The organism is Mycobacterium sp. NPDC050041, from assembly GCF_049541695.1.
Lineage (GTDB): Bacteria > Actinomycetota > Actinomycetes > Mycobacteriales > Mycobacteriaceae > Mycobacterium.
In genome coordinates, this window is the sequence record NZ_JBMVDG010000001.1 from 54989 (window position 1) to 164865 (window position 109877).

The window sequence follows — 109877 nt, forward strand, 5'->3', positions numbered from 1 at the left end:
GGATCTGACCCGGCTCAGCCACTTTCACCTTCGCGGTGCGCGCACCGGGGAACCGGGCGAGCACCTCGGGCACCTGCGCCGCATCGACCGCGGGCACCGTCGCATTGATCGGGATGGACGATCGCCGCAGCACCGGCCGCTCACCCCAGGCGGCCTCGAGCGCCGCTGAGAGCCAGGCCGCGGCTTCCGGCGGAGCGTATTCCGGGAAGGCGCCGAACTCGCCCCAGCCCGCCGGGCCGTCGATCAGCGCCACCTCCCGCACCGTGACGCCGCGGAACCGCACCCGCATCGGCAGCGCGACGACGTGCAGGCGGTCGAGGACGTCAGCCAGGTCAGGCACGTCCCCATAGTGCCCTCAGGGCCACCGCGCCTGCTCAGGCCCCGCCGAATCCGGGGCGCAGGATCGGCGCCAGTGCGGTGAGCGGGATGTGGGCCTGCACCGTGCCGCCGTCCATCGCCCACTGCGGCAGGCCGGGCGAGAAGTTCAGCGGAGTGTCGTGGGCGACCGGGTAATCGGGCATGTACAGGATCAGTTCACCGCCGCTGAGCGCCCACGCCTTGTATGCCCCCGAGTAGACCTTGTCGGGTGTCCAGCGGTCGGGAACGAACGGGTACGTGGCGGGTTGGTGCGGCGGTGGGGCGACCGCGAGTGCCTGTTCGACGAACGGTTGCGCCAGTGGCGGAATCGCGGTGAGCGGGTCGACGCCCGGCCGCATGATGTCCGCCAGCTGCAGGCGGCGGCCGCCTGTGTCGAAGGTGAAGGTGCGGTAGGCGTTGTTGAAGTCGGGACCGTCGGCGTGATAGGTCTCGCGGAACACCACCGACACCGTGCCGCCGCTCCGCAGGATCTGGTAGTTGCCCTCGCCGAAGCTGTCGGCGACCATGTGCTGGCCGGCGCGCCGCCAGTTGTCGACCAGGGTCGTCAGGTAGTCGCGGAGAACCGGGCCCGCGACGGGATCGGCGACCATTTCCTCCGGGATGGCCACCTTGATGTCGCGGGTTGCTTTGCGTTCCGACAGCACCGACGTCCGGCAGTACCGGCCATCCCAGGCGCCGCCGAGCTCGCCGCAGAACGTGGCGGCCGATGCCGCTGCGCCCGGCGCCGTCACGAGCGCCGTCGTCACCGCGACGGCTGCCGCGAGGAGTGCGCCGATTCTCACGGCCGTCAGGGGAGTTCGACTTTGCTTGTGCGCCAGTGCCCGTCGATATGCTCCATCGTCATCTTGATGCGGCTCCGGTCGATCCGCGGATCGGGCATGCTGGTGTTCGTCACCGACTGGTCGACGAAGAGCAGCACCACCACCCGGTCCTTCGACTGCGACTGCACAGCCGATTCCAGGACGACGCCGTGTGCCGTCGCCTTGTTGTCGATGAGGAGCTGGCGCAGCTGCATGCTCGACTGCGAGTACATGTCCTTGAACTCGCCGGTGGCGCCGTCGAGGACCTGGTCGAAGTTCTCGTCCACCTTGTTCGCGTCGATGCTGGTGAGCACCTGCGCGTACGCCACGGCGGCCTCGCGGGCCTGCTCGCCCGCCCGGGTGGCCGCCCGGTCCTGCCACACGGTCCAGCCGAGGTATCCGCAGCCGGCGAGCGACGCGACGACGATCGCCGCAACCGTGCCGACGAGTAGTCGCCTGCGCCAACGCCGTTCGGGCGGGACGTCGGCGGCCTCCTCCTCCTTGTCCTCCTCCTCGGCGGAGGTTTCAATGTCCTCGTCGGCTTCACTGTCGGACGACACGGTCACGTCGACCTCCTTCTTCGTCGGGCTATCGGGGCGGCTCGATGGGCAGCACGGGACCGCCGTACGGGGTGGGAATCGTGAACCGGCCCTTGGGTGTCGGGTCGGTGGTCCTGCCGAGGTCGGCACCCGGCGGCGGGCCCGCGGTGTCGTCGCCCGCCGGGCGCGGCGCGTTCTTGGCGCCGCGGACGAGCACGCCGGGATGGTCGTCGCGGCAGTAGGTGTACATGAACGGCTCGGGATAGTCGGCGGCCGAGGGGGGCCGGCGCGGCGTGCCGTAGTCGCAGGCGTAGCGGGGATAGGCATCGCCGGTGGCCCAGATGCCGTTGTCGTGCATGACGCTCCCGAGTGCGTCGAGCACCGATCCGCGGTGCGCGGGGAACAGTGCGTTGAGCGCGGGCACCCGCAGATACAACAGCTGCGACGTGGTGGTCAGGTTGCCCAGCAGCTGGACCATGGTGTCGGAGTTGTCGGCGAACAGGTTGTCGACGCTGTGCAACGCTTCAGGCGCCTGCTCGGTGAGCCGCCGGTAGCCTTCCCGCATCCGGTCCACCCCGGCAAGCGTGCTGGCGAGATTCTGGTTGGCTACGGCGATTCCGGCGTTCTTGTCGGCGGCCAGCGTCAGCACCACCCGGCTGCTGCGCAGCATGCTGGTGGTCTCGGGCAGCACCGAGTCCAGCGTCGACAGCAGGAACGTACCGCCGTCGATGATGTCGGTGAGCTTGCGCGGACCCTCGTCACTGAGACTCAGCTCGCGGCGGATCAGCTCCAGCTTGCCGGGTTCCACCTGCGCGAGCATGCCGTCGGCGTCGGCGAGCAGCTGGGCGAGCGGCACCGGGACGGTGGCCCTGCCCTGGGCGATGACGCCGCCGTCACGCAGGTACGGGCCGCTGTCGCCGGCCGCGGCGAAGTCGATGTACTGCTCCCCCGCAGGCGAGAGTCCCGATACCCGGACATCGCTCGACGAGGGGATGTCCACCGTCGACGTCACGGCGACGACGGCGTTGACGCCCGCCGGCGTGATGTCGAGCCGCTCCACCCGGCCGATCGGCACGCCGCGCAGGGTGACGTCCTGATCGGGCAGCAGACCGCCGGACTCCGGGAGTTCGATGGTGAGCCGGTACGTCGACGCGAGCGGGTCGATCCGCAACGCACCGATCAGCAGATAACCGGTGGCCACCACCAGCGTGAGCGTGAGCGCCGCCGCGGACAGCCAGGCGCGGCGGCGGTGGCCGGCGCGGACCACCCGCACGACGAGGTCGGCGACAGAGCCGATCATCGCGGTGGCTCCGGTCCGGCGGGCGGCGGCGGTGGCGGCACCGTCACGACCACGCCGGGTTCGGTCGGGCTGGGCATCACCGGCACCTGCGGCACCCCCGGGCCCTTGCCCACGATGCGCTCCTGCAGCCGCCACAGCGTGTACTGGAACGTCCCGACGAGCTGATGCCAGTTGTACCGCTTCGGGCCGTGCAGGCCGACGTCACCCTTGAAGCCGATGTCCGGGATGGAACCCAGCACCAGCCGGTCGATGCTGACGCGGGTCGAGATCGCGTTGCTCGAGGTCGATTTCACCAACGGTGGCATCAGCCGGTTCAGCGAGTGCAGGGTGGCATCCGGCGTCAGCACCACGTCGTTCCACGCCCCGGCGATGGTGTTGGCGTCGCCGATGACGCTGCGCCCGCTGGTGTCGGTGCCTGCGATCGAGGGGAACTTCCTGAGCTGCTCGGTGGTGTCACCGACCTGGGCGACCAGGTCGGCCACCTGCGTGGTGTGCGCGGCGAGGGTCTCGGTCGCCGGACCCGCCGCCGCCATGACATCGGTGATCGTCTGATTCTTCGCGTCGAGTTGGTCGGCAAGCGCCGACAGGTCGGTCATCGCGTTGGAGAGCTGATCGGAGCGTGAGTTCAGCTTGGCGAGAACCCCGTTGGTCCGGTGGATGAGATCGCCGAACGCCTGACCCTGGTCTCCGGTGGCCTTGCCGAGGCCGTTGATGATGTTGGTGAAGTTCCGGACGGCGCCGCCGTTGACCAGTATCGCGGCCGAACTCAGCACCGACTCGACCGTGGCGGCCGCCGTGGTGGCGTCCAGGCCGATGGTGTCGCCGTCCTTCAGCAGCGGCGCGTCGGCGTCGGCCGGGCCGGGCGGTTTCACCGCGACGAACACGTCGCCCAACGGTGTGGCGGAGCGCAGTTCGGCGGTGCTGCCGACAGGCAACCGCACGCCGTCCATGATGCGCATCGTGGCCACCGCGGTGTAGTTGCGCGCGACCATCGACTCGAGCTGACCCACGTCGGCGCCGGCCAGCTTGACCTTCGCGTTGGCCGGCAGGTTGAGCGCGTTGGTGAACACCGCGGTCAGCGTCCAGCCGCCCGAGGTCACGCCGGGCGCGGGCAGCGGCAGGCTGGCCAGGCCCTCGGTCGCGCACGCCGAGGTGCTCAGGCACAGCGCCAGCGCCAGCGGTGCCATGAGTCTGCGGCGGCCGGTGGTCACTTCTGCCCCATCGCGGCCAGACCGTCGAGCACATAGGTCAGCCCGAAGTCGGGGCCGAAGTCCTGCAGCGTCCCTGTGCTGCAACCGAGTTGGCGCAACCCCATCATGTTGCACACCTCTTTGATCGCCGCGCTCCCGAACAGCACGCGGTCGGTCATCACCCGGACGCGGACCGAGCCGTTGACCTGGTCGACGGTGTTGTAGAGGTTGTCCAGCGTCATCGGCGCCACGTCGAGGAACTCGGCGAGGTCTCGCTGGTGTTCGACGGCGGTGGTCACCGTCGTGTTGCCGTTGCGCACGATCTGCTTGATCTCGTCCCGGTGGGTGTCGAGCACCTCGCCCGTCTGCTTCAGCACCTCGTTGAGCTGACGGCCGGTGGTGCCGGTGCCGAGGTTCTCGTCGGCGAGGATCTGGCTGAGCTGCCCGATCGTGCTGCCGAAGTCGCGCAGTGTGGCGTCGTTGCGCGCGGCGGCGTCGAGCAGCGAACTGACGTTGCGCACGATGGTGGTGAGCTGATCTCGGGTCTGCTCGCCGCCGTCGGCGCTGAGCCGCAACGCCTTCGACAACTCGTCGAGTGCGGTCTTCATGTCCTGCCCGTTGCCGTCGGCGATCGCGGCGCTGGCATCGACCACGTCGGCGACCGGGCCGCCGCCCCGGCCGTCGCCGCGTAGCGAGGTGGACAGCTTGTCGAGGACGTCGAGAACCCGCGCGAATTCGACGGGCGTCTTGGTCCGGTTCAGGCCGATGGTGTCGTGGTCCTGCAGCGTCGGGCCGTCGCGGTAGGGCGGGGTGAGCTCGATCTGGCGGTCGGTGAGGATCGAGTTGGACACGGTGACGGCCATCGCATCCGCGGGCACCTTCACGTCACCGTCGACCGTGAACTGCACCTCGACGTATCCGCCCTTCGGGGTGATCTCGGTGACCTTGCCCACGGGCATCCCGAGTACGGCGATGGAGTTGTTGACGTACAGCCCTGCCGCGCTGTCGAACTGGGCGGTCACGCTGATCGCGTCGCTGCGGTCCTTCAGGTAGGTGAAGCCGACCGCGGCGACGATCAGCGCCAGCACCAGGCCGGTGACGCCGACGCTGAGCAGTTTCGTCCTGCGGCTCATTTGCAGTCCTTGAAGTACTCGATCATGCCGAACTGCTTGGCCCGGCCGCTGATGGCGCACATCCACGAGTCGACGACGAGGCCGTTGGCGGCGTTGAGGTCCACCGCGTTGCCGGTTCCGGTGGCGTTGGCCAGTCCTCTCAGCGCGACCGGGCCCGCCTGCAGTGTGCTACGCAGCAGGTCGTCGTGCTGGCCGAGCATGTCGGAGAGCGCCCGCACGTTGCGGAGCAGGTTCTCCAGCTCGGGCCGGTCGTCGATGACGATGCCGCTGAGGGTCTCGACGAGGTTGGTGATCGCCTGCATCATGGCGTGAAAGCTGGCGCGCCGCAGCACGAACTCGCCGATCAGCTCCTGACCCTGACGGACCATGTTGGCGATGTTCGCGTGCTGCCGCTCCAGGGTGCTGCTGACGGTTTCGGTGGTCTCCAGCAAGGACCCGAGTTGATCCCGGCGGTCGGCGACGATCGAGGACAGGGTGTGGATGTTCTGCACGGCCTGCGGGACCACCGGCGGCAGGGTGTGCAGCTGGGCGCCGAGCACGCCGAGCGATTCGGCGAACTGGTCGGAGTCGACCTGTTCGTAGGTGGTGGTGACGTCGGCCAGCGCCTCCTGCAGGTCGTACGGCACCTCGGTGTGCGCCAGGTCGATGGTGCGGTCGGGCACCTCACCCGCTCCGGCGGGTTGCAGTGCCAGATAACGGGATCCGAGGATCGTGGTGATCTTGATGATCGCCCGGGTGTCCTCCCCCAGCGTCACGTTGTCGCGCACCCGCAGGCGGGCCTCGACGCGGTCGCCCACCAGTTCCATGCCGGTCACCTCGCCCACCTGGATACCGGCGATGGTGATCGGGTTGCCCTTCTGCAGCGCGGCGGCCTGCAGGAACTGTGCGGTGTAAGTGTGGTACCCGGCGCCCGACAGTTTGACCAGCAGCATGGCTCCGACCAGAACCGCGATCACCGCGATCGCGATGGCTCCCAGCCACGGCTTGCTGTAGTCCTCGAGCGCGCGTCTTCTCCGTGTCTCAGCCATCGGCCATGTTCCTGCACCTCGGGGTGTGCCATGCCCGGTTACCCGGGGTGGCCGCGTTGACGATGATCGGCACCACGTCGTTGAGTCCGGGGAAGAAGGCGGTGGCGTTCAGGTCGCACGCATAGGCGTTCGCGAAGGCGCCCTCGTTGGTGATCCGGCCGAATCCCTTGAGCAGCAGCGGCAGGTTCGCTCCGGTGAACGCGAGCTGTGGTTCGATGCCGACCATGTGCTGCGCGAAGCCAGGCTCGCGCATGACCAGTTCGTTGAGCGCCGGGTACACCTCGTCGGTGACGGTCGAGAGTTGCTGCGTGACACGGGAGATGGACCCCACGGAGTCCACGAGTTCGGGCCTGCGGTCCTCGAAGGTGGTGATCGCCCGTTGAGTCTGGGCCAGCACCTGGTCGAGGTTGGTGTTCTGCGCCGCGAGGGTTCCGAACACCCGGTTCAGACTGTCGATGACGTTACCGAGCACCTGATCCCGGCCGGCGAAGGCATCGGTGAGCTGTGAGGTCTGGTCGACCAGGGTGGTGATCGCGGACTCGTCGCCCTGCAGCGACTGCAGGACACCCTTGGTGAGGTTGTCCGCGTCGCGGGGGTTGAGCACGCTGAACAGCGGCTCGTAGCCGTTGAGCAGCGTGCCAACGTCGAAGGACGGGTCGGTGCGCTCGACCGGGATCACGCTGCCGGCCGGCAGCGGTCCGGGCTCGCCGAGGCTGCCCAGCGTCAGGCCGAGATAGCGCTGGCCGACGATGTTCTGGTACGTCACCGAGGCCACCGTGGTGCCGAGCACCTGCTGGTCGGTCTGCACGGCGAAGGACACCTTGGCCCTGTCGCCCTGGAGTTCGATGTTCTCGACGCGCCCGACCCGCACCCCGGCCATCCGGACGTCGTCGCCCACCCGCAGGCCGTACACGTCGGAGAACATCGCCGCGTACGGCGCCGTCGTGCCCGCGACGTCGCGCCGCAACGTGACGTACACCAGCCACGTCAACGTGACGGCCACGACCATGAAGAGCGACAGGCCCACCAGTGCGCCGCGGTACTTCATCCGGTGCTCCCCTCCTGGCGTGTTGCCGGCGAGACCGTGGTCCCGCGGGCGATCGGCCCGAGCAGCAGTTGGGTGGCGGGCGTGGCGGGCCTGCCGGTCACCAGGCTCAGCTGCTCCCGTTCCTGCGGGCTGCCGACGGGACCGACGTTGCCGCCGAAGGACGCCGGCGCGGCCTCCGCCGGGAGTAGCGGCGGCGGACCCGCTGGTTCGGGCCAGATCGGCGCGCGGGGCGCGACCGGCGCGGCCGGCGTCGGTGGGCCGGGTGGCGGGGGCGGCAACAGCGCCGGGTTGGCGGTGCCCGGCACCGGCGGCGCCGGCGGCATCCAGGCCGGTAGCGGCGGATTCGGGTCGGCCAGGCTGGGATTGGGGTTGATCAGCGGCGGCCCGACCGCGACCAGGTTGCCGGACGGGCCGACGACGGTGCCGGGCGGGGGTGCCAGGTCCTTCGGCGGCTGGTAGTTCTGCGGCAACAGGGTGTCGGGCAGTTCGGGCCGGGTCGGCACGAGCGGCGCGGTGTAGCAGCTCGGGCCCTTGAGCTCGCCGTACTGCGGGCAGTCCGGACGGCTGTAGGTGTAGCTCGGTGTGAACGACAGGTTGACCCGCATGTTGCCGGTGTCCAGGTGTGGCATCCACACCTCGTCGAAGAACTTCTTCGACAGGCCGTCGAGCTTCACGAACGCCGGGACCCAGTGGTGTGAGGTCTGCGCCAGGTTGCCGATCACCGGGGTGAGCTCGGAGGTGATGCGCACCAGCCGGTCGGTGTGATTGGTCAGCGCGGTGTGGGTGGTGCCCATGGTGTGGGTGCCGCCGTCGATGAGATCGGTGAGCTGGGCGCGCTGCTCGACGAGCACCTGCATCGGACGCACCGCCTGGTGCAACGCATCGAACAGGTCCGGCGCGGTGTCCTGCAGGCCGCGGGTGGCATCGATCAGCGCCGAGACCGTCGACGGGCTGTCGACGTCGGTGGTGACGATCGCGTCGAGCTCGTCGATGAGCCGGCTCAGTTGGGCACCGCCGGTGAGGAGTTCGACCCGGCGGTTGTCGGTGGCCGCGCCGACGGCGGCCAGCAGTCCGACGGTCTTGTCCTCGCGGCCCCGGCCCGTCGCGGCGAGGATGTCACGCAGCTTGCTGATGGTGGTCTGGAACAGCACCGTCGGCAGCTCGACGTCCTCGGGGATGCGGGCACCCTCGCGGATCGGGGCCGCCGGCCCGCGGTCGACGAGCTGCACCGACGACACGGCGAACACGTTGCTCGGCACCACGCGTGCGGTGACGGTGGCTGGAATCGCCTGCGCGTAGCCGGCATTGAGGGCGATCTGCACGTGATTCGGCCTGCCGTCCGCGGCAGGGACGACGCCGTCGACCGAGCCGACGAGCACACCGTGGTACTTGACGTCGGATCGCTGCGGCAGCCCGTCGCCGACGTTGACGAGATCGGCCACCACCCGGACGTAGTCCTCGAGCCGGCCGGTCGACTTGACCAGCAGGGCGCCGGTCACCAGTACGGCGACGAGCAGCACGGCGACACCGCTGCCGAGCAGTTGCCGGTCCGAGGGGCCGCGGCCGTCGAGTTCGTAGGAGTTGGCCACCTCAGCCACCGAACCTGGCGCCGGAGTCGACGCTCCACAGCGCCATGGTGAGCAGCATGTTGACCATGATCACGACGGTGATGCTGGCCCGCATGCCATGTCCCGCAGCAACTCCCACGCCTTCGGGGCCGCCGCTCGCGTAATAGCCGTAGTAGCACTGCACGGTCGAGGCGATCCAGACGAAGATGATCGTCTTCAGCAGCGAGTAGGCGACGTCACGGCCGGCCAGCATCAGTGAGAAGTAGTGCAGATACGAGCCGGTCGATCCGCCGCTGATCACCTCCACCACCGCCTGCGTGGTGAGGTAGCTGACCGCCAGGCACAGCACGTAGAGCGGGATGACCGCCACCACCGACGCCAGTAGACGGGTGGTCACCAGGTACGGGATCGGGCGGATGGCCAGCGAGTCCAGCGCGTCGATCTCCTCGGCGATGCGCATCGATCCCAGCTGGGCGGTGAACCGGCACCCGCCCTGCGTCGCGAAGGCCAGCGCGGCGGCGATGGGGGCCAGTTCGCGGGTGTTGACCAGTGAGGAGATGATGCCCGTTGCGGGTCCGAGGCCGAGCAGGTTGAGGAAGTTGTACCCCTCGATGCCGACGAGCGCGCCGACGGTGATGCCGAGCACGACGGCCACGCCCGCGGTTCCCCCGCCGACGACGAGTGAGCCGTTGCCCCAGGCGATGTCGGAGAGCAGCCGGACGAACTCCTTGCGGTACAGCCGCAGCGCGTGCGGTATCGCCAGCAGCGCGCGGACGAAGAAGACCAGCATGTGCCCGAGCCGCTGCACCGGTGTGGCGGCCCGGCGGGACCATCGGATCAGCGACCCCAGCAACGGGGTGTACGTCGAAGCGGTCACAGCCCGGTCCTGGGGACGAGCATCGCGTAGAGCTGGCTGATGGCGACGTTGACGATCATCAGCACCAGGATCGATTCGACGACGGCGGCGTTCACAGAGTTCGCGACGCCCGTGGGTCCGCCCACCGTCGAGAGCCCCTTCTGACAGGACACGATCGCGACGATCGCGCCGAACAGCACCGCCTTGATGAGCGCGAGGATCATGTCGCCGGTTGTCGCGAACGACGCGAACGTGGCCACGAAGCTGCCCGGTGCGCCGTTCTGGAAGTAGACGTTGAACAGGTAACTGGCAAGGAAGCCGACGAAACAGACGACGCCGGTGAGCGCGACCCCGATCATGACCGCGGCCGCGAACCGCGGCGCCACCAGGCGGCGGATCACCGAGACACCCATCACCTCCATCGCGTCGGTCTCCTCGCGCATCTTGCGGGAGCCGAGGTCGGCGGTGATGGCCGAGCCGACGGCCGCGGCCATCAGCACGGCGGCCACCAGTGACGCGGCCTGCCGGATCACGGCGAGGCCGCTGGCCGCGCCCGCCAGCGACGTCGCACCGACCTGTCCGGCCAGCAGGGCGAACTGGATGGACAGTGTTACGCCGATCGGCAGTGCGACGAGAACCGTTGGCAGCACCGCGGTCCCGGCCATGAAGGCGCCCTGGCGGATGAACTCCTGCCAGCGGAACCGGCCGGTGAACACGTCGACGACGAGGCTCTGGATGGTGCGCACGCCGAGGACGAACTGCTCGCCGACCGTGTGCAGCGACGCGAGCGGGTGGCGTCTGACGTACCCGCCGGCCCAGTCCTCGATCACGTCGAGGCCGTCGGCCTGATCGCCGCGCGCCAGTGTCAACGTCCCTCCCCCGATAGGAGACCCCGGCCGGGTGCGCCGGCGTTCGACCTCGCGGCGGCACCGTCGGCCACCGCCTCGCCACGCTAAGACCAGCGATCTCACCCCGTCAAGCCTTTGCCGAATATTCATTCACATAATGAGCCGCGCAGCCGACGTCAGAGCCGACCGACCGTGCCGGCACTCGACTGGAGAATGACCGGTCAATGCCGAAGTGGCCGGGAAACGCAAATATCCCGAGCATGGTCGACGGCTCGTATCACCCTGCACAGTCAGCGATGAGCAGCGGCTGACGATCAGACGTCTGGCGTCGTGCGTCACACAGGAAAGAACAGCAATGCACACCGTCGGCCGCCTGCCACACGGATCGGCGGGTACCGGCGCTGGGCTCGGGTCATCCCGGATGCGCGTCGCGGATCAGTATCCACGTTAACTTCGCTGAGCGGGGTGAAATCGCGGGCTCGGATTTCACTCGCGTTCGCGTGCGACCTCTACGGGAAGCAGTCCTCCGGCGGCGTGGGCCACGGGCGCAGGTAGTTCAGGGCCATCACGGTGATCTCGTCGATGAACGTGTCCCGGTCGATCGCCGGCTGATCGAGGATGTACCGCACGCACAGGTGCTCGACCATCCGCACCAGCATCCACGCCGCGGTCTCGAACGTGGTGTCGGGCCGGACGACACCCCTGTTGATCGTCAGGTACGCGACGGTGAGCTCGCCGATCCGCTGCTCGAACGCGAGCAATTTGCTCCCCGAGCCCAGCCGGGGTGTCTGTTCCATCACCGCCCGCAGGAAGTCGGGGTGCACGTCCAGGGCGTCTAGTAGTGCGGCGATGGATTCCCGAACGTAGTGCGGCGCGGGCTGGTCCAACCGCTCGGAGACCCTGGCGGCCACCCGGGCGGACAGCTGGTCGCTGTAGCGGTCGATGACCGCCGCGGCGATGGCGTCCTTGTTCGGAAAGTACTGGTACAGCGACCCGGGACTGATCCCGGCGGCCGCGGCGATGCGGTTGGTGGACGCGCCGTCGTACCCGTGGGCGATCAGCATGTCCTGCCCGGCGTCGAGGATGCGATCGACCATGGCGCGGGAGCGGTCCTGCCGCGGCATGCGCCGGGGACCCGGAGTCGACTTCTGCGGCATCAGAATGCGAATTGAATGCGAATGATCGCTCGTGTCAGCATGGGACCATGCTCGCACACGACGTGTCCGTCGCACACCCCCGGCGGTTCATGGAGGCACCCGGGCGCAACCGCCGCCTGGGCCGGCCGCTCCGGGTCCTGACCAAGACGGTGCGTCCCGATCAGCAGCTGATCGACCGGATCGGGCAACGGCTCATGCATCGCGACGAGGTGGGTGCGAAACTGGTTGCGGCGATGCACATCACGGATTCCGACAATCCCGACCGGGTCACCATGGGACAGTTCCGCCAGGCCCTCGACCGTGGTGTGGACACCGTCGTGGACTGCCCAGGACCGCTGCGCGAGTTCTTCGCCACCGTCGAACGCGTCCCGTCGTGGGTGGACTTCGATCTCGTCAACGAAGGGGCCGCGGCGTACCGCCGGTTGGGGACCAACGCCGCGGACGTCATGCTGCAGTTGTCCCTGATCGGCGGCTACCGCTTCGGCGGTCCCACCGACCTGCTCGTCGAGACGGGCGGGCTGACGGGCCGGAAAACCGTGCGCCGCCTCGCCGAGACGCAGAAGTGGGCGGTGGCGGTGTCGCAGCCCGACGCGATGCGCCGATGCGGGGAAGGCTTCAAGCTCACCGTGCACGTCCGCGCGATGCACGCGCTCGTCAATCACCAGTTCGAGACGAACGGCCGCTGGGACGTCGCCCACTGGGGCCTGCCGATCAATCAGACCGATCAAGCCGCGACCCTGGGGTTGTTCAACGGGGCGCTGCTGCTGGGGGTGCGGCTGCTCGGCGTCCGGGTCAGCGGTGCCGAGTCGCGGGCCATCATGCACCTGTGGAAGTACGTGGGCTGGCTGGTGGGTGTCGACGAGGACTGGTTGTGCGACAACGAGGCTGCGCAGCACCGGCTGAACTACCACCTGCTCATCACGCAGTCGGATGTGAGCGAGGCGGGCCCGCCGCTGGCCAACGCGATCGTCGACGCGCAGCGACTCCTGCATTATCCGAATCTCGCCGGGATGCGCGGCCGCTATCACCGGGCCCGGCTGCTGAGCATGCTGAGCTACTTCCTGCGCACCGAGGGCATGCGCGATCTCGAACTGCCCCGCGCGCTGCCGTGGGCCGTCGCGCCGGTGATCGCCAAGAACGTCGTCCGCTACCAGATTCTTGCGCGCACCGGCCGCGGCCGCGCGTACCTGGAGCGCTGGGGTGCCCGCAGCAGTGACCGGCTGCTGGCCAAGTACTTCGGAGAGCAGCCGCACGGTGTCGGCGAACTCGCCGCGTGACGCCGCGGCCGCCGCGCGCGAGCTCGGCCCCACCTCGCTGCTGTGGCGGTGGGCGGGCGACATGCGCATCGCCTTCGAGGGCGGCACCGCGGGACTGCTGCAGACCATGCACCCCGCGATCGGACAGGGACTGATCGACCACTCCGACTTCTTCGACGACCCCGTCGACCGGGTGTTCCGGTCGCTGCCCGGCATCCTGGGCACCGTGTACGAGGGGCCGACCGCGGAGGCGACCGGCATACGGGTGCGCGACTTCCATCGGGACATCAAGGGCGCCTTGCCCGGTGGCGATCGCTATCACGCCCTTCAGCCGGAGACGTTCTGGTGGGCGCACGCCACGTTCCAGCGGATGGTGGACCGCCTCGCCTCGCATTGGGACCGGCACCGGCTGACGTCCGAGGAGAGCCGGCGACTCTATGCCGAGGGATGCGAGTGGTACCGCCGCTACGGCATGAGCGGCAGCGTCGTCCCCCCTGACCGGATGGCGTTCGAGCGTGAGGTCGACCGCTACTGCCGCGACGTCCTGGAGCCGAACCCCGCGTCGGACTACCTCATCGACTTCATCAACCGGCGTTCGATCCCCGACATGAGCGCGTCGCCCCTCTACCCGACGCATCCGCGCCTTCGGCCGTTGACCGACGCGCTGCTGCCGAGCATGCCGGTGCGGACCGCGCTCGCTCCGCCGATGCGGCTGGTCATCTTCGGCGGGCTGCCCGCCGCGGTCCGCGAGAGATTCGGGATCCGCTGGAGCGGAGGGGACGAACGCCGCTACCGGGCCGTACGGGCCGCCGTCCGCGCGGCGTGGCCGTACGTGCCCGCCTCCCTGCGCTGGTATCCCGCGGCGCGCAAGGGCTGGTTGCGTGAGCTCGGCCGGGTGCCGCGTACGCCCTAGCCGATGGTCAGACGGTCGTGCGGTCGCGGCCCTCCCAGAACGGCTTGCGCAGATCCTTCTTCATGATCTTGCCGGTCGGGTTGCGCGGCAACTCCTCGGTGATGTCGACACTGCTCGGGCACTTGTAGCGGGCCAGCCGCTCGCGGCACCACGCGATCAGCTCCTCCTCGGTCGCTGATCCCTCCAGTGAGACAACGGCTTTGACGGCCTCTCCCCACTTGTCGCTGGGAACGCCGATGACGGCCACCTCCACCACCGCCGGGTGCTCGGCCAGCACCCGCTCCACCTCGATGGAGTAGATGTTCTCGCCACCGGAGATGATCATGTCCTTGAGCCGGTCCTCGACGAAGATGTAGCCGTCGGCGTCGATGCGCCCGATGTCGCCGGTGCGGAAGAAACCGTCGGGGGTGATCGCGTCAGCGGTGGCGTCGGGGCGGTTGTGGTAACCCTTCATCAGCTGCGGCGTGCGGAACCACAGCTCACCCTGCTCGCCTTCGGGAACGTCGGTCATGGTGTCCGGGTTCACCACCCGCAGTTCGGCGTTCGGGATCAGCGTGCCGGCACTGACCAGCCGCTCCGGGTGTTCGGTGTCGCGGTGTTCCTCGGGCAGCAGGTGACTGATCACCCCGCACACCTCGGTCAGCCCGTAGACCTGGATGAAGTCGGTGCCGGGCCAGGCCTCGAGCGCGGCCCTCAGAAGCGGCAGCGGCATCGGCGAGGCGCCGTAGCAGTACGTCTTCAACGCGCCGAACAGCTTGACGGCATCCTCGCCGGACTCGAGCACCTTGGCCAGCACGGCGGGCACCAGGAAGGTCCGGTTGGCGCCCTTGAGGATCGCGCCGGCCAGCGATGCGCCGTCCACCTCGCGGGTCATCACGCTGGGTACGCCGTCGTGAATGCCGAACTGCACGTACGACGAACCGCCGACGTGGAAGAGCGGCATCGACACCATGTTCTTGTCGCCCTCGTCGAAACCCCAGCCGTCGTGCGCGTTCACCGTGTGCGCGACGACGTTCGCCTGCGACAGCATCACACCCTTGGGCCGGCCGGTGGTGCCCGAGGAGTACATCACCAGGCAGACGTCGTCGGGCTCGACGGCGTCCGCGCGTCCGGTCGGGGTGGCGGCGGCCAGCAGGGCCTCGTACTCGTCGCCGTCGGCGCCGTCGGGCGTGACCTCGACGATGTGCTCCAGCGAGAGGCGGTCGCGGATCTTCTCGATCGCCGGCCGCAGTTCGGCGCCGACGACGAGCACCTTGGCGCCGCAGTCGTTGAGGACGAAGTCCAGTTCGTCGCCGGCCAGCCGGAAGTTGATGATCGCGTTGGCGGCGCCGAGGGACGCGGCGGCCAGCGTCAGTTCGACACCGGCCGGGTGGTTCTTGTCGAGGAACGCCACGACGTCACCGCGGCCGACGCCGAACCCGCCGAGCGCCCCGGCGAGCCGGCGGATCCGGTCGTTCCACTGTTCCCATGTCCAGGACCGGTCGAGGTAGACGAAGGCCTCCTCGTCGGGTTTCACCTCGGCCCAGTGCGCGGGCCGGTCGTCGAGGAAGCGCGGAGGCGGCAGCTCAGGCATGCGCAAAGCGTGCCATGACAACGGCGGTTGTCAATCCTCTTTGGCCGGTTCGGGCGCGGTGATCGCCGGGTCGTGGATGCGACGCAGGCCCTTGCGGTCGTAGTAGCGGGTGACCACGGCCCCGATCAGCAGACCGATCACCAGACCGACGCTCGTCATCACCAGCGAGTGGGTGAGCCCGGCGTCGGCGCGCCCGTCCAGATAGAGCAGTGCCCGCGCGCCGAGGAACACCTGGTGCATCGGCTCGAACGTGGCCAGCCAGCCGAACACCTTGGGCGCCGCCTCCAGCGGGATCGTCGCGCCGTTCGAGGGCAGGCCCAGCATCACGAAGATGAACAGGTTGACGATCAGACCCATCGAGCCCAGAACCGACACCAGGGAGGTCGCGGTGATCCCGACCGCCGCGATCGTGAACACCCCGTAGAGCCACAGCGTCAGGACATTCGGGATCGGCATCCCCAGTGCCGCAGCGATGCCGATGTAGGCGGCCGAGGTGAGCACCGCGAGGATCACCATGAACGCCCACTTGATCACCAGGGTCCGGAACCGCGAGATGTTCACCTTCTCGGCGAACCGGTACACCGGTCCCAGTTCCGCGGGGATGTAGCCCAGCATCGAGTCGACCAGCGAGCTGACGATGATGCTGCCGGTGAACCCGGCGAGCAGCAGCAGCAACGCGTAGTAGAACGCCGACAACCCGTTGCCGGTGCCACTGGGCAGCGGATCGTGGTCGTTGACCTGGATGTCGATCGGGCTGGACAGCGTCAGCGCCACACCGGCGGGCAGGGCGGTGCCACCGCCGGCCTGGGTGACCTCGGCGGTGACCTTCTTGCCGATCGTGGTGTCGGCCTCCTGCACGGCCTTGCTGAGCGCGACTCCGGCGATACTGCCGCCGAGTTCGCCGGCCCGCGGATTGGTCGACACGGTGATCACCGGCCGGACCACCTCCCCCGGCCGGGCGGCGCCGGTCGCGAGTGCCTGCAGGCCCGCCGAGAAGTCGGCCGGTATCTGCACCACCCCGTAGACCTGCGCGGAGTCCAGCTGCCGGTCGGCTTCTTCGGCGGAGAGCACCCGTACGTCGAAGTCGTGGGAATCGAGGCCGGACACCAGGCCGTCGGCGATCTGCTTGCCGTCGGGCCCCTGGTCCTGGTTGACGACGGCCACCGGGAAGTGGTGCAGGTTCGAGGTCGGGTTGAGGATCCCGCCGAGATAGAGCGCCGCCAGCGCCGAGAACACGACCAGGACGACGACGATCGGTTGCAGCCAGAACCTCGGCGTGCGGATGGTGGCGAGCGGGTCAGGTGCGGCGTGCCGCGCGTGCTCGAGCGAGTGCATCGGAGCTCCTGTCATCGGGGGCGGGTGTGGTCCAGCGGGCGGGGGCGCAGCAGCACGAGGGCCAGCACGATCGCGGCCACCGGGACGGCAGTCATCATCAGGCTCAGGGTGTGGATGGCGTCGATCATGGCATCGGTCGCGCCCTCGACGACCTCCCTCGCGCGTTGCGGGTCGAGCACGTTGCCACCGCCGACCGAGGACACCGACGTGCCGTGCGCGATCTGCAGCGCCTCGCGGGCCTGCGGCTCCGTGATACCCGAACCGGCCAGCCGCTCCATGCCGTCACGGAGGAACAGGGTGGTGCCGACGAGCGCGAACACCGCCGGACCGAGGGAGTACCCGGCTTGTCCGACAGCGGATTTCACCGCCGACACCGATCCGCCGAGGTCGACGGGCGCCGCCGACATCATGATGGTGGACTGCGGTGTCTGCACCACCGCACCACCGACGGCGTTGAGCAGAACCGCGACGAACAGCAGCCACATCGACGTCTTCTCACCGACCGCCGACAGCACCAGCAGACCGCCGAGCAGCAACAGCAGCCCGGCCACCAGCACCGTGCGCTCGCCGAAGCGCGTCGCGGCCCGGCCCGAACCCGTCGCGGCGAGCGCCTGCATCAGTGTGGCGGGCACCAGCAGCAGCCCGAGCAGAGCCGGCGACTCACCGCGCACCGTCACCAGGTAGTAGGCGACCAGAATCGTGGAGCCGCCCGTGATGAAGTTGAACGCGGCGCCCGCGGTGACCGCGGCGTTGAACCGCCCGGACCGGAAGATGCGCAGATCGAGCGCCGGATCCGGGGTGGACCGCTCACGGAGCCAAAAGGCCGCGCCCGCAACGACACCGACCACGATGGCGATGACCGCGTCGGTGTTCAGTCCGCGCTGCAGCCGCGAGATCCCGTAGACGAGCGCCAGTAGTGCGGCCGCGACGAGCGCCAGACCCGGTATGTCGAGGCGGCCGGGCGCCCGCGGCGTCTCGGGCACGTACCTCAGGTGGATCACCAGGGCGACGACGGCCGCGACGGGTGCGACCAGGAAACCCGTCCGCCACCCCAGGTGCTCGGCCAGCAGGCTGCCGATAGCGGGCATCGGTGTGGTGAGGGCGAATCCGGCGCCGAGGTACAGCCCGATCGCCGCGGCGCGCCGTTGCGGCGGGAACACCGCGTTGATGGTGGCGAGCGACAGGCCGAGCAGGAAGGCGAACGCGACACCGGATCCCGCGCGGGCGACCATCAGCACCGCACCGGTCGGCGCCGCCGCGGCGAGGATGCCGAAGCCGATCGCCCCGAGCAGTCCGCCGGTGAACATCCGCTTCATGCCGTAGAGGTCGCCGAGCGCACCGGCGCCGAGCACCGCTGCCGCCAGCGCGAGGGTGGCGAGGCTGGCCACGAAACTGGCCGTGCTGGGCAACATGTCCAGGCCGGCCCGGACCTCGGAGATGTTGGCCGACAGGATCGTCGGGTCGGCCGCGGTGATGCTGTAGCCCAGCCCCATCGCGACGACGGTCATCGTGGCCGCCAGGCCGGACACCGTCGCCGGCGACTCGTCGCGCTGCGCGTCGGGAGCCGGTGACGTCATCCCGTGTGAACCGGACGGCCCGCCAGATACGTTGTGCGGATATCCAAGTCGGCGATCTCCTCCGGCGGAACCGAACGCGGGTCGGCGGAGAGCACCACCATGTCGGCGTACTTGCCCACCTCCAGCGAGCCGATCACATCGTCGGAGAACAACTGCCACGCGGCGTCGATGGTCTGCGCGCGGATGGCCTGGTCGACGGTCAAGCACTCCTCCGGACCCAGCACCCGGCCACTCGGCGCGGTGCGGGTGACCGCGACGCTGATGTTGCGCAGCGGCTCCTCCGGCGTGACGGGCGGATCGTTGTGCAGCGAGATCCGCATGCCCGTCTTCACCGCCGAACCACAAGGCATCCAGCGGTTCCCGTGTTCGGGCCCGAACAGCCCGTCGACGATGACGTCGCCCCAGTAGTGGATCTGGTCGACGAAGATGCTGCAGGTGACGCCGAGATCGTGGGCGCGCTGCAACTGCTCGTCGCGGATCGCGCCGACGTGCTCGAGCCGCAGCCGGTGGTCCTCGCGCGGATGCTTGGCCAGCAGCGCCTCGTACACGTCGAGGATGGTGTCGACGCCGGCGTCGCCCTGGACGTGGCACGCCATCGGCCAGCCGAGAGGGAAGTAGGCCTCGACGATCTCGGTGAGCTGCTCGCGGCTGTAGTTGGCGTGGCCGCACGAACCCGGGACCACGCCGATCGTGCGGGTCGCGTCGGTGTCGAGGTAGGGGAAGGACAGGTCGATGTTGCCGATCCACGGCGACCCGTCGACCCAGATCTTGATGCCCACCTGACGGACGACGTCGTCGCCCTCACCCGGGCTGGCCGCGGTGCTCATTTCGGGATTGGAGATCTCGTAGGTGCGCAACCGGACGGTCAGGTGGTCGCGCATCTGGTCCACCAGCGGCCGGAACACCGGGTCGAACGCCATCTCCGAACACGTGGTCAGGCCGGCTTTGTTCAGCCGGGCACATTCGGCGAGCAGCATCTGCGGGAAGTCGGCGACCGTGGTGGCTCCCGCCATCAGCGGGAACACCGCGCCGGTCTCCTCGGCGGTGCCGTCGAGTTCGCCTGCCTCGTCGCGGCCGAACTTGGCGCCCTTCGGGTCCGGGGTGTCGCGGTCGATCCCGGCGTTGCGACCGGCGACCGAGTTGAAGAACGCCTTGTGCCCCGAGTTGTGGATGATCACCAGCGGCGTGTCCGGCGCGATGCCGTTCAGCCACGCCAACGAAGGCTCGGGCAGGCCGGGCTGCAGCAGGGCGTCCCAGCCCACCAGGTAGGCGCCCGACTCGCCGCGCTTGTCGACCTCCGCGCGCACCATGGCGACGATCTGGTCGGCATCGGTGACGGTGACCGGCCGGATGTCGACCATCCGGTCGGACAGCACGACCGCTTCCATCAGCGGATGACCGTGCGCCTCGACCAGGCCGGGCATCACGCAACCCGACCCGATGTCGACGACCTCGGTGTCCGGGCCGATCCACCCGTCGATCTCGGCGCGGGCGCCGACGGCGGCGATGCGACCTCCCGTTACGGCCAGCGCCTCGGCCGTGGGCTGCGCGGGATTGACGGTGAGGACATTTCCGGTGATGACCAGGTCAGCTGCGGGCACCGGGTGATGGTAGCTGCGACGCGTTGACCTGCGGTGACCTTCACGCCGAACCGTCACCAAGAATTTGCTGAAAAAATCTTCGCCGCCGTGTCGATTTTCGGGGGGTGCCGCTCGACGTATGTGCGAGGGCACGATGGAGCGGGCCCCTTCCACACCGAAGAAGGAGACGAAGAAATGGCGCGTTACATGCTGATCATGCGGTCCACCCCCGAGGCCGAGGCCGCGATGGCGGAGCTGGAGATCGACTTCGACGAGATCATCGCGTCGATGGGCCGGTTCAACGAGGAGCTCATCAAGGCCGGCGTGCTGCTGGCCGGCGAGGGGCTGACCGGACCGGAGGAAGGCTTCGTCGTCGACTTCAACGCCGATCCGCCTGTGGTCACCGACGGCCCCTACACCGAGGCCAAGGAATTGTTCAACGGCTTCTGGATCCTCGACGTGTCGTCCAAGGAGGAAGCCAAGCAGTGGGCACGGAAGGTGCCGCTGGGCAAGGGCGTGAAGCTCGAGGTGCGCCGGGTGTCGGAGACCGACGAGTTCCCCGCGGACAATCCCTGGGTGCAGAAGGAGATCCAGTGGAAGGCCGACCTGGCCGAGAAGATCGCGGCGCAGGCGCGGGCCGACGCCGACAAGTTCGCGAGCCGCTGAGCGACTCCGCCGGCTATCTGGCGCGGATCCTGATGGGTCCGCGCCAGTCGGCATCGGGGTCCAGAACCTCACCGCGCTGGGTGATCTCGACGTCGCCCGCCCGGGCCATCTCGCGGGCCGCGGCGCGGGCGTCGTCCATCAGGTCACGCCAGTGATCGCCGCCGACGGCGCGGGCCGCGTCGGAGGGACAGGTGCTGCTGGCCGGGCCGCGATGCACCGCAAGGGCGCGGATCGCGGCCCGCAGCCGGTCGGGCATCGGGCCGTCGGCCAGCGCCGTGCCGGCATCGCGCGCGGCCGGCGTCGCGCCCTCGGCGATCCGCCCGAGCTGCGCCCGTAACGCGTCACTCACGCCGTCCATGATTCCCGGTGGCCGATGACCACCGGGAACCGGACGATCAGAAGAAGGTCTGCGTGTTGGTGACCGTGCCGTTGTCGCACTTGATGGAGACGTTCCAGTTCGCGAACTTCGGGATGGCGGGGACGATCGCGAGGTCGAAGGAACCGTTGGCGGGCAGCGGGAAACTGCGCGAGTAGCCGTCGGAGTCGTAGGTGCACTGCGAGGCGACGCCGCTGCGGTCGGTGATGTGCGCGGTCAGCCCACCCACCCGCGGCGACCAGTTCACCGTCGGTCCCTGCTTCGGCGCTTCGGGCTTTGGCGCCGGCTTCTCCTCTGGCTTGGGCTCGGCCGGGGCGGCCTTGGCCACCCGCGAAGCGGCGGCGGCGTTGTCGGTGGCCGCTTCTTCGCGGACCGACGGGATCACGCACACCTTGTCCCCCGGGCTGGCCTCGCGCCAGACGAAGCCCGACTTGCACGTCGGACTCCCGGGCACCGCGTTCCCTGCGGCCGCGCCGTTCTCCGCGGCGGTGCGCGACCGCACGCCCGGCGTGACGCAGACGTGGTCGCCTGCGAACGCCTCGCGCCACACGAAACCCGGGATACAGGCGTCTGGTTGCGCCGCCGCCGTGGGCGCCAGCGCGATCGCCCCGCCCGCGGCGAGTAGCGCTGCGGCCAGCGGAGCGAGAGCTACGCGCTTTGCTTGAAACGTTGACATTTCGACCTCATCTCACGGGCATGACCCTCGTCAGTGCCTCTACGTCGGGAATTGTGCGCCGCTTGACTGATCTTGCGGAAGCGAACAGAACGTTACGAATTTGCTCACTTGATTACGCGAGTAGTCGAGTACTCCATCCGCGACGGCGCAGCACTCCACACGCGGCCGCCGGCAACAACGGGGATCGCCTTCTGCATTTCTGGAACACGTTCTAGTCTGAGTGCCATGACCTCGGTTGCTGATTCCTCCCGCGAACTCTCGTCGGCCGACCGGCTGCGCCATCCGATCCACTCCGGGCACCTCACGGTGGGCGCGCTCAAGCGCAATCGGGACCGCCCAGTGCTGTTCCTCGGCGACACCACGATGACCGGCGGCCAACTCGCCGAGCGCATCAGCCAGTACATCCAGGCGTTCGAGGCGCTGGGCGCGGGCACCGGCGCCGCCGTCGGGCTGCTGTCGCTGAATCGGCCCGAGGTGCTGATGATCATCGGGGCGGGGCAAACTCAGGGCTATCGCCGCACGGCACTACACCCCCTCGGGTCGCTGGAGGATCACGCCTACGTGCTGTCCGATGCAGAGGTCACCGCGCTGATCATCGACCCCAACCCGATGTTCACCGAGCGCGCGCTGGGACTGCTGGAAAAAGTGCCGACGCTGCAGCAGATCCTCACCATCGGTCCGGTTCCCGAAGCGCTGGCGGACGTCGCGGTGGACCTCAGCGCCGAGGCGGCCAAGTACGAGCCGAAGCCGCTGGTGGCCGCCGACCTGCCGCCCGACCACATCGGCGGACTGACCTACACCGGCGGCACCACCGGAAAGCCCAAGGGCGTGATGGGCACGGTGCAGTCGATCACGACGATGACGACCATCCAGCTCGCCGAGTGGGAATGGCCGGAGCGTCCGCGGTTCCTGATGTGCACCCCGCTGTCGCACGCCGGGGCGGCCTTCTTCGTACCGACGGTGGTCAAGGGCGGCGAACTCATCGTGCTGACGAAGTTCGACCCGGCCGAGGTGCTGCGGGTGATCGAAGAGCAGAAGATCACCGCAACCATGCTGGTGCCGTCGATGATCTACGCGCTGATGGACCATCCGGATTCGCACACCCGAGACCTGTCGTCGCTGGAGACCGTCTATTACGGCGCCTCTGCGATGAACCCGGTTCGGCTCAAGGAGGCGATCCGCCGGTTCGGGCCGATCTTCGCCCAGTACTACGGCCAGTCCGAGGCGCCGATGGTGATCACCTACCTCGCGAAGGGCGATCACGACGAGAAGCGGCTGACGTCCTGCGGCAGGCCGACGGTGTTCTGCCGCACGGCACTGCTCGGCGAGGACGGACAGCCCGTGCCGCAGGGCGAGGTCGGTGAGATCTGCGTGTCCGGGCCGCTGCTGTCCGGCGGCTACTGGAAGCTGCCCGAGGCCACCGCGGAGACCTTCCGCGACGGCTGGATGCACACCGGCGACCTGGCCCGCGAGGACGGAGACGGGTTCTGGTACATCGTCGACCGCACCAAGGACATGATCGTCACCGGCGGCTTCAACGTGTTCCCCCGCGAGGTCGAGGACGTCGTCGCCGAACACCCGTCGGTGGCCCAGGTGTGCGTGATCGGGACACCCGACGAAAAGTGGGGCGAGGCGGTGACCGCCGTGGTGGTGTTGCGGCCCGACGCCGCGTCCGACGGGGACGCCGTCGCGACGATGACCGCGGAGATCCAGGCCGCCGTCAAGGAGCGCAAAGGCTCGGTGCAGTCGCCCAAGCAGGTCATCGTCGTCGACTCGGTACCGGTGACGGCGCTGGGCAAGCCGGACAAGAAGGCGGTGCGCGCCCAGTTCTGGGCGGACTCCGGCCGCGCCGTCGGGTAACCGCTGCGTTTCGGCGTTTTACCGATACCCGGGGCGGGTAAAGAGTGGCCGACACACCATCGAGACAGGACACTCACCGCGATGACCGACCCGACCACCGCCGCAGCCGCGTCCCCCACCTCCACCACTTCCGAGGCCCTCAGCACCTGGGCGCTCTTCCTCAGCATGATCGCGATCGTCGGGTTCGCGATGAGCATCGGCGCCTTCGGCCTCGACCGCATCGGCCTGTCGTTCGGCGCCGGTCTTTTGTCGCTGACCAGCTTCGTCGCCAGCATGTTCTTCTTCCATGCCGACGCCGAGGACCCCGCCGACTCCTGACCGACCGCGCTAGCGTGGCGGAGTGCCGGACACCGACCTCCGCGAGACCGTCGACGCCGTCTGGAGGATGGAAGCGGCCAAGATCGTCGCGACGCTGACCCGCGTGGTCGGCGACGTCGGAATGGCCGAAGACCTGGCCCAGGAAGCGCTGATAGAGGCGCTCATCCAGTGGCCCGACGCCGGGGTACCGCGCAACGCCGGCGCCTGGCTCACCACCGTCGCCAAACGCAAGGCCATCGACCACTGGCGACGGCAGGAGTCACTGGACGCCAAGTACGCCGTACTGGCCCGTGAGCTGGAGAACCACCTCGACGAACCCGCGTGGGATCCGGACCGCATCGACGACGACGTGCTGCGGCTGATGTTCATCTCCGCGCACCCCGTGCTTTCACGGGAGAGCCAGATCGTGTTGACGTTGCGCGTGATCGGCGGCTTGACCACCGAGGAGATCGCCCGCGCCTTCCTCACGTCAAAAGCGACGATCGCGGCGCGCATCACACGCGCCAAGAAGACGCTGGCGGCCGCAGAGGTGCCGTTCGAGGTGCCACCGCGCGACGAGTACCCGCAGCGCGTCTCGGCGGTGCTCGCAGTGATCTATCTGATCTACAACGAGGGCTACTCCGCGTCGTTCGGGCAGCGCTGGATCCGCGACGAACTGTGCAGCGAGGCACTGCGACTGGGCCGGGTGCTGGCCGCCCTGACGGATACATCCCCGGGTCGCGGCGCTCCTGCCCACCGTCCAGCAGAACCCGAGGTGCACGGACTCGTCGCGCTCATGGAATTCCAGTCCTCGCGCTTCGCGGCGCGCACCGACGCCGACGGCCGGGCGATCCTGCTCGAGGACCAGAACCGGGCGAAGTGGGACCGTGCGCAGATCCAGCGCGGCGTGGCGGCGCTCGCGAAGGCGGCAGAAGCGGTGCAGCGCAGGGGAACCGGCTGGGGTCCCTATGCATTGCAGGCGGCGCTGGCCGAATGTCATGCCGTCGCGCCGACTGCCGAGGACACCGACTGGGCGCGCGTCGTCACGCTGTACGACGGGCTGATCCAGGTGGCCCGCTCCCCGGTGGTCGAACTCAACCGTGCGGTGGCCGTCGCGATGGCCTCCGGCCCCGCCGAAGCACTCGCCATCGTCGACGACATCACCGGCCTCGACGGTTCCTATCTGCTGCCCAGCGTGCGCGGAGAGTTACTGGCGCGGTTGGGCCGCCACGACGAAGCCGCCACCGAGTTCGACTGCGCCGCGGCGCTGACCGACAACGAGCGCGAGCGGGACGTGTTGACCGACAAGGCGGCTCGGGCGCGATCGGGCTAGGCACCCGGCACCGCGGTTCGGGCGGCCACCGAATCCGCCGATGCGGTGTCGAACACGTCGATGACGACGTCGGTGTCGCGGTAGCCGCCGATGTGGTGCAGGCCCGCGGTGGCGGCGATCACGTCGTTGGCGTGGTCGCCGCTCATCGGGTAGTCCTCGACACGATGCCGCCAGTGCGCGGCGAGCACCGTCGCGCCGTGCGAGAGCCGCGGCACCTGCCGGTCGAGCACCGCCCGCAGGGTGGCCGGTTGCAGGTAGTAGCAGACCTCCGAGAGCACCACGAGGTCGAATCGCGCCTGCGGCCACGGGCCGTCTATCGACTGCCGCAGCAGCGTCACCTGACGCCTGCGCTGAGCGGCGAGCAACCGCCGGTGGGTGGCGTCGAGGGCGCCGGTGGCGATGTCGGTCGCCGTCACATGGTCGCACCGGGCGGTGAGCAGTTCGGTGAGCACACCGACCGAACACCCCGGTTCATAGGCGTGCCGGTACCGCGGGTAGGGCAGCAGCGCCATCGTGATCGCGTACTTCCGGCGCTCGTACCACCTACCCTGCAGCTGCCAGGGATCGGCGGCTTTGGCGTATATCCGCTCGAAGTAGTCGTCAGGCAGTCGCGACGTCACCGGAACACCACCTCCCCCACCGTCAGCAATCGAGCGAGCACGTACGGCGGCAGCACCGCTTCCAGCCCAGCCGGCTCGAATTGACTGCGGAAACACTGTGCCGCATCGATTTTACGCTTCACCGAGGAGTCGGTCAGTGACGATCGGTGGGCCGTGTGCCACGGCACCGTGTCATCGCCCGGTTCGGCCCAGTGCCACATCCACAACGGATACTCCAGCAGCACCGCACCGGTTCGGGCGGTCGCCTCGGCCGCAGCCCAGCCGACGGCCTCGTGATCGGGGTGGCCGTCGCCGCGCCACGTCGCCGCGCACCAGGCGCCGGCCGGTTCGGCGCTCAGCGCCTCGGCGAGTGCGTCGGTGAGACCGGCCTGGTGACCGGCGACGTCACCGTCAGGCAGGCCAAGTCGCGTCGGCGCACCGATGCCGAGTGCTGCCGCGGCGCAGCACACTTCGTCGCGCCGGGTCTGCGCCAGTGCCCCGCGCTGCGCCGCCGTCGCCTCCGGGTGCGCGGCGTCGCCGTCGCTCACCGACACCACCCGCACGGGTATCCCGCGCTCGGCCGCCGCGGCGATGGCGCCACCGAAGCCGAGCGTCTCGTCGTCCGGATGCGGGGCCACCACCACCAGGGCCGGGCAGTGCTCCCACTCCAGTTCGGGGAAGGTGAGATCAGCTGCGCGCCAGACATCCGCCGCGGTGCCTCCTCCGGCGATCGGCCGCGCCGCGAAACGGCCGGCATTGCTCACCGCCGCTCACCGGCCAGGCGCCCCAGCGCTTCGAGGTCGCGTTCGGCGTGACTCTGCCGGACGTAGACGGTCAGGTCGGCGACGTGGCGGGCGTGGGCGGCGTCCTGACTGAGCGGTCCGGGCCCCAGCGCCCGGCCCGTCCGGGTGAGGACCTCGTCGACCGCGGTCTCCACGACCGCTCGGCAGCGCCGGGCGCACAGTTCGGCGGTGCTGTTCCGGTCGTCGGGGTCGGCGTCGACCTCGGCCGCGGCCTGCGCGAGTGTCGCAGCGGCCGCGGTGAGCGCGGCGTCCACCGCGCCGAGGTGAGCCAGCGTGTGTGGTTCCTCGCGGGCGGCGGCCGAATACAGCGGAGCGGCAACCGCTCTGGCACCTCCGAGCCAGCACGCGGCGACCCCGATCGCGCCGTGCCAGAATCCCGGCCGGCTGAGGTACTCACCCGGGGACCCGACCGGGGTTGCCGGAGCGCCGCTGAATTGCACGGAACGCGTGTCGGATTCGGCCATGCCGGCGTTGCGCCAACTGCTCGGCAACGGCCGCACCCTCTGATGACGCAGGTCCACGGCGAACAAACCCCGGGTACCGTCGTCGCCCACGCGCGCCGTCACCAGCGCGTGCGTGCACAGGCCGGCTCCCGAACACCACACCTTGGTGCCGTGCAGTGCGATCCCCTCCCCGGCGGGCTGGGCGCGCAGCACCGCGTCACGGGATTCGGCCGCCCACACACCCCACAGCTCACCCGCCCGTACCTGAGGACCGCCGAGATCGGCGAGAATCGCCGCGGCGTCGCAGTGCGCTTCGGCCAGTCGCCCGGCCACCACGTCCAGTTCGGTGAGCTCGGCGAGCCTGCGCCAGCGCTGTGCCGTGTCGCCGTGGCCCGGTAACGGCAGGTTCAGCTCACCCGCCGCCAGCCACCGCGCCAGTTGCGCCGGGATCACGCCGGCTCGCCGGTCCTGCGCCGTGATTTCGACAGGGTCCGCAGATGCGACGCGAATCCGCTGGGCGCGCGGGCATCGCGGCGCGCGGAGGTGATCACGCTCAGCGCCGCGTCGCGGCGAATGTGCCTGCCGGCCGCCTCGAACCGTTCGACGAGTTCGACGTCCTCACCGGTCGGCAGTGCGCGGAAGCCGCCGACGTTCCAGTAGGCAGCCGCATTGAAGCCCATGTTCGCACCGTGAACATGGTTGTGCCCGTTGCCGTTTCGCGACACTTTCGCCTGGTAGGCGCGCAGGTACCGCCGCGCCACCTCGGCCGGGAAGTTCCGCCAGTCCGGCACCCGGACCACGCCGAGCACCATGTCTGCGTACGTCGATGTCATCCGCAGCAGCCAGTCGGCGGGGACCAGGCTGTCCGCATCCGAGGTGGCGTACCACGTGCGGGCCGGGTCGGCGCCGATGCAGGTCGAGCGCGCGTAATCGAAACCCGCGGCACGCGCGGCGCCGACGTTGCCCGCGTCGACCTCCACGAAGTGCACGTCCGGGCCGAACCGCCCGGCCAATGCGGCACTGTCGTCGCCGCAGGCGTCGAGCACCACGACGGTCAGCACGGGCACCGGTGAGCACAGCGTCGCGGTCGCCAGGGCGCGCAGGCTCTTCGGCAAATTCGTCGCCTCGTCGTGGGCGGGTATGACCACCGCGATCTGCTCGAGCTCCGGCACTGCTGTTAATTAGCCCGTAGCGGCATTTTTCACACCTGGCACGATGGCGACCATGGTGCATGTGGACGCCGTTCTGTTCGACTTCTCCGGCACGCTGTTCCGGCTCGAGGAGGACGAGAGCTGGTTCGCCGGCATGGTGATCGACGGCCGCCACGTCGACCGCCACGCGCAGTCCGAGATCATGCGACGGCTGACGCAGCCGGTCGAACTGGCGGTTCCGCTGACGCCGGACGCGCACCGCGCTTGGACGCAGCGAGACCTGGAGCCGGCGCTGCACCGCGAGGCCAACCTGCACGTGCTGCGCGCGTCGGGACTCGCCGACCACCATGCCGACGCGCTGTACGCCCGGCTGATCGACCCCGCGTGCTGGACGCCGTACCCCGACACCGTCGACGTGCTCGCCGCCATGCACGCCCGTGGGGTCAAGACGGCGGTGGTCTCCAACATCCCGTTCGACATCCGGCCTGCGTTCGCGGCCATCGGCGCCGGCGTCGACGAGTTCGTCCTGTCGTTCGAAGTGGGGGCCATCAAACCCGACGCCGCGATCTTCGCCGAGGCGCTCACCCGGCTGGGCGTCGACGCCGCCCACACCGTCATGGTGGGCGACAGCGAGGAGGCCGACGGCGGAGCCCGCGCCCTGGGCTGCGAGTTCGTCCTCGTCGAGCCGCTACCCACCGCGCAACGGCCCGACGGCCTGCGCCGCGCGCTGGCCGAGCACGGCCTGCCGGTCTGCGCGTAGCGTCGCGACCATGTCCGACAGCGAGCGAATCCGGCCGCCGTGGTGGCTGAAGTACGTCAACAAGGTGATGATCGCGGTGAACAAGACCGGCCTGCTCAAGGACGGTCCGGTGGTGCTCACGGTGACGGGCCGCAAGTCCGGCCGACCCCGGTCGACGCCCATCACGCCCTTCGAGGTGGAAGGCCGTCGCTACGTCGTGGGCGGCCTTCCCGGCTCGGACTGGGTGCGCAATGCCCAGGCGAATCCCGACGCGGTGCTGCTGCGCGGCAGGACCCGTGAACCCGTGCGGATGGTGGAGCTGCCCGCCGAGGAGGCCCGGCCGCTGCTCCGGCAGTTCCCGGTGCTGGTGCCCACCGGGGTCGGTTTCATGAAGAACGCCGGCCTGGTCACCGGCCCGCACCCCGACGAGTTCGAGGCGCTGACCGGCCGCTGCCCGGTGTTCCGCTTCGATCCGGTGACGTAGCGTCTGACGCTGTGAGCGACAACCCCTTCGACCCGTCGGCCTGGCAGCCCGTGCCCGGGTTCGAGCTGTCCGACATCACCTACCACCGCCACGTCGTCGACGGCAGGCCGCAGCCCACCGTGCGGGTGGCGTTCGACCGGCCCGAAGTGCGCAACGCGTTCCGGCCGCACACCGTCGACGAGCTGTACCGCGTGCTCGACCACGCCCGGATGTCGCCCGACGTCGGCGTGATCCTGCTGACCGGCAACGGCCCCAGCCAGAAGGACGGCGGCTGGGCGTTCTGCTCGGGCGGCGACCAGCGCATCCGCGGCCGCACCGGCTACCAGTACGCCGCAGGCGAGACGGCCGACACCGTCGATGCGGCCAGGGCCGGGCGGCTGCACATCCTCGAGGTGCAACGGCTCATCCGCTTCATGCCGAAGGTCGTGATCTGCCTGGTCAACGGCTGGGCCGCAGGCGGCGGGCACAGCCTGCACGTGACCTGCGACCTGACGCTGGCCAGCCGTCAGCACGCCCGCTTCAAGCAGACCGACGCCGACGTGGGCAGCTTCGACGGCGGCTTCGGCAGCGCCTACCTGGCCCGTCAGACGGGTCAGAAGTTCGCGCGCGAGATCTTCTTCCTCGGCCGCGCCTACGACGCCGAGCAGATGCACGCGATGGGCGCCGTGAACGCCGTGGTCGACCACGCCGAACTCGAGTCCGAGGCGCTGCACTGGGCCGCGGAGATCAACGGCAAGTCGCCGCAGGCGGTGCGGATGCTCAAGTTCTCGTTCAACCTCATCGACGACGGACTCGTCGGCCAGCAGGTGTTCGCCGGTGAGGCAACGCGATTGGCGTACATGACCGACGAGGCGGTCGAGGGCCGCGATGCGTTCCTGGAGAAGCGCGACCCCGACTGGAGCGGGTTCCCCCGCTACTTCTGAGGGCGATTTCGGCGCGCCGCCTAGACTTCGACAGTGATCAGAAGCTCGCTGCGCCGACTGTCCGAGAGCCTGCTGCTGGCCAGCATGCGGCCGCCGCTGACCGACCAGCTGATGCAGCGGGGCCCCGAAGTCGACCTCAGGGGCAAGCGGATCCTGCTGACCGGCGCGTCGTCCGGCATCGGTGAGGCCGCGGCGGAGAAGCTCGCCCGGCGCGGTGCCACCGTCGTCGTGGTGGCCCGCCGCCAGGACCTGCTCGACGCCGTCGCTGAGCGGATCGTGGCCGCAGGCGGGGATGCCCGTGCGCGGGCGTGCGACCTGTCGGATCTGGACGCCGTCGACGAGCTGGTCGCCGAGGTGGAGCGCGAGCTCGGCGGCATCGACATCCTGATCAACAACGCGGGCAAGTCGATTCGCCGGCCGCTGGCCGAGTCGCTGGATCGCTGGCACGATGTCGAGCGCACGATGACGCTCAACTACTACTCACCCTTGCGGCTCATCCGCGGCCTCGCGCCCGGGATGATCGAGCGGGGCGACGGCCACATCATCAACGTCTCGACGTGGGGCGTGCTGAGCGAATCCTCGCCGCTGTTCGCCGTCTACAACGCCTCCAAGGCGGCGCTGAGCGCGGTGAGCCGGGTCGTCGAGACCGAATGGGGCAAGGACGGCGTGCACTCGACCACGCTGTACTACCCGCTGGTGAAGACACCGATGATCGCGCCGACACGCGCCTACGACGGGCTGCCCGCGCTGAGTGCGTCCGAGGCCGCGGACTGGATGGTCACCGCCGCGCGCACCCGGCCCACCCGGATCGCGCCGCGCATGGCCGTCACCGCCCACGCCGTCAACAGCTTCTCCCCCGCGGCCGTCGACGCGATCATGAAGCGCCAGCAGGTGCAGCCGAACTCCTGAACCGCCGGCGGGAGTGGATCAGTCCTGAGCTGCGATGTCCGGATACACCACGTGACGGGCCTGGTCACCGCCGTTGCGGCGGGCGAGAGTCATGGCCGTCGCGGCCTCGGCGATGAGTTCGTCGAGCAGGCTCTGTGGCGGGTACTCGGCCAGTCCTCGCAGCGGGGCACTCACCACCCCGATGCTTGCGGCGTTCTTCGCGGGCGTCGTCGCGATGGCGTGACGGACCCGGTCGACCAGTGGCGTCGCGTCGGGGGCGGCGAAGCAGTCGGCGATGAGGAAGTCGGCGTCGGGCAGGTGACCGGTGACCGCGTCATGGCGGGTCGTGTCGCGCAACACCTGAGCGACGTCGACCCGCGCCCGGCTCGCGGCGGCGGCCCCCCGGGTGTCAGCCAGCTCGTCCAGCGCATCGAGACTCACGTATAGCAGGACGAAGTGGCGGTCGTCGGCCCGGTCGCGGGTCGCGATGAACGTCGCTGCGTCGCGGTAGAAGGCGGGCCGGTTCAGCAACCCCGTCAACGGGTCGATGTCCGCGTTGAGGGAGTCGATGCCCAGCAGATGCACCAGGCTCTGGGCGGCGAGCGGAAGGGCGAGGTTCACGATCAGCAGAAAGCCGAACGCCGTCACCGCCATGGCGGGATCACCGTCGGCGACGAGACGCGTCGCGAGGACGAGCGTGGTGCCCACGGCGACCGCGAGGTTCACCGCCATCAGACGCGGTGTGTGGAAGAAGCCGATGTAGCCGCCGAGGACCGCGAAGCCGGTGCTCGCCAGCAGCCCGGCCAGCGGCGCGCTCTGGGCCAGGCACAGTGCGCTGATGCCCGCAGACGACAACAGTGCGAACGCGACCGAAAGCCGCGGACTCGGCCAGGTCACCACCAGTGAGCCGACCGCAAGCAACGCCGCAAGAATCGCCACGGCCACCGCGACCAGGCGGCTCGCGGTGCCCTGGGGCCCGGACGGACTGCCGATCGTGGCGATGATCAGCACGGCCAGACCGCCCAGTGTCGCCGCCATGGCGTACCGCATCCCGACGTGCACCCGACGTGCCGCCAGGAACGCGGTCATCCAATGGAAGTGATCGGGTTGCGTCCACCACCGTCGGATCGCTGAAGCCACCACGCCGCCTCCCTATGCGTTGGCGCTGCTCGCAACCTAACCCGCCATACCTGCAGTATCAAGCGTTGCTGAGCATCCCCGGCACCGGGTGGTAGACACAACGCATGGAGATCCTCGCCAGCCGGATGCTGCTGCGGCCGGCGGACTATCAGCGGTCCTTGACGTTCTACCGCGACGAGGTCGGCTTGGCGATCGCCCGTGACTACGGCGCAGGCACCGTGTTCTACGCCGGCCAGTCACTCATCGAGCTGGCCTCACACGGCGGTCCGGACGCCTGCGGGACCATCTGGCTGCAGGTTCGCGACGTCTACGCGACACAGGGCGAACTGACCGGCCGCGGCGTCCCGATCGCCCGCGAGGCCCGCCAGGAGCCATGGGGACTGCACGAGATGCACGTCGCCGACCCCGACGGCGTCACCCTGATCTTCGTGCAGGTTCCCGAGGACCATCCGCTGCGCCGCGACACCAGGAACTGACAGCCGATCGGGTCAGCGTGCGGGTGCCGCCAGTGGCCAGCCCACCGAGGCCAGCCGGGAAGCCACCTGGTGGATCTCCTCCGGATTGGGCTCCTTGTCGATGACGGCCTGCACCGCGGTGCGAATCTGGGCCTCGGTCACGGAGTCCGACTCGGTCGACCGGAGCACCGACTGGGCGGCCTTGACCACCTCGTCCTCCGACAGCGAGCGCTTGAGCAGCGCGAGCAGCGGGAAGTAGTCCTTCTGTGGCACGCCCTGCGGGTAGCCGTCGTGCAGCCAGGCGAGCACGTTGTCCAGAACGCCCTGGTTCTCTGTCATCGCTTGTCGCCTCACTTAGCCGGGATGAACGGGACGGGATTGAATCCGAAGTGGTGTTCGATCGTGGTCCGGGTGATCCACAGCAGTGCGATGACGATCACCGCGGCGACGACGGTGAACAGCGCCAGGCCGAGGAATCTCAGCGCCGGATTGGGCGCGCGAGTGGTGCCGTCGGCGTCGACGTTGCCCGCGCCGGCCGAATAGGCCACCAGGCCGTAGGCGAAGATCGCGGGCAGGCCAGCGCCCAGGACCAGGCCGATCACCAGCACCTTGAAGATGCTCTCCAGATACACCATCGGGATTCCTGTTCTCGCCGTCAGACCGTCGCGGCGGGCTTGGTGGACTCGGTCGCCTCGCGCAGTTCCGCGGGCACCACCGAGTTCGTGCTGTCGTCCCAGTCGGCGTTGACGTTGTTGTGGTCGACCTTCTGCTGCTGGGCACGCCACCACATGTAGGCGGACAGCCCGACCAGGATCAGGAAGATCAGGCCGTCGCCCACCAGCTGCGTGGTGAAGCCGGCGACCGTGTGGGAGATCCAGAAGGACAGGGCGCCAACGAGTCCGGCGGCCGGCAGGGTGACCAGCCAGGCCAGCGCCATCCGTCCCGCGACGGCCCAGCGCACCTGGGCGCCCGGCTTGCCGACGCCGCTGCCCAGGATCGAGCCGGTGGCGACGTGGGTGGTGGACAGTGCCATGCCCGCGGCGCTGGAGCTGAGGATGATCGCGGCCGACGACGCCTCGGCGGCGAAGCCCTGCGGCGACTCGATCTCCACGAGGCCCTTGCCCAGCGTGCGGATGACACGCCAGCCGCCGAGGTAGGTGCCGAGGCCGATGGCGATCGCGCAGGACGCGATGATCCAGAACGGCAGGCCGTTCTCCTTCACGTCGCCGGTGAGGTGGCCGGTGGTGATGAGGGCGAGCGCGATGACGCCCATGGTCTTCTGCGCGTCGTTGGTGCCGTGCGACAGGGCCACCAGCGACGCGGTGGCGATCTGGCCCCAGCGGAAGCCGTCCTCGCGGCGCTTCGCGAAGACCCTCCGGGTGATCCGGTAGACCAGCCACGTTCCGCAGCCGGCGACCAGGCCGGCGATCACCGGGGCGGCGACAGCGGGGATCAGCACCTTCTGCGTGACACCGGCCCAGTTGATGCCCGCGAGTCCCACGGCGGCCAGGCCGGCGCCGATGAGGCCGCCGAAGAGTGCGTGCGAGGAACTCGACGGGATGCCGAACAGCCAGGTCAGCAGGTTCCACAGGATGCCGCCGATGAGGCCGGCGAAGATGATGGTCAGGCCCATCGATGCGTCGATGTTCGGCAGCAGTGTGCCGGTCTTGCTGTCCTGGATCTTCAGCACCGAGGTGGTGACCGTGAGGGCCACCTCGACCGACAGGAAGGCGCCGACGAGGTTGAGCACCCCGGCCAGCAGCACCGCCGTCTTCGGCTTGAGAGCCCGGGTCGCGATCGAGGTCGCCATCGCGTTCCCGGTGTCGTGGAACCCGTTGGTGAAGTCGAAAGCCAGTGCCGTTGCAATCAGCAGCACCAGGATGATCAGCTCGGAGCTCATGGTGTTGATTCTGAGGGACTCTCAGCGGAATCTGCTAACGACTCGCGCCCGAAACCGGACCAATGAGCAGCGGCTTTACCTGATCCCGTGAGCTGTTCATCCGATGTTCATTCAGCGTCCCCCGGTTGGACGCACAGCAAGCCCACAGCTTGGGTCCGGACGCCCGATCTGCGGGTCCGGCACTACCATCGAAGCAACCGAACGTCGTCGGAAGTGACAGCCGAAGTGACACTGTGACCAAGTTCCTGGCGAAGATCGCCGCGTGGATCACCGCGGGTTACCCCGAGGGCGTCCCCGGGGCTGACCGGGTGCCCCTGCTGGCGCTGCTGCGCCGGCGGCTGTCCGACGACGAGGTCCGCACCCTCACCCAGGATCTGATCGATCGCGGCGAGTTCGACCAGTTCGACATCGGCGTGCTCATCACGCAGTTCACCGACGAACTGCCCGTGCCCGAGGACATCGAACGGGTCCGGTCCCGGCTGGCCGAGCAGGGTTGGCCACTCGACGATGCGCGCGACGCCGGGGAGGACGAATAGCCGTCCTGCGCGCCCTGGCCGTCGGTCAGGGCGGTGCGGCCGCCTCGGTGCTGCCCGACGTGGCGGACGTGCTGGCCGGCCGCGGCCCCGCCCTGCTGCCGGTGCCCGCTCACGACGATCGCCAGACCGCCTTGCTGACAACGGCTTTGCGTGCCGGCGAGGCGATCGACGACGACGTCGCCGTGGTGGTGGCGACGTCAGGCACCACGGGGACGCCCAAGGGGGCGATGCTGACCGCCGCGGCGCTGGTGGCCAGTGCCGAGTCGACGCACGCCCGGCTGGGCGGCCCCGGCCGCTGGCTGCTCGCGCTGCCGGCCTATCACGTGGCGGGCGTGCAGGTGCTGGTGCGCAGCATCGTCGCGGGCTCCGATCCGGTCGCGGTGCCTGCGGACGTCGACCCGGCCGACCTGCCCGCCGCGGTGCGGGCGATGGGTTCCGGCAGGCGCTATGCCTCGCTGGTGGCCGTGCAGGTGGACAAGGCGCTGCGCTCGCCCGTCGCCGCGGCGGCGCTGGCCGAGCTGGACGCCGTCCTGGTCGGCGGCGGACCGTTGCCCGCCGCCCTTGCCGAACGCGCTGTGGCGGCGGGTGTTTCGTTGGTGCGGACGTACGGCATGAGTGAAACCGCGGGCGGTTGTGTGTACGACGGCCTGCCGCTCGAGGGAGTGCAGGTGCGACTCGACGACTCACGCATCGTGCTGGGCGGTGCCACGGTGGCCAAGGGCTACCGCAACCCCGTCCGGCCCGACCCGTTCGCCGAACCCGGCTGGTTCCGCACCGACGACGTCGGCGCGGTCGACGACTCGGGCCGGCTCCGTGTGCTCGGCCGCGTCGACGACGCGATCAGCACAGGCGGTCTCACGGTTCTGCCGCAACTGGTGGAGGCCGCCCTGGCGACCCATGCCGCCGTCGCGGACAGCGCGGTGTTCGGCGTCCCCGACGACCGGCTCGGTCAGCGTGTGGCGGCCGCGCTCGTCCTCACTCCCGGTGCGGCTGCGCCGTCGGTCGCCGACCTGCGCGCGCACGTCGCGCAGACACTCGACGCCACGGCCGCGCCGCGTGACGTGCACGTCGTCGACGACCTGCCGCGCCGGGGCATCGGCAAGGTGGACCGGCGTGCGCTGGCCGCCCGGTTCGCCTGACGGACGGCTAAATCGGTTGGCACGCTCGGGCATGATGGACCCATGCGCCGAGAAGTGACCACCGTCGACGAGCTGCGCGCGATCGTCGGCCACCCCAACTCGTTCGTCGCGAACAAGGTGAGCCCCCGGCTGTCCGAGGTGCACCAGAACTGGCTCAGCGCTGCACGACTCGGGTTCGTGGCCACCTACGACGCCGACGGCCGGGTCGACGTGTCGCCGAAGGGCGATCCGGCAGGCTTCGTGCACATCATCGACGAGTCGACGATCGCGATCCCCGAACGGCCGGGCAACAAGCGCGTCGACGGCTACCTCAACGTGCTGGAGCGGCCGCGGGTCGGCTCGGTGTTCGTCATCCCCGGTCGCGGCGACACGCTTCGGGTCAACGGCAGTGCCCGGGTGCTCTCGGACGCCGACTACTTCGACGCGCTGGCCGTCAAGGGCAAGCGGCCGATCCTCGCGCTCGAGATCGACGTCGAGGAGGTGTTCTTCCACTGCTCCAAGGCTTTCATGCGGTCGGACGCGTGGAAACCGGAGAGCTGGACCCCCGACGTCGTGCCGTCGGTGGCGCAGCTCGCCAGGACGTTCAAGCCGACCCTGAGTCAGGACGAGCTGGACGCGTATTACAGCGAGGACAACCTGCGAAAGATGCTCTACTGACCGACTTCGGAAGCCCTGAAGCCAGCGCCGTTGCGCGTCCGGTGTCACCGAATGGTCAGGCCGCCGCCCTGCGGTAGCCCATAGGCTGGCGGTCGTGCGGGCGTATCGCAGAGAGGCGATCTCGGTCACCATCGGCGTGCTGCTGCTGGTGGCCGCGTTCGTCGTCCCGCACCTGCACCTCGACGTGGTCACCCCGCTGCTCAACGCCACGCCCGAACGATTCCGCAGCTTTGCCGCCACGTCACCGGTCTTCGGCTGGTGGGAGGCACACACCGGGTGGGGCACCGCGCCGGCGATCCTCATCGCGTTGGCCGCAGTGCTGTGGGGCCCGGCGCTCGCGCAGCGCCTGCCCTGGCGGGCCCTGACACTCGGCGTCTGGGCGACGTCCGCGGCGTGGGCGTTCGCACTGGCCATGGTCGACGGCTGGCAGCGCGGCTTCGCCGGCCGGCTCACCGCGCGCCACGAATACCTGCTCGAGGTGCCGAACGTCACCGACGCACCGGAGATGGTGCGCACGTTCGCCGGGCGGATCCTGGACTTCCAGCCCGACTCGTGGATCACCCACGTGTCCGGGCATCCGCCGGGCGCGCTGCTGACCTTCGTGTGGCTGGACCGCATCGGCCTCGGCGGCGGCGGCTGGGCCGGGATGTGGTGCCTGCTGGTCGGCTCGAGTGCCGCGGCGGCGATCATCGTTGCCGTCCGCGCACTCACCGACGAGCACACCGCGCGACTGGCGGCGCCGTTCGTGGCCGTCGCCCCGACGGCGATCTGGATCGCGGTGTCCGCCGACGGCTACTTCGCCGGGGTGGCCGCCTGGGGACTCGCGCTGCTGGCGCTGGCCGTCCGTCGCGCCGTGCGGTGGCCGGAAGTGGCCGCCACCGCCGCGGGCGCGCTGTTGGGTTGGGGCATCTTCCTCAACTACGGCCTGGGGTTGATCGCGCTGCTCGCCGTCGCGGTGCTGATCTGCGCGGCCGACTGGCGTTGCGCCCTGCGCGCGTTCGCGCCTGCCGTGCTCGCCGCACTCGCCGTGGTCGGTGCGTTCGCCCTGGCCGGCTTCTGGTGGTTCGACGGCTACCACCTCGTCCAGGAGCGGTACTGGCAGGGCATCGCCGTCGAGCGGCCGTTCCAGTACTGGGGCTGGGCCAACTTCGCGTCGGTGGTGTGCGCGATCGGCCTCGGCAGCGTCGCCGGCATCGGCCGGGTCTTCGACATCTCCGCGATCCGCCGTCGCTGCGGGCTGCACATCGTCCTCATCGGCGCGCTGCTGTCCATCGTCTGCGCGGATCTGAGCATGCTCAGCAAGGCCGAGACCGAGCGCATCTGGCTGCCGTTCACGATCTGGCTGACCGCGGCCGGGGCGCTGCTGCCACCACGCGTGCAGCGGTACTGGCTCGCGCTGAACGTGCTCGGCGCGTTGGTGCTGAACCATCTGATATTCACGAATTGGTGATTCACCCGAGGCAGTTTGGCGGCATCGCGGCCGGGTAGCCGATCGACATGTCTGAAGCCAAAACCGCTCTCATCACCGGCGCCTCCAGCGGAATCGGATTCGAACTGGCCAAGCAGTTCGCACAGCACGGCTACGACCTGGTCGTCACCGCCGAGGACGACGGCATCAACGACGTACCGGACCGGCTCGCCGAATTCGGCACCGCCGTACAGGCCGTGCAGGCGGACCTGCGCACCGCCGACGGCGTCGAGCACGTTTATCACAGCACGATCGAAGGTGGCCGCGTGCTGTCGGCCGCAGCGCTCAACGCCGGTATCGGGCGCGGCGGCAAGTTCATCGAGACCGAGCTCGCCGACGACCTGAGCATAATCGACCTCAACGTCCGGTCCACCGTTCACCTTGCCAAACTGGTGTTGCGGGACATGGCGAATCGCGACGAGGGCAGGGTGCTGTTCACCTCGTCCGTGGCATCGATGATGCCGGGTTCCTACCAGAACGTGTACAACGCGTCGAAGTCGTTCGTCCAGTCCTTCGCCGAGGCGCTGCGCGACGAGTTCCGCGACAGCTCGATCACGATCACCTCGCTGATGCCCGGCCCCACCGACACCAACTTCTTCCATCGCGCCAACCTCGACGGCGCCCCGGTCGGGAAGATGAGCAAGGACGATCCCGCGCAGGTCGCCCGCCAGGGCTTCGAGGCGCTGATGCGGGGCGACCAGAAGGTCGTCGGCGGCGGGGTGTCGTCGAAGATCATGGGTACGGTCAGCCGGGTGCTGCCGGACACGGTGAAGGCCGTCGGCAGCCGGCTGATCTCCGCTCCCACCAACCGCTGACCGGCTGACGGATCGGTGACACACTGCGCGTGACGGGGCCGGAATCCGCTGAGTGGGCGACAATGACCCGATGGCGAAGCGGCCGTTGGGTGCCCCGTTGCCGCCGCGCTGGCGCAGTCCGTTGCGGGGGCTGTGGCTGACGTCGACCCTGGGCGCGGTGCTGCTGATCGCGCTGCCGATCATCACGCTGACCGGCCTGCTGTCCTACATCGCGTACGGGCCGCAGTTCGGCCAGGCCGCACCCGCGGACGTCGGATGGCTGAAACTGCCCACCTTCGACTGGCCCACCGACCCGTCGTGGCTGTACCGCCTCAACCAGGGTCTGCACGTCGGGCTCGGCCTGATCATCGTGCCGGTGGTGCTGGCCAAGCTGTGGTCGGTGATTCCGAAGCTGTTCGCCTGGCCGCCCGCCCGGTCGATCGCCCAACTGCTGGAACGGGTTTCGCTGCTGATGCTGGTCGGCGGCATCTTGTTCGAGATCGTCACCGGCGTGCTGAACATCCAGTACGACTACATCTTCGGGTTCAGCTTCTACACCGCCCACTACTTCGGCGCCTGGGTGTTCATCGCCGGCTTCGTCGTCCACGTCGCGATCAAGCTGCCCCGGATGTGGGCCGGCGTGCGGTCGATGTCGATGCGCGACGTGTTGCGCACCGGCCGCTCCGACACCCGGCCGGAGGCCTACGAACCCGGCGGGCTGGTGTCCGTCGACCCGGACCCCGCGACGATCAGCCGCCGCGGTGCGCTCGCCCTCGTCGGCGGCGGAGCGCTGCTGGTCGCCGTGCTGACGGCCGGTCAGACCCTCGGCGGCGTCACCCGGCAGGCGGCGCTGTTGCTGCCCCGCGGCCGCACCCGCGGCGACGGGCCCAACGACTTCCAGGTCAACCGCACGGCGGCCGCCGCGCGCATCACGGCCGACAACACCGGCGCGGGTTGGCGGCTCACGCTGCGCGGCGGGCTCACACCGGTGGTGCTGGACCTCGAGACGCTGCGGGCGATGCCCCAGCACACCGCGCGGCTGCCCATCGCCTGTGTCGAGGGCTGGTCGAGCACCGAGACCTGGACCGGCGTGCGACTGCGCGACCTGGCGGAGCGGGCGGGCGTCCCCGCTCCCGCCTCGGCGAGGGTGTTCTCGGTGGAACGCCGGGGCGCCTTCAATCGCGCTGCGCTGCAGGCAAATCAGGTCACGCATCCGGACGCGCTGCTCGCGCTGCGGGTCAACGACGCCGAACTCTCACTCGACCACGGCTACCCGGCGCGGATCATCGTCCCGGCGCTGCCGGGCGTGCACAACACCAAGTGGGTGTCCGGCATCGACTTCGTGGGGCGCTGAGATGGTCGCCCGGTTCCGTGCGGTGTACGGATCACACCCGCTACACCTGCTCACACTGATCGCCGGATTCGCGCTCCTCGGTGCGGTGATCGCGACGATCGGCTGGCGTGCGCTGTGGAATCCGAACGTGTGGTGGCAGTCCATCGCGGTGTGGTTCGCCGCCGCGGTGATCCTGCACGACCTGGTGCTGTTCCCGCTGTACGCGCTCGCCGACCGCCTGCTGACGCTGACGCGGCGCATCCCGGTGCCCGTTCCGGTGCTGAACCACCTGCGGATCCCCGCACTCGGCGCCGGGCTGACCCTGCTGATGTTCCTGCCCGGCATCATCTCTCAGGGCGGTCCCGCGTACACGGCCGCCACCGGACAGACCCAGGAACCGTTCCTCGGCCGCTGGCTGCTGCTGACCGCCGCGATGTTCACCGCGAGCGCCGTCGTCTACGCCGTCCGGCTGGCGACGGCACGCCGAACCCCTACGGCGACCCCAGAATAGCGACGACCCGGCGGCCGACCGGATGGATCGACGTCAGCGCCAGGCCCACCTCGTCGGCCAGCGCCGCCGCACAGTCGATGCCCACCGACGCCCACCGGAACCACGGCCCGATCGTCTCGGACGACTCGAGTCGCACCATGCGGGCACGCACACCCGTTGCCAAGGCATCGAACTCGACCACGCACCGGCCGTCGGGGCGCAGCAGTTCGGCCGCCCGGCGCAGCACCCGTCGCGGATCGCCGCCGAGGCCGACGTTGCCGTCGGCCAGCAGCGCCGTCTGCCAACGACCCGTACCGGGCAATTCGCCGAAGACGTCGCGGCGCAGCGCGGGAGCGCCGTTGCGGCGGGCCAGCTCCACCGCAGTCGCCGACTGGTCCACACCCAGGGCAGGAATGCCGCGCTTGATCAGATCGACCACCAGACGCCCAGGGCCGCAACCCAAGTCGATGGTCGGTCCCTCACAGAGGTCGACGATCGCCTCGTCGAACGCCTGGTCGGCATGCCTGCCGCCGAGCCAGCTGCGCACCGGCAGGGTGCGCACGTCACCGTCATCGCTGCGAAGCCAGCATCTTTCGCCGTCCAGGGCGCGGTCGTAGAGGTTTCCCAGCATCGGCTACAGTCCCGCCGCCGCGGTCGCGAACGGGAATCTCGAGCCGGACGGACATCGTCGCCGGACCGCGTCGACGTCCGCCGCCGTGTCGACGTCGGCGAGTTCGTCGACCATGGTGACCTCCAGTCCCTTGTGCTCCAGCGCCTGCCGGGTGAGCGTGCCGGTATCGGATTGCGACATCGGCACCTGACGCAGGCAGTCGGCCGCCGCGGCGGACCGCACGCCGAGCACCCACCAGCCGCCGTCGACGGCCATCCCCAGCACCGCCTCGGCGTCGAGCAGCCGTCGCGCGCAGCGCGTCAGCAGTTCGCCGGTGACCTGCGGGGTGTCCATGCCGATCTGCAGCACGGGGGCGCCGTCGGTGGCGGCGGCCGCATCGGCGTGGGCGTTGGCGAGCCGGTCGGCGAACGTGTCACCGCGCTGCTCGATGACCGTGAAGTCCGCCAGCCGGGCCCGGATCTCGTCGCTGCAGGCGGCCTTGCCAAGGTCTCCGGTCAGCGCGACCACCCGGGACCGCACGTCGGCCGCGCACACCGCGTCGAACGTGTCGAGCAGCGCCGCAGCCGCGATGACCGCGGCGACGTCGTTGCCCACGGTGCGCGCCAGCCGCGTCTTGGCCAGGCCCGGCACCGGGGCCTTGGCCATCACCAGGAGCGTCACCGGGATCACGAGATCCTCTTCCAGAAGTCGAGCCCGGCGACCACACTGCCGCGCAGTGAGCCGCTGACCTTGGACTTGCCACCGGTGCGCGGTCCGTAGGACACGTCGCACTCGGTCACTCGCCAGCCCGCAGCGGCAGCTCGGACCAGTAGTTCCACCGGATACCCGGATCGCCGATCGACGACACCCAGCCCCAGCAGGGCGTCGCGCCGCGCGACCCGCATGGGTGCGATGTCGTGGACGGCCAGCCCGTGCCGCTGACGCAACCGCCAGCACACCGCGGCCGTGCCGAGGCGAGCGTGCCACGGCCAGCGCAGCCCGCGAACCGGACGCCGGCGGCCGATCACCATGTCGGCCCCACGGTCCAGCGCGGCGACCAGAGCAGGCAGTTCCCGTGGGTCCAGCGAGCCGTCGGCGTCCAGCACCGCGACCACCGGGGTGCCCGCGGCCACCACCCCGGCGTGTACCGCGGCGCCGTATCCGGCGCGGGCTTCGGCGACCACGTCGGCCCCGTGGCTGCGCGCGATGTCGGCGGTCCCGTCGGTGCAGTTGTTGTCGACGACGAGAGCCCGGTATCCGGACGGCAGCGCCGAGAGCACGCCGGGCAGCGACGCCGCTTCGTTCAGGCACGGCAGCACCACGGTCACCGGACAGTCGGGCATGCCATCGACAGTAGCCAGAGCCCGCGCTCGGCAAACGGCGCATCGGTGACGAATCGATGACATCAGCGCAGGTAGCGGCCATGAACGGCTAACCTCGGAGAGATGACGCGCGTACTGATCGCCGACGACGACAACGTCGTGCGCGACGTCGTGCGCCGGTACCTGGAGCGGGACGGCCTCGACGTCTCGATCGCCCACGACGGAAACGAGGCGCTCCGGCTCCTCGGCACACAGCGCATCGACGTCGCGGTGCTCGACGTGATGATGCCCGGCCCGGACGGTCTCACGTTGTGCCGCACGCTGCGTCAGCGCGGCGACCACGCGGTGCCGGTGATCCTGCTGACCGCCCTCGGCGAAGAGGACGACCGCATCGCCGGCCTCGAGGCGGGCGCCGACGATTACCTGACCAAACCGTTCAGCCCGCGGGAACTCGCGCTGCGCGTGCGCTCGGTGCTGCGTCGCGCCCCTGCGCCGATGGGCGCGTCTCCCGTCGACCTGACGGTGGGCGACCTCACGGTCTCGGCAGCGTCCCGGTCGGTCAGCGTCAACGGGATCCCGGTGAGTCTGACCAACCGCGAGTTCGACCTGCTGCTGTTCTTCATCACCCACACCGACACGGTGTTCACCCGCGAGGAGTTGCTGAAGCAGGTGTGGCACTGGGACTTCGGCGATCTGTCCACCGTCACCGTGCACGTCAAGCGGCTCCGCTCCAAGCTCGGCGACCAGCACCGTGTGCAGACCGTGTGGGGCCGCGGCTATCTGTGGAGCAGCGGTGAACAGAGCGCCGATGCCGGCGCCTGACCTCTGGGAGATCGCCGGATGGGCGCTCGCCTGTTCGCTGCCGATCGTCCTGGTCGGCGCCCTGGTCATCCGGCTGGCGCGGTCGTGGTCGCTGGCCGCCAGCATGGTGGCACTCGTCCTGCTGCCGACGGTGGCCACGTTCACCGGCATCATGGGCGCCAGCGGCCTGATGGACTCACCGTCGTATGAACGCACGACCGTGGTGCTGGTGATCGTGTCGATCGTGACCATTCCGGCCGCCGTGATGCTGGCCCGCTATCAGGCTCGCCGCACCGTGTGGGAACAGGAGATCCGCGAGTCCGAGCGGGCCGCCGAGCATTCCCGGCGCCGGCTGGTCGCCTTCGTCAGCCACGACCTGCGCACCCCCCTGGCCGGCATCCGCGCGGTGGCGGAGGCCATCGGCGACGGCCTCGTCGACGAGGACGAGATCCGGGCGCACGCGAAGGTGATCGAGCAGGAGTCGATCCGGCTCTCCGAGATGGTCGACGACCTGTTCGAGATGTCGAAGATCAACGCAGGCGCCGTGCAGCCCGCCCTCGACCGGGTGGCGCTCGACGAGGTGATCGACGACGTGCTGGCGGCGCACCGGATCGCCGCCGAACGCGCGGGCGTCCAACTGCAGGCCGAGCTGCCCGAACAGCCGGTGCGGGTGCTGGGCAGTGACCGCGCACTGGTGCGTGTGCTGTCGAACCTGGTGGCCAATGCGATCGCGCACACCCCCGCGGGCGGCCGCGTGCACCTTGCGCTGGGTGCCGACGAGAACGGCGCATGGGCCCGCGTCGACGACACCGGCGTCGGCATCGACGAGGCCGACCTGCCCCGGGTGTTCGACGTCGCCTACCGCGGCTCCAACGACCGGGTGCCGCGGGCCGACTCGTCGCTGCCCAGCGGCTCGGGTCTCGGCCTGGCCATCGCCGCGGGCCTCGTGCAGGCGCACCGCGGCACGCTGTCGGCACGCAACCTGGACACCGGCGCCCGGTTCGAGGTGCGGCTCCCGCTCGCCGAGTAGATCAGTCCGGCAGGGTGCCGCCGAGCCGTTCGGCCGCCGCCAGGTAGTCCTCGATGAACTCGCGCACCACTTCGCGGGCCGGCTTGACCTTGTTCATCAGGCCGACGCCCTGCCCCACGAAATACGTCGACAACGCCTGAGCGCCCGAATGTCCCTGCGAGGCAAGCCCGTCGATGCGTCGCAGCACCGGCTCGACGAGCATCGACTGCAGCGGCAACGGCAGCGGCCGGGCGCCGCCGTCGTGCGGCAGCCACGCGTCGGTCCAGTCGGAGACCAACTGGCGCGACGGCTTTCCGGTGCGGCCCGCCGAACGGACGGTGTCGCGCGACGAGGCGGCCAGCATCTTCTGCTGCGTGTGCGGCGCGGTCTCGGCCTCCTCGGTGGTCAGCCACACCGAACCGGTCCACGCCCCGTCGGCGCCCATCGCGACCGCGGCGGCCATCTGCCTGCCCGTCACGATGCCGCCCGCGGCGAGCACCGGCACCCGCTTGCCCGTCGCCTCGACGGCTTCGAGCACCTCGGGCACCAGCACCAGCGTCGACACCTCGCCGCAGTGTCCGCCCGCCTCGGTGCCCTGAGCGACGATCAGATCGACGCCCGCGTTCACCTGCTTGACCGCGTGCTCGCGGGCCCCGACCAGCGCCGCGACCGGGATGCCGCGCTCCCCTGCCGCCTGGATCATGTAGTCCGGCGGCACCCCGAGCGCGTTGGCGACCAGTTTGATCGGGTGGCTCATCGCGACGTCGAGGAGGTCGTGGCCGGTGTCGCCGGACAGTGACGAGCCGCCCAGTCGCGGTCGCTCCTCCGGTTCGATGTCGTGCTCTGCGAGCAGCCGGGCGACGAAATCTTTTGTCTCGGCCGGAATCCGGTCGGCCAGCTGGCCGGCCGACAGGTTCTCGCCCTTGCCCTCGAACTTGGCGGGCACGATGATGTCGGCGCCGTAGGGCCGTCCGCCGACGTGGTCGTCGATCCAGCTGAGTTCCCGGTCGAGTTGTTCGGGGGTGTACGCGGTGGCGCCGAGCACCCCGAAGCCGCCGGCGTTGGTGACCGCGGCGACGACGTCGCGGCAGTGACTGAACGCGAACAACGGGAAGTCGATGCCGAACTGTTCACAGATCGCGAGTTTCACACCGGCCAGTATCGACCCCCGGTCGCGCCGAACGTGCGGTGGTGGCGAATTACGGGCCGGATTCTCGCACTGGAAGCACGTTCGCTTTTCCGCGGCCGCAGACCGTGTGAGCCTCGAATCACTTGTGCCACATCAGTTTCTGAAGTCACATCACGGCCAAATGTGTCAGACCCTCGCACTACTGTTCGAAGTATGGACAGGGAGCAGGTGTCGGCGGCGTTCGAGGCGTGGGATGCCGCGCGTGCCAACCTGGCCGCCCTGCCTCTCGACGCGCTGAGCGCCACGGAGTTGCTGGCGGTGTACGAGCGTCGGCAGTACGCCCATCGACACGACGTGGCCGTCGATCACACCGTCCTGGCTCATCTACGGGAACGCTTCGAGCCCGACGCGCATGGCAGCACCAGCCTGAAAGACGTGCTCGCCCAGCGGTTGCACCTCGACACCGCCGATGCGAAGAGACGCCTCGACGCCGCCGGGTCGCTCGGCCCGCGGTGGTCGTTCACCGGCGAACCGAAGGCTCCTCTGTGGGCGCACACCGCTGCGGCGTTGGCCGCCGGGGCGATCGACCCGGCCCATGTCGAGGTGATCGGGAAGTTCTTCCGCAAGTTGCCCGGATGGGTGGACGACGCTGCCCGTGCCGAGGCCGACCGCGACCTCGCGAGATGGGCCAAGAGCATGTGCCCGCAGGACCTCGAGAAGCTCGCCGATCACCTGGTCGAGGTCATCGATCCCGACGGCGCCGAACCCGACCACGACAAGCAACAGGCCAAACGCGGTTTCACGATGGGCAGGCAACGCAGCGACGGGATGACTCCGGTCCGCGGCGAACTCGACCCTGAAACCGCCGCCATGCTCGACGTCGTGCTGGTCCGAGACGGCGCCCCGGGGCAGAACCTGCCCGAAGACCCGGGCGCGGGCGAGGTCATCGAACAAGACATCACCGGTAACCCCGATCCCCGCACCCGGGAACAACGCCACCACGATGCGCTCAAGTCCGCGTTGCGGCACGCCGCGGCAGCCGGGGGTCAGATCAACGGGTTACCGGCCACCATCGTGGCCACCACCACCGTCAAAGACCTCGAAGCCGGGGCCGGATATGCCGACACCGCCGGCGGCACCAGACTGCCGATCAGGGACCTGATTCGGCTGGCCGGCCAGTCCCGGCACTATCTGGCGGTGTTCGACGACCACACCGAAGAGGTGCTGCACCTCGGTCGCGCCAGGCGCTGCGCCACCACCGCGCAACGGTTGGCGCTGTTCGCCCGCGACAAGGGCTGCACCCGCCCTGGATGCACCCGCAACGCCTTCGACTGCCAGGTCCACCACGCCGAACAGGACTGGAAACGCGGCGGACTGACGAACACCACCGACATGACGCTGGCCTGCCCACCCGACAACAACCTCATCGAACAAACCCAATGGACCACCCGCCGCAAGGCCGGCCGCACTGAATGGATCCCACCCGCAGCACTCGACACCGGCCAAACCCGCATCAACCGCTACCACCATCCACAGCGCTATCTCACCGAACGCGACGACGACGCCGAACCCGCCTAGCGCCCGAGCACCGGCGTGGAAGTCAGGAACTGCTCGATCGTGGCCGTCATCACCGCGCCGTCGAGCAGTGGCGGGTCGTTGTGGCCCGCACCGGGCACGGTGAGCCAGCGCTTGGGTTCCGGCGCGGCGTCGAACAGCCGCCGGCTCATCGCTTCGGGCACGACGTCGTCGCGGTCACCGGCGATCACCAGCAGCGGCGCCCGCAGCGAGCCGATCCGGTCGATCGACGGGTAGGCGTCGATCAGCAACCGCCGCACCGGGAGCCACGGGTAGTGCACCGCGCCGGCCTCGGCCAGCGACGTGAACGGCGACCGCAGGATCAGCGCCGCCGGTGGCCTGTCGACGGCGAGGCCGAGTGCCACTGCGGCGCCGAGGGATTCGCCGTAGTAGGCGATGCGCGACCCGTCGACCTCCGGCCGGGCCGCCAGCCAGTCGAGCGCGGCCCGGGCGTCGGCGGCCAGGCCGGCCTCCGTCGGCCGTCCCGGGTTGCCGCCGTAGCCGCGGTAGTCGAACAGCAGCACCGCGACACCCATCCGGTGCAGCGCGATCGCCAGGGCGGCGCGACCGGACCGGTCACCGCCGTTTCCGTTGCACACCAGCACCGCGGGCCCTGCGACCCGGCCGGGAAAGTACCAGGCGCCGAGCGTCTTTCCGTCGTCAGTGGCCAACTCGACATCGCGACCGTCGGGCACCACCACCGCGGCCGACGGCACCGGACCCGGTGTCGGGAAGTAGATCAGCCGGCGTTGCTGAGACCAGGCGAGCGCCGAGACCCCTGACACCACCAGCGTGACGACCAGCAGCCAGCGCATCTCAGTCCCGTAGCGGGGCGAACGCGAACTCGCGCAGGCCGTCCCGCGGATCGACCGCGGCCCGGAAGCCCAGCACCTCGGCCGCCCGGGCCGGGTCGGCGACGATGTGGCGGACGTCGCCGCTGCGGTACTGCCCGGTGACCACCGGCGGCGGCGCACCGCGCGCCTCGCACAGTTCCGCGGCCACCTCGCGGATCGCGATCGGCTTTCCCGAGCAGACGTTGAACGCCGCGAACCCCGCCCCGTCGCCCTCGACGGCGGCCAGGTTGGCGGCCGCGATGTCGTCGACGTGGATGAAGTCGCGCATCTGACCGCCGTCTTCGAAAACGCGTGGCACATCCCCCGCTTCGAGGCCGGACCGGAAGATGGCGGCCACCCCCGAATACGGTGTGTCGCGCGGCATGTGCGGGCCGTAGACGTTGTGGTAGCGCAGCGCCACCACCGCCCCGCCGGTCGACTCCGACCAGGCCAGTGCGTAATGCTCCTGCGCGGTCTTGCTGGCGGCATAAAGGCTGCGTGGCCGCAGCGGCGCGTCCTCACCGACCAGGCGCCACTGCAACTCCTCGCCGCCAAGCGGGCAGCGGTGCTCGAACACCCCGGCGTCGAGGTCGGCGCGGCTGCGCGGCACCGGCTCGACCGGGCCGTGTTCGGGGCAGTCGTAGCGGCCCTGCCCGTAGACCACCATCGACGAGGCCAACACCAGCCGCCGGCAGTCCGCGGCGAACATCTCGGCCAGCAGCACCGCGGTGCCGTAGTCGTTGTGGCTGCCGTAGGAGGGGGCGTCGGCGGCGTTCACCCCGGCGCCGACCACGGCGGCCTGATGGCACACCACGTCCACCCCGCGCAACAGCGGCGCCAGCGCTGCGGAGTCGCGTATGTCGAGCACCCGGCAGTCGGCGGGCGGTCGGGCTCCCGAGCCGTGGGCCGCCGGAAGCATCACGTCGACGGCGACCACCTCGTGGCCCGCGGCGCTCAGCGCGGCGGCCACCCGGGTGCCGATGAAGCCGGCGGCGCCGGTCAGCAGCACCTTCACGGCAGTTCGATCGGAAGGGTGACGCCCTCGTGCGGCAGGCAGTGGGTGCAGGTGCGCTCCACGGTGACCTGGTCGATCGCCTCGTGGACGAGCTTCTTGAACGGCACCAGGTTCCGTTCGAACTCCGCGAACACGTCGACGGCCTTGACGCCGGCACCGGTCTCGATGCCTGCATCCAGGTCTGTCACCAGAGCGATTGCGGCGTAACACATCTCGAGTTCACGGGCCAGCACCGCCTCGGGGTAACCGGTCATGTTCACCAGCGTGAAGCCCTGACCGGCGAACCACCGGCTCTCGGCTCTGGTGGAGAACCGTGGGCCCTGCACCACCACCATCGTGCCGCCGTCGACCACCCCTGGCAGGTCCTTGGCCGCCGCGCGCAGCTCCGGACAGTACGGGTCGGCGAACTCGACATGGATGCCGCCAGAGTCGAAATAGGTGTCCGCACGGCCGCTGGTGCGGTCGACGAGCTGGTCGGGCACCACCATCGCGCCGGGGCCCAGTTCGGGTGTCAGGCTGCCGACCGCACAGGGACCGAAGACGCGCCGCACGCCGAGTGCCCGCAGCGCCCACATGTTGGCCCGGTACGGCACGGTGTGCGGGGAGAACTCGTGGTTGGCGCCGTGCCGCGGCAGGAACGCCACCTCGTGGTCGCCGACCGTGCCGACTGTGATCGGGGCGGAGGGTTCGCCGTAGGGGGTGTCGAGGCTGATGCTGCGCGCATCGGAACCGAAGAACGAATAGAAGCCGCTGCCACCGATCACTCCGAGCATGGGCCCATTGTGCGTCAACCCCGGTAGGCGAGGACCGGCGGAAGCGGGCGGATGCCGCCGCCACTGTTGCGGGCGGCGAATCCGGCGTCCGCGTCGTCCGCGGTCGCGCCTGTGTTGACGGTCAGCGTGCCGACGCGACGGAACCGGCTGAGCACCCCGCACATCAGGAACGTCAGCTGTCCCGGCGAGTCCCCGTCCATCCGGGCACCGAACAGCACCGGCGACAGGCCCGCGAGGTAGAGCCACAGCGACGAGTACAACCGGTCACCGGCGCGGGCCGCGGGCAGCGTGGCGTGGTGGAACGGCACCCCGTCCATCGACGACGCGAGCAGGAAGTCCTGATCGCGGCCGGGACCGTAGACGTCCGGCAGCTTGATGCAGACGGTGCGGATCGCCTCGTCGTCGCTCTGTGGCGCGACGCGCACCAGCGCGTCGACCCGCCGGCCCGGCCGCAGCAGTTCGGTGCCGCCGGGCAGTTTCGCGTCGTCGTCGAAGCTCAGCTGCGCCTGATGGACCGGGGCGTCGGCGTCGAACAGGCCGCCGTACCCGCCGGCCACCGCCGAGACGGTGTTGCCGATGACTGTCGCTGCGGTGCCGCTGATGCTCACCACCGCTCCATAGCCCGTCGCGGGTCGCGTGAAACACTGACGGGCGTGGCCAGCATCGCGCAGTGGATCGAGGGCGCCCGGCCGCGCACCCTGCCCAACGCGATCTCGCCGGTGATCGCAGGCACCGGCGCGGCCGCCTGGCTGGACTCCGCGGTGTGGTGGAAAGCGCTGCTGGCGCTCCTGGTCGCGGTGGCGCTGATCATCGGCGTAAACTACGCCAACGACTACTCCGACGGCATCCGCGGCACCGACGACGTGCGGGCCGGGCCACTGCGACTGGTCGGCGCGAAGCTAGCGTCCCCCAGAGCGGTGCTGACTGCCGCCGTGATCAGCCTTGCCGTCGGCGCCGCCGCCGGACTGGCGCTCGCGGTGGTGAGTGCCTGGTGGCTGATCGCCGTCGGCGCGGTGTGCATCGCCGGGGCATGGCTCTACACGGGCGGCCGCAAGCCGTACGGTTACCTCGGCCTCGGCGAGGTCGCGGTTTTCGTGTTCTTCGGCCTGGTGGCGGTGCTGGGCACGCAGTACACCCAGGCACTGCGCATCGACTGGGTCGGCGTCGCGCTGGCGGTGGCGATGGGCTCGCTGTCGTCGGCAGTGCTGGTCGCCAACAACCTGCGCGACATCCCGACCGACTCCAAGTCCGGCAAGATCACGCTCGCGGTGCGATTGGGCGACGCGCGCACCCGCGTGCTGTATCAGGCGCTCGTCGCGGTCGCGCTGCTGATCCCGCTGGCCCTGATCGCCGCGACGCCGTGGTGCGCTGCCGGACTGCTCGCGGCGCCACTCGCACTGCGCGCCGCGCGACCGGTGCGCGGCGGGCAGCACGGCAGAGATCTGATCCCGGTGCTGCGCGACACCGGGCTGACCATGCTGGTGTTGGCGGTGACGGTGGCCGCCGCGCTGGCCTTCGCGCCGTAGCCGGGTCAGCCGCCCGCGGGCACCGGGTACCGGTCGTTGATGTCGGCGTTGCTCGACTTCCGCGCACAGTGGGCGCAACAGAAGATGCCCTCGTCCGCCTCGACACCGTGGCCGAGGATGCGGCACCCGCAGTGTTTGCACTCGGGCGCCACCTGCACAGCCGCGCACTCGATGCTGTCGAAGGTCGCGGTCCGGCCGTCCGGCCAGCTGACCTGGAACGCCTTGTCGTAGTCGTTTCCGCAGGTGTCGCAAACTGCCATGCTGATACTCCTTCGTCGGGCGTCGTTGTCGATCGGCGTTCCTACGGGTGCCCGGTCGATGGCGGCCAGAAACCGGTGTGCGAGGCAAGATGATGCATCGGGTGCGGCGCCGCGCACCCAGGAGAGGACTGGATGGACCCGCTTCGTGTGGTGGTGGCCGACGACGACGTGCTGCTGCGGGAGGGACTGGCCAGCCTGCTCGACCGGTCGGGTTTCGACGTCGTGGGCCGCGCCGGGGACGCCGGTGAACTGCTGTCGATGGTGCGGGAGTCGCGACCGGCCCTGGTCGTCGTCGACATCCGGATGCCACCCACCCACACCACCGAGGGTCTCGACGCCGCGCGGGTGATCCGCGAGGAGTCGCCCGGCATCGGCATCCTGGTGCTGTCGGCACACGTCGAGGTGGAGCACGCCACCGAACTGCTCGCCGGTGGCCACGCGATCGGCTACCTGTTGAAGACCCGGATCACCGATGTCGACGACTTCGTCGACACCCTGCAGCGGGTCGCCAGGGGTGCATCGGTGGTGGACCCGGCGCTGGTGCAGGAACTCGTCTCGGCGCGCAGGCGCGACGACCCGCTGGCCGCCCTGAGCGCGCGGGAACGCGAGGTGCTGGTGTTGATGGCCGAGGGCCGCTCCAACTCCGGCATCGCGGGCCGGCTGTGGGTGACCGAGGGCACCGTCGAGAAGCACGTCCGCGCCATCCTGACGAAGCTGAACCTGCAGGAGACGCCCGAGGATCACCGCCGCGTCCGTGCGGTGATCACCTACCTGGAGGCCCGCTGAGGCCTGCCCCGGCCAATACGTCGCGGATCGCGTCGGCCGACAGCGCCATCTTCGAGACGAACCCGGCCGCCGGGCTGACGGCGATGAGTTCCGCGAGGTCCTGCTCGGCGAATGTGGAGATGAGGATCACGACGGGGCGGTGTTCGACCTCGGCACCGCGCAACTGCTCCGCGACGTCGAACCCACTCTCACCACCGAGGTCCACGTCGACCAGCGCGAGGTCGGGCCGCAACTCGCGGCACAGCCGCAGCGCCTCGGCGCCGTCGCCTGCCGACGCCACGACGGTGATACCGCCGCGCTCGAGCATCGAGCGGACGGCGCCGCGGAAATCAGCGCTGTCGTCGACGATCAGGCAGCGCACCGCACACCCCCCTCGAACTCCTCATGACGCCAGCGTCGCAGAGCACGTCGGCAGGCGCATTACCGCTAGCCGGAAAGGTCAAACACTCAGCGCGTCGAGCAGCCGATCGAGGTCGTCGTCGGTGTTGTACAGATGGAAGCCGACCCGCACCGCGCCGGCCCGGACGGATGCCCGGATGCCCGCCTGCCGCAACCGGTCGGTGGCCGATGTCACCGGGCCGGCCACCGGGATGGACACGATCGCCGAGTCCGACACCGGCAGAGCGAGTTCGGTGCGCAGCCGGGAGGCCAGACCGACGGTGTGCGCCTCCACAGCGACCGGGTCCAGCGATGCCAGCCACGGCAGCGTCAGCCCCGACCCGAGGACCCCGAACCATGCGGGCGAGGTGTCGAAGCGCCGGGCGTCGTCGGCGAGCCGCAGCGGCAGACCGTAGATCGACTGCCACGGCTGCGTGCCGGCGTACCAGTTCGCGGCGTGCGGGGTCATGACCCCGGCGATCCTGTGGCTCAACGACATCCACGCCGTCCCGCGCGGCGCCAACAGCCACTTGTACACCGAGGCGACCGTGACGTCGGCCCAGCCGAGATCGAGACGCTTCCAGCCGGCGGCCTGGGTGACGTCGACGACGGTGAGCGTCGGGGCGCCTGCGACCGCCGACCGCAGTGCGTCGGCGTCGAGCACGGCGCCGTCGGCGGACTGCACGAGGCTGACGGTCACCACGTCGAATTCGGCGGCGCGGGCCAGCAGCTCAGGTTGTGACAGTTCGGTGACGGTGACGCCGCGGCCTGCCTGCGCGGCGAACGGGAATGTGGTGCTGGTGAACTCACCGGCCAGCGTGGCGACAGCGGCGCCGTCGGGGATCGCGGCGGCCACCAGGCCCAGCGCCGCGGACGCCGACCCGGCCAGCGCCACCGATTCGACGGGCACTCCGACCAGCGCCGCGTATCCGGCCCGCCCGGCGGTCACCGGGTCGTCGAAGGTGACCGGCTCCATCGTCCCGGCCTGCCACTGCCGGAGACAGGAATCGAGTGCCTCGGCGAGGAACCGCGGCGGCAGACCGTAGGTCGGCGAGTTGAGAAAGCCTTCGGCACCGAGGAATTCGGCCCCGAACGCCTCGCGGGACGTCACGACGGATCGGCTGTGTGGTCATCTCCCCGCAGCCGGGCCTGCAACTGCTCGCGGTCGCGGCGACGGCGTTCGTCGACGATGGCGATGCTCGCGGTGGCACGGCGGCGCAGCGGCGACAACACCCAGATGCCCAGGGGCAGTGCGATCACGATCGCGAAGAGGATCGCCACGACGATGGGGAACTGCTCGATTCCCAGCAGTCTGCCGGTGAGGAAAATGGCCGCGGCGAGCACCGCCACCAGGACCAGGCGCGCCACCGTGTAGAGCGCCACGTCGACCATGAGGCGTGCTGTGGGCCGGTCTTCTGACACGGTCACGAGCCTACCGACGACGCGTATATTCGGTAGCAGGAGGTTTTGGTGGCGTATCTCATCCTGTTGCTCGTCCTGGCAGGCCTGGTCTACGTCGGTTGGCGGCTCACCCGAGCGAGCGCGAGCCGGCCCCGGCCACGTGTGATCGGGCCGGACGACGACCCGGATTTCCTGCGGCGGCTGCGGGACGGCGACAACCCCCGTCCGTAGCGGTCAGGCCGGGTTGCCGGTGCGCGCTGCGCCGGGGAAACCGTCGGCCACCACCGCCGCCAGATCGATCAGTGCCTCACGCGTCGCGGGCTTGAGCCGATCCAGATCGATCTCGGCGCCCTCTTCCAGATGCGGGTCGAACGGCACCACCCGCACCGCGCGGCAGCGCCGCCCGAAGTGGTCGACCACCTTCTGCATGTCCACCTTGCCCGAGCGCGGCCGCACCGCGTTGACGACGGCGATCGAGTTCTTCACCAGGTCCTCATGGCCGTGGGCGTCGAGCCAGTCCAGCGTCGCCGACGCGCTGCGGGCACCGTCGACCGAACCCGAACTGATGACGACCAGCACGTCGGCCTTGGACAACACCGCCGACATCGCCGAATGCATCAGGCCGGTGCCGCAGTCGGTGAGCACCAGGCTGTAGAACCGCTCGAGCACCTCGAGCGTGCGGGAGTAGTCGTCGGAGCTGAACGCCTCCGAGACGGCCGGGTCGCTCTCCGACGCCAGCACCTCCAGCCGGCTCGGACCCTGCGACGTGTAGGCGCGCACGTCGCTGTACCGCTCGATGCCCTCGGCGTCGCGCAGCAGATGCCGGACGGTGGCCGGGGTCTCGAGCGGCACCTTCTCGCTCAGCGTGCCGCGGTCGGGGTTGGCGTCGACCGCCACCACGCGGTCTCCGCGGATGGACGCGAACGTCGCGCCGAGGGTGGCGGTGATGGTGGTCTTGCCGACGCCGCCCTTGAGCGACAGCAGCGCGATGCGGTAGCACCCGTGCAGCGGCTGCCGGACCTGGGCGTGCAGGCTGTCGCGGCGAGTGGCCTTGGGGCTCTCCCCCACGTTGATCAGCTTGAACGACGCCAGGTAGAGCCATTTGCGCCAGCCGTGCGACGGCGCCCGCTCGGGCCGGCCCAGCAGCGCGACGGCCGAGAGGTCCAGGTGCGGCTGCGGTGCGTCGGGGGGCAGCGGCGGAAGGGGCGCTGCGGCGGGCACCGGCGGCAGGGGCGGCGGAACCACAACGGGTGCGACGGGCGGGGTCGGTGGATGAGCGGGCTGCGGCGGCGCGGCGACGGGTGGCGGGAGCACAGGCGCAGGGGCCGGCGGGGCCTCCGTCGCGGCCGCCTGGATCTCGGCGACGGGCAGGCCGTTCGGCGGTGTCGGCGCGGTCCACTCCGGCGGCGGGGCCTCGGTGTACGCACCCCCGGCCGCCGGATCGCTGAACCGCCGCTGTGCACGAAAACCGGACGATTGGTCAGCCACTCTCAGCCCACCCCGGCGTAGGAGTGCAGTCCGACGGTGACGAGGTTGATGAAGAAGAGGTTGAACACCATCGCCACGAAGCCGGCGACGTTGATCCAGGCGGCCTTGCGGTCGCGCCAGCCCGCGGTCGAACGGGCATGCAGGTAGGCGGCGTAGATCACCCAGGCGATGAACGACACGGTCTCCTTGGGGTCCCAGCCCCAGTACCTGCCCCACGCCTCCTCGGCCCAGATCGCCCCGAAGATCACCCCGAACCCGAACACCGGGAACGCGAAGATCGTGGTGCGGTAGGCGATCCGGTCGAGGGTCTGCGCGTCCGGCAGCCGGTTGACGATGCGCGCCCACGGACCGTCGGCGGTGGGCGTGCCCAGCCGCGACATCTTGACCAGGAACAGGATGCTGGCCACACCGGCGACCAGGAACACCCCGGAGCCCAGGCTCACGACCGAGACGTGGATCGGCAGCCAGTAGGACTGCAGGGCGGGCATCACCGGTGCGGCGTGCGAGTACAGCCAGCGACCGGACACCGTGAGCAGGATCAGCACGGGCACGAGCACGAACACCCACAGCGCGCGGTACTGCGGCTTGCGCAGCACCACCGCGGCGGCCACCAGACCGCACAGGCAGGTGAGGTTGATGAACTCGTACATGTTGCCCCACGGCACCCGCGAGGTGGACAGCCCGCGCAGCACGATGCACGCCAGCAGCAGCGCGATGCCGACATAGGTCAGCGACAGGCCTGCCGCGCCGATGCGTTCGTCGACCGGGCGCTTGGGCACATCGGCGACGACGCCGGGCGTGGCGCTGTCGGCGCCGACTGCGGCTCGCCGGTTGGATGTCGCCGCCGGGGCGGCTCCCACCAGTTCGCGTTGCTCGACCTTGCGGCTGCGGCTGTACGCGAGTTCGACGGCGAGCAGCAACAGCCCGACCACCAGCACCACCACCGACGACGTGAACGCCCAATCGGAGTAGCGCGCCAGTCCGATGTCGACCTGCCCGTTCATGTGACCTTCTCTCCTGAGCGCGTGGCCGCATCGGCACGCACCTCGTCACTCGCGTGGGCGGCCAGCAGCCGCGACACCAACCGCTCGAACTCCTCGCCCCAGCCGGAGTTGTCGGTGCGGGCCAGCCCACCCAGCTCGACGCTCACCGTACCCGGCACAGCGGGTTCGATCCGAACCCAGATCCGCCTGCGGCGGACGACCAACGACACCAGCAACCCGGCCATCATCGTCATGGCGAACACCAGCACCCACACCTGCGCCGGGTCGTGCGACACCTGCACGTTGACGAAGGGCACTGCACCGTCGAAGCGGACGACGGTGCCGTCGTCGAGGCGGGTCTCGGCGCCTTCGCTCAGGTTGACGCGCGCCACCCTGCTCAGCCGGCCCTGACCGATGAGCCGCTCGTCGAGGGTGAACAGGTTCTGCGGCCGGCCGGTGTCCAGACCGGTGTCGCCGCGGTACACGTCGATCGCCACGCCAGGATCGTTGAGCGCGGGGAAGCTCGACGACAGCAGCGTGCCGTCGAGCTGCTGGGTCGGGGCGAACAAGCCCTGGATCGCGATCTGCTGCTCGCGGCGCCGGTCGGGGTCCGGATAGGTGCCCGCGGGCGGGTCGAAGCGCATCACCCCCGAGGACAGGAAGGTGATCTGGTTGTCGGGCCGCCACTGCACGGTCTGGGTTCGGCTCTGCCCGTCGGGGAACGTGACGGTGAACGTCGGCGCGTAGCCGTGGCCCTGGAGGTACACCCGGTCGCCGCCGACGCGCAGCGGGTGGTTGACCCGCAGCCGGTAGGGCTGCCAGACGTCGTCGGCGAGGTCCTGCCCGGCCTGGTACTCGATGTCCGCGGCGAACGAGGTGGCCTGCCCGGTGGGCAGGTACTCGGCGTCGAACTCGTTGACGCGCAAGCAGATCGGATGCAGCGATGTACCGTCGACGGTGTTTCCCGCCCGGAACGAGTCGAACGCCGCGGGTGAGGCCGAGCAGAATCCGGGGCCGCCGTCGGCGATCACGATCACGTTGCCCTCGTAGCCGAACAGCTTGCCCGCGGCGATCGCCACCAGCAGGCCGAGTAGCGAGAAGTGGAAGACGATGTTGCCGAACTCGCGCAGATAGCCCTTCTCGGCCGATATCTCGGTCGACGCGCCCTCGGTGCGGGTGACCTGCCGCCAACCGCGCAACCGGCCCGACACGGCCGCGGCCACCGCTTGCGGATCGCCCGCGACCTCGCCGGTGTGGTGTTTGGGCAGCCGGCCCAGGTTGCGTGGGGCGGGCACCGGCACCGCGCGCAGGCTGCGGATGTGCTCGAACAGCCGCGGTGTCAGGCAGCCGACGAGGGAGATGAAGAGCAGGGCGTAGATCGCGGTGAACCAGAAGCTCGAGAAGACGTCGAACGCCTGCAGCCGGTCCAGCAGCGGGCCCAGCGTGGGGCGGTCGGCGATGTACTCGGCGACCTTCGACTCGTTGAGGCTGCGCTGCGGCAGGAGCGCGCCGGGAATCGCGGCCAGGGCCAACAGGAAGAGCAGCACCAGCGCGGTGCCCATCGACGTCAGCGTCCGCCAGGTGTTGCGGATCAGCGCGAGCAGGGGCCTCATATCGGCAGCCTGACGTCGCTGACGAAGGCGTCGCGCACCCAGGAGACGAAGTCGCTCCACAGGCCGGTCACCAGCGCAGCGCCGACGATCACCAGCAGGATGCCGCCGAACACCTGGATGGCGCGGGTGTGCCTGCGCAACCAGCCCAGGCCGGAGACCGCCCGCGCCGAGCCGAAGGCCAACAGCACGAACGGGATTCCCAATCCGAGGCAGTAGGCCAGCACGAGCACCACGCCACGCGCCACGTTGGCGCCGTCGGTCGCCGAGGCCACGGTGATCACACCGGTCAGCGTCGGCCCCAGACACGGGGTCCAGCCGAGTGCGAACACCGCGCCCAGCAGCGGCGCACCGGCGACGGTCGACAGCTGGCGAGGGGTGAAGCGCACCTGACGTTGCAACGCGGGCACCAGGCCGATGAACACCAGCCCCATCAGGATCGTCACCACCCCGCCGAGGCGTTGCAGCAGAAGCTGATTGGTGATGAGTGTGGTGGTCATGCCGAGCACCGCCACCGTCCCGAGCAGGAACACGACGGTGAACCCGGCGACGAACAGCGTCGCAGCGCCGGCCACCCGCAGCCGCGCCGTGCGCACCGCCACCTGTGCGCCCGCCTCACCGGCGGGCTCGTCGACCCCGACGACGGCCGCCAGATAGGACAGGTAGCCGGGCACCAGCGGCACCACGCAGGGCGACGCGAACGACACCAGGCCGGCCAGCACGCACGCCCCCAGCGCCAGCAGGACCGGTCCTGCCGCGGCGAGTTCGGCGAAGCCGCTCACGGCTGGGCTCCCGACGGCGCCGGGCTCTCCGCGGCCAGCCGCTCGACCACCGGCATCAGGTCCTCGGCCAACAGTTCGCGCAGGAACACCGCGGCCACCCGGTGCTTGCGGTCCAGCACCACGGTCGACGGGATCACCGTCGTCGGATACCGCCCGCCGAAGGCGATCATGGTGCGCATCGGCGGGTCGTAGATCGACGGGAACGTGATCCTGCGGTCGGTGACGAAGTCGACCGCGGCCTGCCGGTTGTTGTCGCGCACGTCGATGCCGAGGAACGCGACACCGCGCGCCCGGGTGGCGTCGTAGACCTGCTGCAGCTGGCCGATCTCGGTGCGGCACGGGCCGCACCACTGACCCCACACGTTGATCACCACCACGTCGCCCGCGAAGTCGTCGAGGGAGATGGTGCGGTCCGGGTCGAGCAGGTCGGGACCCGACAGCGGCCCCGGACGGCCGCGACTGTCCGGCGGGTCGTAGGCGATGTCGGTCTTGCCGCCCGGCGCGACGAATTCGAAGGTGCCGCCCTGGGCGACGGCGTCGTCGCCGGTGGAACAGCCGGCGAGCACGATCACCGCGCTCACCAGCAGGACCACCAGCCGTGTCACTGCCCGGCCAGCTCCGCGTAACCCCAGCCGACGTACTCGTCACCGTGGAAGTAGAAGGACGTCAGGGACGCGAGGTTGCACAACCGGCGGGTCGGGAAGTGGTGCAACGGTTTTCCGGTGATGGCGCGCCGGAGCGTCTCGACGGGGAGCTGGTGGCTGACGCACACCGCCTCGTGACCCCTGCCCTTGTCGCGGGCGCGGCGCAGCGCACCGGTCATCCGTGCGGCGATCTCGGTGTACGGCTCGCCCCAGGACGGCTCGCGCGGATTGCGCAGGTGCCACCAGTTGCGGGGATCGCGCAGGGCGCCGTCGCCCGGTGACACTCGCTCACCCTGGAAGACGTTGAGCGATTCGATCAGCTCATCGTCGGTGTCGATGGACAGCCCGTGCGCCGCGGCGATCGGCCCGGCGGTCTCCTGGGCGCGTTCGAGCGGGGACGCCACCACGTACACGATGTCGCGCTCGGCCAGCCAGTCCGCCACCCGCTGCGCCTGCGCGCGGCCGCGCTCGGACAGGTGGTAGTCGGGCAGGCGGCCGTACAGAACGCCCTCGGGGTTGTGCACCTCGCCGTGCCGCATCACGTGCACGATGGTCTTCTGCTCGGCCTCGCCGGCCTCGGTCGTTTTCTCGGTCATGCGGGCTGCGTCGCTTCGGCTGCGGCGCGGGCGGCGCCGGGCAGGGCGGCGGCGATGCGGTCGAAGGCCTCGTCGTCGAGGACGGCGGAGACGAACCACGCCTCGAACGCGCTCGGCGGCGGGTAGATCCCCGCGTCGAGCAGAGCGTGGAAGAACGGTGGGAAGCGCCAGGTCTCGGCGGCGCGCGCGGCGGCGAAGTCGCCGACCTCCTCGTCGGTGAAGAACACCGACAGCATGTTCCCGCCTCGCTGAATCCGGTGTGCCACACCGGCATCCGACAGCGCCCCGGTGAGCAGGCCGGCCAGCCGGTCCGCGTTGGCGTCCAGTGCCGCGTAGACCCCGTCGTCGGCGGCACGCAGCGTGGCCAGCCCGGCGGCCATCGCCACCGGGTTACCCGACAGCGTGCCCGCCTGGTAGACCGGGCCAAGGGGCGCCAGCCGCTCCATCACCTCGGCGCGGCCACCGAACGCCGCCGCGGGCAGCCCGCCGCTCATCACCTTGCCGAACGTGAACAGGTCGGCGTCGACGGGATCGATGCCGTACCACCCCGAGCGGCTGACCCGGAAGCCCGTCATCACCTCGTCCATCACCAGCAGCGCGCCGTGCTCGGCGGTGAGGCGGCGCAGCGCCGCGTTGTACCCGGGCAGCGGCGGCACCGCGCCCATGTTGCCGGGACTGGCTTCGGTGATGACGCAGGCGATCTCCTCACCGAAGCGGGCGAACACCTCCTCGACGGCGGCGACGTTGTTGTACGGCAGCACGATGGTGTCGGCGGCGGCCGCTCCGGTGACACCCGGTGACGACGGCAGGCCGAGCGTGGCCACCCCCGAACCCGCGTCGGCCAGCAGCGCATCGCTGTGGCCGTGGTAGCAGCCGGAGAACTTGACGATCTTGGGGCGGCCGGTGAAACCGCGGGCCAACCGGATCGCGCTCATCGTGGCCTCGGTGCCGGAGTTCACCATCCGCAGCCGTTCGACGGGTTCGACGCGGTCCACGATCTCGGCGGCGAGCTGGGTCTCCGACGGTGTCGGGGCGCCGAAGGACAGGCCGTCGGCCACCACCCGCTGCACGGCGTCGACGACGGCGGGGTGGGCGTGGCCGAGGATCATCGGCCCCCACGAACACACCAGGTCGACGTAGCGGTTGCCGTCGGCGTCGGTCAGCCAGTAGCCGTTGGCCGAGGTGATGAACCGCGGGGTGCCGCCGACGGCGTTGAACGCCCGGACCGGGGAGTTGACCCCGCCGGGGATGACCGCCGACGCCTCGGCAAAGAGTTTCGCCGAAATCTCGGTCCCGGCCGACGCATGCATGTCCACCAGTGTCCCAGTCGCCCCGGGCGCGTCAACTACAGGGTGTAGTGGTCAGCGTCGGGGCGTGAGGGCGAACACAGGGTGGTCGGCGTCGTCTGCCCCATGCCTTCGCGACGAACCACGGCGGCTTGAGGTAGGCCATGGAGATGAGTTTGATCGTCGGCATGCGACATCCGCAACGGTGTGCGGCCGTTCTGCTGTCCGCCGCGGCCCTCAGCGGCTGCGGCGCCAACGTCATCGAGGGCGACCCGACGCCTGCGCCCCCGCAGACGGTCACCGCGGCCCTGCAGGACTGCGGCCCCGCGCCGATGTCCCACCCGGGGCCGGGCCGGGACATCCATGTCATGCGGGGTACCACGAACATCGACTGCCCCGAGGCGCTCCGGGTGATCGCGAAGTGGGACGCGGCGCCGGGTGGCCGGTCGGCCGGCTACTTCAGGGAGTTCGAGGACTGGGACTGCACCGCGACCGGCGACTGGCAGGACCGGTTGGCGGACCAGCACATGCTGACCTGCGAACGGTCCGACGGCGCCACTGTCTACCTGGACCGGCCGTGAGGACTCTCCCGGTGTGCCGACGCCTGAGCAGGATCAGGCGTTCGCCGACCAGGTGAGCAGCCGGTGTCGCTCGCCCTGTGTCATCACGGTGCCGGGCATCACCCGCAACCGGTACGGGGTCAGCCGCCAGGCCGCGAACGCCGCGGAGGTGGGGCCGTCGCGCCACGGCTCGATGATCGCCGGGTCGTAACCGACCGGTTCAGGTCCGTTCTCGAACAGCTGCCAGACCCTGGTGCGGCGGTCGTCGTCGAGGACCCACTCGACTGCGCAGTCGGCGCTGCAGGTGTCGTGGGTGGTGGTCCAGTAGCTCACCGCGACATCGGGGTGCGCCGCGAGGTGAGATTCCTTCAGCGGGGTCGGCGACGTCGCGATCCATCCGACCAGATCGGTACCGTCCCACTCCCAGATCGGGTGCAGGATGCGCGTGCGGGGTCGGCCGTCTGGACCGACCGTGGCCACCGACGCCCACACGATCGCGTGGGCCATGGCGACGAACTCGGGGGCGATGCGATCCAGGTCCGTCACGGCGCCCACTCTAGGACGTCAGCCCTCCTGGAGCTTCTTGAACTCGTCGGAGTTCCGGTACTCGACCTTGCCCTCCTCGGCGGAGGTCTCGATGTTGCCCTTGTCCTTTTCGTCGACCCAGTCGGAGACCGCGGTCCCGGAGACGGTGCCGTCGCTGCCCGGCAGCGTGGTCGTCTCCAGATCCTCCTCGTAGGCCTTCCGCATCTCCTTGGCCTTTTCCTTGTGCTCGTCAGTGACCTCGGGTTTTTCGGTCAACTGGCCGGCGTCGTTCTTCTCGACGTTCTGGTCGCCGTCGTTCTGGTCGCTGTCGTTCCGGTCGCTGTCGTTCTGGTCGCTGTCGTTCCGGTCGCTGTCGTTCCGGTCGCTGTCGTTCCGGTCGCTGTCGGACGAGTCACTCTGTTCCTGCTGTTCCTGCTGTTCGGTAGCCATGGCAGCAGACTGCCCGAAACTGTGACCCAGGAAACAGGAAGCTGGTCAGGCGGGGACGGCGCGCAGCGCGGCGGGCAAGCTCGGCAGGAAGTGCCGGGTGGCGAACGCGCGGAGGTCGTCGTCGGTGTCCAGCGGCGCGGCGCTCGGCAACAGCAGCACCATCGCGGCGTAACGCAGGATCGTGTCGGCCAGCTCGTTGACGGCCTGCGGGCCGATCCGGTCGGCAAACCCCGCGGGGAAGATCACCCGCAGCGCCGCGGCCATCCGCTCGATCGCGGCGGCCCAGTGCTGATGCGCCAGCGCCATCACGAAGCCGGGCTCGTCGTCCATCATCCGCTGCAGCACCCGGTGCGTGCGGAACCGCTGGATCGACAGCACGAACGCCTCGACGTAGTAGTTCGCCTGCGGTCCCGACCTGGCGAGTTCGGTGGCGATGTCGGCGAACAGGACGACGTTCTCCCGCTCGACGACGGCGGCCACCAGTTCGTCGCGATTTGCGAAGCGCCGGTAGATGGTGGTGCGGCTGACCCCGGCCCGGCGCGCCACGTCGTCCAGCGCGACCCGGCGGAAGCCGTGCCGCTCGAACTCGGCGACTGCGGCGTCGAGGATGGCCTCGGTGGCCGGGTCAGACCCCGGCGCGAGCACGTGCGTAGCCCTGCTGTGCGTACGAGTTGTAGCGCACCGTCATCGGCAGCCGGTCCCAGACCCAGTTGACGGGCCGCGACCGCCACAGTGCGGCGAAGCGCTGGTAGCGGCGTTCCTGGCGGTCGGTCCACGGCAGATCGAGCAGCCGGCGCGCCTGCGGCGGCAGACCGCCCGTGGTCAGGAAGGCCGCGAGGGGGTCGAACGCCACCGACAGCACCCGCCACGCGGCCGGGTGCACGCCCTTGGGGCAGGGGAACCCCTTGGTGACGTAGCCGACGCCGTACTTGGCCGTTTTGTGCGCGACCACCGTCTGGTCGAGCATCCGCTGCCAGTAGCGCTCGAACTCGGCGTAGTCGGCGGGCATCGGCCGGTCACTGACGCCGTAGCGGCGGTACCAGGTCTTCGACTCGGCGTAGATCTGTTCCTTCTCGGCCAGCGAGAGCTTTTTGACGAACGTGTCGGCGAAGTACAGCACCTGCTCGACGAACGTGGCGTGCGCCCAGAAGTAGGTCTCCGGATCCAGCGCGTGGTACCTGCTGCCGTCGGGCATCTCGCCCTTGATGTCGTGGTGGAAGTCGCGCACGTTGAAGCCCTCGTTGGCATCCTCGGAGCCGTACACCGTCATGAAGATCGGCGGCAGTGACCGCTTCACCCGCGCGGCGGTGTCGTCGAAGAACACCGAGTGGTCCAGCACGCCCTGGCCGAGCTCGGCGAGCATGTTCTGCAGGACGGCGGGCCGTGGCCCGATCAGATACATCCGGTTGTCGCCGAAATACCGCCACACCAGCGACTGCGGCCCCAGCGGCAGGGCGTCTGCGGGGGTGTCGTTCTCGGCCAGTTCGGTCATGGGGAACAGTGTTACAGATTCTGCACTTTGTACCAAGATGGGTGTGACGGGCTTCACCGCGACATGTTCGGGGGGAGGCGTGACGGTCAGTTGCGGCGCAGCCGCGCGACGCCGAGCACCGTGAGCACACCGGCAACGGTCGCCAGCAGCAGCGCGAGCACCAGCGCCGGCGCCGAGTACACCGGCTGGGTGGTCGCCGGCTCCCCCGCGACGATGGGCGCGACCACCACCGTCGACCGGGCCGACAGCCAGCTCAGCACACACCCGACGGCGGCGATGCCGGCCAGCACGAGCTCGACCGTCGCCCGCAACCGTGCCCTCACGCCGCGTGCTCGCCGACCAGCCCGGTCAGCGCCGCCCGCAGGGCGGCGTGCCGTCGCGCCCACGCCTGCGCGTGGCGGCCACCGGAGAGCTTGAGGCCGATGCCGGTGCGGCCCCGCGGCACCCCCGTGAGTTCGCCGAGGGCGCGCGAGGACTGCCAGGGCAGGATCTCCCGGCCCTCCGCGGGCGGGAAGATCCGCACGATGTCGACGATCTGAATGGTCTCGGCGCCCTGCCGCAGCGTCAACGGCGTCAACTCGACCGACGTGTGGATTCGAGCGGCCTTCACCTGGATCGCGAGGAAACCCGTCACCAGGACGAGGAACATCCCCGGCACCAGGGGTTGCAGACCGTAGCCCGCCGACAGCTGGATCAGCGCCATCGCCACCCCGGCCACCGGCCCGGCCAGCAGCCACCACCAGCTCGCGCCGGGCTCGCGGAACAGCACCTGTACCGGCGCGGCGTCGTCGCTCATATCCGGTCCTTCGCGGTGAACCAGGCCGACGAAGCCGGGCGGGTCAACAGGACCACCCCGGCGACGATCGGCAGGACCCCCGCCAGCGTGATGGGTTGCGAGATGCCGAACACGAAGGCCAGTACCGCGAGGATCAGCGTGATCGCCAGCCCGAGACCGATGGTGGCGCGCCGGAACCGGGGATCGCCGCCGCGGGTCCGGCCGGCCAGAAAGGCCATTCCGACGCCACTGAGCACCGACCCGATCCCCATCCCGCGGTAGAGCAGAAGGTACTGGCGGACCTGCTCGTCGGAGACGGCCGCGTCGATCGCGTCGCGGGCCGCGTCGAAGCTCACCGTGGCCGCGAGCATCCCCCCGCCGATCAGGACGACCGCGCCGACGACGAGCAGCCAGAACGCCACGTCGACGACGCGTGGTCTGCTCAGTGGCTGCTGCGGTGCCGACATCCGGGCCAGCCTAACGGTTCACCGGGTGAACCAGCCGTGGGCGTCCTTGCGGTGCAACAGGAAGACCCCGCCCCCGATCAGCACCGACCCGACGATGGTCGCGGCCGCGTACAGCAGCGCCGCAGGCGTTTCCCGTTCGGTGGTGAACAGGTTCGCCGCGGCGTACACCACCGAGGCCATACCGCCACCGGTCAGCAGCGTGCGCGCCCAGCGGTAGCCGGAGCGCATCAGGATCAGGAACGTCACCACCACCGCGGACAGCACCACCGCCACCAGGCCCGCGGCGGCGTACCGCAGCGCCGCCGGACCCACCGGCGTCACCACGACGTCCACCACGTAACCGACCACCATCAGCGGCAGCGCGACGATCCACAGCCAGAATCCGGTGTCGACGTCCGGTGGCCGCTCGGTCGTCTCCGTCACGCCAGCCAGCCGGCCACGTCGGCCGCCCAGTAGGTGAGGACGAGATCGGCGCCGGCGCGCCGGATGCTCGTGAGTGTCTCGAGCGCGACGGTGCGCTCGTCGATCCAGCCGTTGGCCGCGGCGGCGCAGATCATCGCGTACTCACCCGACACCTGGTAAGCCGCCACCGGAACCGGCGAGATGTCGGCGGCGGCACGCACCACGTCGAGATAGCTCATCGCCGGCTTGACCATCACGATGTCGGCGCCCTCGTCGATGTCGAGTCGCACCTCGTGCAGCGCCTCCCGGGCGTTGCCCGGCTCCTGCTGATACGTGCGCCGGTCGCCCTGCAGGCTCGACGCCACCGCCTCGCGGAACGGGCCGTAGAAACCGGATGCGAACTTGGCGGCGTAGGCCAGGATCGCCGTGTCGGTGTGCCCGGCCGCGTCGAGCCCGTCGCGGATGGCGGCCACCTGACCGTCCATCATGCCGCTCGGGCCGACGACGTGAGCGCCTGCATCCGCCTGTGCCACAGCAAGTTCGACGTACCGGTCATTGGTGAGGTCGTTGTCCACCCGGCCGCGGTCGTCGACCATGCCGCAGTGCCCGTGGTCGGTGAACTCGTCCAGGCAGGTGTCCGCCATCAGCACGGTCTGCTCGCCGAGGTCGGCGGCCAGGTCCCGCAGTGCGACGTTGAGGACACCATCGGGCGCCGATCCGGCAGATCCCAGCGGGTCCTTGTCCTCGTCGCGGGGCACGCCGAACAGCATCAGGCCGCCCACCCCGGCGGACACGGCGTCGGCCGCCGCGCGCCGCAGCGACTCCCGGGTGTGCTGGACGACGCCCGGCATGGACGAGATCGGGCGGGGCTCGTCGATGCCGTCGGCGACGAACATCGGCAACACCAGATGCCGCGGCTCCAGAGACGTCTGCGCCACCAGCCGACGCATGGCAGGCGTCGAGCGCAACCTCCTCGGCCGGTGCCGGGGGAAGGCCACCGCTACCGCCGGCGGCTCTTCTTACGCGGCGGGGGCAGCGCGCCCTCGGCACGCAACCGCGCCGCATGCTCGGCGAGCGCGTCGACCAGGGGTCCCACCGCGGCGATCTCGGGCTGTACGTCCACGCGCAGGCCGAATTCCGCTGCGGTCTCGGCGGTCTTGGGCCCGATACACGCGACGATGGTCCGGGCGTGCGGCTTGCCCGCGATGCCCACCAGGTTGCGCACCGTCGAGCTCGACGTGAAGCACACCGCGTCGAAGCCGCCGGTCTTGATCATCTCGCGGGTCGATGCCGGCGGCGGCGCGGCGCGCACGGTCCGGTATGCGGTGACGTCCTCGATCTCCCAGCCGCGCTCACGCAGGCCCTCGGCCAGCGTCTCGGTCGCGATGTCCGCGCGCGGCAGCAGCACCCGGTTCACCGGGTCGAAGATCTCGTCGTAGGGCGGGAAGTCGTCGAGCAGGCCGAGCGAGGACTGCTCGCCGGTCGGCACCAGCTCCGGGTTGATGCCGAATGCGCGCACCTTGTCCGCGGTGGCCTGTCCGACACAGGCGATCTTCACCCCGGAGAACGCCCGGGCGTCGAGGCCGAACTCGTTGAACTTCTCCCACACCGCACGCACCGCGTTGGTGGAGGTGAAGACGACCCACTGGAAGCGGCCATCCACCAGACCCTTGACCGCGCGTTCCATCTGCGCGGGACTGCGCGGCGGCTCGACCGCGATGGTGGGCACCTCGATCGGCAGGGCGCCGTGGCCGACCAGCTTGTCGCTCATCTCGCCGGCCTGGTCCTTGGTCCGCGGCACCAGCACGGTCCAGCCGTACAGCGCGCGGCTCTCCCACCAGTTCAGCCGGGCGCGGTGCGCGACGGTCTTGCCGATGGTCACCACCAGGGGCCCGGTCAGCGGGGACAGCGCGCCGCTGGTGTCAGGTGCGGTCAGCACCGCCTTGTCCATGAGGCCGCCCAGCGTCGACTCCACCGAGCGCTGCTGGCAGGTGGTGCCGTTGGCGGTGACGACGGCGGGCGTCGCGTCGGCCAGGCCGTACTCGATCAGCGTGCGGGCGGCATCCGGCAGGTGCGACGCGGTGGCGTGCAGGATCAGCGGTCCCGGCGCGGCGGCCAGCGCGGCCCAGTCCACGTCCCCACGCACGTCGGCGACGGTGTGGGTGGAGCCGAGCGGCAGTCCGGCATAGCTGGGCACGGCGGTGGTGTCCGGCAGGCCCGGAACGACCTCGAAATCCAGGTGACTCTTGGCCAGGGTGTTGATCTCGGTGATGACGGAGTCCACCGACAGCGGATCACCCGCGACCAGCCGGACCACGTCGGCGCCGTGACGCGCCTCGGTGATCAGCGTCTTGGCCACCTCGGCCGGGTCACCGAGTGCGGGACGCACCTCGGGACCACCCGGGATCGCCTGCGCCGCAGACGCTTCCGCGTCCACCGCGGCATCCGCGTCGGCGGGCTTGGGTGCCTCGGCCGGGGCCGGTCCCGCCGGCGGCGGCAATGCGGAGCCGACCAGCGCCAGCACCGCACCGGGCACGTCCGGGTCGGTGAAGACCAGCGCGGCGTTGGCGAGCACGGTCTGCGCCCGCGAGGTCAACAGGCCGGGGTCACCCGGGCCCGAGCCCACGAACGTGATGCGGCCGGGCTTCGTCTTACGGCCTCGTACGCCCAATTGCCGAGTCATCTGTCGCTCACTCCGCTCTACAGCTTCAGTTGAGATCCGCCATGAGCTCGCGCGCGCCCAGTTCGAACAGCTCCGAGGCCACGGAGACGCCCAGGTCCCTGGCCCGACCCGGAGTTCCGATGCCGGACGCACGGATCACGTCGGATCCGTCCAGCGTCGCCACACAACCGCGCAGCGACAGCTCTTCGAAGATGTGGCCCTCCTCATCGATCGACTCGACCACTTCCGCGATCGCGCCCACCGGTGCGGAACAGCCCGCCTCCAGTTCGGCGAGCAGGGTCCGTTCGGCGGTGACCGCAGCACGCGTGTCGGCGTCGTCAAGCTCTGCCAACAGCGCGGCCAGCCCGGAATCCGCTGCGCGGCATTCCACCGCGAGCGCCCCCTGAGCCGGCGCCGGCAACATCTGCACCGGCTCGAGGGTCTCGGTGACATCGCCCAATCGTCCGATGCGAGCCAATCCCGCCCGGGCGACGACGACGCCGTCGAGATCACCGCCTGTAACCCTGTTCAACCTGGTATCTAGGTTGCCTCTTAGGGGGCGGATTTCCAAACCGAGACCCAGTGCTCTAAGCTGCGCCGCCCGCCGCGGGCTCGACGTGCCGATCACCGAGCCGGTGGGCAACTCGCCGAGCACCATCCCGTCACGGGCCACCAGGGCATCCCTCGGGTCCTCGCGCCTCGGTGTCGCCGCGATGACGAACCGCTCGTCCTGCGCTGTCGGCAAATCCTTGTACGAGTGCACGGCCATGTCGACGCGACCGTCGGCGATCGCGTCGCGCAGTGCGGCGGTGAACACGCCGACGCCGATCTCCGCGATCGGTGCGGACGACCGGTCGCCCTCGGTGGAGATGATGACCAGCTCGGCGCGATGCCCGCGCTGCACCAGGGCGTCGCGGATGGTGGCGGCTTGGGTGGTCGCCAGGAGGCTGCCTCGGGTGCCGATCCGGATGGGCCCGGAGTCCGTTGAGGGCGTCAAGCGCTACTCGGACTTGTCGAAGTCGAGTGCCGTGGCGCTCATCGCGTCGCCCCCGGCCACCAGCGGCAGTTCGCCTGCCGCGACGGCGTCGACCGCCTGCGGGTCGAGCTCGAACAACTCCCGCAGCGCCTCGGCGTAGCTGTCGCCACCCGGCGCGCTGGCCAGCTGCTTGACCCGCACCGTCGGCGCATGCAGCAGCTTGTCGACCACGCGCCGCACGGTCTTGGCGACCTCGTCGCGGTGCGCGGCCTCCAGGCCGGGCAGCCGGTTGTCCAGCCGCAGCAGTTCGGCCTCGACCACGTCAGCGGCACGCTGCCGCAGCGCCGTGACGGTCGGAGTGACCTCGGCCATTCGCTGGCCGGTCAGGTAGGCCGACACCTCCGCGGCGACGATCGAGCGCGCTGCGTCGGCGTCGGAGGCCGCGGCGCGTGCGGACGGCTCGCGCTGGATGCGGTCCATGTCGATGACGTAGACACCGGGCAGGCCGGCGATCGCCGGGTCGACGTCGCGCGGCATGCCGAGGTCGCAGATCACCAGCGGGCGCTGCTCCGGCCGGCCGGTCAGCCCGCGGTGTGCATCGGCCAGCGACACCACCGGGCGTACTGCGCCGGTCGAGGTGATGACCACGTCGGCGTCGGCGAGCACGGTCGCGATGTCGTCGAGGGCCACCGCGTCGGCCGCGAAGCCGTGTTTGGTCAGCACCTCCGCCAGCCGGCGGGCCCTCGGCAGCGACCGGTTGACCACGTGAACGTGCCCCACGCCGGCGCGGATCAGGTGCTTGGCCGACAGGGCGCCCATCGAACCGGCGCCGACGACGACCGCGGTGCGGCCGGCCAGCGTCCCGAGCTTCTTCTGAGCCATCCCCAGCGCCACCGACACCACCGACGCACCGGCGGCGTCGATCCCGGTCTCGGAGTGCACCCGCTTACCGACGGCCAGCGCGCGCTGCGACAGTTCGTGGAGGGTGCGGCCGACGGTCTGATTGGCTTCGGCCGCGGCGTAGGCGCGCCGGACCTGGCCGAGCACCTGCTGTTCGCCGATCACGGCCGAGTCCAGGCCGCTGGCCACCGCGAACAGGTGCTCGACGGCGGCCTCGGCGTAGCGCACGTAGGCGTACTTGGTCAGATCGTTGAGCGACATGCCGCAGTGCTCGGACAACACCTGCCCGATCACCGACAGGCCACCGTGGAACGCCTCGACCACGGCGTAGACCTCGACGCGATTGCAGGTGGACAGCACCATCGCCTCAGTCACGAGCGACGACTGGAGCACCTGGTCGACGATCTTCGCCTGGTCCGATTCATCGGTGCTCAATTGCTCGAGCACCGACACCGGCGCGCTGCGGTGCGAAACCCCGAAGAGCAGCACACTCATGGCCTCATCACCACATATCCACGTTAATCGCTAGATGGTTAGGTCACCAAATTCGTGACGGGGTCAACACTCCTGCAGGTCGTCGGCCAGCCGTTCCTCGTCGACCTCGCCGTAACTGTGCTCGACGCCGTCGAGCAGCACCACCGGCAGCCGGTCGCCGAACTCGGCACGCAGGGCGGCGTCGCCCGCGGCCGCGGCGGCGTCGACGTCCACCACCGACAACACGAATCCCAGCTCGCCGGCCAGCGCGTCGAGCCGGCCCGCCGCCTGCGCGCACAACGGGCAGCCCTCACGGGTCAGCAACCTCACCTCGCGCCGGTGCATATCCCCCGGTCGCTTCGCTCCTGCCCGCCGGTGCACCCCGCAAGTATGCGGTGCCGGTGACCTAGGGTGAATCCGTGTCCGAATCCGCGGAGGCCGCACGCCAGCAGATCGCCGGTGACGCCAGCGCGGAGGCCGCCGTCACCCATCTCGAGGCGGAATCCGCACCCGCGGCGCCCGCCCCGCCGCCGGACCTGACCGCCGCGGCATTCTTCGACGTCGACAACACCCTCGTGCACGGCTCGTCGCTGGTGCACTTCGCGCGCGGGCTGGCCGCCCGCAAGTACTTCACCTACGGCGACGTCCTGGGCTTCGTCTACGCGCAGGCCAAGTTCCAGCTCACCGGCCGGGAGAACAGTGAGGACGTCGCCGCCGGGCGGACCAAGGCGCTGTCGTTCATCGAGGGCCGTTCGACCGCGGAGCTGACGGCCGTCGGCGAGGAGATCTACGACGAGATCATCGCCGACAAGATCTGGCCGGGCACCAGGGCGCTGACCCAGATGCACCTCGACGCCGGACAGCAGGTGTGGCTGGTCACCGCGACGCCCTACGAGCTGGCCGCCACCATCGCCAGGAAGCTCGGCCTGACCGGCGCGCTGGGCACCGTCGCCGAATCGGTCGACGGGGTCTTCACCGGCCGCCTCGTCGGCGACATCCTGCACGGCAGCGGCAAGGCGCACGCGGTGCGGTCGCTGGCCATCCGGGAGGGCCTGAACCTGCGGCGGTGCACCGCGTACTCGGACAGCTTCAACGACGTGCCGATGTTGTCGCTGGTGGGCACGGCCGTCGCGATCAATCCGGACGCCGCCCTGCGCAGCGTCGCGCGGGAACGCGGCTGGGAGATCCGCGACTTCCGCACCGCGCGCAAGGCCGCCAAGGTGGGCGTGCCCTCGGCCGTCGCACTCGGCGCGCTGGGCGGGGCGCTGGCCGCCGTGGTGTCCCGCCGCCAGGACAGTCGCTGGCATCTGCGCTGATAGGCTCGCGCGCTGAACAGGCCACCGCAGGACGGTCTAGTGGGGAGCAAGCGCAGTCATGGCCATCGCTGAAGACATCATCGGCACGCACTACCGGTACCCGGACTATTTCGAGGTCAGCCGGGAGAAGATCCGTGAATTCGCGCGCGCGGTCAAGGACGAGCACCCGGCCCACCACAGCGAGGACGCGGCCAAGGAGAGCGGCTACGACGGCCTCATCGCGTCGCTGACGTTCCTCGCCGTGGCCGGCCGCAAGGTGCAGGCGGAGATCTTCAACCAGTTCGACGTGCCGATCAACATGGAGCGCGTGCTGCACCGTGATCAGAAGATCACCTATCACCGCCCGATCGTCGACGGCGACAAGCTGTTCTTCGACTCCTACCTCGACTCGGTGATCGAGGCGCACGGCACCGTCGTCACCGAGGTTCGCGGCGAGGTGAGCGACGAGCGCGGCGAGCCGGTGCTCACCAGCGTGGTGACCGTGATCGGCGAGGCCTCCCACGAGGGCGAGGCCGACGAGGTGTCCGCGACCATCAAGGCGCGGCGCGACGAAGCCATCGCCAAAATGGTTGCTGGGCAAAGATCCAGCGGCGGATAGGCCGGGTGAGCCGACTCAGCCCAGGAACATGTTCCTGCGACCCGCCAGCAGCTGGTAGAGCGTCTGCTGAATGGTCTCGCGCACCTGGTCGGTCAGCTCGAAGGTGACCATCGGGTCGTCGGCGGCCGACTCGTCGTAGTCGGCGGTCTCGATCGGTTCGCCGAACTCGATGTGCCACTTCGACGGCAGCGGCACCAGGCCGAGCGGTCCGGCGAGCGGGAACAGCGGCGTGATCGGGAAGTACGGCAGCCCGAGCAACCGGGCGAGCAGCTTGACGTCGGCGATCATCGGATAGATCTCCTCGGACCCGACGATCGAGCAGGGCACGATCGGGGCTTTGGTCCGCAGCGCCGCCGAGACGAATCCGCCGCGGCCGAAGCGCTGCAGCTTGTACCGGTCCTTGAAGTGTTTGCCGAGGCCCTTGTAGCCCTCCGGGAACACCGCCGTGAGCTCACCCGCGGCCAGCAGCCGGTGCGCGTCGGACGTGCAGGCCATGGTGTGGCCGGCCTTGCGGGCGGCCTGACCGACCATCGGCAGGTCGAACACCATGTCGGCGGCCAGCAGCCGCAGGTCCCGGTGTGTCGGGTGCTTGTCGTGCACCGCCACCGACGTCATCAGGCCGTCGAACGGCAGCACGCCGGCGTGATTGGCGACCACGAGCGCCGCGCCGGTCTCCGGCAGGTTCTCGATACCGCTGACCTCGACCCGGAACCAGGACTTGAAGAGCCCTCGCAGCAAAGGCAGAAAGATTGCGTCGTTGAGGTGTTTGTCGAACCCGAACTCGTCGACGACGTAGTCGCCCGACATCCGCTTGCGGACGAACTCCGCGGCCGCGGCGATCCGCTTCGCGAGTTCGGTGGGGGTCTCCTCGACCGGGCCGGAGCCGGTCGGACCACCGCGCCGCTGGTCGATCTCGCGGACCACCGCGGCGATCTGCTCGGCCGACGCCCGACCACCGGGATCGGCCATCAGAGAGGGATGTCGGCGAGCACTCTCGGTGCGTTGCGCGGCCCGTCGCGAGGCCGCCGCGCGGCCCGAACTACCATGCAACGGAATGACTTTCGCTTTCGGCTCGCCGGCCACGTCGGTACCTCTTCCCACCCGATTTCTTGAGTGTCTATCGTCCCCAGCGCTGTGCCGCAGACACGGCGCGACTCTCCATTGAGCGTACCCACCGCGGGTCGATGATCGGCGTCAAACCTCGACCGCGGACGTAATCGTCAAAAGCTTCCACGGTCGACCACTTTGGGCTATAACCGAGGTCCTTGCGCATCCGTCCGGTGTCCATCACCCGGCCGTAACTCAGGTAGTCGAGCTGCTCACGATCGAGCTCAGTGTACCGAGTCGCGCGGCGCAGCGAATCCACTGCCCAAAGCGCCGACCGCGGCACCGGCAGCGGGACCCGGCCGGCCCGGCGGAGTGCCTGACTCATCATGATGATCCCGTCGGCGCCCACGTTGAACGTGCCCGCCCTGCCGGCCATGGTGGCCCGCTCGAGCACCCCCAGCGCATCCTGCTCGTGCAGCAGCTGCAGCCTCGGATCGTGACCCACGACCGTCGGCACCACCGGCGCACTGAGGTAGCGCGACAGCGCGGTGTCCATCGCGGGTCCGATCATGTTCGCCAGCCGCAGGATGGTGACCGCGATGTCGGACCTGCGACGGGCCAGGCCACGCGCATAGCCCTCGATGTCCATGCTGTCGCGGGCGAAGCCTTCGCCGGGCGGCCGGCGGGCGCTGCTGTCCTCGGTGAACATCACCGGATCTCGCGACGTCGACCCGTAGACCTCCGACGTGGACTTCAGCACCACGCGGCGCACCGACGGCGCCTTCTGGCAGGCGGCGAACAACTGGATCGCGCCCATCACGTTGAGTTCCTTCAGCGTCGCCCGCCCGCCCGAACGGGGCGCGTAGGACGCCGCCGCGGCATGCACCACGGTGTCCACGTCGCCGTTGCGGATCACCTTCGCGATGAACGGGTTCCGGATGTCGGCGCGCACGAACTCGGCGCGGCCCATCCGACGCAGCAGGTCCTTGCTCGGCGCGATCGCATCCACCGCGATGACGTGGTTGATCAGAGGATTCTGCGCCAGCCTGGCGGTCAGATAACCGCCGAGGAACCGGCACGCTCCGGTGACCAGGACCACCTTCGGGTAGTGCACCGCATCGCCCGAGGCGGAGTCGCCAGAACTCTCCATCCGGCCAGCCTATAGGCGGAAGCTGAAAGCTACTTGCCGAGTTTTCTGCGCTGTACCCGAGTGCGACGAAGCAGCTTGCGGTGCTTCTTCTTCGACATACGCTTACGGCGCTTCTTGATGACTGAACCCATGTACTCCGCTACCTAAAGTCTTCTCGAGCCGCGTTGACTCGACCGGCACACTTTACCCGGGCGGCCCTTGCGAAGGGAAAACGCCCGGTCTGAAGCCGGCACATCGCGCGCGAAGAGCCGATCAGCCAGCGATGAGCGCTTGCGCGAAGAGCCGATCAGCCCGCGTCGAAGTACGAGCTCTCGAGCATGTCGTGAACGGCCTTGGCATGCACCCGGAACGAGCGGCCCACGCGCACTGCGGGCAGTTCGCCGTTGTGCACCAACCGATACACCGTCATCTTGCTCACCCTCATCAGGCTCGCCACCTCGGCGACGGTGAGGAATTGGGCCCGTGGCGGTTGGCCGTCGGAACCTCCGCCGTCCCGCTTCCCGCCAGCCGAATCCCGTGCCGATGGCCCGTTCATAGACGTCATCGCAACCCAATCCATCAGGCCGGGCAGTTCCAGCGGCTTCCCCACCGCTGGCACCGACCCGTGCATACACGAGGAGAATAGCGTGGCGGGTGGGGTTACTGCGACGGGTGTGGGCTAATCAATTTCAATTCGTCGAACTACGAAGATGTAATTCCTAGCTGCTCAGAGCGTGTTTTCGCGGCCTCGACCGCGTTGGCCACGGCCGCCCGCAAACCACCGCGTTCGAGTTCCCGCAGCCCAGCGGCGGTGGTGCCCGCGGGCGAGGTAACCGTGGCACGCAGCTGCGCGGCAGTGGTGTCCATGGTGGTGCCCATTGCCGCCTCACCGACCGGCTGGGCCTCGTCGAGCCGCTCGAGCAGCATCGCCGCCGATCCCGCCATCGTCTGCACCACCAGATCGGTGGCCACCGAGCGGCTGAGGCCGGCCGCGACCCCTGCATCGACGAGGGCCTCGACCATCAGGAAGAAGTACGCCGGACCGGAACCCGAGACCGCGGTCACCGCGTCGAGCTGGCTCTCCGGGACGGTGAGCACGCCGCCGACCGCGTCGAAGATCGCCGACACCTCTTTCAGATGCGCCGGGGTGGCGAACCGGCCCGGCGCCAGCGCACTGACACCGCCGCCGACGACGACGGGTGCGTTGGGCATCGCGCGCACCACCGGCGCACCCGCTGGCAGCCGGTTCTCGTAGAAGCCCGTCGTGACGCCGGCCGCCACGGTGACGAAGACCTGCTCGGCGGTGTCGGTCTCGGCGTGGGCGGCGGCCTGGGCGATGTCGTCGATGACGTTCTCGACGTCGGCGGGCTTGACCGCGACGATCACGTAATTCGCGTTCTCCGCGGCGTCTGCGACAGAGGTCACGAACACCGAGTATTTGTCGGCGAGGAATTTCGCCCTGTCCGAATACTTCTCGGCGACCACCAGGTCCTTGACGTGACGGCCCGCCCGCAGCAGCCCGGACAGCAGCGCCTCGCCCATGCTCCCGCCACCGATGATCGCGATCCTCGACATGGGCCACAGCATTCCATGCCGGACGATCTCAGGCGGGAGGCGGCACCATGGCCAGCTGGCGGGTCTGCACGATGATGCGGCCCTCCCGGTCGACGACGATGTGGTCCTCGTCGAACCAGTCCTGGCCGATCTGCACGGCCGTGCACATGACCCGCAGCCAGCCGTCGGCCGGCAGGCCCCGCAGATAGGCCGTCAGCTGCACCGTGGGCGCCCAACCGCTGCGGTCGACGGCGAACGTCACCGGGGCCGACACGTCGCCGCACAGCAGGGCGAACAGCACGTCGGGCGCACTGTCCTTCGGCCGCACCCAGTACTCGAACACCGGCGGCCCGCCGTCCGGCCGCGGCCCGAGGGTGTGCAGGGCGGGCCGGATGTCGCAGCCGTGCGCCAGGTGCACGATGTCGGCCATCGGATGGCCAGGGCCGATCGGCTCCAGCCCGGGCGGCGGTTCCGGGGTCATCAGCGGTATCACCGGGTTGAAGCTGAGCAGCGGGGGCACGTGATGCTCGGCATCGGCCAGGGTCACCGCGACGGTGACCGCGGTGCGGTCCCCCTGGGTGAGCTCGACGTCGACGAGGCTGACCCGGCGGCCACGCTTGCGTACCGAGGTGTGCACTCGCATCGGCCCGGGGTCGGGTGCCCACAGGTAGTTGGCGGCGACGGCGATCGGCTGGAGGCCGCCCACCTGCCCGCCGGACCCGCACGCGATCCGCGCCGCCTTGGCGCACAGCGCGAGCATCGCGCCGCCGTGCACCTTGGGACCGATCGTCCAGTGCTCGTTCAGCTCGCCGTCGTACACGCCGGTGCGATCGTCCTGGTCGACGGTGGTCAGGGTCATGGCATCGATGAACGACGTGGATCCGGGCACGGGTGACATTGTCCGGGGTGTGGGCGCGGGTCAGCGCAGCAGGTGGGTCCTGGCGAATTGCAGCGACTCCCGCAGCAGCGCCTCGCGTTCGGCGGCGTTGCGCGCCCCGGACGTGGTGACCTCCAGGATCACGTGTCCGCTGAAGTCGCCGTTGGCCAGCGTCTCGCACACCTCGACGGTGGGCTGGGTGCCGCGGCCGGGCACCAGGTGCTCGTCGACGGACGCCCCGCTGCCGTCGCACAGATGCAGGTGCACCAGTCCGTCACCCATCCGCTGCGCCATGTCGACGGCGTCGGTGCCCGCCGTCGCGGTGTGGCTGAGGTCGAGCGTGTAGTGCGCGTGGTTGCCGTCGAGCGGGTCGTACGAGGGCGCGAACGCCGAGATGCCCGGTCCGGGCTTGCCGCCGCGCTTGCGCATCCGCTCGATCGAGGTCGGGCCCGCGCCGAAGAACCTATCGGCCCGGAACGGGAACATGTTCTCCACCGCGACGAGGACGTCGCTGCCTGCCTCCAGGTCGGCGACCTGCTGGGCGAATCCCTGCGCGTAGCGACGCTGCCACCGGAACGGCGGATGCACGACGACGGTCTGGGCGCCGAGCTGCTCGGCGGCCCGCACACTGCGTTCGAGTTTGGCGACCGGGTCTGCGCCCCACACCCGCTGGGAGATGAGCAGGCACGGCGCGTGCACGGACAGCACCGGGATGCCGTAACGCTCGGACAGCTCGCCGACCGCGTCGATGTCCTGGCTGACCGCCTCCGCCCACACCATCAGCTCGACACCGTCGTAGCCGAGGCGGGCCGCGTACTCGAACGCCGCCTCGGTCCTCAGCGGATAGACCGAGGCCGTCGACAGACCGACCTTGATGGCGGGGCGCACGGGCGGGCTAGCCGGACTGCAGCAGCGCCAGGGGCCCCAGCGTGACCAACGCCCCGACCGCGACCGCGATCAGCGTGCTGCCGATGTCCTCGGTCTTGCGCACCACCCGCACACCGACGACGAGGCCGAGGATGACCAACACGGACAGCACCAGCGCGACGATGTTGTTCCACTTCCACAGCTGGTCGAAGGCGACGAAGAGGCCGGCGCCGAAGACGACCGCGAGGATGCACTGCCCGACGATCCAGGCACCGCGCACGAACGCTGCCATCGGCGTGTCCGGCTCTTCGCGGACCGGGCCGTGCAGCTCTAGGTCGAGATCCTCGACGTCGCTGGTACCGCGGCCGCGGGCAATGTCGTCGGCGACGGACTGACCGCCGAACAGCGGGTTCTGCGAGCCGCGCATGTAGGACGGCTCGTCGTCGTCGGTGTCCGCGGCGCCGTCGTATCCGGCGTAGTCGGCCTCGGCCGGATCGGCGAGGTCCAGCGGTGAGTCGTGAGCGTCGTCGCCGTACGCCTCGCCGTAGGTGGCGTCCAGGTCGAGCACCGCCGGGTCCGGGCTCATGTCCTCGGCGCCCGCGGCGGCCGGAGACGGGTGGTGGCGCAGCGCGTGCGCGTAGTGCGGTTTGCGCGGTGGCTGGAAGTCGACCGGATCGGGGTCGGCGTTCCTGCTGTCCAGATGGGCCGCGTAGTCGGCCTCGGCATCGTCGGCCTCGTCGGCGGGCGTCTCGGGCTCGGCTTCCACCTCGGGCGCCGGCTCTGCGGTGCCGTTGGCCGGAAGCCGCCCGGTGACGTCGCTGTCGCCGTCGGTCGCGGCGGAGGTGTGGTCGTCGTGGTGAACGTCGGCGGCGGCAACGTCGTCGGCTGCGTCGTGCGCGGTGTCGTGCGCGACGTCGCGGTCGGAGATGATCGGTATCTCACCGGTCAGCTCCGCGACCGTCACCGAGTCGCTGTTGCCGCGCCGACGCCTGCGCCTGCCGCCGACGGGCGGGGCGCCGATCGTTCCGTTCTTCGCCAGCAACTCGGCGACCGAAATGGGCCGGGTGCCGCTGGCGTTGTCTTCTGGTCCTGTCATCGTGTGCTGCCTTTGGGCCTGAGAACCTCTCGTCGCGCATCGCGCACGGACGTTTCCACCAGGGCGGTGCCGTCGGCCTCACTGTCGAGTTTCCGCAGAATCAGGCCTTCCCGCAATGCCCATGGACAGATGTCCACCGACTCGATCGAAAGTGCGCGCATGCTCGCCTCGGCTACCAGCGCTCCGGCCACGATCTGTGGCGCCCGCTCGGCACTCACCCCTTCCAGTTCGGCACGGTCGGCCGTCGTCATCCTAGAGATGAAAGCTATGAGCTGCCGCAACCCGGTGGCGGTGAGTGTCCGTTTCACCCGGGGTCCGGCTCCCGACGGCGCCGCGCCGGTGAGCCGCGCCAGCGAGCGGAACGTCTTCGAGGTGGCCACGGCGAGGTCGGGGCTGCCTGCCTTGAGCAGTTCGGCGCTCGAGTCGGCCAGCTCGGTGGCCAGCCAGTCGCGCAGCATCCCCACCCGGCGCCGGCCGGGCGGGTCGTCCTCGAGCCATTCGCGGGTGAGCCGACCGGCGCCCAGCGGCAGCGACAGCGCCACTTCGGGCTCCTCGTCGACCCCGTTGGAGAGTTCCAGCGAACCCCCGCCGATGTCGATGTTGATGATCCGCCCGGCGCTCCAGCCGTACCAGCGGCGGACGGCCAGGAAGGTGAGCCGCGATTCGTCGACGCCGCTGAGCACCTGCAGTGCGACGCCGGTCTCGGCCAGCACCCGGGCGAGCAGGTCCTCGGAGTTGGTGGCGTCGCGCACGGCCGAGGTGGCGAACGCCATCAGTTCGGCGCACCCGGAGCTCGCGGCGATCTTGGCGAACTCGTCGATCGTGTCGACGAGTTTGTCGGCGCCCTTGCGGGTGAGTTTGCCCGACGAGTCGATGGCCTCGGCCAGCCGCAGCGACGCCTTCGTCGAGCTCATCGGCGTCGGGTGGCCGCCACGGCGGGCATCCACCACCAACAGATGCACCGTGTTGCTGCCCACGTCGAGTACGCCCAGTCGCACTCCCCCAACCTAGTGGGTGCCGGGCGAACATCCGGGAGGACTCCGGCAATGCCCGCGAAGTGCGTCCGGCCACCTGTCACGGGAGTGCTCCACCCGGGATCGGAAGGTGTTGCGACGCATGCTCGATGTGATCTTCATACCGCGGCGACGCGCTCGCATTCCTGGTGCCGGATGAGCGGTGCCGGGAGTAGCGTGTCGTCGTGGACAGTTCACATCCCGGTGAGGTCGAGCTGGACTTCGCCCGCGAGTGGGTCGAGTTCTATCACCCGGACGACCCCGAACAGATGATCGCGGCAGACATGACATGGCTGTTGTCGCGGTGGACCTGTGTCTTCGGCACCCCGGCATGTCAGGGCACCGTCGAGGGCAGGCCGGACGACGGCTGCTGCTCGCACGGGGCCTTTCTGTCCGACGACGACGACCGCGCCCGGCTCGACGACGCGGTCAAGCACCTCACCGCCGACGACTGGCAGTTCCGCGAGAAGGGCCTGGGCAAGAAGGGCTACCTCGAAATGGACGAGTACGACGACAAACCCAATCTGCGCACCCGCAAGTACAAGGGCGCGTGCATCTTCCTCAACCGGCCCGGCTTCGAGGGCGGCATCGGCTGCGCACTGCACAGCAAGGCACTCAAGATGGGTGTCGAACCGCTCACGATGAAGCCGGATGTGTGCTGGCAGTTGCCGATCCGGCGCAGCCAGGATTGGGTGACCCGGCCCGACGGCACCGAGGTGCTCAAGACGACGATCACCGAGTACGACCGCCGCGGCTGGGGCGAGGGCGGCGCCGACCTGCACTGGTACTGCACGGGCGACCCGGCCGCGCACGTGGGATCGCGCCAGGTGTGGGAGTCCTACGGCCCCGAGCTCACCGAGCTGCTCGGCGAGAAGGCCTACGCCGAGCTGGCGGCGATGTGCAAGCGTCGCAATGGTTTAGGGCTGATCGCCGTCCACCCCGCCACTCGCGCATCGGAGTCACACGTTAATGGCTGACACGCTTTTCCTGTTCCGGCTGATCCCGCCGCGGGCGGATTTCGCACACACGATGACGGCCGATGAGCAGCAGGCGATGGCCGGGCATCAGGACTACTGGCGCACCTTGCTGGCCGACGGCCGGGTGGTGGTCTACGGCCCGGTCGCCGACCCAGAGGGCGTGTGGGGCATGGGTGTGCTGCGCGCACGGGACCAGGCCGAGGTCCTCGAGATCGGCCACCGCGACCCGTCGGTACTCGCCGGGGTCAACTCGTTCGAGGTGTTCGAGATCATGGGCGGCATCACCGGCTAGTTGTTGGTGGCTGTCAAGCGGTTGTCCACAGTCGCGACTTCATCCACAGCCGAATGCCGGCGGTCGTCAGGGCCAAATTTTCGTCGGTGACGAGCCGTAGATTCGCTCATATGTTCGAAGCGTTGGAATTGCCTGACCATGACGTCCGCGGCGGCGCGGCCGTGGCGGCGTGGGCGCGGGTGGAGAACGCCGCCGCGGCGCGGCGATTGGTCGCGGTCGCTTCGGTGCTGCAAGCGCGTCTCGCCGCTTCGGGCGCCGCCGAGAGGGAGCAGTGGTGCCTCGACAACTGGGCTGCGGTCAGCGCCGAGGTGGCTGCCGCCATGGGTGTGACGCTGGGGGCCGCGTCCCATCAGCTGATGGTCGCCAGGGCGCTGGCTGACCGGTTGCCGCGAGTGGCCGACGTGTTCGCCGCCGGCGCGGTGTCCTACCGCCTCGTCAATGCGATCGTGTTCCGCACTGCGCTGATCAAGCAGGAAGAGGCGATGGCGAAGGTCGACGCCGAACTGGCGGCGCACATCAGCGGCTGGGGGTCGCTGTCTGCAGCCAAGCTGGAGGGCGCGATCGACTACTGGGTCGACCGATACGACCCTTATGCGTTGCGCCGCATCGAGATCCACGCCCGCAACCGCCAGGCTGACATTCACATTCCTGATGGCAGCGGCGTGGGGTCGCTGTGGGCGCGGATGTACGCCCATGACGCAGTGGCGATGGACAAGCGGCTCGACGCGATGGCACGTGCGGTGTGTGACGCCGACGGCCGCGATCTCGACCAGCGCCGCGCCGATGCGCTGGGTGCACTCGCCGCCGGAGCCGACCGGCTCGCCTGTGGTTGCGGTGAACCAGACTGTGCCGCAGCGGGAGTGACACCGAGCAACGCGGTGATCCACGTGGTGGCCGACGAGGACAGTCTGGACGAATCCGGTGTCGCCCAGCTGGACGGCGCCGAGCCCGAGCGTCCGACCGCCGGTAAGCCGCTACGGGAGCAGACGATCGCCGAGGCGTTCTGGCAGCCGGCACCCTCGGGGCCGGCCGATGCCACGCCCGGTGTCCTGATCGGCGGCGCACTCCTGCCGGCACCGGTGCTGGCGACGCTGGTGCCGCGGGCGTTGGTCCGCAGGATCGTCCACCCGGGCGACAGTCCGCCGGAGGCTGGGTACCGGCCATCGGCCAAGCTCGACGAATTCGTCCGGTGTCGCGACATGACATGCCGTTACCCGAGCTGCGACGTGCCGGCGTGGGACTGCGACATCGACCACACGATCAGTTATCCGGCCGGCCCGACGCAGGCTTCCAACCTGAAGTGCCTATGCCGAAATCACCACCTTTTGAAAACTTTCTGGGGTGGTCCCGACGGCTGGCGGGACCGGCAACTGCCCGACGGCACGGTGGTGTGGACGAGTCCCGACGGGCTGATGTATACCACCGAGCCCGGAAGCCGGTTGCAGTTCCCGGCTTTGTGCCGGCCTACCGCCACGGTGACCGTTCGCCGAGAGACGGTTGCCACGACGGGTGTGATGATGCCGCGGCGGGCCCGCACCCGGGCCCAGGACCGGGCGGCCCGCATCGATGCGGAGCGACGCCTCAACGAGGAGTACGTAGCGGAACGCAACAAGCCGCCGCCCTTCTAGGCGCCGCTACGACGTCACGGCGAACAGCTGCCAAGGGCCCGGTACGCCCTTGAGCTCATGCGCGCCGCGGTCCTCGAATTCGAGCCCGGACCCGATCACGAGGTCGCGCAGCGTCCGGGACACGAGCACCTCGTGGGGTCCGGCCAGTGCGCTCACCCGCGCACCGATGTGCACACCGATCCCCCCGATGTCATCGCCACGCACCTCGACCTCACCGGTGTGCAACCCCGCCCACACCTCGATGCCCAGCGCCCGCACCGCATCACGAATTCCCATCGCGCAGCTCTCGGTCAGGACACCCGCGCGTCGATGAATCGTGGTGCGGCCGTGCGGCGGATGGCCGGGGCGACGGGACGGCCCTCCAGCAGCCCGTCGACGGACCCGGCGTCGACCGCGCGGCGGTAGACGGGCAGGGCGCCGCGCACAGCGGCGATCGTGTGCTCGATGTCGGCATCGGTGTGCGCGGCTGAGGTGACGAACGACTGGCCGAGCACCCCGCGGCGCAACAACTCCTGCAGGAACAGCGTCCGGTACGCCTGGGACGGGACACCCTCGGCGTCACCGGTGACGAACACCAGGCATGACGGCCGGCCGATCACCCGGACGTGGCGTTCCAGGCCGTGCTCGGCCACCGCCGTAGTCACGCCCTCGGCCAGCATCCGGCCCGCGCGCTCCATCCGGCCCACCGGGTCGCCGCCACGGTATGCCTGCACCACCGCCGAAAACGCTGCGAGCGAGGCGGTTTCGGCGCCGTGCGTGGTGGACAGCAGGAACACCCGGTCCTCGTCGGTGCGCAAGCCGCCCCGTTCCATGTACTCCCGCCGACCGGCCAGCGCGGACAGCGGAAACCCGTTGGCCATCGCCTTGCCCCAGCACGACAGGTCCGGCCGCACGCCGTAGACGGCCTGCGCACCGCCGGCCGCCCAGCGGAAGCCGGTGATCATCTCGTCGAACACCAGCAGCGTGCCGTGCCGGTCGCACAACTCCCGCACGCCCTCAAGGAATCCGGACGCCGGTTCGGCGGTCGCCGTGGCCGCCTCCAGGATCACGCATGCGACGTCCTCACCGGCCAGCGCCGCCGCCACAGAGTCCAGGTCGTTGTAGCTGAACCGGATCGTCGTCGCGACATGCGCGTCCGGGATGCCGCTGTTCATCGCGGTCGTCCCGATGAACCAGTCGTCGGTCGAGAAGAACGGCTGCTCACACGCGGCCACCTTCGCCCGCCCGGTGACCGCCCGGGCCAGTCGCACCGCCGCGGTGGTGACGTCGGAACCGTTCTTGGCGAACTTCACCATGTCGGCGCCCGGCACCAACGACAGGAAGTCCTCGGCTGCGGCGACCTCCATCACGGTCGGCCTGCTGAAGTTGACGCCGTCGGCGATCGCCCGACTCACCGCCTCCACCACCGGCCGGTAGCCGTGGCCGAGGGTCACCGAGCGCAACCCCATGCCGTACTCCACGTAGGAGTTGCCGTCGACGTCCCACACCCGTGCGCCGGATCCGCGCGTCAACACCGGCGTCATGAACTCCGGGTACTGATCGGACCCGCGGGCGTAGGTGTGCGCACCTCCGGGCACCAGGTCGTGCAACCGCTCCTGCAGCGCCCGCGAACGCTCGAACGAAGGTTGTTGCGGCACGGCGAACCTCTCGTCGGTCACCCACCTGCCCGCCAGCCCGGGCATCCGCGCCGACACCTCGGGCAGCAGGTCGGGCACGGTGAGCAGGACGGTGTCGGGTCCAGCGGCCTCAAGGTCGTCGGGCGAGATGATCGGCACGTCGGTGCCCGGCATCCGGCGGTCCTGTTTGGCCGGCGACGCGTCGGCCACGCCGCCGATCAGCGACCGGTCGACACCGGCACGGGCGAACAACGCCACCGCCCGCGACGCAGCGCCGTAGGCGAACACCCGCCGGCACTCGGCCCGTTCCGACTCCAGCCAGCCGTGCAGTTGCGACGCGTGAGTGTCCGCGGCCACCTGCAGTGCGCCGACGTGCCGCGGGTCGGTCATCGCCGCATCCGCTTCGAGCAGCGCCACAGCGTCCGCGCCCGGTGGCGCGTCTCCGTGCACGGCGGCCACGAGAACCGTTCCGCCGTAGAGGTCGAAATGCCACACCGTCTCGGCCCGCATGCCCGCACCGGCGAGCAGCCGTGCCAGCGCGGGCATCGAGTAGTACGCGAAGTGCCCGTGGCGCAAAGCATTCCACTGACCGTGCGACACGATCGCGGACAGCGAATGGTATTGCAGCAGCAGCACACCACCGGGTCGGGTGGCGGCGGCCCGCTGCGCGAACGCAGCCTTCTGGTCGGGCTCGTGCATGATGCCGAAGCAGTCGAGCACCACGTCGGCGGGACCCTCTGTGGTCGCGAAGCCCCGGTCGGCGAGCAGTGGCAGCCAGCTGCCGCCGTGCGGACTGCCGAACTCGCGGACCGTGCTGCCGGTCAGCCAGCCCTGTCCGGCGACCCGGGCGACCGCGTCGGCGGCCTGATCGCGCAGCGCCTGCGGTTCGATACCGCGCGGTTCGTCGGTCACCGTGTCGTCCTCGGACAGCTGGGCCAGCCCGCAGTCGGGGCACAACGCCATCGCCAGCGGGTGGGCCGCCTCCTGCGGCCGCACCGGTGACGACGCAGGCGGGAAATGATCGGCAGCCGGCACGGCGCCCAGGTCCAGCACCCGGTGCAGCGCCGGCTCCCCGCATCCCCGACAACTCATGGCAGCATGTCCTCGTGCGCATCGAGCAGGCCGAGCTGGCCGGGGTGGTGGTGCTCGTCCCGCAGCCGCACCGTGACGATCGCGGGTTGTTCACCCGCACCTTCGACGCGGACATCTTCGACGATCACCTCGGCGCGCCCGGCGCCGCCGCCACATTCCGGCAGGACTCGCAGTCCCGGTCGACCCGGGGTGTGCTCCGCGGCCTGCACGGACGGCGCGGCCGCGGCGAGGCGAAGCTCGTCCGCTGCGCGCACGGCGCGGTGCACGACGTGCTCGTCGACGCCCGGCCGTCGTCGCCGACCTTCGGCAGACATCAGTCGTTCCTGCTCGACGACAACGACTTCCGGCACCTGTACGTGCCGCCCGGCATCCTGCACGGATTCCAGGCGCTCACCGAGATCGCCGACGTCTGCTACCGCATCGACCGCCCGCACGACCCCACCGAGGACGTCGCGGTCCACCACGCCGATCCCGAGCTGGCGATCGAGTGGCCGCTGCCGGTGACGCGCATCTCCGACCGCGACGCCGCCGCGGGCAGCTGGGCCGCGCTGCTCACGCAATTGCGCTGACACGTCGCATCGTCTCGTCGATCGCACCGCTGCCGCGCAGCTCCTGCAGTCGCGCCAACCGGGTGAATTTGCGTTCGAAGTCGTCGCGCTGCAGGCCGTGTGCCACGTAGGCGGCGTACAGCTCCGCGGCGCCGTCGGCGATCGACCACACCGCCTCGAATCCGAGTTCACTGCGGGCGCGGCTGAAGTCGACCCGGTAGGAGCGCGGATCGGCGCCGCTCTCACCGGTGATCGCGACCGTCGAACCGGGTACGACGTCGACCACCTCGTCGGCGATCTGTGCCACGGTGACGTTGTTCGCCTCGCCGCCGACGTTGAACGCCCGGCACGAGATGGTGTTCGCGGGTGCCGACAGGCAGACCGCGAACGCCTGTGCGATGTCGCGGGCGTGCACCAGCGGGCGCCACGGTGTGCCGTCCGACATCACCCGCACCACACCGCTCAGCACGGCGTGCCCGACCAGGTTGTTCAGCACGATGTCCGCACGCAGTCGCGGCGAGAACCCGAATGCCGTTGCATTGCGCAGGAATACCGGGGTGAAGTCGTCGTCGGCCATCGCCGCCACGTCGTCCTCGACGCGGACCTTGCTGATCGCATACGGCGTCAGCGGCCGCAGCGGTGCGTCCTCGCCCACCAGGCCGTCGCCCGCGGCGCCGTACACCGAGCAGGTCGACGCGTAGAGGAACCGCTTCACGCCGGCTTCCTTGGCCAGCCGCGCCAGCCGGACCGACGCCCAGTGGTTGATGTCGTAGGTGATCTGCGGCTCCAGCGCCCCCAGCGGATCGTTGGACAGCGCGGCGAGGTGCACCACGGCGTCGAATCCGCGCAGCTCCTCGACGGTCACGTCGCGCAGGTCACTGCTGAGGCCGGGCGGGTCCACCGGCGCGTCGCCGAGCACGCAGTCGCGGAAGTACCCGTTGTCCAGGCCCACCACGTCGTGGCCTGCGGCCTGCAGCACCGGCACCATCACGGTGCCGAGATACCCCTGGTGGCCGGTGACCAGAACCCGTTGTGTCATGCGGCGTTGCCTTTCCCGAATCGGACGACCACCTTGTCGACCACGAATGCCTCGGCGTGGCTGCTGCGGCACTGCACGCCGCGCAGCCGCGACAGGCCGAGGAACGACAGCTCGTCGAACCAGTCCCTGGCGGTCTGGGACGGATAGTGCTTGTGCAGCAGCCGGACCTTCTCCTCGGCCGTCGCGGTGTCGAGGGGATGGAACACCGTCACGGCCGGGGTGTCAGTCTCCCACTTGAGGATCTCGTAGCCCAGGATCACGTGGTCGCGGAACTCGGTCGGCACCAGTTCGGCCAGCGTCCGGTGGTCCTGGTGGGCGTCGCCGCGGTGCGTGGCGAACACCACGTCGGGCTCGCATGTCGCGCGAAATCCTTTCAGCGCGTCCTTGACCCGCTCCCAGTGCGCAGGCGCACGGCCGTCGGGCACATCGAGGATCGTCACCGACACCGCGGCGCCCGGGCAGAATGCGTCGAGCGCGGCGCGCTCCTCGGCCTCCCGTTCGGTGCCCGCACCGCTGAGCACCAGCGCGTGCACCCGCAGGCCGGGATTGGCCTGCGAGAGTGCCAGCAGTGTGCCGCCCATGCCGATGGCGATGTCGTCGCAGTGCGCCCCGAGGACGGCGATCTCGCGCAGCTCTCCTGCGTGCAGATCGATCACGTCGCCGGCGCGAGTTGCGGAGCTGCCTTCGAGTGCTCCCACAGCATCCAGGGCCGGTCGCCGCGCTGGTATCCGGCGTCGAGTTCGGCGCGCTCCTTGAAGGTGTCGGCCGGCTTCCAGAATCCGAAGTGCTTGTGACCGTACAGCTTTCCCTGGCCTGCCAGCTTGCCGCAGACGTCCTCGACGAGGTCGCAGTTCTCGGTGAGCAATTCCAGCACGTCGGCGGTCTTGAGGACGAAGAAGCCGCCGTTCTCCCAGATCGGCAGCTGCGACACCGCAGTGATGCCGCTGATGTTGCCGTCGTCGGCGATGTCGACACAGTGGAAGGACGACTGCGGCGGCACGATCAGCATCGAGGCGGCCGCCCCGGACGCCTTCACCTCGTCCACGATCTGGTCCATCGGCGCGTCGGTGAGCACGTCGGCGTAGTTGGCCAGGAAGTACTCGTCGTCCTCGACGAAGTGCCGGACCCGGCGCAGCCGCTCGCCGATCGGCGACTCCGGCCCGGTGTCGACGAAGGTGATCGTCCAGTCGGCGATGTCGGAGTCCAGCAGGTCGACCTGGCCGTCCCGGATGACGAAGTCGTTCGACATCGCCTCCTGGTAGTTCAGGAAGAAGTCCTTGATGTGGCTCGCGCCGTAGCCGAGGCAGAGGATGAACTCCTTGTGCCCGAAGTGTGCGTAGTAGCGCATCACGTGCCAGATCAACGGCCTCGGGCCGATCATCTGCATGGGCTTGGGTATCACGTCCTCGGCGCCGTTGCGCATCCGCATGCCATATCCGCCGCAGAACAGCACTACCTTCATTCGGAACCCCTCGTGGTGGTGGTTGTGCCGGGCCGGACGATTTCCAGGCTCGGAAGCGGGATGGCCAGCTCGGCGCCCCATTCAGCGGTGTAGGCCAGCTGCTCGGTGATCTCGGTGGCCAGATTCCACGGCAGGACGACGATGACGTCGGGCCGGTCCTTCTCGAGCCGGTCCACCGAATGGATCGGGATGCGGGTGCCGGGGGTGTATTTGCCGTGCTTGTACGGGTTGCGGTCGACGGTGTACTCGATGAGGTCCGACCGGATGCCGCAGTAGTTGAGCAGGGTGTTTCCCTTGCCGGGCGCGCCGTAGCCGACCACCCGCTTATCCGCTTCGCGGCAGTCGAGCAGGTAGCGCAGCAGTTCGTGGCGGACGTGTTCGACGCGGGGACGCAGCGTGACGTAGCCGGCGACGTCGTGCAGACCGGCCTCCTCCTCGGCGGCCAGCGCCTCGGCCACCCGTGCGGTCGGTGTGCCCGCGACCGCCTCGGGCCGCGCCCACACCCGGATCGACCCGCCGTGGGTGGGGATGAGCTCCACATCGACGACGGCCAGCCCCGCCGTCGCGAGCGCACGCGCGGCCGAAGCCACCGTGTAGTACTGGAAGTGCTCGTGATAGATCGTGTCGAACTGCGCGAGCTCGACGAGGTTGCGTGCGTGGTGCACCTCGATCGACAGCCAGCCGTCGTCGGCCATCAGCAGACGCAGCGCTCGGGTGAACCCCAGCAGATCCGGAATGTGTGCGTAGACGTTGTTGGCGACCACGAGATCGGCGGCGCCGTGCTCGGCTCGCACGTCGCGGGCCGTCGCCTCGTCGAGGAACGCCGTCACGGTCGGCACGCCGCGCTCCACGGCCGCGGCGCCCACGTTCACCGACGGTTCGATGCCGAGGCACCGCACCCCCGCGTCGACAACGTGTCGGAGGAGGTAGCCGTCGTTGCTGGCGACTTCGACGACAAATGACTTCTCCGTCAGGCTCAGCCGCTCGACGGCCCCGCCGACGAACTGCCGCGCGTGATCGACCCAGCTGTCGGAGAACGACGAGAAGTAGGCGTACTCGGTGAAGGTGTCCTCAGGGGTGATCAGCGCCGGGATCTGCAGCAGCATGCAGTCCGCGCACACGCGGAGGTGCAGCGGAAACGTCGTTTCCGGCAGTTCGAGGCCGGCAGCCGACAGGAACTTCTCACACGGCGGCGTGGCGCCGAGGTCCAGGACGCTGATCAGCCGATCAGATGCACACAGGCGGCACGACACATTGAGGCCTTCGCTCTAGGGGTGACTCCGATGCGGAGCCTAACAGAGCTTAGCTAACTGTGCGAACGTTGCTGAAATCGCACGAAGGCGACAGGTTTTTGCCAGGGAGCCAGTGCCGTGGCTTCCGGAGTCAGCCCTCGAGCTTGTATCCCAGACCGCGGACGGTCACCAGGTGCACGGGATTGGCGGGGTCGGCCTCGATCTTCGACCTGAGCCGCTTGACGTGGACGTCGAGCGTCTTGGTGTCACCGACGTAGTCCGCACCCCACACCCGGTCGATGAGCTGACCGCGGGTGAGCACCCGGCCACTGTTGCGCATCAGATACTCGAGCAGGTCGAACTCCTTGAGCGGCAACGTGATCGGCTCGCCATTCACACTGACGACGTGCCGCTCGACATCCATCCGCACCGGGCCGGCTTCCAGCACGCCGTCGGCGATGCCCGAGTCGTCGGCGTCGGTGCCGCGGCGCAGCACCGCGCGGATGCGCGCGATCAGCTCGCGGGCCGAATACGGCTTGGTGACGTAGTCGTCGGCGCCGAGTTCGAGGCCGACCACCTTGTCGATCTCGCTGTCCCGCGCCGTCACCATGATCACCGGCACACTCGACCGTGACCGCAGTTGCTTGCACACATCGGTGCCACTCATGCCGGGCAACATCAGATCGAGCAGCACGATGTCGGCCCCCGACCGGTCGAACTCGGCGAGTGCCGAGGGGCCGTCCACCACCACCGTCGTCTCGAAGCCCTCCTTGCGCAACAGGAAGGCCAGCGGATCGGCCAGCGACTCTTCGTCTTCCACGATCAACACACTGGTCATGGTCCGGCGGGGTCCTCTCGTTCATCCATCTGGTGAGCGGTGTCGCCGTCGACACCGAAGTAGGCGGGGATCGACAACGTGAAGGTCGACCCCGTGCCCGGCTGACTCCACAGCCGGATCGATCCGTTGTGGTTCGCGGCCACGTGTTTGACGATCGCGAGCCCGAGGCCGGTGCCGCCGGTCGCGCGCGAGCGCGCCTGGTCGACCCGGAAGAAGCGCTCGAAGACCCGCTCCTGGTCGGCCTTGGCAATGCCGATGCCGCGGTCGGTCACCGCGATCTCGATGTTGTTGCCCCGCCGGCGCCTGCTGATCGTCACCGACGACCCGTGTGGTGAGTAGGCGATCGCATTGGAGATCAGATTCGCCAGCGCCGTGACCAGCAGCGCCTGATCGCCGTGCACGCGGAAGCCGGTGGGCGCGTCGGTGGTGATCGCGATGTCGGCGTTGTCGGCGGCCACCTTGTGCCGCGACAGCGCCTCGGAGACCACGCTGTCCACCTCCACGACCTCCAGGTCGGGCAGCCGTTCGCCGCCCTGGAGCCGGGACAGCTCGATCAGCTCGCCGACCATGTCGGCCAGCCGGTGCGCCTCGGCCACCATCTTCTCGGAGAAGTGCCGCACGGTGTCGGGGTCGTCCGCCGAGGCGAGAAGTGCCTCGGCCAGCACGCCCATCGCGCCGACCGGTGTCTTCAGCTCATGGCTCACGTTGGCCACGAAGTCCCGGCGGGTGGCTTCCATACGGGCGTGTTCGGACTGGTCGGCGACGTAGATGACGGCGAACCGGCGATCGACCTGGGTCAGCAGCCGCACGTGGCCGCGCACCGACAGGCCCGACCGGCCGGGGTGCTGCAGCTTGCGCGGCGTCAGGTCGACGTCGACGTCCTCGCCGGTCGACAGGGTGTGCTCGGCGGCGGCCCATGCCCGGTCGTCGAGCAGACGCTCCCGGACCAGGCCCAGCTCGATGGCCCGCTCGTTGGAGTAGACGACGTCACGGAAGGTGTCGACCACGACGATTCCCGTCGGCGACGCCGACACGATGTGCGCGAGCATTTGGGAGACGGTGATACCGGCCTGTTCGACGGCCCGGCGCTGCCTCGCCTCGACGATCCGGGGCGTCAGCACGACACCTACCCCGGCCCCGAGGGCCAGGGCGAGTAACGCCACCACTGCGGTCAGCAGCAGCGCGGAAACCACGCTCACGCGAAAAGCGTACGCATCCGGTGAACGTCATCCCAGCAGCGTGCGGCCAAAACGAGACATGTCACAGAGCCAGGAGCAGGTGTTCGGGCCCCGTTCACCGACTGTTTTCCCGGGCGGCGGTCGTCGACGGCTACTTTGCGCCCTGCGAGGCGACGGCTGCCGCGCCGGCCTCGGCCGCCTCGGGATCCAGGTAGGTTCCCCCCACCACCAGCGGCTTGAGGTCGGAGTCCAGGTCGTAGCGCAGCGGGATGCCGGTGGGGATGTTCAGCCCCACGACGTCGTCGTCGGACATCTTGTCCAGGTACTTCACCAGCGCGCGCAACGAGTTGCCGTGCGCGGCGATCAGCACGGTCCGGCCTGCCCGCAGATCGGGGACGATCGTCTGTTCGAAGTACGGGACGAACCGGGCCACCACGTCGGCCAGACACTCGGTGAGCGGGCCGCCGTCGATGTCCGCGTAGCGCGGGTCTGTGTCCTGGCTGAACTCGCTGCCGGCCTCGATCGGCGGCGGCGGGGTGTCGTAGCTCCGCCGCCACGTCATGAACTGCTCGTCGCCGTACTTCTCCTTGGTCTCGGCCTTGTTCAGGCCCTGGAGCGCGCCGTAGTGACGTTCGTTGAGCCGCCAGTCGCGGTGCACCGGGATCCAGTGCCGGTCGGCCTTGTCCAGCGCCAGGTTGGCCGTGGTGATCGCCCGCCGCAGCAGTGAGGTGTAGACGACGTCGGGCAGCCGGTCCAGTTCGGCCATCAGCTCGCCGGCCCGCGCCGCTTCCGCGCGGCCCTTGTCGGTGAGGTCGACGTCGACCCAGCCGGTGAACAGATTCTTCGCGTTCCATTCGCTCTCGCCGTGGCGGAGCAGGATCAGCGTGGATTCTCCGGAATCAGCCATGGCTGGCATCCTCTCACGCCTGTGCGGCACCGTCCTGGTCGCTCGCATCGTCGATGAGGTGCTCGAACGCGCGCAGGTTCTTCAGCGATTCGCCCCGCTTGACCCGCCACTCCCACTCCCGCTGGATCGACGATTTGAAGCCGAGTTCGAGCAGCGTGTTGAAGTCGTTGTCGACGGCCTCGAGCACCTGGCCGAGCACACTGTCGAGTTCCTCGGCGGTCACGGCGGGCAGCGCGATCCGGCCGACGAGATAGATGTCGCCGATGTTGTCCAGCGTGTAGGCCACCCCGTAGAGGCGGCGGTTGCGCTTGAGCAGGAAGCGGTAGACGCCCTCGTGGTTCTCGTCGGGCTTGCGGCAGACGAACGCCTCGACGCGCACCGAGTGCTCGCCGACGGTGAGGATCGTGTTGGTGGTCAACCGGCGCTCGCCGGGCAGCGCGACCACGATGCCGGGCAACCCGCCGTGCGCGCCCTCGTGCAGGGTGTAGTCCAGCCCGTGCTCGACGAGCGTGTCGACGATGATCTTCCGGACGCGTTCGGTCATGCCCTGACCCCGCGGCGCATCGAGAATCGTCTGCCGCCGCGGCGGGCGGTCGCCTCCTGGCGCGGGTGGCGGGCGCGGTAGTCCGAGATGGCGTGCCCGTATCCGGCCAGCAGTGCGTCGACCGTGTGTGCCCAGGAGAACGACGCGGCGTGTGCGACGGCCGCATCGCGCATGGTGTCCGGTCCGCGTTCGAGCAGGGCGTTCATCGCGTGCGCCCAATCGTCGGTGTCGTGGCCGTCCACCAGGGCCCCGGTGACGCCGTCACGCACGGCGACGGGCAGGCCGCCGACGGCCGCGGCCACCACCGGCGTGCCACAGGCCTGGGCCTCGACGGCGACCAGGCCGAAGGATTCCGAGTAGCTGGGCACCGCGACGAGGTCGGCGGCGCGATAGACCGTCACGAGGTCTTCGCGGGACTGCGGGGGCAGGAACGTCACGCGGTCTGCGATACCCAGATCGTCGGCCAGCCGAACCAGCCCGTCGGGTGCGGCCATTCCGCTGCCGGAGGGTCCGCCCGCGATCACCACCCGGACGCCGGGGAGCTTGGCGGCAGCCCGCAGCAGCACGTCGGGCGCCTTGAGCGGCTGGATCCGGCCGACGAAGGCCAGCACGTCCTCGTCGGCGGCCAGGCCCAACCGGGCCCTGGCCTCACGTTTGTCGCCCGGGGTGAACACGTCGAGGTCGACCCCGGGGTGCACGACGTCGATGCGCGACGGATCGGCGTGGTGCAGCGAGACGAGTTCGCGCGCTTCGTTTTCGGTGTTGACGATCAGCCGGTCGGCCTCGTCGACCACCTGCTGCTCACCGACCGCGCGCAGCGGCGGTTCCGGCGCATCGCCCTCGGCGAGTGCGGCGTTCTTCACCGCGGCCAGGGTGTGCGCGGTGTGCACCAGCGGCACCGCCCAGCGGTCGCGGGCCAGCCAGCCGACCTGACCCGACAGCCAGTAGTGCGAGTGCACGATGTCGTAGTAGCCCGGTTCGTGGGTGGCCTCGGCGCGCAGCACCCCCGCGGTGAACGCGCACAGCTGGGTCGGCAGGTCGTACTTGTCGAGACCCTCGAACGGCCCGGCGACGACGTTGCGCACCAGCACTCCTGGCGCCACCCGCACCACCGGCGGGTCGGCCGACGACGTGGCGCGGGTGAAGATCTCGACCTCGACGCCGCGGCGCGCCATGTGCAGCGCGGTCTGCAGTACGTAGACGTTCATGCCGCCCGCGTCGCCCGTGCCGGGCTGCGCCAGCGGCGAGGTGTGCACCGACAGCACCGCGACGCGGCGCGCTGAGACGTCCGGCTGATCCGCTGCTAGGCGCACACCGTCATGTCTACACCTCGGCTACGCGGTGGCTTCGGGGCGGCGGGCCTGCGCGCGGCGCATCGCCGCGATCGGGTCTGCGTACAGTCCGCCGAGCGACACGATGCCCGCGCCGGCCTCCTGCACCCGGTTGCCGAACGCCGTCAGCCGGATGTCGCGCGGCGCCAGCACCGACCGCTCGGCGAACGCGGCCTCGACGGTCGCCATGGCCTCCGGGTACTCGGTGAATGCCTGCCCGCCGACGACGAGGTCGTCGGGGTTGAGCAGGTCGCGCAGCAGGGCGATCGACTCGCCGAGCACACGGGCGCGCTCGGTGAGCAGCTCCCTGGCCGCCGCGTTGCCCTGCCGTGCCGCGCGCAGCACGTTCCCCAGGGTCGACGACGGGCCGTCGGCGGGAACGACGCCCTGGCGCCGGGCGGCCGCGAGCACCGCCTCGTCGCTGACGGTGGACTCCAATTGCCCTGTGCCGCCCAGCAATTGCGACTGTGCGGGCAGCGCGGCGATGGTGCCCGGCCCGCTACCCGGCGAGTGCACCCGGCCGTCGATCGACAGGGCGTAGCCGACGGTCTCGCGGGCGTAGACGTACAGGCTCGTCGAGTGGGTCAGCGCCGAAGCGGCGGGGGGCGTCGCCGCGCGTCGGACGCCGAGCAGCAGTTCGGCGCCGGCCATCGCATCGACGTGCGAGGCCACCGACACCGGGAGGCCGAGCGATTCGGCGAGCACCGGGCCGACGGGAGCGTCCGACCAGCCCAGCCGCGGGTGGTCGAGGTGTCCGGTGCCGCTGTCGACGATGCCGCCCGCGGCGACGCCGATCCACAGCGGACGGCGCCGGTGCCAGCGGCTCAGATACCGGCGGGCGCTGTCGGCCAGCGTCACCAAGGCGGCGGCCTGGGCGCTGCGCGGGGTCGGCGTCTCGACGACGTCGAGGGTGCGGCCGAACAGGTCGGTCGCCACGATGCTGGTGGTGCGGGCGCCGATGTGCACGCCGAGCGTCAGGAACGGCTCGTGGTTGACCTCGACCGGCACCCGCGGCCTGCCGATCGCCCCCGAGGCGGCGAGGTCGGCGCGCTCCCGCAGCACACCGGCGTCCAGCAGGGCGGTGACCTGGCGGTTGACCGTCGCGATGCTCAGGCCGGTGACCCTGGCGATCGCGTCGCGGGCGATGGGGCCGCGGGTCCGCGCGGCGCTGAACACCTGTGCGGCGGCGGTGTCGGCGACCCGCAGCGACGGGGCGACGATGTGGTGGCGGGCCAGCGGCGCCCGCTTGACGGCCGGCGCGGTGCGCACGTGGGCGCGCCGCGAGATCGGCGAGCTCGCGATGGGAGAAATCGCGGTGGGGGCGGGGGTGGCAGTACGCACGGGATGTCCTCTGTCGGTCGGCTGGTGGGTTCCTGGCCACACCTGCGACTCAACGGGACGAAATGTCCTCGGCTCTGTCAGGCGCGGCGGCGTGAGCGACGACAGCAACAACAGTGCTGTGCGGCGCCGACCTGACACGTGCTGGACATGAAGTGAATCTAACACGCTGGCTAGAGTTGTTCAGATGACGACTCCCACTTCCGACCGGCGCGTCGCAGTGGTCACCGGGGCCAGCGCAGGCATCGGTGCAGCGACCGCGAGAACCCTTGCCGCACAAGGCTTTCATGTAGTCTGCGCGGCCCGCCGCGAAGAGCTGGTGCGGGCCGTCGCCGATGAGATCGGTGGCACCGCAGCTGTGGTGGACGTCACAGACGCCGACGCGGTGGCGGCGCTGGCCGAGCGCCTGGACCGGGTCGACGTGCTGGTCAACAACGCCGGCGGGGCCAGGGGTCTGGAGCCCGTGGCCGAAGCCGACGTCGACAACTGGCGGTGGATGTGGGAGTCGAACGTCCTGGGCACGCTGCTCGTCACGCGGGCGCTGCTGCCCAAGCTCATCGAGTCCGGCGACGGGCTGATCGTCACGGTCACCTCGATCGCCGCCGTGGAGATCTACGACAACGGCGGCGGCTACACCTCCGCCAAGCACGCCCAGGGCGTCCTGCACCGCACGCTGCGCAGCGAGCTGCTCGGAAAACCCGTGCGGCTCACCGAAGTCGCCCCGGGCATGGTGCAGACCGAGTTCTCGCTGAACCGGTTCGAGGGCGACGAGGAGCGCGCCGCCAAGGTCTACGAGGGCGTCACACCGCTGGTCGCCGAGGACATCGCCGAGGTCATCGGCTTCGTCGCCGGCCGGCCCTCACACGTCGACCTGGATCTGATCGTGGTGCGGCCGCGCGATCAGGTCAGCGGCGCGGCCGGGTCCCGCTTCAACCGGAGGAGCTAGCCGCCCGGGCGGTCGTTCACCGGCTGCGGCGCGCCCGACGGCACGGCCGGTGCGGTGCTGGGGATGCCCGACGGCGGCGCGGCGTCCGACAGCGCCGACATCGACTTCCACTCCTCCCACGGCACGGCCCAGTCCCAGATGTCGCCGTCGGCGTAGGACAGCTGGATCCGGGTGCCGGTCACCTCGACCGGGTCGCCGTACATCGCGGTGTTGAAGTACTGCTGTGCGTCCTCGGTGGACAGGTTGATGCAGCCGTTGGTGACGTTGCTGTTGCCCTGCGCGCCCGAACTCGCCGGGTTGGCGTGGATGAACTCGCCGTTGTTGGAGATCCGGACGGCGAACCGCTCCCGGATGTTGGCGTAGCCGGCGGCCGGATTGGTCATGTAGAAGTCTTCGTACTTCTCGGTGACCACGTGGACGCCGCTGCGGGTGACGTTGCGGTCCAGATCGCCCTCGCCGTAGCTGCACGGCAGGGTCATGATCACCCCGGCGTCGGTGGTGACCTCGATCTGGTGCGACGACGCTTCGGCCTTGACCACCTGGCGGCGGCCGATGGTGAAGTCCAGCGACGAGTCCGCCGCTCCGTAGGCGTCCTGTCCGAACGGCACGCCGTAGAGCCGGGCGTCGACCCGCACCGTGGTGCCGGGGGCGAAGTACTCGCGGGTGCGCCAGTGCGCTCGGGAGCCGCCGACCTCGTCGGGCAGCCATGCCCAGCTGCCCTCGGTGGGCGGATTGGTGGTGACCGACAGCGACCGCTCGACCGTTGGCTTGTCCTTGTCGTCGATCGCCGCGTCGAACTGCAGGATGACGGGCGCCGCGATGCCGACGGTCTGCCCGTCGGCCAGCTGGAACTGTCCGCTGACCTGGGTGGCCGGGTCGATCGTGCTGAACGTGCCCTTGACCGGCACGGCCTTGCCGTCCTCGCCGACCACCGACCCGCCCCACGTGTACGACGCGCCGTAGCCCAGCGGTTCGGTGGTACTGAATGCGGTGCGCTCCCGGTTGAGGACGCCCGCCACGGGCTTGCCCTCGACGTTCGCCAGCACCACGCGCTGGATGAACCCGCCCCTCACCTCGAGGCTGACCGGGGTGGTCGGCGACACGTCGGTGGCCGCGGCCGCAGGCTCGAACTTCAGCTCAGGAGCGGCGGGCTTGTCCTCGGCCGCCTCCGGTGTGCCCGCCTCGCTGCCGCAGGCCGCCAGGGCAGCGGGCGCGACGACACCGACCGCCAGGGCGGTCAGGGCCTTACGCCGATTCATCAGGGGGCTCACGTCGATCCAGCGTACCTAGAGAGTGCACCCGATCAGAGTCGGCTCGGGTGTGAGTTCGATCCCGAAGGCGGCGGATACCCCATCGCGCACCGTCCTGGCCAGCGACAACAGGTCCGCGGTGGTGGCATCGCCCCGATTGGTCACAGCCAGCGCGTGCTTGGTCGACAGCCGCACCGGGGCGCCGGGGCCGGGGTAGCCCTTGCCGAACCCGGCGCGCTCCACCAGCCAGCCGGCCGCCAGCTTCACGCCCTCGCCGGCGGGATAGTGCGGCACCGGGCCGTCGACGGCGGCGCGCAGGCGGTCGAAGTCGGCGGCGCTCACCACCGGATTGGTGAAGAACGACCCGACGCTCCAGGTGTCGTGGTCGGTGCCGTCGTCAAGCACCATGCCTTTGCGGCCCCGGAGCGCCAGCACGGCCTCGCGGACGCGCAGCGGGTCGGTCCTGGCGCCCGGTTCCTCCCCCAGCGCCGTCGCCAGTTCGCCGTAGCGCAGCGGCGCGCTGCGCCCGCCCGCATCGAGGGCGAATTCCACCTCGAGCACGACGGCCGCGGTCGAGTTCTTCAAAATGCTTGTGCGGTAGCCGAATCCCATCGCCTCGGGACCCACCCACTGTTCCTCGCCGCTGCGCCGGTCGAACAGCCGGACGCGGGCGATGGTGTCGGCGACCTCGGCCCCGTAGGCGCCGACGTTCTGCACCGGTGTCGCACCGGCCGAGCCGGGGATGCCCGACAGGCACTCGAGTCCGCCCAGCCCGTACGCCAGCGCGGTGACCACCACGTCGTCCCACGAGGCGCCCGCCTCGGCCCGCACCACGTCGTCGAGCACGGTGATCTCGGTGTTGGCCACCCGCACGACGGTCAGGTCGGTCATGTCGTCGGCGAGGACCACGTTCGACCCGCCCGCCAGCACCAGCGCGTCGGCGTTGTCGGCGCTGCGCAGTGCCGCCACGAGCTCTTCGGTGCTGGTGGCGGTGACCAGCCTGCGGGCCACCGGGCCGATCCGCAGTGTGGTCAACGGCGCCAGCGGCACGTCGCGTTCCTCGGACTGCTGCCCCACGGGCTGTCACGGTAGCCTGGCTGGCTATGCCGCGTTCATTCGACTTGGCCACCGAATACGAGGGCACCGTCGAAGAGGTCCACCGGGCGCTGCGCGACGAGGGGTACTGGCTGTCGCGGCTGACCGATTCCGGCGCCGACGACTATTCGCTGGACGCGCTGACCGCCGGGCCCGACGGCAGCGTCACCGTGAAGACCACGCAGGTGTTGCGCGCCGACCGGCTGCCCGGGATCGTCACCCAGTTCCACCGCGGCGACCTGGCGATCCAGCGCGAGGAGCACTGGGACCCGGTGACGGACGGCCGGGCGACCGGATTCGTCAACGGGGTGATCCTCGGCGCCCCGGTCACCCTGGACGGTGCGATGACGCTGGCGCCGGAACGGGCGGGCGAGGCGTCGAGGCTGACCTGCAAGGCCACCGTCGAGGTGCGCGTCCCGCTGGTCGGCGGCAAGTTGGAGAACCTGATCGGCGGCCAGCTCGTCGACGTGCTGATCGCCGAGCAGCGCTTCACCACGGCGTGGATCGCCGAGAACGCCTGACCCGGGCCATAGACTCGGCCCGTGGGTGCGCCCCTCGGCCAGCTGACCCGCGGCACCACCGGTTACAACCGGCTCCGCCGCAGCGATAGGTGGCTGGTGCACTCGGCTCGGGTGCGCACCGCCGTCGGTTCCGCCACCGACCCGCTGGTAATCGACCTCGGCTACGGCGCCCTGCCGGTCACCACGCTCGAACTCGCCTCGCGATTGCGGTTGATCCGGCCGGACGTGCGGGTGGTGGGCCTGGAGATCCATCCCGAACGGGTCGACGCGGCCCGCTCGTCCGCGACGGCAGGGGTGGACTTCGCGCTCGGCGGCTTCGAGCTGGCCGGCCTGCGCCCCGTCCTGGTCCGCGCCTTCAACGTGCTGCGGCAGTATCCCGTCGAGGCCGTCGCCGAGGCGTGGTCGACGATGCAGCGCAGGCTCGCGCCGGGCGGGCTGATCCTCGACGGGACCTGCGACGAGTTGGGCAGGCGGTGTGCCTGGGTGCTGCTCGACGCCGAGGCGCCGGTCAGCCTGACGCTGGCCTGCGACCCGTTCGCGATCGAGCGGCCCTCCGACCTCGCCGAACGGCTGCCCAAGGTGCTGATCCACCACAACGTGCCGGGGCAGCCGATCCACGGACTGCTGACGGCCGCCGACCGCGCCTGGGCCAGCGTCGCGGGCCACGGCGTCTTCGGGCCGCGGGTGCGCTGGCGCGCGATGCTCGGCCTGCTGCGTGAGGAGGGCGTTCCGGTCGAGCCGCCGCGGCGCCGGATCCGCGACGGGGTGCTCACGGTCCCGTGGGAAACCGTCGCGCCGTTAGGCTGAGTGCATGCGGATCGCCCTGGCACAGATCGCCGCAGGCACCGACCCGGCCGCCAATCTGGAGACGGTCGAGGACCACACCCGCCGCGCCGCCGACGCCGGCGCGGAGCTGGTGCTGTTCCCGGAGGCGACGATGTGCCGCTTCGGCGTGCCGCTGGCGCCCGTCGCCGAACCGCTCGACGGCCCTTGGGCGGACGGTGTCCGCGCCGTCGCCGACCGATCGGGGATCGTGGTGGTCGCGGGCATGTTCACCCCGAGTGGCGACGGCCGGGTCACCAACACACTGATCGGCGCGGGTCCCGGCGTGGACGCGCACTACGACAAGATCCACCTCTACGACGCGTTCGGCTTCCGCGAATCACGCACCGTCGCACCGGGTTCCGAGCCGGTGCTGATCACTGTCGGCGGCCTCGACGTCGGCCTGACCACCTGCTACGACATCCGCTTCCCTGAGCTGTACGTCGAGCTGGCCCGCCGGGGCGCCCAGCTGATCACCGTGCACGCCTCGTGGGGATCCGGACCGGGCAAGGTCGACCAGTGGACGCTGCTGGCGCGGGCCCGCGCGCTCGACACCACCGGATACATCGCGGCCGTCGGCCAGGCATACCCGGGCGACGAGGTGGCCGCCTCCGGACCCACCGGGGTCGGCGCCAGCCTGGTCGCCTCCCCCACCGGCGAAGAGCTGGTCAGCGCGGGTCCCGATCCGCAGCTGCTGCTGGCCGACATCGATCCGGAGATCGCGCAGAAAGCCCGCGACAGCATCGCGGTGTTGCACAACCGCTCGGGCTCGGCTCACTTCGGTAAGGCAGAATCGCTCGGGTGACCGATGACTGGGCCCGCCCTGCCAACCAGCCGCCCGTCCCGCCACCACACCAACCGCCGCCGAATCTGCCGCCGCCGCCCGGCGGTCAGAGCTTCCCGCCGCAGGGCGCGCCGTCGGGTCCGCCGCCCTCCGGCGACGACGAGGGCTCGTCGTTCGGCAGCAAGGTCAAGGGCCTGTTCCGCGATCCGCTGTCGATCGTGCTGGTGGTGGTCATCGTGATCGCGCTGGTGGCCGCCGGCCTGCTCGGCGGCGAGCTGTACGCCCGCAACCGGGCCGACGACGTCGTCTCCCGGGTGGTGTCGTGCATCGTGCAGGACGAGGCGAAGGCGTCGTTCGACCCGCTGCCGCCGTTCCTGCTGCAGCACATGACGGGTCACTACACCAACATCAACATCGAGACGGCGGGCAACCAGATCCGCGAGGCCAAGGGCATGAAGGTGGCCATCGACATCCGCGACGTCCGTCTCGAGGACACCGCCAACTCCGGTGGCTCGGTCGGATCACTCACGGCGAACATCACCTGGGCCGCAGACGGCATCAAACAGACTGTGCAGGATGCCATTCCACTGTTCGGGAGCTTCCTGACCGGCGTCACCACCAACCCGCAGGGCGGCACGATCGAGCTGGAGGGCGCGCTCGGCACCATCACGGCCAAACCGGCGATCGTCGACGGCGGGATCGGGCTGCAGGTGACGAACCTGACCGGACTGGGCTTCACGCTGCCGCGCGAGACGGTGCAACCCGCGCTCGACGCGTTCACCGGCGAGCTGACGAAGAACTACCCGATGAACATCACCGCCCGCAGCGTCGAGGTCACCGACACCGGAGTGACGGCGGTGTTCGCGACGGAGAACGCCCAGATGCCCAAGGGCCAGGAAGACCCCTGCTTCTCCGAGCTCTGACCCGGCGGCGCTGAAGCGGGTCAGTCGAGCGCGTCGAGCACGGCGCGCGTCCCAGACAGGCCCAGCCGCGTCGCACCGGCGTCGAGCATCGCCACCGCGTCCGCCGCGGTGCGGATGCCGCCGCTGGCCTTGACCTCGAGCCGCGGCCCGACCGTCGCGGCCATCAACTCCACGGCGGCCACCGAGGCGCCGCCGCTGGGGTGGAACCCGGTGGACGTCTTCACGAAGTCGGCATCGGCGGCCTCGGCGGCCCGGCACGCCTCCACGAGCGCGTGCTCACCGGCGAGCTCCAGCAGCGCCGCAGACTCGAGGATCACCTTGAGGATGACGCCTTCGCCGACGGCCGCACGCACGGCGGCGATGTCGTCGCGCACCGCGTCGAAGTCGCCCGCGACGGCGGCGCCGACGTCGATCACCATGTCGATCTCGACGGCCCCCGCGGCGGTCGCCAGCACCGCCTCGTGTGCCTTGACGGCGGAGAAGTGCTTGCCCGAGGGGAATCCGACCACCGCGGCGATCACCGGCCCCGGCGCCTGGGCCGACTTCGCGGCGGCCACCATCGTCGGCGACACGCATGCGGCGTACACACCGAGTGCGTCGGCCTCGCGCATCAGCGCGACGACGTCGGCCTCGGTCGCCTGGGGCTTGAGCAGGGTGTGGTCGACGAGTTCGGCCACCGCGTCGCGGGTCCAGGCCATCAGAACGGCTCCAGCGAGCCGCCCGGGTTGCAGCCGGCGGCCATCATCTCCTCGCCGGTCACCTCCGGTCGCCACGGCTCGAGATTCCAGCTCACCTTGCCGGGTTCGACCATCTCGGCGAACTGCCAGTGGCACAGGAATTGTTCACGCAGACCGGGGATCTCGGCATCCGGGGAGAGCGCGAGCACCTCGGCCCACGCCTCGTCCGCCGGCGCGGACGCGGCCTGCCGGGCGGACGGCGTCGGGTACACCCGCAGGCTGGACAGGTCACCCCACTTGGCCCACTCGACGTGGTCGACATACCGCGGACCCGGAACCGGGTCGGCCGCGGCCGTGGGCAGCACGGTGAACGCAGCGGAGACGGTGATGCTGAGGGCCGCCAGCGCGGCGGTGACGACGGGTCGCACGGGTCAGCGCGACTTCCCTTGGATCTCCAGGATCTTGGGCCGCACGTCGACGAGATAGACGCCGGCGGCGCAGGCGCAGATCGCGGCGCCGAACACGTCCTGCAGCAGGAGCAGCAGCAGCACGCTCACGCCCAGGATGGCCAGCCAGACCGGCTTGGTGAGCTTGCCCGCGGCCGGGTAGGCGTCGGTCCGCTGGATCGCCGCGTGCACGAACGAGTAGACGCCCACCACCAGGACGACGAGGACCAGGGCGAAAGAGATGACGCCCGCTAGGTCGGCAAGTATCACCTCACCACCCTAAGCGGGCGCCATCCGTGCGTCGAATTACTTCTGTGTGACCTTCTTGGCCGGGGCCTTCTTGGCCGGGGCCTTCTTGGCCGGGGCCTTCTTGGCGGCAGGCGCCGGAGCGGTCTTCTTGGCCGGGGTGGGGGCCGGCGCCTTGACGGCGGCCTTCTTCACCGGCTCTGAGGCGCCCTCGGCCCGCTTCGGCAGCTCGACGCCCACCAGCTTGGCGGCGCGCTCACCGACGGCGCGGGTCTGCGTTGCCACGTTGCCGAGCGCCTCCTGGGTCAGCTCGACGGCCTGGTCGGTGATTCCCTCGACGCGGTTGGCGGCGTCCTCGAGGGCCGGCTGGCTGCGCAGCCGCTCGAGTGCGGCCTCGCCACGCTCGACCAGCTTCACGTAGGTGGTCTGCGCTGCGTCGGCGTACCCCTCGGCCGCCTTGCGCAGCTCTTCGGTGGTCAGCCGCTCGCGCAGCTCGCCCACCTGTGCGGGGATCTCTTCCTGCAGCTTGTTCAGCCGGGCGCGGCGCTCCTCGAGGCGGCTGTTCGCGTCGGTGCGGGCCTCGCCGGCACGGTCACGCAGGCTGGCCACGATCTCGTTGACGGTGGCGAGCGCCAGGTCGGCGGCGCCCACGGCCGCGAGCAGCGGCGCTTTCAGGTCTTCGATGTCGAGGTTCTGCTGCTGGTTCTTCTCGGCCATGTCGTATTTCCTTTCAGGATCTGTCTTCATTCAGATGTGCGGTTCTCGCGGGCGGATCTGTTCTCAGTCAGTCGTCGGCTCCCCTTCCGCCGGGAGTTCGGCGGCCTCGTTCTGCTCGCAGAACGACGAGTAGATGTCGAGCAGGACCCGCTTCTGCCGCTCGTTGATCGCCGCGTCGTTGACGATGGCGTCGCGGACTTCACTGGTCTCGCTCGGCTCGAGGATTCCGGCCCGTACGTAGAGCACTTCGGCTGACACCCGCAACGCCTTCGCGATCTGGTTGAGCACGTCGGCGGACGGTTTGCGCAACCCCCGCTCGATCTGACTGAGGTAGGGATTGCTGACGCCGGCCTTTTCGGCCAGTTGCCGCACCGATACCTGGGCCGCTTCGCGCTGGCTCCGGATGAAGCTGCCGATGTCCTGCGCGGCGGTGGTCACGACCGCGGCAAGATTCTCATCCTGCTGCATGGTCCCAGCCCCCTCCGTGCGTCGGGTATCCGATTGGTGTCGGAATCAACCGTACGACGGAGTGCTAACTTTTGCAAGCACTAGCTAGCGCAGGTCAGAAGAGTAGCTGGGCTATCGAGTAGATGGCGAGGCCCGCCAGCGAGCCCACCACGGTGCCGTTGATGCGGATGAATTGCAGGTCGCGGCCGACGTGCAATTCGATCCGGTCGCTGGCCTCCTCGGCGTCCCATCGCTCGATGGTGTCGGTGATGATCGTGGTGATCTCCGCCCCGTATTCGGCGACCAGGTGCTGAGCGCCCCGCACGATCCAGTTGTCGACCTTGCGACGCAGATCGACGTCGTCACGCAGCGACTCGCCGATGCGGATCACCGAATCCGCGATGCGGCTCCGCAACGTCGAGGACGGGTCGTCCACCGACTCGAGGATGATCCGCTTGGCCGCCGTCCACGCCGTCTCGGCCGCCCTGGTCACCTCGTCGCGGGCCATGATCTGCTCTTTGACGTTCTCCGCGCGCTGGATCGTCGCCTCGTCGTGCTGCAGGTCGTTGGCGAACTCGAACAGGAACTTGGTCGCCGACCGCCGCAGCTCGTGGTCGGGATTGCGGCGGACCTTGTCGGTGAAGTCCATCAACTCACGGTGGATCCGGTCGCCCACCAGATGGTCGACCCAGCGCGGTGACCACTGCGGGGAGTCGCGCTCGATGACACGCTCGATGATCTCGCCGGCGTTGAGCGACCACTGGAACGCACGGTCGGCCAGCAGCTGGATCAGCGCCTCCTGCCGCCCCGCGACGAGCAGCTCGTTGAGCACCCGGCCGACCGGCGGCCCCCACTGCGGCTCGGCGACACGCTTGACGATCATCTTGTCCAGCACCTGTTGGACGTCCTCGTCGCGCAACATCTCCACCAGCACCCGCAGCACCGTGGAGGTTTCGCCAGCGACACGGGCGGCGTTGACGGGCTCGGCGAGCCACTTGCCGGTGCGGCTGGCCACGTCGGCGGAGCGCAGCTTGGTCTCGACGTTCTCCGGCGACAGGAAGTTCTCCCGGACGAACATGCCAAGACCCTCGCCGAGCTGGTCCTTCTTGCGCTTGATGATCGCGGTGTGCGGGATCGGGATGCCCAGCGGGTGCTTGAACAGGGCCGTGACGGCGAACCAGTCGGCCAGCGCGCCGACCATGCCGGCCTCCGCGGCGGCCCGCACATAACCCACCCACCCCGGCGCACCCTGGGACTGCGCCCACGTGCACACCAGGAACACGACGGTGGCCCCGAGCAGGAATCCGAGCGCAACGGCCTTCATCCGGCGCAGTGCGCGGCGCCGCTCGGCGTCGGCCGCGGAGTCCGCGCCGGCGAGCGCCTCGGCGAAACTCGCCTTCTGTGCCACCGGTGCCGGTTCGACGTCTGCTCTGTGTGCCACCAATCCATCATGGGCCATGCCGCTCTGTACCCGTCCTGACCGCGCCGATCCCCGACGGCGGGTCGTAGTATCGAGAGGGACTACGGAATGGACTACGGGGATAGTGGCACAGCAGACCCCGCCGGTGGCGGTCAAGACCGATGGACGCAAACGGCGCTGGCATCAGCACAAGGTCGACCGGCGCAATGAACTCGTGGACGGCACCCTCGAGGCGATCCGCCGACGTGGAAGCAATGTCAGCATGGACGAGATCGCCGCGGAGATCGGAGTGTCCAAGACGGTGCTGTACCGCTATTTCGTCGACAAGAACGACCTGACCACCGCGGTGATGATGCGCTTCGCGCAGACCACACTGATCCCGAACATGGCGGCCGCGCTGACGTCGAACATGGACGGCTTCGACCTCACCCGGGAGATCATCCGCGTGTACGTCGAGACGGTCGCCAACGAGCCAGAGCCCTATCGGTTCGTGATGGCCAACAACTCGGCCAGCAAAAACCAGGCGGTCGCGAACAGCGAGCAGATCATCGCCCGCATGTTGGCGGTGATGTTGCGCCGGCGGATGGCCGAGGTGGGGATGGACACCAGCGGCGTCGAGCCGTGGGCGTTCCACACCGTCGGCGGCGTCCAGCTGGCCACCCACTCGTGGATGTCGCATCCGCGGATGACGTCCGACGAACTGATCGACTACCTCACCATGCTGTCCTGGAACGCGCTCTGCGGAATCGTCGAGGTCGGCGGCTCGCTCGAGGTGTTCCGCAGGCAGGCACACCCGTCGCCGATCCTGCCCATCAATCGATGACCGCCGAACCGGAGCTTCCCGACGAGTGGACTCACGAGCCGGGCGACATGCTGGCCTTCCGCCCCGGCTCCAAGGTCGCCGACATCGACACCGACGCGACGCCCGGTTTCGACGGGTCGAAGAGCGACGCGAAATCCCTCCAGTGGGAACGCAACGAGCAGCTGGCCGACCTGCAGGAGCGGTTCTACGCCGGCAGCAAAGGCGGGAGCGACACCCGCTCGGTTCTGTTGGTGCTTCAGGGCATGGACACCGCAGGCAAGGGCGGGATCGTCAAACACGTTGTCGGCGCTGCCAATCCGCAGGGGGTGCGGTACACCAGTTTCGGCAAGCCCTCCGAGGAGGAGCTCGCCCACCACTACCTGTGGCGCATCCGCAGGGCCCTGCCGCCCGCGGGGCACATCGGCGTGTTCGACCGGTCGCACTACGAGGACGTGCTGATCGTGCGGGTGCACGATCTCGTCCCGCCGAACGTGTGGGGCACGCGCTACGACGAGATCAACGCCTTCGAGCGCGAACTCGTCGACGGCGGAGTGACTCTGGTGAAGGTCGCGATGTTCGTCTCACTCGACGAGCAGAAGAAGAGACTGGAGAAGCGTCTCGCACGGCCGGACAAGTATTGGAAGTACAACCCCGCCGACATCGACGAGCGCAAGCTCTGGCCGAAGTACGTGGAGGCCTATCAGGCGATGCTCGACCGCACGTCGACCGACTACGCGCCGTGGCACATCGTGCCCTCCGACCACAAGTGGTACAGCCGCCTCGCGGTCACCGAACTGCTCATCGAAGCGCTGGACGGCCTCGACTTGTCTTGGCCGCCTGCCGATTTCGATGTCGAGGCGGAGAAGCGCCGCCTCACCGAGGTCTAGTTCCCCGAGACTACGGTTGTTGACGGATTTCGGCTGATTTACGGCAAGAACCGTAGTGTCGGCGCGGCATCCCGGCGGCGGCTAGTGCCCGGTCGACGCGTTGCACGACTGCTGGCCTCTCCCACCGCAATTGCCGTCCACTGACCCGCACGATCGTCCAGCCGCGGTGTGCCAGGAACTCCAACCGCTCGATGTCATCGGCGTAGTCGTCGGGGCTGGTGAAGTGTTGCTCACCGTCGTACTCGACACCCACCATCCACTCGGGCCAGCCCATGTCGATCCGGCGCCGAACCCGACCACGCTGATCGGCGACGGGAATCTGCGTCACCGGCCGCGGCATCCCGGACTGCACGAGCAGAATGCGCAACCGGGTCTCCTGCGGTGACTCGGCGCCCGCGTCGACCAGGTCGAGCGCTCGGCGGAGGTGTCGGATCCCGCGGGCTCCCGGGTAGCGCGATGCGACAGCACCCACCGTCGCGACGGGGACGCCGGTCGCATTGAGCAGGGCGTCGATGCGAATCACCGCGCGCTCGAAGGTGAGCCGGCGGCCGAGGTCGTATGCAGTGCGGGCGGCCGTGGTGCACGCCATTCCGTCCACGCGGCGGACTTCGTCGTCGGCGATGATCCCGCTGTGCACGACGATGCCTGCCGGTGAG

125 protein-coding genes and 2 pseudogenes (2 of these 127 running past the window's edge) are annotated in these 109877 nt (G+C 69.9%); 38 read left to right on the forward strand and 89 right to left on the reverse strand.

Annotated elements, in window-relative coordinates:
• The 12 genes from ACPCHZ_RS00310 to ACPCHZ_RS00365 form a co-directional block, all read right to left on the reverse strand.
• A protein-coding gene (locus ACPCHZ_RS00310; protein WP_423482922.1) for an o-succinylbenzoate synthase crosses the window boundary here: on the reverse strand, positions 1 to 340 show its start. It extends 617 nt beyond the left edge of the window; only the first 340 of its 957 coding nucleotides appear in the window; it begins with the start codon at positions 338 to 340; its stop codon lies beyond the left edge, outside the window.
• A 34-nt stretch (positions 341 to 374) separates the two neighbouring features.
• Entirely contained in the window at positions 375 to 1160 is a 786-nt protein-coding gene (locus ACPCHZ_RS00315) for a mannan-binding protein (RefSeq protein WP_423482923.1), read from the reverse strand.
• 5 nt (positions 1161 to 1165) lie between these two features.
• Positions 1166 to 1744 carry a DUF3329 domain-containing protein gene (locus ACPCHZ_RS00320; protein ID WP_423482924.1) on the reverse strand — a complete coding sequence of 193 codons (579 nt, stop codon included), beginning with the start codon at positions 1742 to 1744 and terminating at the stop codon, positions 1166 to 1168.
• 22 nt (positions 1745 to 1766) lie between these two features.
• Positions 1767 to 3017 carry an MlaD family protein gene (locus ACPCHZ_RS00325; protein WP_423482925.1) on the reverse strand — a complete coding sequence of 417 codons (1251 nt, stop codon included), beginning with the start codon at positions 3015 to 3017 and terminating at the stop codon, positions 1767 to 1769.
• Positions 3014 to 4204, reverse strand: a complete 1191-nt coding sequence (locus ACPCHZ_RS00330; protein WP_423483761.1) for an MlaD family protein — start codon at positions 4202 to 4204, stop codon at positions 3014 to 3016. The genes ACPCHZ_RS00325 and ACPCHZ_RS00330 overlap by 4 nt, the downstream gene beginning before the upstream one ends.
• 20 nt (positions 4205 to 4224) lie before the next feature.
• A complete protein-coding gene (locus ACPCHZ_RS00335) occupies positions 4225 to 5340 on the reverse strand; it encodes an MlaD family protein (protein WP_423482926.1) in 1116 nt (371 codons plus the stop codon).
• A complete protein-coding gene (locus ACPCHZ_RS00340; RefSeq protein WP_423482927.1) occupies positions 5337 to 6368 on the reverse strand; it encodes an MlaD family protein in 1032 nt (343 codons plus the stop codon). Before ACPCHZ_RS00340 ends, ACPCHZ_RS00335 begins: the two co-directional genes overlap by 4 nt.
• On the reverse strand, positions 6361 to 7416 hold the full coding sequence (locus ACPCHZ_RS00345; RefSeq protein ID WP_423482928.1) for an MCE family protein: 1056 nt from the start codon (positions 7414 to 7416) through the stop codon (positions 6361 to 6363). The genes ACPCHZ_RS00340 and ACPCHZ_RS00345 overlap by 8 nt, the downstream gene beginning before the upstream one ends.
• On the reverse strand, positions 7413 to 9005 hold the full coding sequence (locus ACPCHZ_RS00350; protein WP_423483762.1) for an MlaD family protein: 1593 nt from the start codon (positions 9003 to 9005) through the stop codon (positions 7413 to 7415). Before ACPCHZ_RS00350 ends, ACPCHZ_RS00345 begins: the two co-directional genes overlap by 4 nt.
• Position 9006: 1 nt before the next feature.
• The gene (locus tag ACPCHZ_RS00355; protein WP_423482929.1) at positions 9007 to 9861 is read right to left on the reverse strand and encodes an MlaE family ABC transporter permease; all 855 of its coding nucleotides are present in this window, start codon (positions 9859 to 9861) and stop codon (positions 9007 to 9009) included.
• Positions 9858 to 10709 (reverse strand): MlaE family ABC transporter permease, encoded by an 852-nt coding sequence (locus ACPCHZ_RS00360; RefSeq protein WP_364973248.1) that lies wholly within the window; start codon positions 10707 to 10709, stop codon positions 9858 to 9860. The genes ACPCHZ_RS00355 and ACPCHZ_RS00360 overlap by 4 nt, the downstream gene beginning before the upstream one ends.
• 488 nt (positions 10710 to 11197) lie before the next feature.
• On the reverse strand, positions 11198 to 11845 hold the full coding sequence (locus ACPCHZ_RS00365; RefSeq protein ID WP_423482930.1) for a TetR/AcrR family transcriptional regulator: 648 nt from the start codon (positions 11843 to 11845) through the stop codon (positions 11198 to 11200).
• A 47-nt stretch (positions 11846 to 11892) separates the two neighbouring features.
• Here ACPCHZ_RS00365 and ACPCHZ_RS00370 point away from each other — a divergent pair, with 47 nt between their 5' ends.
• Positions 11893 to 13122 (forward strand): oxygenase MpaB family protein, encoded by a 1230-nt coding sequence (locus ACPCHZ_RS00370; protein ID WP_423482931.1) that lies wholly within the window; start codon positions 11893 to 11895, stop codon positions 13120 to 13122.
• Positions 13100 to 14014: an oxygenase MpaB family protein gene (locus ACPCHZ_RS00375; protein WP_423482932.1), complete on the forward strand. Its 915-nt coding sequence runs from the start codon at positions 13100 to 13102 to the stop codon at positions 14012 to 14014. Before ACPCHZ_RS00370 ends, ACPCHZ_RS00375 begins: the two co-directional genes overlap by 23 nt.
• A 7-nt stretch (positions 14015 to 14021) precedes the next feature.
• On the opposite strand, the gene ACPCHZ_RS00380 is transcribed toward ACPCHZ_RS00375, so the two are convergent.
• The 4 genes from ACPCHZ_RS00380 to ACPCHZ_RS00395 are packed head-to-tail and all read right to left on the reverse strand — an operon-like array spanning position 14022 to position 20100.
• Complete coding sequence (locus ACPCHZ_RS00380) at positions 14022 to 15587, reverse strand: long-chain-fatty-acid--CoA ligase (protein WP_423482933.1); 1566 nt, start codon at positions 15585 to 15587, stop codon at positions 14022 to 14024.
• 30 nt (positions 15588 to 15617) lie between these two features.
• The gene (locus ACPCHZ_RS00385) at positions 15618 to 16922 is read right to left on the reverse strand and encodes a DUF3533 domain-containing protein (protein ID WP_423482934.1); all 1305 of its coding nucleotides are present in this window, start codon (positions 16920 to 16922) and stop codon (positions 15618 to 15620) included.
• A gap of 11 nt (positions 16923 to 16933) precedes the next feature.
• Positions 16934 to 18499 (reverse strand): MFS transporter, encoded by a 1566-nt coding sequence (locus tag ACPCHZ_RS00390; RefSeq protein ID WP_423482935.1) that lies wholly within the window; start codon positions 18497 to 18499, stop codon positions 16934 to 16936.
• A complete protein-coding gene (locus ACPCHZ_RS00395; protein WP_423482936.1) occupies positions 18496 to 20100 on the reverse strand; it encodes an amidohydrolase in 1605 nt (534 codons plus the stop codon). The genes ACPCHZ_RS00390 and ACPCHZ_RS00395 overlap by 4 nt, the downstream gene beginning before the upstream one ends.
• Before the next feature lie 174 nt (positions 20101 to 20274).
• Here ACPCHZ_RS00395 and ACPCHZ_RS00400 point away from each other — a divergent pair, with 174 nt between their 5' ends.
• Positions 20275 to 20745, forward strand: coding sequence for a YciI family protein (locus ACPCHZ_RS00400; protein WP_423482937.1), 471 nt, complete (start codon positions 20275 to 20277; stop codon positions 20743 to 20745).
• Positions 20746 to 20758: 13 nt separating this feature from the next.
• On the opposite strand, the gene ACPCHZ_RS00405 is transcribed toward ACPCHZ_RS00400, so the two are convergent.
• Both ACPCHZ_RS00405 and ACPCHZ_RS00410 read right to left on the reverse strand, forming a co-directional pair.
• On the reverse strand, positions 20759 to 21103 hold the full coding sequence (locus ACPCHZ_RS00405; protein WP_423482938.1) for a DUF3253 domain-containing protein: 345 nt from the start codon (positions 21101 to 21103) through the stop codon (positions 20759 to 20761).
• Positions 21104 to 21140: 37 nt separating this feature from the next.
• Entirely contained in the window at positions 21141 to 21797 is a 657-nt protein-coding gene (locus ACPCHZ_RS00410; RefSeq protein WP_423482939.1) for a hypothetical protein, read from the reverse strand.
• A gap of 225 nt (positions 21798 to 22022) precedes the next feature.
• Here ACPCHZ_RS00410 and fadD8 point away from each other — a divergent pair, with 225 nt between their 5' ends.
• The 3 genes from fadD8 to ACPCHZ_RS00425 all read left to right on the forward strand — a co-directional run bounded on the left by fadD8 (position 22023) and on the right by ACPCHZ_RS00425 (position 25287).
• The gene (gene fadD8, locus ACPCHZ_RS00415; protein ID WP_423482940.1) at positions 22023 to 23657 is read left to right on the forward strand and encodes a fatty-acid--CoA ligase FadD8; all 1635 of its coding nucleotides are present in this window, start codon (positions 22023 to 22025) and stop codon (positions 23655 to 23657) included.
• Positions 23658 to 23738: 81 nt separating this feature from the next.
• Entirely contained in the window at positions 23739 to 23975 is a 237-nt protein-coding gene (locus tag ACPCHZ_RS00420) for a hypothetical protein (protein WP_364973283.1), read from the forward strand.
• Between the two features lie 67 nt (positions 23976 to 24042).
• A complete protein-coding gene (locus ACPCHZ_RS00425) occupies positions 24043 to 25287 on the forward strand; it encodes an RNA polymerase sigma factor (protein WP_423483763.1) in 1245 nt (414 codons plus the stop codon).
• Here ACPCHZ_RS00425 and ACPCHZ_RS00430 read toward each other — a convergent pair.
• The 4 genes from ACPCHZ_RS00430 to ACPCHZ_RS00445 are packed head-to-tail and all read right to left on the reverse strand — an operon-like array spanning position 25284 to position 28304.
• Entirely contained in the window at positions 25284 to 25907 is a 624-nt protein-coding gene (locus tag ACPCHZ_RS00430) for an SAM-dependent methyltransferase (protein WP_423482941.1), read from the reverse strand. The genes ACPCHZ_RS00425 and ACPCHZ_RS00430 overlap by 4 nt on opposite strands.
• The gene (locus ACPCHZ_RS00435; protein ID WP_423482942.1) at positions 25904 to 26650 is read right to left on the reverse strand and encodes a PIG-L deacetylase family protein; all 747 of its coding nucleotides are present in this window, start codon (positions 26648 to 26650) and stop codon (positions 25904 to 25906) included. The genes ACPCHZ_RS00430 and ACPCHZ_RS00435 overlap by 4 nt, the downstream gene beginning before the upstream one ends.
• Positions 26647 to 27582, reverse strand: a complete 936-nt coding sequence (locus ACPCHZ_RS00440) for an acyl-CoA dehydrogenase (RefSeq protein WP_423483764.1) — start codon at positions 27580 to 27582, stop codon at positions 26647 to 26649. Before ACPCHZ_RS00440 ends, ACPCHZ_RS00435 begins: the two co-directional genes overlap by 4 nt.
• The gene (locus tag ACPCHZ_RS00445; RefSeq protein WP_423482943.1) at positions 27582 to 28304 is read right to left on the reverse strand and encodes a glycosyltransferase; all 723 of its coding nucleotides are present in this window, start codon (positions 28302 to 28304) and stop codon (positions 27582 to 27584) included. The genes ACPCHZ_RS00440 and ACPCHZ_RS00445 overlap by 1 nt, the downstream gene beginning before the upstream one ends.
• A gap of 43 nt (positions 28305 to 28347) precedes the next feature.
• On the opposite strand from ACPCHZ_RS00445, the gene ACPCHZ_RS00450 reads away from it, so the two are divergent.
• The 4 genes from ACPCHZ_RS00450 to ACPCHZ_RS00465 are packed head-to-tail and all read left to right on the forward strand — an operon-like array spanning position 28348 to position 31338.
• The gene (locus tag ACPCHZ_RS00450) at positions 28348 to 29043 is read left to right on the forward strand and encodes an HAD family hydrolase (RefSeq protein WP_423482944.1); all 696 of its coding nucleotides are present in this window, start codon (positions 28348 to 28350) and stop codon (positions 29041 to 29043) included.
• 10 nt (positions 29044 to 29053) lie between these two features.
• Positions 29054 to 29506, forward strand: a complete 453-nt coding sequence (locus ACPCHZ_RS00455; RefSeq protein WP_423482945.1) for a nitroreductase family deazaflavin-dependent oxidoreductase — start codon at positions 29054 to 29056, stop codon at positions 29504 to 29506.
• Between the two features lie 11 nt (positions 29507 to 29517).
• Positions 29518 to 30429: a 1,4-dihydroxy-2-naphthoyl-CoA synthase gene (locus ACPCHZ_RS00460; protein WP_423482946.1), complete on the forward strand. Its 912-nt coding sequence runs from the start codon at positions 29518 to 29520 to the stop codon at positions 30427 to 30429.
• A 33-nt stretch (positions 30430 to 30462) separates the two neighbouring features.
• Positions 30463 to 31338, forward strand: a complete 876-nt coding sequence (locus tag ACPCHZ_RS00465) for an SDR family oxidoreductase (RefSeq protein ID WP_423482947.1) — start codon at positions 30463 to 30465, stop codon at positions 31336 to 31338.
• 18 nt (positions 31339 to 31356) lie between these two features.
• Here the strand turns inward: ACPCHZ_RS00465 and ACPCHZ_RS00470 are convergent, their stop codons facing one another.
• Complete coding sequence (locus tag ACPCHZ_RS00470) at positions 31357 to 32406, reverse strand: GGDEF domain-containing protein (RefSeq protein WP_423482948.1); 1050 nt, start codon at positions 32404 to 32406, stop codon at positions 31357 to 31359.
• Positions 32407 to 32561: 155 nt separating this feature from the next.
• On the opposite strand from ACPCHZ_RS00470, the gene ACPCHZ_RS00475 reads away from it, so the two are divergent.
• Positions 32562 to 32933, forward strand: coding sequence for a VOC family protein (locus ACPCHZ_RS00475; RefSeq protein ID WP_423482949.1), 372 nt, complete (start codon positions 32562 to 32564; stop codon positions 32931 to 32933).
• A 12-nt stretch (positions 32934 to 32945) separates the two neighbouring features.
• Here the strand turns inward: ACPCHZ_RS00475 and ACPCHZ_RS00480 are convergent, their stop codons facing one another.
• Genes ACPCHZ_RS00480 through ACPCHZ_RS00490 form a run of 3 tightly spaced genes read right to left on the reverse strand, consistent with a single transcriptional unit; the run spans position 32946 to position 34812 of the window.
• Positions 32946 to 33251, reverse strand: coding sequence for a DUF3349 domain-containing protein (locus tag ACPCHZ_RS00480; RefSeq protein WP_364973307.1), 306 nt, complete (start codon positions 33249 to 33251; stop codon positions 32946 to 32948).
• Between the two features lie 11 nt (positions 33252 to 33262).
• The gene (locus ACPCHZ_RS00485) at positions 33263 to 33547 is read right to left on the reverse strand and encodes a hypothetical protein (protein ID WP_423482950.1); all 285 of its coding nucleotides are present in this window, start codon (positions 33545 to 33547) and stop codon (positions 33263 to 33265) included.
• A 20-nt stretch (positions 33548 to 33567) separates the two neighbouring features.
• A complete protein-coding gene (locus tag ACPCHZ_RS00490; protein ID WP_423482951.1) occupies positions 33568 to 34812 on the reverse strand; it encodes an inorganic phosphate transporter in 1245 nt (414 codons plus the stop codon).
• Positions 34813 to 35045: 233 nt separating this feature from the next.
• Here ACPCHZ_RS00490 and ACPCHZ_RS00495 point away from each other — a divergent pair, with 233 nt between their 5' ends.
• The 7 genes from ACPCHZ_RS00495 to ACPCHZ_RS00525 all read left to right on the forward strand — a co-directional run bounded on the left by ACPCHZ_RS00495 (position 35046) and on the right by ACPCHZ_RS00525 (position 41250).
• Positions 35046 to 35348, forward strand: a complete 303-nt coding sequence (locus ACPCHZ_RS00495; RefSeq protein WP_364973313.1) for a DUF3349 domain-containing protein — start codon at positions 35046 to 35048, stop codon at positions 35346 to 35348.
• A gap of 47 nt (positions 35349 to 35395) precedes the next feature.
• On the forward strand, positions 35396 to 36487 hold the full coding sequence (gene menE / locus ACPCHZ_RS00500) for an o-succinylbenzoate--CoA ligase (RefSeq protein ID WP_423482952.1): 1092 nt from the start codon (positions 35396 to 35398) through the stop codon (positions 36485 to 36487).
• A 42-nt stretch (positions 36488 to 36529) separates the two neighbouring features.
• Entirely contained in the window at positions 36530 to 37144 is a 615-nt protein-coding gene (locus ACPCHZ_RS00505) for an MSMEG_1061 family FMN-dependent PPOX-type flavoprotein (protein ID WP_423482953.1), read from the forward strand.
• Positions 37145 to 37238: 94 nt separating this feature from the next.
• The gene (locus tag ACPCHZ_RS00510; protein ID WP_423482954.1) at positions 37239 to 38594 is read left to right on the forward strand and encodes a hypothetical protein; all 1356 of its coding nucleotides are present in this window, start codon (positions 37239 to 37241) and stop codon (positions 38592 to 38594) included.
• Between the two features lie 47 nt (positions 38595 to 38641).
• Positions 38642 to 39427: an SDR family NAD(P)-dependent oxidoreductase gene (locus ACPCHZ_RS00515; protein WP_423482955.1), complete on the forward strand. Its 786-nt coding sequence runs from the start codon at positions 38642 to 38644 to the stop codon at positions 39425 to 39427.
• Positions 39428 to 39497: 70 nt separating this feature from the next.
• The gene (locus ACPCHZ_RS00520) at positions 39498 to 40760 is read left to right on the forward strand and encodes a molybdopterin-dependent oxidoreductase (RefSeq protein ID WP_423482956.1); all 1263 of its coding nucleotides are present in this window, start codon (positions 39498 to 39500) and stop codon (positions 40758 to 40760) included.
• 1 nt (position 40761) lies between these two features.
• Complete coding sequence (locus tag ACPCHZ_RS00525; protein ID WP_423482957.1) at positions 40762 to 41250, forward strand: hypothetical protein; 489 nt, start codon at positions 40762 to 40764, stop codon at positions 41248 to 41250.
• On the opposite strand, the gene ACPCHZ_RS00530 is transcribed toward ACPCHZ_RS00525, so the two are convergent.
• Genes ACPCHZ_RS00530 through ACPCHZ_RS00540 form a run of 3 tightly spaced genes read right to left on the reverse strand, consistent with a single transcriptional unit; the run spans position 41231 to position 43182 of the window.
• Entirely contained in the window at positions 41231 to 41860 is a 630-nt protein-coding gene (locus tag ACPCHZ_RS00530) for a methyltransferase domain-containing protein (RefSeq protein ID WP_423482958.1), read from the reverse strand. The two genes, ACPCHZ_RS00525 and ACPCHZ_RS00530, sit on opposite strands and share 20 nt — an antisense overlap.
• A gap of 3 nt (positions 41861 to 41863) precedes the next feature.
• Positions 41864 to 42505, reverse strand: coding sequence for a TIGR04282 family arsenosugar biosynthesis glycosyltransferase (locus ACPCHZ_RS00535; protein ID WP_423483765.1), 642 nt, complete (start codon positions 42503 to 42505; stop codon positions 41864 to 41866).
• A gap of 20 nt (positions 42506 to 42525) precedes the next feature.
• Complete coding sequence (locus tag ACPCHZ_RS00540; RefSeq protein ID WP_423482959.1) at positions 42526 to 43182, reverse strand: glycosyltransferase family 2 protein; 657 nt, start codon at positions 43180 to 43182, stop codon at positions 42526 to 42528.
• Positions 43183 to 43284: 102 nt separating this feature from the next.
• On the opposite strand from ACPCHZ_RS00540, the gene ACPCHZ_RS00545 reads away from it, so the two are divergent.
• Entirely contained in the window at positions 43285 to 43983 is a 699-nt protein-coding gene (locus ACPCHZ_RS00545) for a response regulator transcription factor (RefSeq protein WP_423482960.1), read from the forward strand.
• On the forward strand, positions 43970 to 44992 hold the full coding sequence (locus ACPCHZ_RS00550) for a sensor histidine kinase (RefSeq protein WP_423482961.1): 1023 nt from the start codon (positions 43970 to 43972) through the stop codon (positions 44990 to 44992). Before ACPCHZ_RS00545 ends, ACPCHZ_RS00550 begins: the two co-directional genes overlap by 14 nt.
• Before the next feature lies 1 nt (position 44993).
• On the opposite strand, the gene ACPCHZ_RS00555 is transcribed toward ACPCHZ_RS00550, so the two are convergent.
• Complete coding sequence (locus ACPCHZ_RS00555) at positions 44994 to 46121, reverse strand: NAD(P)H-dependent flavin oxidoreductase (RefSeq protein WP_423482962.1); 1128 nt, start codon at positions 46119 to 46121, stop codon at positions 44994 to 44996.
• A gap of 192 nt (positions 46122 to 46313) precedes the next feature.
• Here ACPCHZ_RS00555 and ACPCHZ_RS00560 point away from each other — a divergent pair, with 192 nt between their 5' ends.
• On the forward strand, positions 46314 to 47678 hold the full coding sequence (locus ACPCHZ_RS00560; protein WP_423482963.1) for a DUF222 domain-containing protein: 1365 nt from the start codon (positions 46314 to 46316) through the stop codon (positions 47676 to 47678).
• Here ACPCHZ_RS00560 and ACPCHZ_RS00565 read toward each other — a convergent pair.
• From ACPCHZ_RS00565 to ACPCHZ_RS00580, 4 genes are read right to left on the reverse strand one after another with little or no spacing between them, the layout of a single operon-like run.
• Complete coding sequence (locus ACPCHZ_RS00565) at positions 47675 to 48490, reverse strand: alpha/beta hydrolase (protein ID WP_423482964.1); 816 nt, start codon at positions 48488 to 48490, stop codon at positions 47675 to 47677. The two genes, ACPCHZ_RS00560 and ACPCHZ_RS00565, sit on opposite strands and share 4 nt — an antisense overlap.
• Position 48491: 1 nt before the next feature.
• Positions 48492 to 49523 carry an NAD-dependent epimerase/dehydratase family protein gene (locus tag ACPCHZ_RS00570; protein ID WP_423482965.1) on the reverse strand — a complete coding sequence of 344 codons (1032 nt, stop codon included), beginning with the start codon at positions 49521 to 49523 and terminating at the stop codon, positions 48492 to 48494.
• On the reverse strand, positions 49520 to 50296 hold the full coding sequence (locus tag ACPCHZ_RS00575; RefSeq protein ID WP_423482966.1) for an S-methyl-5'-thioadenosine phosphorylase: 777 nt from the start codon (positions 50294 to 50296) through the stop codon (positions 49520 to 49522). The genes ACPCHZ_RS00570 and ACPCHZ_RS00575 overlap by 4 nt, the downstream gene beginning before the upstream one ends.
• 14 nt (positions 50297 to 50310) lie before the next feature.
• Complete coding sequence (locus ACPCHZ_RS00580) at positions 50311 to 50904, reverse strand: hypothetical protein (protein ID WP_423482967.1); 594 nt, start codon at positions 50902 to 50904, stop codon at positions 50311 to 50313.
• Between the two features lie 45 nt (positions 50905 to 50949).
• Between ACPCHZ_RS00580 and ACPCHZ_RS00585 the strand changes: the two genes are divergently transcribed.
• Positions 50950 to 51822, forward strand: coding sequence for a 1,4-dihydroxy-2-naphthoate polyprenyltransferase (locus tag ACPCHZ_RS00585; protein ID WP_423482968.1), 873 nt, complete (start codon positions 50950 to 50952; stop codon positions 51820 to 51822).
• Between the two features lie 5 nt (positions 51823 to 51827).
• Here ACPCHZ_RS00585 and ACPCHZ_RS00590 read toward each other — a convergent pair whose 3' ends face one another.
• Positions 51828 to 52082 (reverse strand): hypothetical protein, encoded by a 255-nt coding sequence (locus ACPCHZ_RS00590; RefSeq protein ID WP_423482969.1) that lies wholly within the window; start codon positions 52080 to 52082, stop codon positions 51828 to 51830.
• A gap of 132 nt (positions 52083 to 52214) precedes the next feature.
• Between ACPCHZ_RS00590 and ACPCHZ_RS00595 the strand changes: the two genes are divergently transcribed.
• Positions 52215 to 52868, forward strand: a complete 654-nt coding sequence (locus tag ACPCHZ_RS00595; protein ID WP_423482970.1) for a response regulator — start codon at positions 52215 to 52217, stop codon at positions 52866 to 52868.
• Here ACPCHZ_RS00595 and ACPCHZ_RS00600 read toward each other — a convergent pair.
• The 3 genes from ACPCHZ_RS00600 to ACPCHZ_RS00610 form a co-directional block, all read right to left on the reverse strand.
• On the reverse strand, positions 52846 to 53229 hold the full coding sequence (locus ACPCHZ_RS00600; RefSeq protein WP_423482971.1) for a LytR/AlgR family response regulator transcription factor: 384 nt from the start codon (positions 53227 to 53229) through the stop codon (positions 52846 to 52848). The genes ACPCHZ_RS00595 and ACPCHZ_RS00600 overlap by 23 nt on opposite strands.
• A gap of 78 nt (positions 53230 to 53307) precedes the next feature.
• Complete coding sequence (locus tag ACPCHZ_RS00605) at positions 53308 to 54357, reverse strand: aminotransferase class V-fold PLP-dependent enzyme (RefSeq protein ID WP_423482972.1); 1050 nt, start codon at positions 54355 to 54357, stop codon at positions 53308 to 53310.
• The gene (locus ACPCHZ_RS00610) at positions 54354 to 54668 is read right to left on the reverse strand and encodes a DUF4229 domain-containing protein (RefSeq protein ID WP_423482973.1); all 315 of its coding nucleotides are present in this window, start codon (positions 54666 to 54668) and stop codon (positions 54354 to 54356) included. The genes ACPCHZ_RS00605 and ACPCHZ_RS00610 overlap by 4 nt, the downstream gene beginning before the upstream one ends.
• Before the next feature lie 48 nt (positions 54669 to 54716).
• Here ACPCHZ_RS00610 and ACPCHZ_RS00615 point away from each other — a divergent pair, with 48 nt between their 5' ends.
• Positions 54717 to 54878 (forward strand): hypothetical protein, encoded by a 162-nt coding sequence (locus tag ACPCHZ_RS00615; RefSeq protein WP_364973361.1) that lies wholly within the window; start codon positions 54717 to 54719, stop codon positions 54876 to 54878.
• A gap of 3 nt (positions 54879 to 54881) precedes the next feature.
• Here ACPCHZ_RS00615 and ACPCHZ_RS00620 read toward each other — a convergent pair whose 3' ends face one another.
• The 7 genes from ACPCHZ_RS00620 to hemL are packed head-to-tail and all read right to left on the reverse strand — an operon-like array spanning position 54882 to position 62060.
• Positions 54882 to 56135 (reverse strand): MinD/ParA family ATP-binding protein, encoded by a 1254-nt coding sequence (locus ACPCHZ_RS00620; protein WP_423482974.1) that lies wholly within the window; start codon positions 56133 to 56135, stop codon positions 54882 to 54884.
• Positions 56136 to 56137: 2 nt separating this feature from the next.
• Positions 56138 to 57139, reverse strand: a complete 1002-nt coding sequence (gene ccsB, locus ACPCHZ_RS00625; RefSeq protein WP_364973367.1) for a c-type cytochrome biogenesis protein CcsB — start codon at positions 57137 to 57139, stop codon at positions 56138 to 56140.
• On the reverse strand, positions 57136 to 58731 hold the full coding sequence (gene resB / locus ACPCHZ_RS00630; RefSeq protein ID WP_423482975.1) for a cytochrome c biogenesis protein ResB: 1596 nt from the start codon (positions 58729 to 58731) through the stop codon (positions 57136 to 57138). Before resB ends, ccsB begins: the two co-directional genes overlap by 4 nt.
• On the reverse strand, positions 58728 to 59510 hold the full coding sequence (locus ACPCHZ_RS00635; protein WP_423482976.1) for a cytochrome c biogenesis CcdA family protein: 783 nt from the start codon (positions 59508 to 59510) through the stop codon (positions 58728 to 58730). Before ACPCHZ_RS00635 ends, resB begins: the two co-directional genes overlap by 4 nt.
• On the reverse strand, positions 59507 to 60115 hold the full coding sequence (locus tag ACPCHZ_RS00640) for a TlpA disulfide reductase family protein (protein WP_423482977.1): 609 nt from the start codon (positions 60113 to 60115) through the stop codon (positions 59507 to 59509). Before ACPCHZ_RS00640 ends, ACPCHZ_RS00635 begins: the two co-directional genes overlap by 4 nt.
• Positions 60112 to 60750 carry a histidine phosphatase family protein gene (locus ACPCHZ_RS00645; RefSeq protein ID WP_423482978.1) on the reverse strand — a complete coding sequence of 213 codons (639 nt, stop codon included), beginning with the start codon at positions 60748 to 60750 and terminating at the stop codon, positions 60112 to 60114. Before ACPCHZ_RS00645 ends, ACPCHZ_RS00640 begins: the two co-directional genes overlap by 4 nt.
• Positions 60747 to 62060, reverse strand: a complete 1314-nt coding sequence (gene hemL / locus ACPCHZ_RS00650; protein WP_423482979.1) for a glutamate-1-semialdehyde 2,1-aminomutase — start codon at positions 62058 to 62060, stop codon at positions 60747 to 60749. Before hemL ends, ACPCHZ_RS00645 begins: the two co-directional genes overlap by 4 nt.
• A gap of 140 nt (positions 62061 to 62200) precedes the next feature.
• On the opposite strand from hemL, the gene ACPCHZ_RS00655 reads away from it, so the two are divergent.
• A complete protein-coding gene (locus ACPCHZ_RS00655) occupies positions 62201 to 62617 on the forward strand; it encodes a hypothetical protein (RefSeq protein WP_423482980.1) in 417 nt (138 codons plus the stop codon).
• Between the two features lie 33 nt (positions 62618 to 62650).
• Here ACPCHZ_RS00655 and ACPCHZ_RS00660 read toward each other — a convergent pair whose 3' ends face one another.
• From ACPCHZ_RS00660 to ACPCHZ_RS00720, 13 genes are all read right to left on the reverse strand, one after another.
• A complete protein-coding gene (locus ACPCHZ_RS00660; protein ID WP_423482981.1) occupies positions 62651 to 63142 on the reverse strand; it encodes a pyridoxamine 5'-phosphate oxidase family protein in 492 nt (163 codons plus the stop codon).
• An 18-nt stretch (positions 63143 to 63160) separates the two neighbouring features.
• Entirely contained in the window at positions 63161 to 63571 is a 411-nt protein-coding gene (locus ACPCHZ_RS00665) for a hypothetical protein (protein ID WP_423482982.1), read from the reverse strand.
• Positions 63572 to 63616: 45 nt separating this feature from the next.
• Complete coding sequence (locus tag ACPCHZ_RS00670) at positions 63617 to 64216, reverse strand: TetR/AcrR family transcriptional regulator (RefSeq protein WP_423482983.1); 600 nt, start codon at positions 64214 to 64216, stop codon at positions 63617 to 63619.
• Complete coding sequence (locus ACPCHZ_RS00675) at positions 64197 to 65063, reverse strand: oxygenase MpaB family protein (RefSeq protein ID WP_423482984.1); 867 nt, start codon at positions 65061 to 65063, stop codon at positions 64197 to 64199. The genes ACPCHZ_RS00670 and ACPCHZ_RS00675 overlap by 20 nt, the downstream gene beginning before the upstream one ends.
• An 86-nt stretch (positions 65064 to 65149) precedes the next feature.
• Positions 65150 to 65386: a hypothetical protein gene (locus ACPCHZ_RS00680; protein ID WP_423482985.1), complete on the reverse strand. Its 237-nt coding sequence runs from the start codon at positions 65384 to 65386 to the stop codon at positions 65150 to 65152.
• On the reverse strand, positions 65383 to 65859 hold the full coding sequence (locus ACPCHZ_RS00685) for a DUF3093 domain-containing protein (RefSeq protein ID WP_364973397.1): 477 nt from the start codon (positions 65857 to 65859) through the stop codon (positions 65383 to 65385). The genes ACPCHZ_RS00680 and ACPCHZ_RS00685 overlap by 4 nt, the downstream gene beginning before the upstream one ends.
• Positions 65856 to 66305: a hypothetical protein gene (locus ACPCHZ_RS00690; protein WP_423482986.1), complete on the reverse strand. Its 450-nt coding sequence runs from the start codon at positions 66303 to 66305 to the stop codon at positions 65856 to 65858. The genes ACPCHZ_RS00685 and ACPCHZ_RS00690 overlap by 4 nt, the downstream gene beginning before the upstream one ends.
• 18 nt (positions 66306 to 66323) lie before the next feature.
• The gene (locus ACPCHZ_RS00695) at positions 66324 to 66737 is read right to left on the reverse strand and encodes a hypothetical protein (RefSeq protein WP_423483766.1); all 414 of its coding nucleotides are present in this window, start codon (positions 66735 to 66737) and stop codon (positions 66324 to 66326) included.
• Entirely contained in the window at positions 66725 to 67657 is a 933-nt protein-coding gene (gene hemB, locus ACPCHZ_RS00700; RefSeq protein ID WP_423482987.1) for a porphobilinogen synthase, read from the reverse strand. The genes ACPCHZ_RS00695 and hemB overlap by 13 nt, the downstream gene beginning before the upstream one ends.
• 50 nt (positions 67658 to 67707) lie before the next feature.
• The gene (locus ACPCHZ_RS00705; RefSeq protein ID WP_423482988.1) at positions 67708 to 69390 is read right to left on the reverse strand and encodes a uroporphyrinogen-III synthase; all 1683 of its coding nucleotides are present in this window, start codon (positions 69388 to 69390) and stop codon (positions 67708 to 67710) included.
• Positions 69391 to 69415: 25 nt separating this feature from the next.
• Positions 69416 to 70339, reverse strand: a complete 924-nt coding sequence (gene hemC, locus ACPCHZ_RS00710) for a hydroxymethylbilane synthase (RefSeq protein ID WP_423483767.1) — start codon at positions 70337 to 70339, stop codon at positions 69416 to 69418.
• A 30-nt stretch (positions 70340 to 70369) separates the two neighbouring features.
• Positions 70370 to 71740, reverse strand: a complete 1371-nt coding sequence (locus tag ACPCHZ_RS00715; protein ID WP_423482989.1) for a glutamyl-tRNA reductase — start codon at positions 71738 to 71740, stop codon at positions 70370 to 70372.
• 63 nt (positions 71741 to 71803) lie between these two features.
• Positions 71804 to 72064, reverse strand: coding sequence for a glutaredoxin family protein (locus tag ACPCHZ_RS00720; protein ID WP_423482990.1), 261 nt, complete (start codon positions 72062 to 72064; stop codon positions 71804 to 71806).
• 74 nt (positions 72065 to 72138) lie between these two features.
• Here ACPCHZ_RS00720 and ACPCHZ_RS00725 point away from each other — a divergent pair, with 74 nt between their 5' ends.
• On the forward strand, positions 72139 to 73035 hold the full coding sequence (locus ACPCHZ_RS00725) for an HAD family hydrolase (protein ID WP_423482991.1): 897 nt from the start codon (positions 72139 to 72141) through the stop codon (positions 73033 to 73035).
• Between the two features lie 58 nt (positions 73036 to 73093).
• Complete coding sequence (locus ACPCHZ_RS00730; RefSeq protein ID WP_423482992.1) at positions 73094 to 73633, forward strand: FAS1-like dehydratase domain-containing protein; 540 nt, start codon at positions 73094 to 73096, stop codon at positions 73631 to 73633.
• A gap of 15 nt (positions 73634 to 73648) precedes the next feature.
• Here ACPCHZ_RS00730 and ACPCHZ_RS00735 read toward each other — a convergent pair whose 3' ends face one another.
• From ACPCHZ_RS00735 to ACPCHZ_RS00775, 9 genes are all read right to left on the reverse strand, one after another.
• On the reverse strand, positions 73649 to 74734 hold the full coding sequence (locus ACPCHZ_RS00735) for a lysophospholipid acyltransferase family protein (RefSeq protein WP_423482993.1): 1086 nt from the start codon (positions 74732 to 74734) through the stop codon (positions 73649 to 73651).
• A 16-nt stretch (positions 74735 to 74750) separates the two neighbouring features.
• Complete coding sequence (locus ACPCHZ_RS00740) at positions 74751 to 75830, reverse strand: SDR family oxidoreductase (protein WP_423482994.1); 1080 nt, start codon at positions 75828 to 75830, stop codon at positions 74751 to 74753.
• 29 nt (positions 75831 to 75859) lie between these two features.
• Positions 75860 to 75961, reverse strand: coding sequence for a 30S ribosomal protein bS22 (locus ACPCHZ_RS00745; protein WP_003402602.1), 102 nt, complete (start codon positions 75959 to 75961; stop codon positions 75860 to 75862).
• Positions 75962 to 76116: 155 nt separating this feature from the next.
• Positions 76117 to 76374 (reverse strand): helix-turn-helix domain-containing protein, encoded by a 258-nt coding sequence (locus tag ACPCHZ_RS00750; protein ID WP_264013154.1) that lies wholly within the window; start codon positions 76372 to 76374, stop codon positions 76117 to 76119.
• A 137-nt stretch (positions 76375 to 76511) separates the two neighbouring features.
• The gene (proC, locus tag ACPCHZ_RS00755) at positions 76512 to 77384 is read right to left on the reverse strand and encodes a pyrroline-5-carboxylate reductase (RefSeq protein ID WP_364973423.1); all 873 of its coding nucleotides are present in this window, start codon (positions 77382 to 77384) and stop codon (positions 76512 to 76514) included.
• Positions 77385 to 77412: 28 nt separating this feature from the next.
• Positions 77413 to 78252 carry a thioesterase family protein gene (locus tag ACPCHZ_RS00760; RefSeq protein WP_423482995.1) on the reverse strand — a complete coding sequence of 280 codons (840 nt, stop codon included), beginning with the start codon at positions 78250 to 78252 and terminating at the stop codon, positions 77413 to 77415.
• 30 nt (positions 78253 to 78282) lie between these two features.
• Positions 78283 to 79128: a sugar phosphate isomerase/epimerase family protein gene (locus ACPCHZ_RS00765; RefSeq protein WP_423482996.1), complete on the reverse strand. Its 846-nt coding sequence runs from the start codon at positions 79126 to 79128 to the stop codon at positions 78283 to 78285.
• A gap of 7 nt (positions 79129 to 79135) precedes the next feature.
• Positions 79136 to 80203, reverse strand: a complete 1068-nt coding sequence (locus ACPCHZ_RS00770; RefSeq protein WP_423482997.1) for a hypothetical protein — start codon at positions 80201 to 80203, stop codon at positions 79136 to 79138.
• On the reverse strand, positions 80200 to 81201 hold the full coding sequence (locus ACPCHZ_RS00775; RefSeq protein WP_423482998.1) for a hypothetical protein: 1002 nt from the start codon (positions 81199 to 81201) through the stop codon (positions 80200 to 80202). The genes ACPCHZ_RS00770 and ACPCHZ_RS00775 overlap by 4 nt, the downstream gene beginning before the upstream one ends.
• Before the next feature lie 200 nt (positions 81202 to 81401).
• Between ACPCHZ_RS00775 and ACPCHZ_RS00780 the strand changes: the two genes are divergently transcribed.
• From ACPCHZ_RS00780 to ACPCHZ_RS00790, 3 genes are all read left to right on the forward strand, one after another.
• Positions 81402 to 82193: a hypothetical protein gene (locus tag ACPCHZ_RS00780; RefSeq protein WP_423482999.1), complete on the forward strand. Its 792-nt coding sequence runs from the start codon at positions 81402 to 81404 to the stop codon at positions 82191 to 82193.
• Positions 82186 to 82485 (forward strand): YciI family protein, encoded by a 300-nt coding sequence (locus ACPCHZ_RS00785; protein WP_423483000.1) that lies wholly within the window; start codon positions 82186 to 82188, stop codon positions 82483 to 82485. Before ACPCHZ_RS00780 ends, ACPCHZ_RS00785 begins: the two co-directional genes overlap by 8 nt.
• A gap of 110 nt (positions 82486 to 82595) precedes the next feature.
• Positions 82596 to 84113 carry a DUF222 domain-containing protein gene (locus ACPCHZ_RS00790; RefSeq protein WP_423483001.1) on the forward strand — a complete coding sequence of 506 codons (1518 nt, stop codon included), beginning with the start codon at positions 82596 to 82598 and terminating at the stop codon, positions 84111 to 84113.
• Between the two features lie 6 nt (positions 84114 to 84119).
• Here the strand turns inward: ACPCHZ_RS00790 and ACPCHZ_RS00795 are convergent.
• The 3 genes and pseudogenes from ACPCHZ_RS00795 to ACPCHZ_RS00805 all read right to left on the reverse strand — a co-directional run.
• Positions 84120 to 84395 (reverse strand): annotated as a pseudogene (locus ACPCHZ_RS00795) (hydrolase); the annotation flags it as partial.
• Between the two features lie 8 nt (positions 84396 to 84403).
• On the reverse strand, positions 84404 to 85795 hold the full coding sequence (locus ACPCHZ_RS00800) for a glutamate-1-semialdehyde 2,1-aminomutase (protein ID WP_423483768.1): 1392 nt from the start codon (positions 85793 to 85795) through the stop codon (positions 84404 to 84406).
• 54 nt (positions 85796 to 85849) lie between these two features.
• Positions 85850 to 86821: pseudogene (locus ACPCHZ_RS00805) on the reverse strand (class I SAM-dependent methyltransferase); the annotation flags it as partial.
• 14 nt (positions 86822 to 86835) lie between these two features.
• Between ACPCHZ_RS00805 and ACPCHZ_RS00810 the strand changes: the two are divergent.
• On the forward strand, positions 86836 to 87390 hold the full coding sequence (locus tag ACPCHZ_RS00810) for a dTDP-4-dehydrorhamnose 3,5-epimerase family protein (protein WP_423483002.1): 555 nt from the start codon (positions 86836 to 86838) through the stop codon (positions 87388 to 87390).
• On the opposite strand, the gene ACPCHZ_RS00815 is transcribed toward ACPCHZ_RS00810, so the two are convergent.
• From ACPCHZ_RS00815 to ACPCHZ_RS00860, 10 genes are all read right to left on the reverse strand, one after another.
• Positions 87374 to 88408 carry an NAD-dependent epimerase/dehydratase family protein gene (locus tag ACPCHZ_RS00815; protein ID WP_423483003.1) on the reverse strand — a complete coding sequence of 345 codons (1035 nt, stop codon included), beginning with the start codon at positions 88406 to 88408 and terminating at the stop codon, positions 87374 to 87376. The genes ACPCHZ_RS00810 and ACPCHZ_RS00815 overlap by 17 nt on opposite strands.
• Positions 88405 to 89064: a PIG-L deacetylase family protein gene (locus ACPCHZ_RS00820; protein WP_423483004.1), complete on the reverse strand. Its 660-nt coding sequence runs from the start codon at positions 89062 to 89064 to the stop codon at positions 88405 to 88407. The genes ACPCHZ_RS00815 and ACPCHZ_RS00820 overlap by 4 nt, the downstream gene beginning before the upstream one ends.
• Complete coding sequence (locus ACPCHZ_RS00825) at positions 89061 to 89870, reverse strand: glucose-1-phosphate cytidylyltransferase (RefSeq protein WP_423483005.1); 810 nt, start codon at positions 89868 to 89870, stop codon at positions 89061 to 89063. Before ACPCHZ_RS00825 ends, ACPCHZ_RS00820 begins: the two co-directional genes overlap by 4 nt.
• The gene (locus ACPCHZ_RS00830; RefSeq protein ID WP_423483006.1) at positions 89867 to 91123 is read right to left on the reverse strand and encodes a methyltransferase domain-containing protein; all 1257 of its coding nucleotides are present in this window, start codon (positions 91121 to 91123) and stop codon (positions 89867 to 89869) included. Before ACPCHZ_RS00830 ends, ACPCHZ_RS00825 begins: the two co-directional genes overlap by 4 nt.
• A gap of 130 nt (positions 91124 to 91253) precedes the next feature.
• A complete protein-coding gene (gene regX, locus ACPCHZ_RS00835) occupies positions 91254 to 91940 on the reverse strand; it encodes a two-component sensory transduction protein RegX (RefSeq protein ID WP_364973459.1) in 687 nt (228 codons plus the stop codon).
• Complete coding sequence (locus ACPCHZ_RS00840) at positions 91937 to 93139, reverse strand: sensor histidine kinase (RefSeq protein ID WP_423483007.1); 1203 nt, start codon at positions 93137 to 93139, stop codon at positions 91937 to 91939. Before ACPCHZ_RS00840 ends, regX begins: the two co-directional genes overlap by 4 nt.
• A 130-nt stretch (positions 93140 to 93269) precedes the next feature.
• Positions 93270 to 94025: a phosphoglyceromutase gene (locus ACPCHZ_RS00845; RefSeq protein WP_364973464.1), complete on the reverse strand. Its 756-nt coding sequence runs from the start codon at positions 94023 to 94025 to the stop codon at positions 93270 to 93272.
• A gap of 13 nt (positions 94026 to 94038) precedes the next feature.
• Entirely contained in the window at positions 94039 to 94569 is a 531-nt protein-coding gene (locus tag ACPCHZ_RS00850) for a YbjN domain-containing protein (RefSeq protein WP_423483008.1), read from the reverse strand.
• Positions 94566 to 95882 carry a D-inositol-3-phosphate glycosyltransferase gene (gene mshA / locus ACPCHZ_RS00855; RefSeq protein WP_423483009.1) on the reverse strand — a complete coding sequence of 439 codons (1317 nt, stop codon included), beginning with the start codon at positions 95880 to 95882 and terminating at the stop codon, positions 94566 to 94568. The genes ACPCHZ_RS00850 and mshA overlap by 4 nt, the downstream gene beginning before the upstream one ends.
• 21 nt (positions 95883 to 95903) lie before the next feature.
• A complete protein-coding gene (locus tag ACPCHZ_RS00860; RefSeq protein WP_423483769.1) occupies positions 95904 to 97202 on the reverse strand; it encodes an ROK family protein in 1299 nt (432 codons plus the stop codon).
• A gap of 223 nt (positions 97203 to 97425) precedes the next feature.
• On the opposite strand from ACPCHZ_RS00860, the gene ACPCHZ_RS00865 reads away from it, so the two are divergent.
• The gene (locus ACPCHZ_RS00865) at positions 97426 to 98184 is read left to right on the forward strand and encodes an SDR family oxidoreductase (protein WP_423483010.1); all 759 of its coding nucleotides are present in this window, start codon (positions 97426 to 97428) and stop codon (positions 98182 to 98184) included.
• Here the strand turns inward: ACPCHZ_RS00865 and ACPCHZ_RS00870 are convergent.
• Positions 98181 to 99443 (reverse strand): L,D-transpeptidase, encoded by a 1263-nt coding sequence (locus ACPCHZ_RS00870; RefSeq protein ID WP_423483770.1) that lies wholly within the window; start codon positions 99441 to 99443, stop codon positions 98181 to 98183. The two genes, ACPCHZ_RS00865 and ACPCHZ_RS00870, sit on opposite strands and share 4 nt — an antisense overlap.
• 27 nt (positions 99444 to 99470) lie before the next feature.
• Positions 99471 to 100511 (reverse strand): UDP-N-acetylmuramate dehydrogenase, encoded by a 1041-nt coding sequence (locus ACPCHZ_RS00875; protein ID WP_423483011.1) that lies wholly within the window; start codon positions 100509 to 100511, stop codon positions 99471 to 99473.
• Between the two features lie 26 nt (positions 100512 to 100537).
• On the opposite strand from ACPCHZ_RS00875, the gene ACPCHZ_RS00880 reads away from it, so the two are divergent.
• The 4 genes from ACPCHZ_RS00880 to ACPCHZ_RS00895 are packed head-to-tail and all read left to right on the forward strand — an operon-like array spanning position 100538 to position 103579.
• Entirely contained in the window at positions 100538 to 101050 is a 513-nt protein-coding gene (locus ACPCHZ_RS00880; protein WP_423483012.1) for a DUF2505 domain-containing protein, read from the forward strand.
• Between the two features lie 21 nt (positions 101051 to 101071).
• Complete coding sequence (locus ACPCHZ_RS00885; RefSeq protein WP_423483013.1) at positions 101072 to 101857, forward strand: class I SAM-dependent methyltransferase; 786 nt, start codon at positions 101072 to 101074, stop codon at positions 101855 to 101857.
• 4 nt (positions 101858 to 101861) lie between these two features.
• A complete protein-coding gene (locus tag ACPCHZ_RS00890; protein WP_423483014.1) occupies positions 101862 to 102677 on the forward strand; it encodes a carbon-nitrogen hydrolase family protein in 816 nt (271 codons plus the stop codon).
• Positions 102674 to 103579 carry a DUF2993 domain-containing protein gene (locus tag ACPCHZ_RS00895; protein WP_423483015.1) on the forward strand — a complete coding sequence of 302 codons (906 nt, stop codon included), beginning with the start codon at positions 102674 to 102676 and terminating at the stop codon, positions 103577 to 103579. The genes ACPCHZ_RS00890 and ACPCHZ_RS00895 overlap by 4 nt, the downstream gene beginning before the upstream one ends.
• Before the next feature lie 20 nt (positions 103580 to 103599).
• On the opposite strand, the gene deoC is transcribed toward ACPCHZ_RS00895, so the two are convergent.
• From deoC to ACPCHZ_RS00925, 6 genes are all read right to left on the reverse strand, one after another.
• On the reverse strand, positions 103600 to 104277 hold the full coding sequence (gene deoC, locus ACPCHZ_RS00900) for a deoxyribose-phosphate aldolase (RefSeq protein ID WP_423483016.1): 678 nt from the start codon (positions 104275 to 104277) through the stop codon (positions 103600 to 103602).
• Positions 104277 to 104684, reverse strand: coding sequence for a DUF2599 domain-containing protein (locus ACPCHZ_RS00905; protein ID WP_423483017.1), 408 nt, complete (start codon positions 104682 to 104684; stop codon positions 104277 to 104279). The genes deoC and ACPCHZ_RS00905 overlap by 1 nt, the downstream gene beginning before the upstream one ends.
• A gap of 3 nt (positions 104685 to 104687) precedes the next feature.
• Complete coding sequence (locus tag ACPCHZ_RS00910; protein ID WP_264013091.1) at positions 104688 to 104972, reverse strand: DUF2516 family protein; 285 nt, start codon at positions 104970 to 104972, stop codon at positions 104688 to 104690.
• Between the two features lie 36 nt (positions 104973 to 105008).
• Positions 105009 to 105665, reverse strand: coding sequence for a heparin-binding hemagglutinin (locus ACPCHZ_RS00915; RefSeq protein ID WP_423483018.1), 657 nt, complete (start codon positions 105663 to 105665; stop codon positions 105009 to 105011).
• Between the two features lie 63 nt (positions 105666 to 105728).
• A complete protein-coding gene (locus tag ACPCHZ_RS00920) occupies positions 105729 to 106133 on the reverse strand; it encodes a helix-turn-helix domain-containing protein (protein WP_423483019.1) in 405 nt (134 codons plus the stop codon).
• Positions 106134 to 106227: 94 nt separating this feature from the next.
• Positions 106228 to 107556 (reverse strand): DUF445 domain-containing protein, encoded by a 1329-nt coding sequence (locus ACPCHZ_RS00925; protein ID WP_423483771.1) that lies wholly within the window; start codon positions 107554 to 107556, stop codon positions 106228 to 106230.
• Between the two features lie 100 nt (positions 107557 to 107656).
• Between ACPCHZ_RS00925 and ACPCHZ_RS00930 the strand changes: the two genes are divergently transcribed.
• Positions 107657 to 108355 carry a TetR/AcrR family transcriptional regulator gene (locus ACPCHZ_RS00930; protein WP_423483020.1) on the forward strand — a complete coding sequence of 233 codons (699 nt, stop codon included), beginning with the start codon at positions 107657 to 107659 and terminating at the stop codon, positions 108353 to 108355.
• Entirely contained in the window at positions 108352 to 109221 is an 870-nt protein-coding gene (locus ACPCHZ_RS00935; RefSeq protein WP_423483021.1) for a polyphosphate kinase 2 family protein, read from the forward strand. Before ACPCHZ_RS00930 ends, ACPCHZ_RS00935 begins: the two co-directional genes overlap by 4 nt.
• Positions 109222 to 109231: 10 nt before the next feature.
• On the opposite strand, the gene ACPCHZ_RS00940 is transcribed toward ACPCHZ_RS00935, so the two are convergent.
• Positions 109232 to 109877, reverse strand: partial view of an endonuclease domain-containing protein gene (locus tag ACPCHZ_RS00940; protein WP_423483022.1) — the 3' portion only. The gene runs 260 nt beyond the window's last position; only the last 646 of its 906 coding nucleotides appear in the window; its start codon lies off the right edge, out of view; the stop codon is at positions 109232 to 109234.

Bases quoted from the DNA above. Each gene is read 5' to 3' on its own strand.
- ACPCHZ_RS00325 (WP_423482925.1), bottom strand. From the start codon at position 3,017: ATGATCGGCTCTGTCGCCGACCTCGTCGTGCGGGTGGTCCGCGCCGGC.
- ACPCHZ_RS00330 (WP_423483761.1), bottom strand. From the start codon at position 4,204: ATGGCACCGCTGGCGCTGGCGCTGTGCCTGAGCACCTCGGCGTGCGCG.
- ACPCHZ_RS00335 (WP_423482926.1), bottom strand. From the start codon at position 5,340: ATGAGCCGCAGGACGAAACTGCTCAGCGTCGGCGTCACCGGCCTGGTG.
- ACPCHZ_RS00340 (WP_423482927.1), bottom strand. From the start codon at position 6,368: ATGGCTGAGACACGGAGAAGACGCGCGCTCGAGGACTACAGCAAGCCG.
- ACPCHZ_RS00345 (WP_423482928.1), bottom strand. From the start codon at position 7,416: ATGAAGTACCGCGGCGCACTGGTGGGCCTGTCGCTCTTCATGGTCGTG.
- ACPCHZ_RS00365 (WP_423482930.1), bottom strand. From the start codon at position 11,845: ATGCCGCAGAAGTCGACTCCGGGTCCCCGGCGCATGCCGCGGCAGGAC.
- ACPCHZ_RS00370 (WP_423482931.1), top strand. From the start codon at position 11,893: ATGCTCGCACACGACGTGTCCGTCGCACACCCCCGGCGGTTCATGGAG.
- ACPCHZ_RS00380 (WP_423482933.1), bottom strand. From the start codon at position 15,587: ATGCCTGAGCTGCCGCCTCCGCGCTTCCTCGACGACCGGCCCGCGCAC.
- ACPCHZ_RS00385 (WP_423482934.1), bottom strand. From the start codon at position 16,922: ATGCACTCGCTCGAGCACGCGCGGCACGCCGCACCTGACCCGCTCGCC.
- ACPCHZ_RS00390 (WP_423482935.1), bottom strand. From the start codon at position 18,499: ATGACGTCACCGGCTCCCGACGCGCAGCGCGACGAGTCGCCGGCGACG.
- ACPCHZ_RS00400 (WP_423482937.1), top strand. From the start codon at position 20,275: ATGGCGCGTTACATGCTGATCATGCGGTCCACCCCCGAGGCCGAGGCC.
- ACPCHZ_RS00405 (WP_423482938.1), bottom strand. From the start codon at position 21,103: ATGGACGGCGTGAGTGACGCGTTACGGGCGCAGCTCGGGCGGATCGCC.
- ACPCHZ_RS00410 (WP_423482939.1), bottom strand. From the start codon at position 21,797: ATGTCAACGTTTCAAGCAAAGCGCGTAGCTCTCGCTCCGCTGGCCGCA.
- fadD8 (WP_423482940.1), top strand. From the start codon at position 22,023: ATGACCTCGGTTGCTGATTCCTCCCGCGAACTCTCGTCGGCCGACCGG.
- ACPCHZ_RS00420 (WP_364973283.1), top strand. From the start codon at position 23,739: ATGACCGACCCGACCACCGCCGCAGCCGCGTCCCCCACCTCCACCACT.
- ACPCHZ_RS00425 (WP_423483763.1), top strand. From the start codon at position 24,043: ATGGAAGCGGCCAAGATCGTCGCGACGCTGACCCGCGTGGTCGGCGAC.
- ACPCHZ_RS00450 (WP_423482944.1), top strand. From the start codon at position 28,348: ATGGCGACCATGGTGCATGTGGACGCCGTTCTGTTCGACTTCTCCGGC.
- ACPCHZ_RS00455 (WP_423482945.1), top strand. From the start codon at position 29,054: ATGTCCGACAGCGAGCGAATCCGGCCGCCGTGGTGGCTGAAGTACGTC.
- ACPCHZ_RS00470 (WP_423482948.1), bottom strand. From the start codon at position 32,406: ATGACCGCGTTCCTGGCGGCACGTCGGGTGCACGTCGGGATGCGGTAC.
- ACPCHZ_RS00475 (WP_423482949.1), top strand. From the start codon at position 32,562: ATGGAGATCCTCGCCAGCCGGATGCTGCTGCGGCCGGCGGACTATCAG.
- ACPCHZ_RS00480 (WP_364973307.1), bottom strand. From the start codon at position 33,251: ATGACAGAGAACCAGGGCGTTCTGGACAACGTGCTCGCCTGGCTGCAC.
- ACPCHZ_RS00485 (WP_423482950.1), bottom strand. From the start codon at position 33,547: ATGGTGTATCTGGAGAGCATCTTCAAGGTGCTGGTGATCGGCCTGGTC.
- ACPCHZ_RS00490 (WP_423482951.1), bottom strand. From the start codon at position 34,812: ATGAGCTCCGAGCTGATCATCCTGGTGCTGCTGATTGCAACGGCACTG.
- ACPCHZ_RS00505 (WP_423482953.1), top strand. From the start codon at position 36,530: ATGCGCCGAGAAGTGACCACCGTCGACGAGCTGCGCGCGATCGTCGGC.
- ACPCHZ_RS00515 (WP_423482955.1), top strand. From the start codon at position 38,642: ATGTCTGAAGCCAAAACCGCTCTCATCACCGGCGCCTCCAGCGGAATC.
- ACPCHZ_RS00520 (WP_423482956.1), top strand. From the start codon at position 39,498: ATGGCGAAGCGGCCGTTGGGTGCCCCGTTGCCGCCGCGCTGGCGCAGT.
- ACPCHZ_RS00525 (WP_423482957.1), top strand. From the start codon at position 40,762: ATGGTCGCCCGGTTCCGTGCGGTGTACGGATCACACCCGCTACACCTG.
- ACPCHZ_RS00530 (WP_423482958.1), bottom strand. From the start codon at position 41,860: ATGCTGGGAAACCTCTACGACCGCGCCCTGGACGGCGAAAGATGCTGG.
- ACPCHZ_RS00535 (WP_423483765.1), bottom strand. From the start codon at position 42,505: ATGGCCAAGGCCCCGGTGCCGGGCCTGGCCAAGACGCGGCTGGCGCGC.
- ACPCHZ_RS00540 (WP_423482959.1), bottom strand. From the start codon at position 43,182: ATGCCCGACTGTCCGGTGACCGTGGTGCTGCCGTGCCTGAACGAAGCG.
- ACPCHZ_RS00545 (WP_423482960.1), top strand. From the start codon at position 43,285: ATGACGCGCGTACTGATCGCCGACGACGACAACGTCGTGCGCGACGTC.
- ACPCHZ_RS00550 (WP_423482961.1), top strand. From the start codon at position 43,970: ATGCCGGCGCCTGACCTCTGGGAGATCGCCGGATGGGCGCTCGCCTGT.
- ACPCHZ_RS00560 (WP_423482963.1), top strand. From the start codon at position 46,314: ATGGACAGGGAGCAGGTGTCGGCGGCGTTCGAGGCGTGGGATGCCGCG.
- ACPCHZ_RS00565 (WP_423482964.1), bottom strand. From the start codon at position 48,490: ATGCGCTGGCTGCTGGTCGTCACGCTGGTGGTGTCAGGGGTCTCGGCG.
- ACPCHZ_RS00575 (WP_423482966.1), bottom strand. From the start codon at position 50,296: ATGCTCGGAGTGATCGGTGGCAGCGGCTTCTATTCGTTCTTCGGTTCC.
- ACPCHZ_RS00590 (WP_423482969.1), bottom strand. From the start codon at position 52,082: ATGGCAGTTTGCGACACCTGCGGAAACGACTACGACAAGGCGTTCCAG.
- ACPCHZ_RS00595 (WP_423482970.1), top strand. From the start codon at position 52,215: ATGGACCCGCTTCGTGTGGTGGTGGCCGACGACGACGTGCTGCTGCGG.
- ccsB (WP_364973367.1), bottom strand. From the start codon at position 57,139: ATGAACGGGCAGGTCGACATCGGACTGGCGCGCTACTCCGATTGGGCG.
- resB (WP_423482975.1), bottom strand. From the start codon at position 58,731: ATGAGGCCCCTGCTCGCGCTGATCCGCAACACCTGGCGGACGCTGACG.
- ACPCHZ_RS00645 (WP_423482978.1), bottom strand. From the start codon at position 60,750: ATGACCGAGAAAACGACCGAGGCCGGCGAGGCCGAGCAGAAGACCATC.
- hemL (WP_423482979.1), bottom strand. From the start codon at position 62,060: ATGCATGCGTCGGCCGGGACCGAGATTTCGGCGAAACTCTTTGCCGAG.
- ACPCHZ_RS00655 (WP_423482980.1), top strand. From the start codon at position 62,201: ATGGAGATGAGTTTGATCGTCGGCATGCGACATCCGCAACGGTGTGCG.
- ACPCHZ_RS00665 (WP_423482982.1), bottom strand. From the start codon at position 63,571: ATGGCTACCGAACAGCAGGAACAGCAGGAACAGAGTGACTCGTCCGAC.
- ACPCHZ_RS00675 (WP_423482984.1), bottom strand. From the start codon at position 65,063: ATGACCGAACTGGCCGAGAACGACACCCCCGCAGACGCCCTGCCGCTG.
- ACPCHZ_RS00685 (WP_364973397.1), bottom strand. From the start codon at position 65,859: ATGAGCGACGACGCCGCGCCGGTACAGGTGCTGTTCCGCGAGCCCGGC.
- ACPCHZ_RS00690 (WP_423482986.1), bottom strand. From the start codon at position 66,305: ATGTCGGCACCGCAGCAGCCACTGAGCAGACCACGCGTCGTCGACGTG.
- hemB (WP_423482987.1), bottom strand. From the start codon at position 67,657: ATGCGTCGGCTGGTGGCGCAGACGTCTCTGGAGCCGCGGCATCTGGTG.
- ACPCHZ_RS00705 (WP_423482988.1), bottom strand. From the start codon at position 69,390: ATGACTCGGCAATTGGGCGTACGAGGCCGTAAGACGAAGCCCGGCCGC.
- ACPCHZ_RS00715 (WP_423482989.1), bottom strand. From the start codon at position 71,740: ATGAGTGTGCTGCTCTTCGGGGTTTCGCACCGCAGCGCGCCGGTGTCG.
- ACPCHZ_RS00720 (WP_423482990.1), bottom strand. From the start codon at position 72,064: ATGCACCGGCGCGAGGTGAGGTTGCTGACCCGTGAGGGCTGCCCGTTG.
- ACPCHZ_RS00730 (WP_423482992.1), top strand. From the start codon at position 73,094: ATGGCCATCGCTGAAGACATCATCGGCACGCACTACCGGTACCCGGAC.
- ACPCHZ_RS00740 (WP_423482994.1), bottom strand. From the start codon at position 75,830: ATGGAGAGTTCTGGCGACTCCGCCTCGGGCGATGCGGTGCACTACCCG.
- ACPCHZ_RS00745 (WP_003402602.1), bottom strand. From the start codon at position 75,961: ATGGGTTCAGTCATCAAGAAGCGCCGTAAGCGTATGTCGAAGAAGAAG.
- ACPCHZ_RS00750 (WP_264013154.1), bottom strand. From the start codon at position 76,374: ATGACGTCTATGAACGGGCCATCGGCACGGGATTCGGCTGGCGGGAAG.
- proC (WP_364973423.1), bottom strand. From the start codon at position 77,384: ATGTCGAGGATCGCGATCATCGGTGGCGGGAGCATGGGCGAGGCGCTG.
- ACPCHZ_RS00770 (WP_423482997.1), bottom strand. From the start codon at position 80,203: ATGACAGGACCAGAAGACAACGCCAGCGGCACCCGGCCCATTTCGGTC.
- ACPCHZ_RS00785 (WP_423483000.1), top strand. From the start codon at position 82,186: ATGGCTGACACGCTTTTCCTGTTCCGGCTGATCCCGCCGCGGGCGGAT.
- ACPCHZ_RS00790 (WP_423483001.1), top strand. From the start codon at position 82,596: ATGTTCGAAGCGTTGGAATTGCCTGACCATGACGTCCGCGGCGGCGCG.
- ACPCHZ_RS00800 (WP_423483768.1), bottom strand. From the start codon at position 85,795: ATGCCCGGGCTGGCGGGCAGGTGGGTGACCGACGAGAGGTTCGCCGTG.
- ACPCHZ_RS00815 (WP_423483003.1), bottom strand. From the start codon at position 88,408: ATGACACAACGGGTTCTGGTCACCGGCCACCAGGGGTATCTCGGCACC.
- ACPCHZ_RS00825 (WP_423483005.1), bottom strand. From the start codon at position 89,870: ATGAAGGTAGTGCTGTTCTGCGGCGGATATGGCATGCGGATGCGCAAC.
- regX (WP_364973459.1), bottom strand. From the start codon at position 91,940: ATGACCAGTGTGTTGATCGTGGAAGACGAAGAGTCGCTGGCCGATCCG.
- ACPCHZ_RS00845 (WP_364973464.1), bottom strand. From the start codon at position 94,025: ATGGCTGATTCCGGAGAATCCACGCTGATCCTGCTCCGCCACGGCGAG.
- ACPCHZ_RS00850 (WP_423483008.1), bottom strand. From the start codon at position 94,569: ATGACCGAACGCGTCCGGAAGATCATCGTCGACACGCTCGTCGAGCAC.
- ACPCHZ_RS00865 (WP_423483010.1), top strand. From the start codon at position 97,426: ATGACGACTCCCACTTCCGACCGGCGCGTCGCAGTGGTCACCGGGGCC.
- ACPCHZ_RS00870 (WP_423483770.1), bottom strand. From the start codon at position 99,443: ATGAATCGGCGTAAGGCCCTGACCGCCCTGGCGGTCGGTGTCGTCGCG.
- ACPCHZ_RS00880 (WP_423483012.1), top strand. From the start codon at position 100,538: ATGCCGCGTTCATTCGACTTGGCCACCGAATACGAGGGCACCGTCGAA.
- ACPCHZ_RS00890 (WP_423483014.1), top strand. From the start codon at position 101,862: ATGCGGATCGCCCTGGCACAGATCGCCGCAGGCACCGACCCGGCCGCC.
- deoC (WP_423483016.1), bottom strand. From the start codon at position 104,277: ATGGCCTGGACCCGCGACGCGGTGGCCGAACTCGTCGACCACACCCTG.
- ACPCHZ_RS00915 (WP_423483018.1), bottom strand. From the start codon at position 105,665: ATGGCCGAGAAGAACCAGCAGCAGAACCTCGACATCGAAGACCTGAAA.
- ACPCHZ_RS00920 (WP_423483019.1), bottom strand. From the start codon at position 106,133: ATGCAGCAGGATGAGAATCTTGCCGCGGTCGTGACCACCGCCGCGCAG.
- ACPCHZ_RS00935 (WP_423483021.1), top strand. From the start codon at position 108,352: ATGACCGCCGAACCGGAGCTTCCCGACGAGTGGACTCACGAGCCGGGC.